The sequence below is a fragment of the Streptomyces noursei genome, assembly GCF_016917755.1.
GTDB lineage: Bacteria > Actinomycetota > Actinomycetes > Streptomycetales > Streptomycetaceae > Streptomyces > Streptomyces yunnanensis.
Genome location: NZ_CP070326.1, coordinates 909,239 through 1,020,130, shown reverse-complemented (window position 1 = coordinate 1,020,130; position 110,892 = coordinate 909,239). Strand labels below are relative to the sequence as shown.

Sequence of the window (110,892 nt, the reverse complement as noted above, 5' to 3'; positions counted from 1 at the left end):
ACTGGCCGGGATCGTGCTGCGTGACAGCGCTCGTCTGCAGATGGAGGCGGCGGCGCACGCCAACACCCACGGCTGGTCCAAACACCGGGTCGCCGAACCGCTCTACGACGACGCCGACGTCGACCGCACCCTGCAGTATTTCGATCCGGTACCCGTGGACACCGCCATCGACGTCACCACCGGGACCACGCTGACCCTGCGACGCGCCGGACACATCCTCGGCTCGACGTGGGCCCACCTCACTCTGGAAGACGGACACACCCTCGCGGTGAGCGGCGACCTCGGCCGCCCCGGACATCCCCTGCTGCGCCCGGCCGAGCCGTTCTCGGGCGCGGACGTGTTGCTGGTGGAGTCGACTTACGGCAATCGCCGGCACGACGACAAGGCCGGTCGGGCACGGTTCGCCCACGTGCTGGCCCGCACGCTGCGACGCGGAGGAATCGTGGTCATTCCCGCCTTCGCCCTGGACCGCACGGAGGTCGTTCTGAACGAGCTGGCCGCCCTGCGAGCCGAGGGCGCACTACCCAAGAAGGTCCCGGTGTACGTCGACAGCCCCATGGCCCTGAAGGCCCTGGACGTGTACCGGGACGCCATCCACTCCCGCGCCACCGAACTGCTACCCGAGATCACCTCCGCAGGGACGGCCGCGCTGAGCCCCGACCCGTTCACCGCCGCCCGCTCCGTTCAGGAGTCGATCGACATCAACCACACGCAGGGCCCGGCGGTCATCGTCTCGTCGGCGGGCATGGCGACCGGCGGACGCGTTCTGCACCACCTGCGGCGGCGCCTGCCCGACCCGCGCAACGCCGTGGTCATCGTGGGCTTCGCGGCGGTCGGCACCCGCGCCCGCGACCTGGTGGACGGGGCCGGCGCACTCAAGATGTTCGGCGAGTACGTCCCCGTGCGCGCCGAGGTGGCGAACGTTCCGCACTTCTCGGCCCACGCGGACGCGACGCAGATCGTGGACTGGCTGCGTGCCGCCCCGCCTCCGCACAGCACGTATCTGGTGCACGGCGAGCCGGACGCCTCCACGGCCCTACGGGACCGGATCGTGCGGGAACTGGGCTGGCACGCGGTCCTGCCGCGCTCGGGAGAGAACGTCCTGGTGCGCTGAGCGCCGGACGGACCTGCCACGCGTCACCCACCCAGCCGGAACTGTCATGTGATCAGGCCCTTTGCATGGGACTTGGCGGCAAGTTGCACGAAGAGTACTGGCTGTTCGTCAGATCACCACGTCCCACAGCGAGTGATCGCTTCACGTCCCTGATCCACTTTCGTGATGCGGTCCCGGCCGGCACGTGATCGGTCCCGCGAACAACCTTTCCCTGTTTGGTAGTCGGTGTGCAGGGTGCGGCGGCCAGGGGTGGTGAGCGATCTTCATGTGAGTGCGGACCGCTCCCCGCCTTCGTGAACACGAAGGCGGGGAGAGCGCACCGGAGAAGCTGTGCACACTGCTGTTTGGCCGGGTTGCCTCGCGCCATGTGTCGGTGGTGGTGACGGTTGGGATGATGTCCTGCTTCCGGGAGACGGCCTCATGGCCGGTTGTGGTGCTTGGGCGGGACGTGGTCGGGGAAGCGGCAGGTGACATGAGGAACCTCTCGATGTCCAGGTTCCGGCAGTGCCGTCCAGGAGCAGCCTGACGTAGAGCGGACGTGCTGCACGCCCAGCGGCCGACCACCTCCGGCACCGTCATCCACGGCAACTACTGAACCGCCGCCTCCACCTTCGGCCACCGCAACGGCACCCACGGCTGCATCTGCCTGCACGACACCAAGGGCGGGAAGGACGAGGAGACGGACGGATAGGAGTTCTACGACGGTTCGCTCCTCGGGGACGTGGTGATCGTGAAGACCTCGGGCGACAAGACCGTCGACTCGGCCAACGGGCTCAACACGGCTGGACCCTCTCCTGGAAGAAGTGGAAGGCGGGGCAGCGCGCTCGCCTGACCGCCGAGTCCGGCCGCGCGCAGGGGGGTTATCTCCGGCGGCCACGCGCTGTCAGTGGGCTGTGCCACGATGTCGTTACGGCCCGCTCCGGGCTCGTCACAGACGTTCAGGCCGAGCCTGGAGGGGACGCACGATGACAGAGCACGACCGCACCGTGGGGGAGACCGTGATGGTCCCGGTGACCCAGGACGGGGTGCGCATCCAGGTGTTCGCGGGCTCCGCCGAGGCCGCGGTGGACGGCGAGGAGACCGAGATCGGCGCCCGTCGTCCCGGCCTCGACCAGGTCATATCCGGGCTGAACGCGGTGGCACGGGCTGTGGGCGAGCAGGCCCGGCAGAGCACGGCGAGCAAAGTGACGCTGGAGTTCGGCTGCGACATCGCCCTGGAGTCGGGGTCTCTGGTGGCCGCCATCGGCAAGGCGAGCGCCAAGTCGGCGTTCAAGGTCACGCTCGAATGGGACAGCACCTCGGCGTGACGGGCCTTCCCCCGGGGAGGCAGGAGTCGGCGCTGCTGGACTCCGTCGTCGCGCTCGAAGTGCCCTCGCCCGACGGCGAACCTCTCGCCGTGGGCACCGGCTTCTTCGTGGCGCCCGGCGTGGTGGCCACGTGCGCCCACGTGGTGGCCGCCTCGGCGGCGGAGTTACCGCGCAGGATCGTCGGCCGCATCGCCTCGCGCTCGCTGGTCCTGGAACTCCAGGCGCGTCCGGAGCGGTACTTCCTGACCCCGGGGGATGGGCTCGACCTGGCATTCCTTCAGGTCACCGACGCCGACCGGCGGGAGAGCCCCGCCGCCCTGCCGCTGTCGGACCGGCTGGCCGTCGGGGACGTGCTGTGGACCCATGGGCACCCGTCCGGCATGTTCCGCGCCGGGCAGTCTGCGACCTTCACCTACGAGGGCACGTCCGCCCGTGCCTTCGAGCGGCCGAACAGCCTGCACCGGCTGCGCGGCACGGTGGTGACCGCAGGGTTTAGCGGTAGCCCCGTCCTCAACCGCCGGACGGGGTGCGTGGCCGGCATGCTCACCACCGCCGACCGGACCGGCAGTTCGCACATGGTCGGGGCGCGTGAGTTGACCGCCCGGCTCGATCCCGGCTGGTGCGACAGCCGGTGGAGTACCGACTGCCGGACCTGGCTGGGCACGCTGTCGGACGCGCAGATCGAGGCGGGCGGCTGGCCCTTCCTCGGACCGCGGCTGCGCGAGTTCCTGGACATCTCCGCGCGAGCCGCCCGGGAGCACCCGTACCCAGGCGTGGTCCCCGGCACGGTGCCGCCGCCGCTGTCCACGGTCTACGTCCACCAGCACGCGACGGCGTACCGGGGCCTCGCCCCGGTGCCGGACGACGAGGCGCGGACCCCCGCCGACGGGCTCCTGGACCACCCAGACGACGTGATCGTCTTCGGCGGACCGGGCTTCGGGAAGTCCAGTCTGCTGCGGTCCTGGATCACCACCGTCGCCCGCAGGTGGACCGAGGAGCACTTCTACCACTCGGTCCCCGTCCTGGTCAGGGCCGCGGACCTGGTCGGCGACCGGCCCTTCGCGAGCCTCCTGCACGACGCCGTCTCCCGGGAGCTGAGCGGCGCCGGGCTGGTCAGACCTCTCCGCGAGGACCTCTTCGCCGCTCCCCCGGCGCCGGGCGTGCGCTGGCTGCTGCTGGTGGACGGCCTGGACGAGGTGATGAGCCCGGAGGGGCAGCAGCGCGTCCTGGGCAAGCTCGCCTCGATCCGGGAACAGGACGCGTACGCGCACCAGTTCCGGTTCGTCCTGGCGACCAGGCCCACCCTCGACGTCCGGGACATACCGGAACCTCGGTTCCGCTGCTGCTCGTTGCTGCCCTTCGACCTTCAGCAGCTGCCCGGGTTCGCCCGCGCCTGGTTCACCGCCCTGGGCCTGCCGGAGCCAGAGGCGAGGACCACCGCCTTCCTGGATCATGTCAGGATCCCCAGCGTGCGGCACCTGGCGACGGTGCCGCTGATGGCGACCATGCTCTGCCAGTTGCACGCCGACTCCGCCCAGGAGCCGCTGCCCCGGGGCCGCTGGGCGCTGTACACGCGCTTCATGGACCTGCTCCGCGCCAAGCAGTACGACGAGCGGGCCAACGTGCTGGAGCAGGCGCACGCCGTGTTGGACCGCCACGGCGCCGAGGGGGCCCGCGCGGCGGAAGGACTCGGCGCCCTGACGGATCACGTCCTGCGGGAGCTGGCGCTGGCCAAGTACCGCGGAGACATCACCCCCGAGCGGCAGTTGATCGAACGGTGGACGGGCCACCTGCGGCCCGCCTCGCTCCGTCGTGAGCGGTGGAGCGCGCTGTGCGAGGAGGTACTGCTGCGCGGCGGGCTGGTCGTCCGGCGGGGCGGCAGTCTGGAGTTCGTCCACCAGACGCTGCTCGAACACCTCGCGGCGCAGGCCACGGTCGGGGACCCCGAGCGGAACCGGAACGCCTACCGCTCGATCGTCGGCGGTTGGCCGCGCAGGCGCCGGGTGGCCCCGCTGGCCGCCGTCGAGAGTCCCTACGTCGACTTCCTCGTCTCCTCCTGGTCCGGCCGTCCGGGGTTCGCGCGGCTGCTCGCGCACTGGGCCAGGGAGCTGCACGGCGCCCAGTACGTCGCCCGGCTGAGCAGCGAGGGCGCCGCCCTTCCCCGGCGGGCGCTGCGGGCGGCCAGGCGGGAATTGTTCGCGGTGGTTCGCGACGAGCGGCGCGACCCGTTCGACCGGCTGCGGGCCGCCCGGGCGCTGGTGGACCTCGGGGACGCCCGAGGCACCGCGGAGATATCCTCGTTCGCGGCGCTCCCCACGCACGACCTGGGAACCCGGCTGCACGCCGCGGAGATGCTCGCGGACCTCGGCGCCGCGGACGCCCATGAGCTGCCGGTCTCCGTCGCCGGCGACCAGGAAACAGACGCGGGGCGCAGGATCAGGGCCGCCGAGATCCTGGGCCGGCTCGGTGACGAGCGCGGCGCGCGGGCGCTGGCGGACCTCGCCCGGTCCTCCGAGACCTGGTGGGTGGACCGGCTGCGCGCCGCGGAGTCCCTGGACCGGACCGCGCCCGACAGCGCCGTGGCCATCCTGCTCGGCATCGCAGCCGACGGCCCAACCCTCCCCCATGTCCGGTCCGCCGCGGTGGAAGCGCTCTCCCGGCTCCACCCGCACTTCGCCTTCCGGTACCTGCGCGAGGCCGCCGGGGACCGGGAGCGCCCGGTGTCCTCCCGTAGCCGGGCGCTGGAGGCCCTGGAATGGCTGGGCGGGAAGGACTCCGTCGAGTGCCTGGCCCGGATTGCCCAGGACCCTTCGGAGGACCGCCTCCTGCGGTTGTCGGCCGCCGACGGACTCTCCCGGCTCCGGGACCCCCGCGTCGTGGACACCCTGGCCGACCTGCTGACCGGGCCGTCCGACGAGCCAGCGCTGATCCTGCGGGCGGCCGAGGCGCTGGCCCGGCACGGCGACCCCAGAGCGGCCGACGCGCTGGCCGCGATCGCGGCGACGGAGCGGCTGACCGGACCGGAGCGGCTCCAGGCGGGCCGGGCTCTGCTCTCCCTCTCCGACCCGCGCGGCCAGGAGGTCTTGTACGGTCTGGCCGGCGACCCCGCGGCCGGGATCGGTCTACGCCTGCAGGCCGCCGAGGCGCTGGACGGCGTACAAGACTCGCGGGCGCTGTACCTGCTCACCGTCATCGCGCTGCACCCTTCGGCGCCCTGGGCATCGCAGATCCAGGCCGCCGAGCGCCTCGACCAGTTCCGCACCCGCAAGGCCGCCGACGCCCTGCTGTCCGTGCTGGACAACCCGGAGCTGCTGGAGGAGATGCGGGTGCGGGCCGGCACGCTCCTGGCGGACCTCGGCGACGGCCGGGCACGCCGCTGCCTGGAGCGGCTCACCCGGTCGGCGTTCGGTCCGGCGGCGCGGATCCGCGCCGCCGGCGCGCTGGGCAGGATCGCCCCGGAGGACGGGTGCCGGGCACTGGAGAAGCTGCTGACGGACGCGTCAGTCGACGCGGATTCGCGCGTCCGGGCACTGGAGGTGCTGTGCCGGGCGCACCCGGAGCGCACCAGGCAGGTGCTGCCCGACGTGGCGGCTGACGCCCGCCAGGTGACAGCGGTCCGGATCCGCGCGCTGGCGCTGACCCGGGGCCGCCTGCTGCCGGAGACGAGTGGCGCCCACCGGGCGATCGCCGCCTCCTGGCGCGTGCCGACGATGGTCCGCGCCGGCGCGGTCGAGGTGTTGCAACACCTGGGCGGCGCGGACGTGCTGGACCTGCTCGGACGGCTGGCCAGGGAACCCAACCGCTACCTCCAGACCAGGGCGCTGATCACCCTGGCCCAGCTGCAGCACGCACCGGCGGCAGCCGCGGCCCGGGACTTCGTGTCCGATCCCGAGGTGCCGATGCGGAACAAGTTCGAGGCGCTCCAGGTGCTGGCTGGCTCCCCGGTCGAGGAGCTGCGCCGGGTCGTCCGGGACGTCTCGCTCGGCGCGGTCCCCTCCGATCTGCTGCGGGACCACTGCCGCGCGCTGCTCGCGAAGGCACGCAGACCCGGCCCCCGCACGGCCGGCACCGACTGACCGCGCGACGGCCACGCCGGCCAGCGTGTCCAGGGCCAGCGCGATGCCCCAGCGGTCACCGAGCGAACGGAATCCCTCCGGTGCCTGGCCGAAGGCGTCCTCTGCCGCCGCGGGTGCCCGCTGGCCGAGGTGCCCGAACCCCGACACGTCGTGGGCGGCGGCCCGCGCCCATGGCTCGGGACAGTCGCGCTGGGACGAGACGAGCGCGAATGCATCCTGTGGGTCCGGCCCGCCTGCGTCGCGCATCGTCCACAGCAGCAGGACGACCGGGTAGCGGCCCGACCGGTCGCCGGGCCGCGCGAACGCCGCCCCGAGCGGGGTGGGGTGGCCCTCGCGGCCGAGCATCCGCAGCAGGTCGTAGGCGCGGGCCTGGTTGGTGATGAGCGATCCGGCGACGCGGAGCATGCCCGGCCAGTGCGTTTCGTTCCGCTTCAGGTTGACCTTGTTGCAGGCCACGGCCTGAAGCGGCCCGTACCCCGCATCCGGCTCCTCGTCGCCGCCGGGCAGGTCGGCCCGCCAGAACCGCTGGTCCGCGAGGTCGCGGAAGCGCGGGGCGAAGCGGAAGCCGAGCATCTTGTACGGGCCGAACGCCATGTCGGAGTAGGAGGCGCTGTCGGTGGCCACCATCTCCGGGCGCACCCCGCCGTCGAGGTTGAGCAGGGTGTCCACGGTGTAGAGGCTGTCGCGCGGAGCGCGGCGTACGACCATCGCGCCGATCCCCGCGACCTGGTCGTTGACGGCGTTGAGCCAGGTCACGCCGCGTGTGTAGCCGTAGTACTTGGGCGAGGGCCCGGTGTTGATGCTGTCGACGGGGACGACGAGACGCGGGTCTGTCAAACGAGCGGTGTAACCCGAGTGGTTGGGGTTACTGGCGGGCTGCGGAGAGTCGGCCGTCGAAGGTGATGTCGAAGGCATTGAGGGCAGTCTTCCCGCGCATGGTCCAGCGGGCCCGGCCCTTGCCGCTGGGGTCCAGGCTCGGGCGGCATGGGGCCTCGGCGATGAGCCCCAATGCGTGAGCCGCCCAATGCGCCTGGTCGGTGTCCCGTCCCGTTTCGCCTTCCCTCCGGGCACCTCGCTGATGAGGGGATAGGCAAGGCGCGGTGAGCGCGACGGCTTACGCGATCCCAGGCCGCGTTGCCCTCGAAAGCGGTTCGGGTGAAGTCGTCCCAGCTCGCGTTGTCGGTGGGACGCGAGGTGATGCAGGGTCGTCGAGCTTCCAGTCCCCCAAGACTGGGGCCGGAGTAGGGACGCGGAGGGCCCCGCACGAAACCGGGAGGTCGGGGGTTCACGTGCGGGACCGCTCACGGGGTGTGGGCCGTCAGACTCCGATCAGGGTGTACGTGCCCGTACCGTCCTGCCTGCCGCTGGAGTACTGGCGGATGAACTCCCCGTCCGCGTAACGGTCGTGGCTCATCATGGAGCCGGTGTACTTGTTCTGCACACCGATCTTCGAGCTGCCGGGTACGTCGCGGTAGATGTAGAACCGCTGGAGGTCGTCCTCCGTGCAGGGGGCCGTCTGCAGGACCGCCTGTTCGGTGGCCGCGTTCTGCTCGGCGATGGTCGCGCACCCGCCGTTGCCCCAGTTCCACAGGGACGCCTCAAGGACCCCGTTGTTCTCCGTCACGTTGCACAGGCGCCAGTTGTCCAGGTGGGCGCTGAAGATCGTCGAGGGCCGCAGGCGGACACCGTCGGCGGCCAAGAGCGGCGCGCCCCAGGACAGGGGCTTGCCGGGTACAGCGATCTTGTAGGCGCCGGACTCGCAGTTGAGAGCGGCGCGCGCGCTACGCCCGGTGGCCTTGGGCTGTTCGGCGGACCTGCCGCTGGTGAGAGCCGGGCGCTGCACGAGGCGGTCCCGCATCTGCTTCGCCGTCGGCGCCACGGCACCCGCCGGGTGCTGGGCCTTCGCGGCGACCGAGCCGCAGTCGAGGAGCCCTTGTGCCTTGGCCATGATGCTGCCTGCGGGCACCTTGTCCTGGCAGCGCACCGCCCCCTCCTCAAGGGTGGTGTAGGTGGTGAAGCTGCCGCTGCCGGACCCCTCGGTCCACTTCAACGCCCAACTGCCGTCGCCTTGTTGGGCGCGGTTGCAGTTGAGGCTTCCGTACGTACCGGTGACCTTCTTGGTGCCCTTGTAGGCGCCGTAGTAGCCGGGCTGGTTGAAGTTCCACGTGACCGAATTCGACTCGGTGCTGGTGGAGGAGTAGTCGACCTTGACGTTCAGGCCCAGGCTCGCGCCGACCTTACCGAGGGTCTCGACGGCGAAACCGCCCTCGACATTGCCGTTGAGGCCGACGGAGACCGAGATGGTCGTCTGGGTGCTGGTGGTGACGGTCTGGTTGCCGGTTGTGCCCTCGGTGACGTACCAGCCCTTGAAGTGGGTGATCGTCGGGGACACTTCGGTGGTCTTGATGTACGGGTGGCGTGCGCCGAGGTCGGCGGAGGTGCAAGCGTCGCCGAGCTTCGGCTGGTTGGCGGTTGTGGCGGGTTTCGGATGCCCTGTCGCGGCGGCGGGGCCGGCCCCGGCAGTTATGGCGGCGAGCGTCGATGCAGCGGTCGCGGTGAGGGCGACCAGCCCTCTGGCCCAGTGGCCGGAAGATCTTAAGCGGTTCATCATGCCCTTTCCCTGGCCGGGCGCCATGTCGCCCCAGGTCGGAACCCTGCCAGTTATGTGGTGGGGAGTGGTGGTTGATCAAGGCGAATTTAGCGTCGCCAGCGACGCAGTGACGATGACGGAATCAGCCGGTCCGAGGCCAAACTCATGACCCGTCATGGGCTGTTAGGCAGCCTTGACCTGCCCGGGGCTCATCAGAATTTCATCTGCGGAGCTATGATCCGCCACCACCGCCGCACAGATGGGCTGTGTCAGTCGTGATTTCGCTGCCGTCACCTCGAGGGCCAGCGACTGCCGGACCGGCCTCTCATCATCCGCCGGCGCGGCCGACCGCCACCAAGTCGTCACGATATTCGGCCAACTTGCACGTTCTGAAAACGAGTACCTTCGGCGGCCGTGGCGTCTTGAATGTTTGCGCGTCAGTGTGAACGGCCCTATGGACGATTGGGGGCAGACAATCGTCGGCACGACAGAAGGGAATCCAGCGAATCGAGTCAGACGGTGTCTGGCGGTGAGCCGGAAGCAGGAACGTCGATGCCGACGGCCGACCCGGCAGCGTCCGCATGAGCCCCGAGCGCATCCAGTACGGGCACGTCAACTCCAAGTACGAGGTGATCGGCACCGCCACGCTCACGGTCACGGCCGCGTCCGAGCCGAGCCCCTACAGCACGCGGTGGCAGGAGAGCATCTCCGTCTTTGCTGGCGCGATGTCACCCATCAATCCCGGGACGAGACCGTCCCTTCGATCGACCTGTACCGAATGCATCAAGGGCCCGCCCGCCTGGGGCGACGGGCCCGCGCAGCGCACACGGATCTCCTACGAGGACGAGGCGCTGAGCATCAACACGACACCCGTCATCACCCATGGGAACTGGGCGGGCCCCTTGCTGTGCTGTGACGGGTAGCTCGGCCAGCACCCCGGCTGCATCGCCACCGACGACCTGGCCAAGGCGACCATCAGCAAGTTCAACTACGGCCCCGCCGCAATCGCCTACGAGTGGGCGCAGAAAAGCCTGAGCAACAACAACAATATGGGCACCGACAAAAGGCGCGGAGGTGACCTCTTGGGACTCCGTGAGGACACCGAATCCATCGTGAATCACCTCGGAATCGGTCTTCGATCGGAAGTCCCGCGTGGAGCTTTCCAGATCCGTGCCGTAGCTTTCAAAGCTCTTCGCCAGCCTGGAAAGCGCCGCCGAATCCACTAACGACTCATTGTTGGACATGGGTCTCTCCCCCCGTTCTCTCCGGAGCACGCCGAAGGCGAGGCCGTGTCTCCGGCAGCTTGGGCATGGGTGATCAGGTGAACGGAGGGTCAAGATCCCTTCTTGTCGCGTTCCTGTCGAATCCTCGTGCCCGGAGGAGAGGCGGGCGCCGTGGCGTCCCTCGGGGTCTGGTGATCGCCCCTGGCGAAGGTGCTGGTCGCTGTTCTGTCGATCTGGACGGGAGGGGTGGTTCCTGTCCATACGGATCCTTGATGCCGAACTGTTGTGCGTAGCGGAACCGCGTGTCATGTACCGGCGATCTTGCTGTTGTGATGTCAACTCTCCAACTGCGCATGCCCTTTGGGCAGCGCTCTCGGCACATGGTGATCTGCGGGGACGACGGGCTCGCGCACCGGCTGGCGGTGACCCTGGACGCGGTGTGCGGTGAGGCGGTCACCGTCGTGCTGCCCTCCCGGCGCGAAGGGCACGCACCGGAGATCGCCGCGCTGCACCGCGATCCGCAGTCGACCGTCGAGCTGCTGGTGGCCGCCCGCCCGGACGAGCAGACGCTGCGGGCGGCGGGTGTGGAGCGGGCGGCCGCGCTTGCCCTCACCTACCGCGACGACCAGGTCAATCTCACCGCCGCGCTGCTGGCCCGGAGCATCAACCCCACGATCCGCCTGGTCATCCGCATGTACAACCGACAGCGCGGCGAGCACCTCGAACGGCTCCTGGACCGTGCCGTGTCGGCGCTCGGCCGGAGCGACGACACGGCGCTCGACATGTCCACCACCGTGCTGTCCGACACCGACACCGCGGTCCCCGAGCTGGTGGCCGCCGCCGCGGTCGGGCGGGGCGACACCCTGCAGGTGGAGGGCCAGGTCTTCCGAGGCGTCGTACGCCCCGCCCGTACTCCGCCGAAGTCCGCCGACCTGGCCACTCTCGCGGTGCTGTCCGGTGCCCACCAGGACGACCCGGCGAGCGAGGACAGCCCGGAGACGCCGGGGGAGGAGGGCACCCAACTGCTGCCCGACACGGTCACGTCCTACCACCGGCAGTTCACCCACGGCCGGCTCATGCTGGAGGAAGTCACCCATCACCATCGCCCCGAGGCCCCGCCGCGCGATCGGCGCCGTTACGGCGCATGGCTGCGCGGGCGACTGGCGCATCTGCCGTGGAAGGTCTTCCTCTCTCGCGAGGTCCTCTCGGTCTTCGGCGTGCTGGCCGCGATCGTGCTGGCACTGGCCGTGGCCACCGCGCTGGCCGAGCCGGGCCCGCTGTGGAAGTCGGTGTACCTGCCGCTGCTGGACATCTTCACCATGGGTGACCCGGCGACCGACGAATCACCGGCCCGGCGCGTACTCCAACTCGTCGCCGGATTCGTCGGTCTGGCGGTCCTGCCGCTGGTGGTCGCCGCGACCCTGAACGCCACCGGCGCGTTCCGCCAGGCGTCGGTCGGCCATCCGCCGGCCGACGACCTGCGCGACCACATCGTGTTGGTCGGGCTGGGGAAGATCGGCACCCGCGTGCTGGCGCAACTGCGCACCACCGCACATCAGGTGGTGGTCATAGAACGGGACCCGCACGCGCGTGGCGTCGGGCTGGCCCGTGAACTCGGCGTGCCGCTGCTGCTGGAGGATGCCGGCGCCCCCGGCGTCCTGGACCGGGCGCGCATCCGCCAGAGCAAGTCCCTGTTGGTGCTCACCCGCGACGACGGCGAGAACCTCGACATCGTGATGGCGGCGCGCGAGAGCAACCCCCGGGTGCGGGCGGTGATGCGGCTCTACGACGACGACTTCGCCGCCAGCGTCTCCCGTACGATGCGCGCCTCGTACCCCGACGCCGCCACGCGCAGCCGCAGCGTCTCGGCGCTCGCCGCGCTGCCCTTCGCCGCCGCCATGATGGGCCGTCATGTCCTGGGCATCATGCCGGTCGAACGCGGTTCCCTCCTCTTCACCGCGGTGGACGTCGCCGGCCACCCGGAGCTGGAGGGACGCTCCATTCACCAGGCATTCCGTCAGAACGAGTGGCGCGTCCTGGCGGTGGGCGCCGCCGTCGAGGCCGTATCTCCCGGACCGACGGACACGCTCGGCGGCCTGCGCCTCGACCGGCCGGGCTTCGACTGGCGCCCCGCGCACGGCAGGATCCTGCGTGCCGGCGACCGGGTCGTGGTGGTCTCGACCCGGCGCGGGCTGGACTTCCTGATGACGGGGGTCCAGCCGCGCCCGACGGACCCGCGCGCGTGACGGGCGTCCGACTCCTGCCAGGCACGCGGTCACCCGAATGTCCGTGCCGACTACGACGTGACCGCGTCCGGGAGCTGGGGCGCGGCCGGTGAGTGACCGGCGGCGGTGGGAACCGTGAGGACCATGGTCATCCCGCCGCCGGGGGTGTCCTCGGCGGTGAGGGTGGCTCCGATGGCCTCGGCGAAGCCCCGGGCGACGGCCAGGCCGAGGCCGACGCCCGCGCCGCGGGGGGCGTCGCCGTAGCGCTGGAAGGGTTCGAAGATGCGGTCCTTGGCGTCGTCGGGGACGCCGGGGCCGCGGTCGGCGACGCGCACTTCGACGCGGCTGCCCAGCGTGCTGGCCGAGACGCGGACGGGCTCGCCCTCGGGGCTGTACTTCACCGCGTTCTCGACGATGTTGGCGACGGAACGCTCCAGCAGGCCCGGATCGACGGCGATCATCGGCAGTTCCTCGGGGATGTCGAGGACCACGCTGTCCTCCGGCACTCCGACGAGGGCCATCGGCACGACCTCGTCGAGGTCCACCTCGCGGATCAGCGGTGTGACGGTACCGGTCTGGAGCCGGGACATGTCCAGGAGATTGCCGACGAGGTGATCGAGGCGGTCGGCGCCCTCCTCGATGCCCGCGAGGAGTTCCGCCTGGTCCTCGTCGGACCATTCGACGTCGTCGGAGCGCAGGGAGGTGACCGAGGCTTTGATGCCGGCCAGGGGAGTCCGCAGGTCGTGACTGACGGCAGCGAGCAGGGCGGTGCGGATGCGGTTCCCCTCGGCGAGCTTCCGGGCGTGTTCGGCCTGGGACTGCAGGCGCTGGCGGTCCAGGACGATGGCGGCCTGGGCGGCGAAGGCCGCCAACACGCGGCGGTCCTCGGCGGGCAGGACACGGCCGCAGAGCGCCAGTGCCATGTTGTCGCCGACGGGCATGTCGACGTGCGCGTCCTCCGGGCGCATGAGCGGGCCGGTGTCGCCCACGCTGCCGGAGCACGTCCAGGGCGCCGTCTCGGACTCCCGCTCCAACAGCGCCACGGCATCCATCGCGAAGGTCTCGCGTACCCGTTCCAGGAGGGCGTCGAGAGTGGTTTCACCACGCAGGACACTGCCCGCCAGGAACGAGAGGATCTCCGACTCGGCGCGCAGCCGGGCGGCCTGGTGGGTGCGCCGGGCGGCGAGGTCGACGACAGAGGCCACCGAGATCGCCACCAGCACGAAGATGACCAACGCCAGGATGTTCCTGGGGTCCGAGATGGTGAGTTGCCCCACGGGCGGGGTGAAGAACCAGTTCAGCAGGAGCGAGCCCACCACGGCCGAGGCCAGTGCCGGACGCAGACCGCCGAGCAGTGCCGCCGCCACGGTCAGCGTCAGGAACAGCAGCACGTCGTTGGCGAGGCCGAGTCCCGTTCCCCCCTTCAACAGCAGCAGCGTCAGCAGCGCCGGCCCCACGACCCCGGTCAGCCAGCCCCAGATGATCCGCGACCGGCCCAGCCGTGCAGCGCGGGCGACGGGGAGCCCTCGCCCCTTGGCGGCTTCCTCGTGCGTGACGATGTGGACGTCCAGGTCGGGTCCCGAGTCGCGGGCGACGGTGGAGCCCACGCCGGGGCCGAAGGCGTACTGCCATGCCTTGCGGCGGGAGGTTCCCAGGACGATCTGGGTGGCGTTCACGCCCCGGGCGAACTCCAGGAGTGCGGAGGAGACGTTCTCGCCCAGGACGTGGTGGAAGGTGCCGCCGAGGTCCTCGACGAGGGTGCGCTGGGCGGCGAGTTCCTTGGGCGATCCGGAGTCCAGGCCGTCACTGCGGGCGATGTGAACGGCGAGCACCTCGCCGCCCGCGCCCTTCTCGGCGAGACGGGCGGCGCGCCGGATCAGCGTGCGGCCCTCGCTGCCGCCCGTCAGGCCGACGACGATGCGCTCGCGGGAGCCCCAGATCTTCGAGACCCGGTGTTCGCTCCGGTACTCCTGGAGGTATTCGTCGACCCGGTCGGCCACCCACAGCAGCGCCAACTCGCGCAGCGCGGTGAGGTTCCCGGGCCGGAAGTAGTTGGAGAGCGCCGCGTCGACCTTGTTGGATTTGTAGATGTTGCCGTGGGCCATGCGGCGGCGCAGCGCGTGGGGAGACATGTCGACCAGTTCGATCTGGTCGGCGCGGCGCACCACCTCGTCGGGGACGGTCTCCTTCTGCCGGACCCCGGTGATCGACTCGACGATGTCGCCGAGGGACTCCAGGTGCTGGATGTTCACCGTCGAGACCACATGGATCCCGGCTTCCAGCAGCTCCTCGATGTCCTGCCAGCGCTTGGCGTTGCGCGATCCTGGGACGTTGGTGTGCGCCATCTCGTCCACCAGCGCCACGGCGGGTCTGCGTGCCAGGACGGCGTCCACGTCCATCTCGGTGAACACCGTGTCGCGGTACTCCAGCTCCCGGCGCGGGGTCTGCTCCAGTCCGTGCAGCATCACCTCGGTGCGCGGCCGGTCGTGGTGCTCGACGAAGGCGACCACGCAGTCCGTGCCGCGCTCGATGCGGCGGTGCGCCTCCGACAGCATCGCGTAGGTCTTGCCGACGCCCGGTGCCGCGCCGAGGTATATCCGAAACTTGCCGCGTGCCACGTGGTCCCGCTCTCGTGTCGATTCGTGATGAGGGGGCGAAAGCCCGGGGTGTCAGGGGTCGAAGCGGTAGCCCATACCGGGCGTGGTGGAGAAGTGCCGCGGCCGAGCCGAGTCGGCTTCCAGCTTGCGCCTGAGCTGCGCCATGTAGACGCGAAGGTAATTGGTCTGCGTGCCGTAGGAAGGACCCCATACCTCCTCCAGCAGATTCTGTTGGCTGACGAGCCGGCCGCTGTTGCGCACCAGCACCTCGACCAGATGCCATTCGGTCGGGGTGAGCCGGACGTCGTGCTCGCCGCGCCGGGCCTTCTTGGCCGCGAGGTCGAGGGTGAAACTCTCCGTGACGATCACGGCGAGTTCGCCGGACGGCTGCGCCGTATCGATTCTGCGCGCCGCGGCCCGCAACCGGGCCAGCAACTCGTCCATGCTGAACGGCTTGGTGATGTAGTCGTCGGCGCCCGCGTCGAGCGCGGCGACCTTCTCCTCTGAGGTCCGGCGGGCCGACACCACGAGGATGGACGCCCGACTCCAGCCGCGCAGCCCCGTGATCACGTCGATGCCGTCCATGTCCGGCAGGCCGAGATCGAGCAGGACGACGTCCGGTGGGTTCGCGGCCGCCAGGGACAGGGCGTGTGCCCCGTCGGGCGCGGTCTCCACGTCGTAACCGCGTGCCTTGAGGTTGATCTCCAGTGCCCGCACGAGTGGTGGCTCGTCCTCGACCACCAGCACCCGAGTCATCGGTGTCCCCCTTCTGTTGTGCGTGCGAATGTCGCGGGTGGCCGCCCTCCCCTGGCGGGCCACCCGCGAGACGGCTTCTCATTTCGTGGCGAGTTCCTTGACCGCGATGTTGAGCTTCAGGACGTTCACCGAGGGCTCACCGAGGAAACCGACGGTCCGGCCGGTGGTGTTGTCCTGCACCAGCCTCTCGACCTGGGCGGCGGTCAGCCGGTTGCGCTCGGCCACGCGCTTGACCTGGATCTCGGCGTAGGCGGGCGAGATACCGGGGTCGATGGCGGAGGCCGAACCGGTCACCGCGTCCTTGGGTACCTCGGACTCCGGCACGCCGTTGAACTCCGCGACCTGTTTCCTCGCCGCCCTCACGTTCTTGACCAGCGTGGGATCGTTGGCGCCGAGCTGACTGGAGCCGGTGGCCAGCGGGTCGTAACCGCTGTTGGACGGACGGCCCTGGAACCACGTGGGATCGGGCGTCTTCGTGCCCTTGATGTTCCAGCTCTGGCCGATGAGTTCGGAGCCGACGACCGTGCCGTCGACCTTCACCTCGGAGCCGTTGGCCTTGCCGTGGAACAGGCCCTGTGCGATACCCGTGACGACCAGCGGGTAGATGACGCCGCACACGACCGTGAGGACCAGCAGGATGCGCAGTGACGCCCACGCCACGCGGAGGGTGCTGGTTACGGAGTTGTTCATGGCTGACACCACGCCTTTCGATCAGTGCAGCCCGGGGATCAGGGAGATGAGCAGGTCGATGATCTTGATGCCGATGAACGGGGCGATCAGGCCGCCGAGTCCGTAGACGGCGAGGTTGCGCCGCAGCATCCGGTCGGCGCTCATCGGCCGGTACTGCACGCCTTTCAGGGCGAGCGGGACCAGCGCGATGATGATCAGCGCGTTGAAGATGACCGCCGACAGGATCGCGGACTCGGGCGAGGCCAGGCCCATGATGTTGAGCTTGTCCAGGCCCGGGTACGCCACCGAGAACATCGCGGGGATGATCGCGAAGTACTTGGCGACGTCGTTGGCGATCGAGAAGGTGGTCAACGCGCCTCGGGTGATGAGGAGTTGCTTGCCGATCTCGACGATCTCGATGAGCTTGGTCGGGTTGGAGTCGAGGTCGACCATGTTGCCGGCTTCCTTCGCGGCGGAAGTGCCGGTGTTCATGGCCACGCCGACGTCGGCCTGGGCCAGTGCCGGGGCGTCGTTGGTGCCGTCGCCGGTCATCGCGACGAGCTTGCCGCCGGCCTGTTCGCGCCTGATGAGCGCCATCTTGTCCTCAGGCGTGGCCTCGGCGAGGAAGTCGTCCACGCCCGCCTCCTCGGCGATGGCCCTGGCCGTCAGCGGGTTGTCACCCGTGATCATGACGGTCTTGATGCCCATGCGGCGCAACTCGTCGAAGCGTTCGCGCATGCCCTCCTTGACGACGTCCTTGAGGTGGATGACACCCAGGACGCGAGCGCCCTCGTCGTCCTCGACGGCCACCAGCAGCGGAGTGCCGCCGGCCTGCGAGATGGCGTTGCTCAGCGTGTCGGCGTCCTCGGTCACCGAGCCGCCGCGCTCGTGGACCCAGGCGATGACGGAACCGCTCGCGCCCTTGCGGATCTTGCGGCCGTCGACGTCCACGCCCGACATCCGGGTCTGGGCGGTGAAGACGATCCACTCGGCGTCCACCAGCTCGCCCTGGTGGCGTTCGCGCAGGCCGTACCTCTCCTTGGCGAGGACGACGATCGAACGGCCCTCCGGCGTCTCGTCGGCGAGCGAGGAGAGCTGGGCGGCGTCCGCCACCTCGGCCTCCGTCGTCCCGCGCACGGGCACGAACTCCGCCGCCTGGCGGTTGCCGAGGGTGATGGTGCCGGTCTTGTCGAGCAGCAGCGTCGACACGTCACCTGCGGCCTCGACCGCCCGCCCCGACATGGCCAGCACGTTGCGCTGCACCAGACGGTCCATGCCGGCGATGCCGATCGAGGAGAGCAGGGCACCGATCGTCGTCGGGATCAGACAGACCAGCAGAGCCGTCAGCACGATCAGCGACGTCTGCTTGTCCGCGCCCGCGTAGAGGGCGAACGGCTTGAGCGAGACGACCGCGAGCAGGAAGACGATGGTGAGCGAGGCGAGCAGGATGTTCAGCGCGATCTCGTTCGGGGTCTTCTGCCGTGCGGCACCCTCGACGAGGTTGATCATCCGGTCGATGAAGGTCTCACCGGGCTTCGTCGTGATCTGGATGACGATGCGGTCGGACAGCACCTTCGTGCCACCGGTCACGGCTGAGCGGTCGCCGCCGGACTCGCGGATCACCGGCGCCGATTCACCGGTGATCGCCGACTCGTCCACCGAGGCGACGCCCTCGACGACATCGCCGTCACCGGGGATGATGTCGCCGGCCTCGCAGACGACCAGGTCGCCGATGCGCAGCTCGGTGCCCGGGACCTGCTCCTCCACCTCGCCGTTCAGCCGGCGCGCCACGGTGTCGGTCTTGGCCTTGCGCAGGGTGTCGGCCTGCGCCTTGCCGCGGCCCTCGGCGACCGCCTCGGCCAGGTTGGCGAAGACGACGGTCAGCCACAGCCAGGCCGCGATGACCCAGCCGAACCACGCGCCCGGGTTCTTGAGCGCCAGGGCCGTGGTGACCACCGAACCGATCAGGACCACGAACATGACCGGGGACTTGACCATCACCCGCGGGTCGAGCTTGCGGCAGGCGTCGGGCAGCGACTTCACGAGCTGCTTCGGGTCGAACAGGCCGGCGCCGACGCGCCCGCCTTCCTGGTGTCCGGTGGGGATGTCGCTGTGCGGCGCCCGGGTCGGAGACCCCGTTGAGCTGGCGGCCATGTCGTCCTCTTGTCGCCTTGGTGCGTTGGTGGTCATGACGTCAGCCCTTCGGCGAGCGGTCCCAGCGCGAGTGCCGGGAAGAAGGTCAGACCGGTGACGATCAGGAGCGTGCCGACCAGCAGCCCCGTGAAGAGCGGCTTCTCGGTGCGCAGGGTGCCCGCGGTCTCCGGGATCGGCTTCTGCTCGGCGAGCGAGCCGGCCAGCGCCAGGACGAACACCATCGGCAGGAACCGGCCGAGCAGCATGCACAGGCCGAGGGTGGTGTTGAAGAACGGGGTGTTGGCACCGAAACCCGCGAAGGCGGAACCGTTGTTGTTGGAGGCCGAGGTGAACGCGTACAGCACCTCGGAGAAGCCGTGCGCGCCGACGTTCGTCATGGCTGCCTTGCCGTCCGGCAGGGCGATGGCCGCGGCCGTGCCGATCAGCACCAGCGCCGGGGTGATCAGGATGTAGCAGGCGGCGAGCTTGATCTCGCGGGTGCCGATCTTCTTGCCGAGGTACTCGGGCGTGCGGCCGACCATCAGGCCGGCGAGGAACACCGCGATGATCGCCATGATCAGCATGCCGTACAGGCCGGATCCGACACCACCGGGAGTGATCTCGCCGAGCATCATGCCCAGCAGGAGGACACCGCCGGAGAGGCCGCCGAACGAGTCGTGGAAGGAGTTGACCGACCCCGTGGAGGTCATGGTCGTGGAGACCGCGAAGAGCGACGAGGAGCCCTCGCCGAACCGCTGCTCCTTGCCTTCCATCGCACCGCCGGCGAGCTGCGAGGCGGTGCCCGGGTGGGCGTACTCCAGCCACGTCACCGCGACGACGGCGCAGATCCAGACGGCGCCCATGGCCGCCACGATCGCGTAGCCCTGCTTGAGCGAACCCACCATCTTGCCGAAGGTCCTCGGCATCGAGAACGGGATCACCAGCAGCAGGAAGATCTCCAGCAGGTTGGAGAGACCATTGGGGTTCTCGAAGGGGTGCGCGGAGTTGGCGTTGAAGAATCCGCCACCGTTGGTGCCCAGGTTCTTGATGGCTTCCTGGGAGGCCACCGCGCCCGGGCTGAGGGCCTGCTTGTCACCGGTGAGGGTGGTGATGTGGTGGATGTCGCCGAAGTTCTGGATCGCACCGCACGCCACCAGGACGACCGCGGCGACCACGGAGAGCGGGACCAGGATGCGGACGGTGCCGCGCACCAGGTCGGACCAGAAATTTCCCAGGTCGCCGGTACGAGAGAGGGCGAAGCCGCGCACGAGTGCCACGGCGACGGCCATGCCGACGGCGGCGGAGAGGAAGTTCTGCACGGCCAGGCCGGCGGTCTGGGTGACGTGCCCCATGGCCACTTCACCCGAGTACGACTGCCAGTTGGTGTTGGAGACGAAGGACGCGGCCGTGTTGAACGCCTGGTCCGGAGTGATCGCCTTGAAGCCGAGCGACAGCGGCAGCTTGTCCTGCACGCGCTGCAACAGGTACAGGAACAGCACGCCGACCGCGGAGAAGATGAGAACGCCGCGCAGGTACGCGGGCCAGCGCATCTGTGCATCGGGATCGGCGCCGACGCCGCGGTAGATCCACCTCTCTATTCGCAGGTGCTTCTTCGAGGAGTAGACGGCGGCCATGTAGTCGCCGAGCGGGCGGTGCACCAGGGCGAGGGCACCGACGAGCGCGGTGACCTGGAGCACATCAGCAAGAACGGGGCTCATGTGCGCGGCTCAGAACCTCTCCGGGAACACAAGGGCGAGGACGAGATAGCCCAGCAGGGCGACAGCCACGATCAGTCCGACGAGGTTTTCGGCGGTCACAGCTTTGCCACCCCCTTGGCGACAAGGGCCACCAACGCGAAGACCGCGATCGTGGTGACCACGAAGGCCAGGTCGGCCATCGTGAACTCCTGGAGAGAGGTTCGGGCGAACGGACCAGGAGAGGGAATCGCGCGGTGGCTCGATTTCGCCCATCATTGACGGGCTCCTTACGGCCATGGGTGCGACCTTGACGCATCCCTAACGCCCGCGAGCAAACCCGGGGAGGGAGTGCACGGCTGCGGGAGGGTGCGAACCGCCGACGGCGACCGGCAGCTCAGTTCCGCTTTCCTGCCGGCCGAGCCGTCCGCGATCCCGCCGTCTGAGCCACATCGCCACGCCACCGTACCGATTCGGCCGCGGGCCGGGGCGGGCGTGAACGGCACGAAGGCGGGCGCCCTTCGTCGGGCGGGCCGCAGCGCAGCACCGGCGGACGGGTCAGGATTGTGTCAACGTCTCCGAACTCCGGCACGGTATTTGCCGCCGCGAAGTGATGATGCTCGGAAGAACCTTGCACGCCGTCGATCGCCATGCCGTGAGCAACCCTCCGTCATGCCGCGAGGCGTGCCGTTTTCCTGAAGAGGGGTTTGTGGACGCGTACGCGATGGCGCGGGGCGGCGTGACGACCGACGGGCCCGGGACACGTCCCGGCCGCCTCAAGGTCTTTCTCGGGGCTGCCCCCGGGGTGGGCAAGACGTACCGGATGCTGGACGAGGCGCGGCGCCGATCCGCACGTGGCACGCATGTGGTGGTGGCCTTCGCGGAGTGCCACGGTCGTCCACACACCACGGCGATGCTCGACGGGCTGGACGTACTGCCACAGGTGACCCGCAGGCACCGCGGCGCGGACTTCGCCGAGGCCGACCTGGACCGTGTGTGGGAACTGCGGCCGCAGGTGGTGGTCATCGACGAACTCGCCCACACCAACGCACCGGGTGCCCGCAACACCAAGCGGTGGCAGGACGTCGAGGAACTGCTCGGCGCCGGGATCGACGTCGTGACCACCCTCAACATCCAGCACCTGGACTCCCTCAGCGATGTGGTCGAGAAGATCACCGGGGTGCCGCAGTACGAGACCGTGCCCGACGAGGTGGTCCGCCGCGCCGACCAGATCGAACTGGTCGACCTGCCGGCCGAGGGCCTGCGGCGCCGCATGGCGCACGGCAACATCTACCCGCCCGAGAAGGTCGACGCGGCACTGGCGCACTACTTCCGGCTCGGGAACCTCACCGCGTTGCGGGAGCTGGCGCTGCTGTGGGTGGCCGGCCGGGTGGACGAGGCGCTGCGCAAGTACCGGGACGAGCACCGCATCGGAAGGGTGTGGGAGACCCGCGAGCGGGTGGTGGTGGCCCTCACCGGCGGGCCCGAGGGCGCAACGCTGATCCGCCGCGCCGCCCGCATCGTGGACCGTCGGTCCGGCGACGCGCTCCTGGCCGTCCACATCACCCGCAGCCATGGCGTGGCCGGCTCGTCGCCCGCCGCGCTCGCCGGACAGCGGCAGCTCGTCGAGAGTCTCGGGGGCAGCTACCACGCGGTGGTGGGCGACGACGTGCCCGCCGCCCTCCTGGACTTCGCCCGATCGCAGAACGCGACCCAACTGGTCATCGGTGCCAGCCGCCGGGGCCGACTGCGGCGCGTGCTGATGCCCCGTGGTGTCGGGGAGACCGTGGTCGAGCTCTCGGGCGACATCGACGTGCACACGGTGACGCATGAACGCGCCGGCGCGGGACGGAGGTGGGCCGCGCCGGACAGCGGCCTGCCACGTTCCCGGCGGGTGGCCGGACCGGCGGCCGGCCTCGTGCTCCCCCTGCTGCTGACCCAGGTACTACGCGTCGTCTCCGACCCGCTGGCGCTCAACCTGACCAGCGAGGCGCTGCTCTTCCTGCTCACGGTGCTGGGAGTGGCCTGTATCGGTGGTGTGGTCTCCGCGCTGCTCGCCTCGGTCACGACTTCGCTGCTGCTGAACTACTACTTCGTCCCACCCGTCGGCCACTTCACCTTCGCCGGTACCAACATGGTCGTCGCCCAGGCCGCGTTGACGACCGTCGCAGTCACCGTCGCCGCCATCGTCGACCGTTCGATGCGGCTGAGCCGGCGGGCCGCGCGCGCGACGGCGGAAGCGGAGACCCTCACCTCGTTGACGGGTGGCATCCTGCGCGGGGAGCGGACGGTACCCGTACTCCTGGAACGGACCCGGGAGACCTTCGGCATGGACGGCATCGAACTGCGTCGGCGACGAGGGGAGACGGATTGCGGCGCCGTGGGCGGCCCGTCACCGGACCGTGGTGGCGAGAGTGACGAGCACGAGACCAAGGTTGCGATAGGGGACGACAGTGTGTTGGTGCTGACCGGTCGCCGTCTGCCCGCCTCCGAACACCGTGTCCTGACGGCCTTCGCCGCGCATCTGACCGCGGCCGTCGAACGCGCCCGGCTGGCCGAGGCCGCCGCCGAGGTCGAACCCGTCAAGGCGGCCAACCGGATGCGCACCGCGCTCCTCGCCGCGGTCGGCCACGACCTGCGGACGCCGCTGGCCGGTTGCTGGGCCTCGATCAGCTCCCTGCGCAGCAGTGACGTCGACTTCTCCGACGAGGACCGCGAGGAGCTCCTGGCCACCGCCGAGGAATCCCTGGCCAAGCTCAGCCGCCTGGTCGACAACCTCCTCGACATGAGCCGGCTGCAGGCCGGCGCGCTGACCCTGCGCCTGGAGCCGGTCGCGCTCGCCGACGTACTCCCGGCAGCTCTGGACACCCTGCCCGACTCACCCCCGCAGACGCGCGTGAACGTGGTGACCCAGGGGCTGGACGACGCGCCCGACGTGCTCGCGGACCCACCGCTGTTGGAGCGCGTACTCGCCAACCTCGTGTCCAACGCGGTACGTCACTCACCCGCCGGGCGCCCGGTGACGATCGGCGCGAGTACGCTCGCCGGGCGGGTGGAGCTGAGGGTCATCGATCGCGGCCCGGGGATCCAACTCCCCGACCGGGAGCGAGCGTTCGAGCCGTTCCAGCGGCTCGGCGACACCGACAACACCACCGGCCTCGGCCTCGGCCTCGCCCTCTCCCGCGGTCTCACGGAGGCGATGGACGGCACCCTCGCGCCCGAGGAGACGCCCGGCGGCGGACTGACCATGGTCGTCTCCCTGCCCGCCGCGGCGGCTCCGCCCGAACGCGCTTGACAGCGCGCGGATGCCGCGTCGTCTCCCTCCGACCTCCGGGCTGCTGTCCCAAGCGATGCTCACAGCAGCCCGGAAGCCTTGAGGACGCCGCGCGCTTCCTCCCCGTCGATCCGGTCCGCCAACTCCCCGAGCGCGTGCGTCCCATGGCGCAGCGTGCCGAGGGCGAGGGAACGGCGGGTACCGGCGTCGAGCAGGTGCCAGATCAGCGGATTGGCATCCACGATGCGGGAGTCCAGCACCAGCCGCTGACCACGGGCGTCACGCAGCAGCAGGTGTGTGGCGACGCCGCGAGCCCCAGTCGAGCAGCATGAGCAGTCCGACGAAGGCCAGGGCGCACTGAAGGGAGCGCCGCGCATGCGCACGCCAGTGGCGGTCGACGACTGTTTCCGGCCGTTCGGCGTGGACCGTCGGGGCGGGAGCGAATCGCCGTTCCATTCCGCTGACAGTAGGCAGCGGAATGGGGAACGCAAGGGAATCTGGTGGCGTTTTGATGCCGTATTGCTTGTCCTTATCGCGCTCTTGACACGGATCCGCGGTAGGTGCGTTCAGCCCACATGGACGCGGGGGCGTCGCTCGCGGTCGGGTTCGGCCCCGCGGAGGACTTCGCGGGTGACAGGGGCGACTTCGCCCTGGCCGAACAGGAAGTAGCGGAGGAACTGGGCGAAGGGGTTGCCTTCGGTCCATTCGAAGTAGATGTGCGGTCGCTCGCCGGTCTCGTCGCGCACGTGCAGCAGCAGCGCGGCCAGCGCGTTGGAGATGGCGGAGCTCTCCAGGCAGAGCACACGGTAGCGGCCGTGCAGCACCTCGCCCCGCACTCGTAGCTCACTCTCGAATTCCGAGGGATCGGCCACGGTCACCTCGACGAAGATGAGGTCGTCGGACGTCGGGAGGTCATTGTCCGCGCGGATCTGCTGGAGCTTGTCGCGGTACTCGGCCACGTCGCGCTGATCGGGCTCGTTGGCGATGAAGCGGATCTTGCGGTGGGCCGCGTCACGGATGAACCGTTCGGCCATCTCGTCGAGCGAGACGCTCGTCACGCGCAGCTCGAAGGCGCGGGCGAGACGGGAGAGGAACGACAGCAGGACGATGCCGGCGATGAAGCAGGCGCCGATCTTCACTCCGTCCGGCCGCTCGATGACGTTGGCCACGGTCGTGTAGAGGAACACCACGGAGACCACCGCGAAGCCGATCGTCCAACCGCGCTCTCCGGCCCGTCTGGCGGCGATCGTCACGGCGATCGCCGCGGAGCTGATCAAGACCAGCACGCCGGTCGCGTAGGCGCCGCCCTGGGCGTCCACGTCGGCGTCGAAGAGCCAGGTGACCAGGAAGGCGACGGCAGTGAAGACCAGCACCATCGGGCGCACCGCCCGGGCCCAGTGGGGCGCCATGCCGTAGCGCGGCAGGTATTGGGGCATGAGGTTGAGCAACCCGGCCATGGCCGAGGCGCCGGCGAACCAGAGGATGGCGATGGTGGAGAGGTCGTAGACGGTTCCGAACGCGGAGCCCAGGTACTCGTGCGCGAGGTAGGCCAGGGCCCGGCCGTTCGCCGATCCGCCGGGCTTGAACTCCGCCTCGGGGATCAGCAGGGTGGTGACCAGGCTGGTGATGATCAGGAAGACGCTCATGATCACGGCGGCGGTGGTGAGCAGCTTCTTCGCGCCCCGGATCCGCCCGGTGGGCCGCTCCTCGGTGTCAGTGGGGTCGCCTTCGATGTGCGGCATGACCGCCACGCCGGTCTCGAAGCCGGACAGGCCCAGGGCGAGCTTGGGGAAGACCAGCAGGGCCACGCCGACCATCGCCAGGGGACTGCCGTGTTCGGTGGTCAGCGCCCGGGACCAGTCGGTGATCACGTGGGGCGCGGACACGACGTGCCACAGTGCGGCGACGACCACGACGACGTTGAGGGCGAGGTAGAGGCCCACCAGGGCGACCGCCACCCCGATCGCCTCCAGGAAGCCCTTGAGGAACACGGCTCCGAGGAGGGCGACCAGGATCAGGGTGATGACCACCTGCTGGTTGTGCAGGACGCCACTGACGTGGGGGTTCTCCACCAGGTGGGTGGCGGCGTCGGCGGCGGAGAGGGTGATGGTGATCAGGAAGTCGGTGGCGGCGAAGCCGAGCAGGGCCAGCACGAACAGCTTGCCCTTCCAGAAGGACAGCAGTCGCTCCAGCATCGCGATCGAGCCCTGGCCGTGGGGGCTCTCTTCGGCGACCCGCCGATAGACCGGGAGCGCACCGGCGAGCGTCACGATGACCAGGACGACGGTGGCGACCGGGGAGAGCAGTCCGGCGGCCAGGGCCGCGATGCCCGGTTGGTAGCCGAGGGTGGAGAAGTAGTCCACGCCGGTCAGGCACATCACGCGCCACCATCGCTGCCCCTGATGAGCGCTCTGCGGGCCGGCGTGCGGACCGGGATGGTGCTTGGCCATATCGGTCAGCCCCTCCAGCATCCATGCCCGCAGGCGATGCCGCGCGGAGCCGGAAGCGGAACCGGCAGGGGCGGAGGCGGCCATCGTGAGCTCCTGTCGTACAGCGACCAGATCCGGCCATCGATGCGATGGCCCGGTCAGGGTACGCAGGCACGGTCATCCCGCCAAGGTGTTCGTCGATACGGCGGCAGCTGTCCCCTGAACGGCCGCCGGACGCCACGCGTACCGCTGGGCGGAGAAGCACACGGTGGCCGTGGGACGGACCGGAGGCGGGCGCGACCTCAGGCTGTGGTGGCCGAGGTGCGCAGCATCAGATGGCAGGGGTGCTCCTTGTCATTGCGGAGGAAGGCGAGCCGTACGCGGATCTCGCATGCCTTGGGCGCGAGGGCGGGCTGTGCGGAGATGGTGCCTCGGGTGTGCGTGCCGTCGGCGGTGGCTCCCTAGGCTCCGCCCCAGTCGACGTACTCGTTGCCGATGTCGTCCATCGCCTCAAGGGACAGCAACACGGGCGTGGCGTCGGGGGACGGTGAGGCAGGCGACGTCCTCGTATGCACTGCCGCGGAAGTACGTGCAGGCCAGGGCGAGCACACGGTCCTTCTCGAAGGCCGCCCCACCGTGACCGGAAGCGGCAAGATCTTCCGGGCCACCCCAACTGGCCTGAATCCAGGCAGACTCGGGTCCCAGCGCGGCAACCGCTGGAGCATTCGGCCGCAGCCGACGCACCGTCACCCCGCGAGGCGGACGCGGCGGCAACACGGGAACGCGGTGGACGTACCCCATGTGCCCCCACGGCGCGAGGCCGTCGAACGCGCGGCCCAGCAGGGGGAGGAAGCGGGGCGGTGGGGTGCCGTCCCGCCCGGTGGCTCAGCCCTGGTTGGCCTTGCCGCCGTGGTTGGCCTTCTTCTTGCGGCGGGCTTTCTTCTTGCGGGCGCGCTTGGACATGGGGGGGGACGGGCCTTTCGGGCGGGGCCCGGCCGCCCCGGTCCGGATGTCGGCCGGCCGCCCCAGTGCGGCGTATGGGCCTGGCACATGCCGTCAATCACCCGCAATCTCCCGTGGTTTGCAGGGAATTGACCTGATGACAGGATCGGGGCCTCTCGTAAGCAGGGAAACCGGCCAAGGCCAAGGTCTTCCTGTTACGAGAGGTCCCGCGTCCGGTCAGTCTGCCGTCACCGTGTTCACCTGCGCCATCACGGTTGTTGAGGGCGTCTGTGCCCGAGGTGCGACAGGTGACGACGGTTCGGGGTCGGCGCCCGGATCAGTTCATGCCGATCGTGAGTTCCGCGAATTGCGGGGCGGCGTCGGCGACCGGGAGCGGCGGCTGCGCCGTGTCGGCACCGGGGACGGACTCGTTGGGGATGGGCGCCACGCTGACCGGCGGCACGCCCTCACCCGACCACAGGCCCGCCTGCCGGAGGGTGCGCAGGGTGTCGGTGATGTCGAAGGTGAAGGTCCGGCCGTCCCCGGCGTTCCCGTCGTGCTGATGGTGTGCATCCGCACCGGATGCTCCGAAGAAGTCGAGGTCGCCGACGAAGTGGGGCCGTAGGGGGCGAGGTCTTCGTCGTGGTCCTCGCGTGGGCCGAGGTAGACGCCGTAGGTGACGCCCGGCGCCTTCTCCGCCCGCACGCCCACCCTCCGCTACGAGTTGATCGAAGCCAGAGCCACATTCGCCGCGGATATCCGATGCCGTCGAACCGGTCCCAGATGCTGGTCGCCCAGGAGGGCGACCAGAGCCGTGCCGGGCAACCCTTGTGGGCGGTCGAACGTCCTCGACGATGACATGCGTCAACGTGTTCGCCACCGGCACGAGCCACGTGCCGCGCCGTCACCACCAGTTGGCGACCCGACCCCGCAAGGAGCCCGCCGTGTTCTCTCCCCCGTCCCTGCGCCGGTGGGCCCCGCTCCTGGCCGCGGTCGGTGCGCTCGTCCTGTCGGCGGCGCCGGGCGCAGCCGCGGCCGGAGATCCTCACCTGTCGTATGCCGGCGCCGTGCCCGGGGCCAGGGTCGAGGTGAACGGGCCGGTCGTGTTCGGCATCGCCGGGATGCCCGCCGGAACGGACGAGGTGACCGTCACCTCGCCGGCCCTCGTCGAACCTGTTCCGCTCACCCCGCTGGGAAAAGGGTCCGTTGAGTTCGTCCAGACCGACGCGCCGGGAACCCGGCACCGCATCCGCGGTGACATCGCGCCGGGCACGTACCCCGTTACCGCGACCAGCCACGGCCGCACCGTCGCCACCGCTCGGATAGCAGTCGTCGCCGAGGGGTCGGCGATGATAGGCCGGTTCGTCATCGGTGACGCGAAGCGCCCTTTGCCGGGCGACGGGGACCGAAGCGCCGTGCGTCCGGGCAGCGACGTCATCGTGGTCCTGACCGATCGGCAGCCCGCCGCGGGCGAGACGTCGCTGACGGTCAAGTCCCCGCTCTTCGACGGACCGTTGACACTCAGGGAAGGCGAGGACGACCCCGGCTGCAAGTGCGACGACGGGAGCACGCTTTATGGAGGGCGCATCGCCGTACGGGACGACATACCGGCGGGCAGGTACCCGATGACGGTCGTCAGCCACCACGGGCAGGAGACCACCACCCGGCAGGTGACCGTGGCCGGCCCACCCGTCCCGCACAGCCGCCTGCCCTGGCTGATCGGGGGCGGCGCCGCCGTCGCGCTCGCGGCGCTCGCCGCCGTCGCCGTACGCCGCGGGCGACGGAAGCGCCAGGCCATCGCCTAGGGCTGTCATGCGGCGGCTCAGGTCACGGACTTGTCGATGGACCGCTACGAGCCCTACCACCGCGAAGCCGTCGAACCCAACAGCGTCGATGTCTTCTCCTATGTCCAGGAACAAGAGCCACACGAGGTCAAACCGTTCATCACCTACTCGGATCTGTCATGGCGCGCCCTGCGCATGGTCCTGGCAAAGACCACCCTCGACCAGTGCCGAAGCGACCCGAACAGTCCGTTCGCCGCCGAACTCGTCAAGAACCTCTGCTGAACCCGTCAGCCCCGCAATCACACCCGAGGACCTCAGGGCCTCGGGCGACATCGGCGGCGCCTCCCGGCCTCGGCATACCGCCAGCGATGCTCGGAGGATGTGCTCTGCTCCGCACCGCCTGCCGAGACAGTCGACGACCGCCTGCTCGACACCGAGGAGTTGGCCCGTCGTCGGCGCACCGAAGGCGGCGACATCTTCAGCAGGGTGCAGCTGCTGCGCTATCTGACCGACAGGCCGCTGCGCCGGCGGGTGACGGCGGGTGACGGCGGCGACGAACAAGGTGGAGCAGGCCGCGTGAGGCGGGGTGCTGCCAGGAGCGGTGAGGCGGCGAGCAGCCCCGTGCGCGCGGGCCGGTGTCTGTAACCACGCCGGGTGCGCCCGCGGCGGCGACGCGGGCGCCGAGCCGTCAGGCGGGCCGGACGGTGATGGTGCAGAGGCGCTTGGTGGCCCGGGTCAGGGCTACGTACAAGTCCCTTTCCCCACCGGGGCGGGTCGTGATGATTTCCTCGGGGTTCATGACGATGACCTCGTCAAATTCTAGGCCGCGTGCTTCGGACGCCGGCACGATGCGTGCGTGGCGGGCGATGCCCTGGGCCGTCAGCTCGTTCACCCTGGTGTCCGCGCAGATCACTCCCAGAAGCTCGCCCGGGTGTGCGGTGTTCTGGGCGCGGAGTTCCTGAACGACGGCGGTGACCAACCCGTTCGGAGGTGTGGTCACGGTGCGAGGGCTCTCACCGCTTCGCAGTGACCGTGTGGGCTTCTGGTCCGGAGCGATCTGCGTGAGCAGGTCCCGGACGCTCTCCAGAATCTCCTGCGTTGTGCGGTAGCTGACGGTCAGGTTGTGCAGTTTGAACCGCGGTCCGACGTGGGGGCTCAGTGCTTCCTTCCAGTCGCGTGCTGTCGCGACCGGGCCTGCCTGGGCGAAGTCACCCACCAGCGTCATCGCCCTTGACGGGCAGCGGCGCACGATCATCCGCCACTGCATGGCGGTCAGTTCCTGCGCCTCGTCGACGACGACGTGCCCGTACGTCCGCTCTGGGGGCCCGTCGACCAGGCTCGCCGCCTCGTCCAGCAACGGCACATCGGCATCGGTCCACGGGTCGTCCGGACCGCGCAGCAGAAGGGACCGCTCCTGCGCGGTCAGGCGGGGCAGGCGTTCGGCGAGAGCGCCGACGTTCGTCAGGAGCGCCTTCACGAGGTCACCGGGTATCAGCCGCGGCCACAACACCTCGACCGCTCGGTCGACACCGGCGTCGTCGAGGAGATCGGCTCGGATGGCGTCCAGGTCCAGTTCGTGGACCGGACCTGAGTCGGCCGCACCTTCGGCACGGCGCTGGGCGGCTCCCGTGAACCGGTCGAGGTTGATGCCCGTCATTCTTTCGGCATCGGCGTCGATCTGCTCCAGGACGTCGCCCATGTCTCGCTGCATCGCGTCGGTGACGGCGTCGACCAAGAGCTCTTTGAACACCTGGCGCGCGGGGTTGTGCCCCAGGACGGCTGCCACTGCGGCGTCGCGTGCCGTGGCTACTTCCTCGCCGGAGAGGTGAACCAGTTCCTGTCCGACCCGCACGGTGAAGTCGCCGACGGGGGCTTGGCGGACGCGCAGCAGGCCGGCCAAGGCGTCGGCGAGGTCGGAGCCGCCCTTGAGACGCGCCGTGGCGAACGGGTCCACCGTGTCCGTGGACACTCCGGCCAGTTCCCGGCAGGTCGCCAGAACGACGTCGTTCTCTCCGAGCGAGGGAAGGACCTGGGAGATGTAGTCGAGGAACCGGGCGTTCGGGCCCACCACCAGGACACCCTCCTCCGCGGCGCGCGGGAACGCGTACAGGACGTAGGCCGCCCGGTGCAGGGCGACCACCGTCTTGCCGGTGCCGGGCCCGCCCTGCACCACGGTCACCCCACGGTGGGCGGAGCGGACGATCTCGTCCTGCTCGGCCTGCAGCGTCGCGACGGCCGCGTGCATCCTGCCCGTACGCCGTGCCGACAGAGCCTCCGACAACGGGCCGTCCCCCACGACGTCCTCGTCGGTCGGGGCGGTCCCGTCCAGCAGTTCGTCGCTCACCGAGATGACTGTGCGCTCCTCCAGGCGCAGGTGCCGGCGCCGCCGCAGGCCCATCGGGTGGACCGGTGTCGCCTCGTAGAAGGGCCGCGCCGCGTTCGCGCGCCAGTCCACGAGCAGTGGCAGGTCATCCTCTTCCGTCTGCAGTCCGATCCGCCCGATGCGCAGGGCCGTGCCGTCCGTCCAGTCGATGCGTCCGAAGACCAGCCCCTTTTCGGCGCCCTCCAGCCGAACGATTTCCTTGGCCAGACGCTCGGCGGCGATTTCTCTCTCGTACGCCTCACCGGCGCTGTCCGCCGGGGCCTTCAGCACACTCGCTCGGTGTACTCGCGCCTCGGAAAGCCGCTCGGTGAGCAACTCATACAAGGAGGACACATAATCCCGCTCCGATTCAACCGCACGCACAGCCGGATCGTTTATGTTCGACACCAGGGGGCTCCTTCGATTCGAGCCACACCATACGGTCAAAGTTCCCTGAAGGTAAGTCTTGACTTACTTGGTGAAGTTGTGGCCCTACGGCTGAATCCATGACGGCTGACCGTATGGCAGGCATTCCACCTTTCCGTATATCGCTAATTGCGCTCACGATGCTCACCTGCCTTATGGGCGAGCCCGCCCTCGGATGCCGGCGATGTTTTGCCGTGCTCGGGAAAAGGGGGAAGATCCGGCTAGGTGACCGGCGCCATCGAGCTCGCTGCCAGGGGGCATCTGGTCGCTTCGTCTGGCGACCCGACCGAGAAGACGAGCGCAGAATGGGTTAACCCTCGACCGGTCCACCACCGCCCGACCCGTGCCGACGGCCCCATCTCAGGACCGCAGCACCACGCCACCGTCGGTCGCGGCCGACCCAGAGAACGGATCGGTGAACTCTCTCCCCCTGCTCACCGCCGCGATGCCCGGCGGCAGGCCCGTCCGTGCCCGGACCGAGGTCGGCTCAGCCGTCCTGACCGCCCGTTCACGCCTCAAGCAGCCTGCGGCCCGGTTGCCCTCCCGCGCCCTGAGTGCATCGGTAGGCGGGGAAGGCGCCGCTGTCAGATGTCGGCGCTTGACCCATTTCCGATGGCGCATCACGTTGCGTGTGTCGCAATCCTTGAGCCTGCACAAAAGCCGCTTACCTGCAGCTTCGCCACGTGTGCATATGTGCGCTGCGGGCGGTATCGGCGATATCTCGACTGGGGCACGTCTTGGAGAAGAGGGGGCAGGAGGCCGGGTGAGCGTGTGGCCGATAGCCGCCGTGCATGGACGCGGGAGCCTATTCCCGAAGGCGAATTCCCTTGACGGCGGTGTCGAAGACCGGCCGGTACTGGTTCCATTGTGCGTTCGGCGCGGAGAGGTAGACCACGTACTGGGTACCGTCGGCGCCGGCGAAGGCCAGCTCCACCGCTCGGTATTCCCGTAGCTGGCCGTTGAAGGTGAACTCCCAGTACCCCGCGGGCCGTCCGCGGAACGTCGTGGGGCCCATCCTCACCCGCTCGTAGCCCGGGTTGTCACGACGCGTCTGGGCCTCTTCGGTCTCGTGCCAGTGTCGGAGCGGATCGGACCCCGCGAACTCGACGACGTCGACCCTCAGGCCCACCCGTCCGGACGGGTCCACGTAGGCAACTTCGCCACCGGGCACGTTCTTGGGCCTCCAACCGTCCGCTATGGGGACGGAGAAGCCTTGGCCGGCTGTCTGGAGGTGGTATCCGGCAGGCAGCGGGGGCGGTGGGGACGGACTGGGGCTCGGGGGCCGGGTGGCGGGGTGTGCCTGGGACGGGTGACCGGTTGTCGAAGCGGAATCGTCCGCGGGCCATAGCAGTGCGCCGCCCGTGACGATGGCGGCGACCACCGCCGCGGAGGCACACCACAACGCCGTACGGCTGCTGCGCCTGCCGCCTCCTGCCGGAGCTCCGGGCGCTGTCGCACGTTCCGGTCGGCTGGGCGCATGGACAGGCACGGTCCGTGTAGTGGTCGCGTCGCTGAGGCGGCGTTCGGCCTCGTGTGCGTCCATGCGCCGGTCGGGTTCCTTCACCAGCAGCCCCTCGATCACCGGGGCCAGGTCCCCCGCGCTGCGCGGGGGTTCGTAGGTGTCGGCGGCGATGGCGTACGCCGTCTCGATCGGGGTGTCGCGTTGGAACGGGTGGCGGCCTTCAACCGCCTGGTACAGCGTCGCTCCCAGGGACCACAGGTCGCAGGCGGGGCCGGGTTCGGCGATTCCGCTCCGGAGGCGTTCCGGCGCGAGGTACTGGATCGACCCGACCAGCTCACCGGTTCTGGTGAGGGACGGTGTGCCGGACTCCACGGCGATGCCGAAGTCGGTGAGGACGATGCGTCCGTCGTTCCCGAGCAGCACGTTGGCGGGCTTGACGTCCCGGTGCAGCACCCCGGCGTCATGTGCGGCGCGCAGCGCGGCGGCCACGCTGCGGCCGATGCGGGCGACCTCCTCGGGGGGCAGTGCGCCCTTCTGCTTCAGGACGTCGCCCAGCGTGACCGAGGGAACGTATTCCATGACGATGCAAGGGAGGCCGTCGTCCTCGACGACGTCGTGCACGACGATCACATGGGGGTGGGTGATCCGGGCGGCGCTGCGGGCCTCCCGGCGGGTGCGCTCGTAGAGCTTCTGGACCTCGTCGTCGTGCAGGTGCGGCTGTACGTGCAGCTTCTTGACGGCGACGTGCCGGCCGAGCAGTTCGTCCTCGGCCCGCCACACCGTGCCCATGCCACCGCGGCCCACACGCTCTACCAGTCGGTAGCGGCCGGCTATGAGCCGCCCCAGATCGGACACTGTGAGACCTTTGCCTTCTCCGCACGCCGGAGCGCGCCTGAACATATTGCGGGAGCACCTTAGCCGGTGTTGATTACATGGCCATGCCAGCAGATTTCCCAGGCTGCGACACGACATCCCAGCACACCGGAGAGCTCGCAGGGCGCCTGGGACAACTACCGGAGCGGGTTGCCTTGTTGGCCCGGGAACTGGGGCTGCGGGGCAGGGGAACGCCGCCACCGCGAACGTCATCCCCTTTGCGGGCCCGGTCGCTGACCCCGTTGCGCTCGTCCTGGGCGCGCAGGGGTGCAAGCAGATCAAGCAGACCGGCGAAAAGGGTGGCGGGCTGGGACCTGTTCCAAGTACAGATCACGAGGTGGGTTGGAGGCTGCACAGCCAGATGACCGCGCCAGGTAGGTGAAGGCCGGCGAGGCCCCGCCACCCTTTGGTCTCGTTGATGGCACGTTCCACGGTGTTGCGTTCGCGGTACAGGGCCGTGTCATGGGAGATGGGACGGCCGCCCTTGCCGCCCTTCTTCTTTCGATGGGCGGCTTGGTCGGCTTCCTCCGGGATGGTGGCGGCGTTCCTTCCGCTCAGGGGCTGCGGTGTCGGCTGCCGGTGAGACCGCCAGGGCGTTTCGCCTCTTTCGTGAAGTGCCCTTTTCCTCTGCGTCTGGAAGGTCCCGGCGGCGATCCCGATCGGGAACCGACCGTAGACGGTCGATCAGGGTCCGTACCGCTCGGGGATGTCCCGCCACGGACTCCCCGTCCTGAACCGCCACATCACCGCATGGAAATGCCGGCGCAGGTCGGGGATCGGCCCGCGCTCGCCCAACGGCAAATGCGGCTCGACCAACTCCCAGTCGGCTTCGCCAAGAGGTACGTGTTCCGACCGGTCAGCGACTCAATCGGGCAGCGAGGCCGTCGAGCACGCAGTCCAGGCCGAACGCGAACTCGGCGTCGGGGTCGACTTCCTCGGCTTCGAGGACGCGGCGGGCGAGCATCGGGTGCTCGCCCGCCGCGAGGACCTCGTTGATGTAGGGGCCGACGCTGCGCTGCCACTGCTCCTCGGTCAGGCCGGTGCGCTGCTCGGCGAGCCGAGCGGCCTGCTGGGTGGCCACCGAGCCCAGCACGTACGCGTGCACGGCGCTGAGCGCCTGCGAGGCCAGGGTGATGTCGGGCGTGAGCGCAACGGCGGCGCGCAGCGCGGATTCCGACCGCCGCAACGAGTTGGGGCCGAGCGAGGGCCTGCCCGCCAGTTCACCCGCCAACCACGGGTGCCGCAGCAGGGTCGCACGCAGCGCGTGCGCGACCGCGGCCAGGTCGGCGCGCCAGTCCCGCGTGGGCTCGGGGAGCGGGTCCTCGCCCTGCGCCGCGTCGACCATCAGGTCCACCAGTTCGTCGCGGTTGGTGATGTAGCGGTAGAGGGTGGCCGTCCCGGAACCGAGGTCGCTTGCGACCCGGCGCATCGACACCGCGGCCAAGCCCTCCGCGTCGGCGACGGCCAGCGCGGCGGCCACGTACTGGTCCACCCCCGGCGCGCGTCGACGCGGTTCGGGGCGAGTCCTGGCCCACACCGTCGAAGGAGCGGGTTCGATCATGCGAGTGGTTCCTTTCCTCGTTGACCGGCATTCTACCTTCTGGATACGGTGTAGCCATGACGGAAACAGCGTATCCAGAAGTGCCGGTGCTCGTGGTTGGAGGCGGCAGCGTCGGGCTGCTCGCCGCGGCACTGCTCGCCCACCACGGCGTCCCCGCGGTGCTCGTCGAACGCCGATCCGGGCCGTCGGTCCACCCGCGCGCCACCGGCATCGGGCCGCGCACCGTCGAGGTCCTGCGCGAGCTCGGGCTCGACGCCGCCGTCGACGCCGCCGCGGTCGACCTCCGGGGCGCCGCGGGCAAGGCGGTCGCGCGGACCGTCGTGGAGATGGGCGCAGGCGACGTCACGACCGTGCCCATGCCGACCCCGTCCGCCGCTGAACTGGACACGACGCCGTTCAGGCTGCGCGGCGTCTGCGCGCAGGACCGCCTCGACGCAGTGGTGGCGGCCGACCTGGCGCGCCGCGGAGCGGATCTGCGCTGGTCGACCCGCCTGGTCGGTATCACGCAGGACGCCGACGGGGCCGACGTCGAGCTGGAGGGGCCCGATGGCCGCTACTCGTTGCGCTGCGCGCGCGTGGTGGCCGCGGACGGCGCGCACAGCGCCGTGCGGACCGCGCTCGGCGTGGGCACCTCCGGGGCGGGCGACCTGGGCAAGTCGATGATCAACATCCTGTTCCGCGCCGACCTCCGACCTCACCTGCGGGGGATGTCCTTCGGCACCTGCACCATCACCACACCGGAGGCGCCCGGCCTGCTGGTGACCGTGGACGGCAAGACGGACTGGGTCTTCCACGTCGCTTGCGACGTCGACGGGGGCGAGCGCCCCGAGGACTTCACGCACGAGCGCTGCGCCGCGGTCGTCCGGGCGGCGGTCGGCGATCCCGGCCTCGACGTCGAGGTGCGCAGCGCGCTCCCCTGGCGGCCCCGGAGCGCCCTGGCCGACCGCTTCGCCGTCGGTCGCGTGTTCCTCGTTGGCGATGCCGCGCACACCGTGGCACCCCTGGGCGCGTTCGGCCTCAACACCGGCGTCGCCGACGCCCACAACCTGGCGTGGAAACTGGCCGCCGTGCACAAGGGAGAGGCGGGCGCCGGCCTGCTCGACACCTACGCGCAGGAGCGCGAGCCGGTCGCCGCGGCGACGCTGGACCAGGCGATGCGCAGGCTCGCCGACCCGCAGCTGCACTGGGGGCGTGGACCTGAGGCCGACACCGCCAGAGCGGTGGCGGGGGTGTGGGCGGCGCAGGTCGTGCACCTCGGCCAGCGGTACGACTCGGCCGCAGTCGTCGACCCGCAGCCGGAACTGCCGTCCACGGTGGACCTGGCGGTGGCACTGGACGGGTCGCCGGGTTCACGGGTGCCCCACGCGTGGGTCGACGGGGTCTCCACGCTCGACCTGGTCGCGTCCCGGTGGACCTTGCTGGTGGGCGTCGCGGGCGACCGGTGGCTCGCCGCCGCGGCGGACGTCGGCCTACCGGCACACCGGGTCTGCGCGCCGTGGCTGTCCGACGACGGGGCCCTGCTCGTGCGACCGGACGCGATCGTCGCGATGCGGGTCACGGCACCGGTCCCGGACCCGGCGCAGTTCCTCGCCGACGTCCTGGACCAGGTGCTGGCCAGGCCGGTCGCGGTGCCGAGCGCCTGACCGGGGCGCCTCGACGGAGGTGCCCCGGTCGCAGCTGCAGCTTGGTCGTGCTGACCTTGAAGTTCGAGAAGTACGCGTGCACTTCCCGTTCGACGACCCGGCTGCTGTTCCGATGCCCGCGGACTTGCAGGAATTGCTACATCACCGGTGGCGGGGAACAGGTGCGCCGCGTCGCCGGCCAGCAGGATCCGCCCGTCCCGGTAGCGCTCGGCCTGCCGGGCTTTGAACGCGAACCGCGACAGCCGGATCGGTTCTCCCAAGGGCAGGTCCGCGCCGAGCACGCGGCGAACGCTGTCCTGGAGTTCGGTGACGGTCATGGGTGTGTCGTCGTCGTACTCGACCAGCAGCGCAAGAGGCCGCAGCCCGCCCTCACTGGATAGCTGAATCTTCGTGCTCGGCCCGGCGCGCGAACGGCCGAGGGCTTCATCGGCGCGGTGCTGAAGATCAAGCACGCCCAGGCATGGACCGGGCCGACTGCCGGCCCGGTCCATGGGTTTGTGCAGCTGACAACAGTCAGTATCAGTACTGGATGGTGTGGTTGTAGAGGATGTTCTGGGCCGTCGTGCCGCTGTCCAGGCCGTAGTCGGGCCGGTCGTTGACGAAGTACTCGCGGAAGCTGGACTGCCAGGTCTTGGTCATCATGGTGTTGCTCCTCATCCAGCCGCCGTCGACCTGGGACCACAGGTCGACCAGCGCGGTGGCGACGCGGGCCTCGCAGGCGTCGCCTGGGTCGATGCCGGTCGTGGAGCGGTCATTGGCGAGGTTCATGGAGCTGCCGTTGCCCCAGTAGTACGTGGTGTCGTTGAAGGTGTGGAACGCCACCGCGTTGGCGAAGCCCTCGGTCCAGCCGCAGCTGGTGGAGGAGGTGCGGTTGACGTAGTGGGGCGAGCAGTTGCTCACGTTCGGCCACCAGCCGTGGTAGAGCTTGCCCATGAGGGCGTGGCCCGCCTCGTGGGCGGTGGTGTGCTCGGAGTCGGGATCGTTGTCCGCGAGGTGGATCTTGTCCTCGCCGGTGCTCCAGTACGTGCCGTCGGTGGAGCCGGGGTACCACTGGACGGTGATGGGCGTGCAGTGGCCGTCCTGTTGGCTGCTTGCCCAGCAGTTGGTCGTGGAACCGCGGTTCCACCACAGCTTGTTGAGGGTGTCGAGGGCGTGCCAGGCGCGGCTCTGCCCGTCGTTGGCGTACACGTTGCCCAGGTTGGTGGTGCCCGAGATGTTGTTCAGCGAGTACGTGGCGGTGGAGTAGAGACCGCCGTTGGCGTCGACCACCGACCACATCTGGCCGGCCTGCGTCTGGAACTCCACCCATGCCTGGGGGGTGACGGAGGCGCTCGGGGTGTAGCAGAGGTTGAACTTGCCGTCGCCGTTGCCGGTCATCCCCGTGGCGAGCTTCTGCGTACCGCTGTTGGGGGTCGGCTTGCCCCACAGGGTGATGTTGGCGTTGCTGATCGGCTCGTCCCGGTTGGCCTTGCCGTTCCAACTGCCGCCCTCGGCGGACTGGAAGCGGTTGCGGAAGGTGCCGCTGACACAGACCTGGGCGGCGGCTGCGGCGGTGACGCGCGGGGAGGCCGGGGCCGAAGCGATCGAGGCAGCCGAGGCATGGGCACGGGAAGGAGCAGGGGCCTTGGGCGTAACCGGGCGGGCCGGACGGGTGCCGACCCCGGGGCGGTGGACCGGGGACGCGTCGGCCTTGGTGACCGAGATGCCCTTGTCGGAGGAGCCCTTGGACGTGCCGACGGTGAGTTCCACCGAGTCGTGCCCGGCACGACGCGGGTCGGGACGGTCGATGTCGCTGATGTCCGCCTGGATCTGGGCGGGTCCGGGGGCGACGGCCTTGACCTTGAGCTGGACGATGCGGGTGCCGGGGGTGAGGGCGAACGTCTTGCTGGTGCGCTGGCCGAAGGTGTCCGTCGTGGGTGCGGCGAGGCCGGACTCCCCGCCGATCATCCGTAGTGCGGGCGGCAGTTGGACGGACAGTCCAGCGTGCTGGACGTCGGCCTGCGCCTGGACGTCCACGGTGAGGGTGGCCTGCTCGCCGACAGCAGGCAGGTGGTCGAGAGAAGCGGTGACGCCGAGGCAGCTGAGCGGCGCCTCGGAGTCCTTCTCCGCGGGGCGGATCGTGCAGGTGCCGCCGGCCGGGGTGGTCGTGCCCGCGAACGCGGACGGCACGACGATGATTGCCAGACAGGCGCCTACGCCTGCCAGCGCGGTCAGAGCGGCGGGTCTCGTGACCCGTATTCGGGACATGGCATGCCTTTCTGCGGCGCGCACGAGCCCGGTCTGGCACGACCTGGTCCGGTGCACGCGGGCAGAGCTGTGAGGGGGGTAGGGCACTGCACCCCGGGACACTGCAGCGATCAACCACCAGATCGATCGCGGGCCAAAGCAACACCCTGGGTAACAGTGGCCGAAACCATATACCTATGGCCTGCGCATGTCATCGCTCAATGCGGAAAAGGTGGATCAGATGCGAACCGTGCCCAGCGGCAGTGCGACGAGACGGCGGGCGAAGGGGGTCTTGCCGGCGGTGAGTTGGTCGAGCGCGCGGTCGTTCAAGGCATCGCGATGGGGAAGGACGCGAGCGAGCGGCCCGGTGAGGACCCAGCCGAGTCCGGTGCCTGTCGTGTTGACGATGAGGTCGTCGAAGGCGAAGAGGCGGTACGGGCGCTCGTAGAGGCCCAACAGCCCGCTGTACTGGATTGGGGCATGTCTGAAGGGTCTCCGCTCCAACGTCGACCGCGGCGAGCGCGACCTCGGCGGTTGAGCGACCGTTCACGGATTGCACCCGGCCATCGGCTCGGGGGGCATCCCGCTTGCGCGTGCGCCCTAGGTATGAAACTGCCGGACATTGGTGACACACGGATCTCCGTCTACGACGGAGCTAGCCATACCCCCTTCACCGCAACAACAGCGGGATCGCCAGGCCCAGCGACGTCTGGCGGTCCAGCGATCTTGATCTGTGGCACGTGGAGAACTGACGGATGCGCAGTGCTCGCCTGGAGCCGCTGTTGCCCAGGGGTAAGAAGCCGGGGCGGCCCCTGATATGGACCAGGCGGTAGCTGATCGACGGCATACGGTTTCCGCACCCGCGCCGGCGTGCCGTGGCGGGACGTGCAGGAGCGGTACGGACCCTGGGCCCGGGTGTACGACCTGTTTCGCCGCTGGCAGCGGGACGGCACCTGGCAGCGGATCTTCGCCGAACTGCAGGCCCAGGCCGACGCCAGCGAGCTCATCACCTGGGACCTCAACATCGACTCCACCGCGTGCCGGGCCCACCAGCACGCCGCAGGGGCGAGGGAAAAGGGGAGCTGCAGAAAGAGCTGCCCGGCGGTATCACCGTCGAGCCGGATGATCACGGCCTCGGGTCGGTTAACACCCCAGAGTCGCCTGGAGTTTGGGGCGTATGCGAGACGAGTGGCTGTCTCGAACTCGTGGGACGTAGGCGGCCCGTGGGGTCCGTATCGGCAGGATCTCACGAGTTCTTCGTGGCCGGGATCTCTGCGTGGAGACGATGCTGGGCGTGAGCTTTCTGGCGAGCGAGTACGTCGTTGGCTGTGACGGCGACGGTGGGCGCATCGACTCGCTGGGTATCGACGAGAACGGTTCGCCGGTCGTCGTGGAGCACAAGCGGGGCACTGACTCCGGAGTGATCAACCAGGGCCTGTCCTACATGTCCTGGCTCGTGGCGCACAGGGATGCCTTCCGCACCTTGGTCCGCGAACGACTGGGGGCGATGGTCGCGTGCCAGATCCCGTGGAGCGCGGCCGGGCAGCGGGGTGTTCGGCAGCAGGGTGGAGCGCTGGCGGAGCTGGCCGAGGCGGTCCAGGCGGTCGACGAGGCGCTGCTCGGCGTCGGGGACGGCGTCACACGGGTGCAGCGCCAGCAGTACGTCGCCTACCAGCGGCTGTGCGACTCCGCCTGTGCCATCCCGCCCCGGCAGACCAAACTGCTCGTCTACCTCAAGGCCAACCCGAAGACGGTCGACCTCATCCCCGGCTACACCCGGAACGTTACCGGGCTCGGCCACCACGGCACCGGCAACCCGGAGGTCCAACTGCGCACCGAGCGGGACCTGGTGCGCGCCCGGGACCTGTTCCGCCTCAGCTACGCCGCGGTATGACGGCTGGCGGTCGCGTCGAGCGGGAGCGTGCTTTGAGGGATTGGTGTTGCGTTGCCGGGGCCTCACGACGGAGGGGTAGTTGGTGGCGGTGGACTGCCCATGATGCGCGGGATCGCCCGAATCAGGTTGAGTTGGGGCTTGGGTTGACCTCGTGACTAGCATCTTGCCAGGTCAAGGGGTTAACCCCGGTTCATGTCAGGTTGTAGTTTCACTCATCTCTGGTCGGTTTTGATCGTACCGTTGCTGACTCGTTGCTGACCTAGCTGACATCGAGTCAGCTCACTTCGAGGTGTCCTGCGGGTCGACCCGCAGGCGGCCGTGCCCCTCCAGTGGTGCTGGATGTGTGAGCCCGTCTGCTTGGACGGCTTCACGCCACGATTGATCTGATGCTGATCGTCCGCCATTGTGGGCGACATCCCGTGAGTTCCCCTGATCCCTGCTGAGTCCCCAGCCCCGTGGCTTCAGTTCAAGCGGTCGTTGCAACGCCCCGTCCGCAGGGAGTTGCAGTGGACTTCGAGATCCGGGAGGACCGGAAGCCGCGGGGACTCGGGAAGTCGGTCCAGGAGGCGGCCTGAGCCAGGAATCCCCTCCCTGTAGAAAGGGGGCCGCGGTCAACGGAGACGTCTCATCGGGAGATGGTGATGCTCGCCTCGGCGATCGACGGGCTGGCCGTGAGCGCGTCGATGATCTGCTGCTGAGAGGTTCGCGTGCGGTTGTCCATGGCGGCTCGGGCCGCGACCGGATCGCGGTCGCGGATCGTTTCCCAGACCGCGCGTCGTTGATGCGCGGCTGAGTCCGAGAACGGAAGCGATCCCAAGGCGATCCGCAGAACTCGTTCCAGCTCGTCGAAGACCTGGATGACCGACCGGGCCAGCCTGTCGTTGCCGCAGTTGTCGGCGATGATCGCATCGAACTCCAAAGTGGCGCGGAGGAACGCCTCGATGCTCTCTGTATCGCCTGGCTCGTAGGACTGGCCGAGGAGTTCTTCCATGCGGGCGAGATCATTCTGCGGGCAGCCGCGCTCTGCCGCGAGGGTGGCGGTCTCCGTCTCCAGAAGCCGGCGGAAGGCGCACAGATCGCGTGCCCCCTTCAAGGTCACAGGCAGGATCCGGTATCCCGAGCGGGGGAGCGCATCGACCAGCCCGTCGCGCTGCAGCCGGGTCAGAGCTTCTCTCACCGGCATGGCGCCGGCGTCGGTCAACCGTGTCAGATCCGTCTTGGTGACACGGGCGCCGGGGGCCAGGTCAAGCTCGATGATCCGCCGCTTGATTTCGAGATATGCGCGCTCGGTGGCGCTCAGGCTGGGGTGGTCCGTGCTGAGGATGGCGGGCAGATACTTCACGCACCCATCCTAGGGATGTGGTATCCCAGCTGGAAGTTCTTGGATCTTAGCGCGCGGCTGCAGGCGCTGGATGCGGTAGGCGTTCGTCCGGGGAGACCATGTGCCGCGGGTGGCGGCCGACGCCGTAAAGGTGGCCCGCCAGACGCCGGTCGTGATCGTCTTCGCGGCCGGCTGTCGGCTGCGCCTCGTGGCGTTTGCCACCGCCGTCCGGTCTTGCCTGGCCCCTTCCGTCGGCATTCGCCTCGCCGGACCTCGCGCGGGTGCAATCGAACCCGTCGGCCTGAGGGTGGCGAAACAGGGGGCCAGGGCAAACGATCAGTCCGCCGTTGCCGTCAACTGCTTCACAAAAGTGTCTGCGACCTGCGCAACCCACTCCGGATTCTCAAGCGGTGGGTAATGCCCGATGTCAGGCACCCTCAGCAGCTGCGCCGCCGAGCCCATCTCGGCGACCGTGTCGTCAACCAGCTCATCCTGCACGAAGAAATCGTCGGTGCCCTGCACGAGCAGGACCGGGCACCGCACCTCGCCGAGCCGGCCGCGCAGATCATGGGAAGCCCACGCCTGACCGTCGAACTGACCGGCCTGCTGGGAGGTGCTGCGTTGGAGCCACCTCAGCTCGGTTTGCTGCTCGGCTGTCAGCTTCTTGCTGGCCGAGGTCACCGCCGCGTACTCGAGGTGATCCGTCCAGCCGGCATCGGGCGCGCTTGTCCGACCTGCCAGCAACGCGGCAGCCTCGGCCGACAGCGGTGTCCACGACGCTGCTTGCATCGCGACGACGCCTCGATAGCCCTCTCCGTGGTGAGCGGCAAGATCCAGTGCCGCCAGGCCCCCGACAGAGGCGCCGAGCACAAAGGGCGAGATTCCAGGCAGCACCGTGCCCACGAACGCGTGCACGAACTCGGCGTGGTCGTGAATGGAAGTCCCCGGCTGCCACTGTGCCGGGTAGGAACGGCAGTGCCCGGGAAGATCGGGCGCGATCGCGCGATATCCGCGTTCGGCGAGCAACGGCAGAAGGTGCCGGTAGATCCGAGAGTCGGTGGCCCCAGGGTGAATGCACACGATCGGGATGCCTTCGCCGGCCTCGTCGAAGTAGGTGCGTGCACCGTTGACCGCGACATAGCGGCCCGTGATCGGTTCGAAGATCGTCATCACTCAACTCCTCGATGGTCACATACGGAGATTTTCGGCCGCGTGGCAGCGGCTCACTGTCAGCATTAAGGCAGTCGAGATCTCTGTAATGCAAACTGAGATCTCAGATCGGGGTGGGGGCCTTCGCGACAGGCACCGTCACAGTCCTGACCGCCTCACCCGGCCCCGCGTCGGCCACCGGTGTTCCCGAGGTGTTCAGGAGGCGGGCGACCGTGCCCGGCTTGACCCAACCCACCCGTCCCCGTCACCATCCGGCTGCCCCGTCCGAGGACGTTGTGCTCGGGGTGGCCACCCACAAGGATGCCCATGTGGCCGCGGTGGCCACCGTCACGGGAGCCCGGCTGGACACCCGGAGCTTTCACGCAACTCGCAACGGGTACCGGAAACTCCTGGCTTGGGCGCGGTCCTCCGGTCGCCTGCGGCGGGCCGGCATCGAGTGCACCGGCTCCTACGGTGCGGCGCTGACGCGCTACCAGCACAGCGAAGGCATCACGGTCATCGAGGTCAACTAGCCGAACAAGGCCACCCGGCGCCGACGCGGCAAAGCTGATGGGCGGGTGGACCTGTCCGATCAGCCCAGCGATGCGCTCGCTGCGCGCAGTTCGTCCAGGGCCGCCAGGACGTATCCGGCGAGTTCGACTTTGCCGTCACGGTCGCCTTCGGACCATTCGGCGAACCCGCGCTTGAAGGCGAGGACGCCCAGCTCGCTCGCGAGGGCCGCGGTGGGGTCGGGCAGGCCGCGGGCGACCAGGGCGGCCGTCATCGCGGCAGCGAGGCTGACGGTCTTGAGGGCGTCACGCTCTTGCAGCTCGGCGCTGGCGGCGACGGCCGCCTTGAGGCGCGGGGCGAGCTCGCGGTTCATGGGGCCCATCGCGCTCGACGCGCGCTCAAGACCGGCGGCGACCGCCTCTAGTGGGGTGGCGCGGCCGGGGGCCTCGGCGATCCCTTCGGTCAGCAGTCGGCTCAGCGTCTCCTGTCCGGCCACCAGCAGTTCGCGCTTGTCGGGGAAGTGCCGGAAGAAGGTGCTCTTGGTGACCCCGGCGCGCTCGGCGATCTGCGCGACCGTCGTGGCGTCGTACCCCTGCTCGGTGAACAGGTCGCATGCGGCCACGACGAGGCGTTCGCGTGCGCCTGGTTCCCACCTACCCATGGGGCCAGCATATGCGATGGGACTCTTGTCCCGTCACCTGGTACCGTATGACGGGACAAGAGTCCCATCACTTGGGGGAGGATTTCCATGCGTGTCTTCGTCACCGGTGCCACCGGTCTGATCGGGTCAGCCGTCGTCGCCGAACTGCTCGGCAACGGCCACACCGTCCTCGCGCTCGCCCGTTCCGACGCGTCCGCGCTCGCCGCCGAGGCGGCCGGCGCCGAGCCGCTCCGGGGAGCCCTCGCCGATCTGGACGTCCTCCGGGGCGGCGTCACTCAGGCCGACGGGGTCGTCCACCTGGCGTTCGGCAACGACTTCAGCAGCCCCGAGGCCCTCGCGAAGAACGTCACTGAGGAGAGCGCCGCCCTCGCGGCCCTCGGCGAGGAACTCATCGGCAGCAACCGCCCCTTCGTGACCGTCTCGGGCACGCCCCAGGCCCCGGGCCGTGTCTCCACCGAGGCCGACCCGGTGCCGACCGACGGACCGGTCGGCGGTCGCGGCCGCGCCGTCACGGCGGTCCTGGGCCTTGCCGCGCGCGGGGTCCGGAGTACGGCCGTACGCCTGCCGCGCACGGTCCACAACCAGGGCACTGGTGGGTTCGCCGGCCTGCTGACCGGCATCGCACGCCGGACCGGGGTCTCCGGCTACCCGGGCGACGGCACACAGCGCTGGCCGGCCGTCCACGCGCGCGACGCGGCGGTCCTCCTCCGGCTCGCCCTGGAACAGGCGGAAGCCGGCAGCGTCTGGCACGCCGTGGCCGACGAGGGGGACCGGGTGCGGGACATCGCCGCGGTCATCGGCCGACGGCTGGGCCTGCCGGTCGAGTCCGTGCCGCCGCAGACGTACGGCCCTCTCGGTCCGATCTTCGCGACCGACCAGCCCTCGTCCAGCGCCCATACCCGGCAGACCCTCGGCTGGGAGCCGAAGTACCCCAGCCTCCTGGAGGACCTGGAGAACCTTCAGCCCTGACCGGTGACCGGGAGGCCCGCTTACGACGCGCGCGCCGACAACTCCCCGACCGAGAGTTCCTGTAGTGCCAGGGCCTGCAGCAGCTGGATCCGGATAGGTCCGGCCAGCGTCTTCAACATGGCGACCATGGCGCCGACTTCGGCATCCGCGAAAGGCGCGGTTGCCGTGCGGACGGGGAGGAGCACCACGTCAGGCTCCCGGACAGCGTGCATCGGCCGCGTCCCTTCCCTGCTGGTGTGCCTGGGTGTCGGGTGTCGGGGTGCGGCACTGGTGCCAGTGCAGATCGCGGACGTACGGCACGCGGGAGAGTTGGTCGACGAGGTGGTCCAGGGGGCCGGTATCCGGACCGTCCAGGGCGACCGTCGCTCGTAGGTAGGCCGGATGGCGTGCAGGGCCTGAAGGTGGGCGCTGGGTCTGCCGAGGGCCAGCACGCACAGCGCGCGTATCTTGGCCGCGGCCTGGTGGTCGCAGTGGATATGGATCGTGGCGGGAGTCGGGGCCGGGGTGGTGGGTGGCGCGCTCTTCTTCGCCTGCGTGCGGGGCAGGAATCGCATGGGTACCTCGTGAGTCACTTCCGGTCGGGAAGCGGTGGGAGGGGAAGGGGGTCAGGTGGTGTTCCCGGAGCGGTTTGCGGGCACCAGCTGCGGGTTCAACGCGTAGCCGATCCGATGCACGGTGCGGATCAGCGACCGGTGGTCGGGGCCGAGTTTGCGACGCAGGCGGGCGATGTGGGCGTCGACGGTGCGCAGGTCGCCCATGGGCGCCTGCTGCCAGACCAGTTCCATCAGCCGGCGGCGAGTGTGGACGCGGTCGGGGTGGGCGGCGAGATGGGTGATCAGCTCGAACTCCATACAGGTGAGGGTGAGTTGGTGGCCATCGATGGAGGCGCGACGGATCGCGCAGTCGACGACGAGGCCGTTCACGCGGTACACGGGAGCCCGGGGCAGCTCCGCGGCCGCGGGTGTGTGCGGTGACTGCGGGACGGGCCGGGCCATGTCACGCCCCCGCGGCGCGGGCGCGGTCGCTCGGTCGTGGTGGACACGGTCAGCAGTGCGGTGGCGCAGCGCCATGTCGTCTCCTGTCGGATCGGTGTGTTGACGACAGTCGTGGTGGGGGCGTCGGGCTCCGGCGGCGGCGCCGACGTGCGGTGCTGGTGCGGCATGGCGGAAAGCGGTCACCTGCCACAGGAGCGGGCTGGATGGGGGGAGGGGCGCCATGACGTCTCCGGGGCAGAGAAGAGTTGCGCGGTTTCCTACGGATGTGGCGTTCGCGGAGCCGCTAGTGCCACGTGGCTTCGAGGTGGGGTCGGCCATCGGGGCCGGTGACGGTGCGCCAGTGAGCGTGCGGTCGAGTGGGCCGCTCCCGGCCGGTGGCCCCGGCTGCGGATGCCTGGCCGGGGAGTGTGCGGAGAACGGTGCTGTCGAGAGGGCTGTCGGCGATGCGCCGTACCACTGCGGAGAGAAAGCCGAGTACGGCGCGGCCGGTGTGCCAACGGTGGGTGGAGGGGCGGCGGATGTGGACAGCGGTGAAGACGGACATGCGGGAGTCACCTCCGTAAGGCGGCGCGCTGTCGGCGTAGGACAGGCGTGGCCGGGGCGGGTGAACGATTCAGTGGTGTGCGGGCTTCGGCACCCGCGTGGCGCTACGGGCCGTGTCAGCCTCGGGTGGCCGAGGCGGCGGCTTCGGTGATGCGCTCGGCCGCGGGCAGTGGCAGGTCGGCGAAGCGGGCGAGCCAGTGGGCGTCGTGGCCCTGCTGGGCGAGGAGGTAGGCCAGGTGCACGCGCGGTTCGTACCTGGCGCGCGGGCCGCGGGGGCGGGGGCAGGTACTGGGGCCGTCGAGCAGGTACTCCCGCTCGGTGCCGTCCTGCAGGGCCAGCTGCACACGTGGACAGATGTGACCAGTGGGGCTAGGGCTGGGGCTGGGACGTTGGTCGGTGGTGTGGTGGTGTCGGCGGGCCGGTGCGGTGAGCTTGGTGAGGTGCGGGAGCAGGCGCATGGGTGCCCTCCCTTCTCTGTGAGGGGTTGGTGGGGTGACGGCGGGCGGGGAGGTCCCGCCGCCACCCCGGCACGGGAGTGGTCAGCTGCCGACGTGCGTGGGTCAGTTGCCCAGGGCGACCTGGACGATCTTGATGACGACCAGGACCATCGCGATCAGCAGGTAGGTGCGCAGAGCGCCCATGCCGATCTTGCGGCCGGTGGACATGATCGGCCGGGTCAGCGTCTCCAGCGGCGGCATCCGCCAGTTGTCGCGGCCGGTGCGGTCGATGGGATCTTCCTTGGTGGCGGTGCGCTGGCGGGTGAAGGCGTAGCCGGCGGCCAGTACGCCGGCGACGCCGCAGCCGGCCATGATGTCGAGGATGGCGCCCGCGCTGATGTCGGGGAAGAGCACCGAGGCGGTCAGGATGGTCGACAGCGACACCAGGACACCGACGACCGCCGCGGTGAAGGCGTTGGTCTTGGGCCCGTTCACCCACGGTCCGAGGACCTGCTTGTCGTTGCAGAGCAGCAGCAGGAAGACGGAGGCGGAGGGCAGCAGGACACCGGCGAGGGTCTGCACGCCCTGGGTGAGCAGGCCCAGCGGGGAGCCGGGGATCAGCACGATCGTGGCCGCCGCGGCGACCAGGCCGGCGTAGACGGCGTAGAAGCCCTTGGCGCCCTTGACCCCTCGGTGCAGGGAGTGCTTCATCCCGAACACGTCACCGATCGCGTACGCGGTGGACAGCGACACCGCGAACGCGCCGATGATCGAGGCATCCAGCAGGGCGATCGCGAACAGGACACCGGCGACCTTGCCGGCCTTGGCCGAGATGCCGGTGATCAGGCCCGCCGTGTCGTCGAAGTTCCCGAAGCCCTTCGTCCCGGCGAACGCTGCCGCCACCAGGCCCATCAGGGCGGCCGCGCCGACGATCACGACCGCGATACCGATCCACAGGTCGGCCTTCTCGTACTTCATGAAGCGCGGGGTGATGCGCTTGTCGATCACGTACGACTGCTGGAAGAACAGCTGCCAGGGCGCCACCGTGGTGCCCACGATCCCGATGATCAGCAGCATCACGGTCGCCAGCTCGCCGCTGCCGCCGGGGATGACCGGGGTCACGAAGTCGTGCGCCATCTGCGACGTCTTGGGGTGGAGCATGAAGTAGAGGGGGACCAGGAGCAGCGAGGCGGCGCACAGGGCGACGGCGATCCGCTCGAAGCGGCGGAAGGAGCCGGTGAAGGCGGAGGCGATGATGATGGCGGCGGCCAGGATCACCGAAGCCGTCTTCGGCAGCCCCAGATAGTCCGCGGCCATGGTGATGCCGATGAACTCCGTGACCAGCGTCAGCGCGTTGAGCAGGAACAGGTCGATGACGGAGAACGCGCCCCAGAACTTCCCGAACCGCTCCAGGATCAGGCGCGCGTGCCCGACCCCGGTGACGGCGCCGAGGCGCAGCACCATCTCCTGGTTGACGTACAGGACGGGGATCAGCAGGAGCAGGGTCCACAGCAGCTGGGTGCCGTAGTTCTGACCGGCCTGGCCGTAGGTGGCGAAGGCGCCGGCGTCGTTGTCGCCGACCATCACGATGAGGCCAGGGCCGACGATCGCCAGCAGGGTCTTGAGCTTGGCGGACAGGCCCCGGCGCTCGCCGGTGTCGTCGTGCTTGATGGTGCCGAGCGCACCGCGGATGTCGCCCACGTGCGCGTCGTCGAGGACTGCGCTGCGCGGTGCGGGAATGGTCTTGTCGTTGATCACGCTGGTCATGGCGGGCCTCCCAATTCCCCCGTTGGGGAGCGGTGTTGAGGGCGCGCGGCAGCCATCCCCCTGCGAGCGCGCAGCCCGGAGGCCCGGGACGGCGAAGGCCGTACGGGTGCCTGGGGCGAGGATGCGAGTGCGCGCGGGAGAGGTGGTTACCGCGTACCGGAGGTCGAGAAAGACATACGAATCCGGATGACGGGCCTACTGTGGCCCGGACTACTGCAGCTGCAGTCCATGTCTCTCGCCTCCTCCCGGCCGGAGCGCACGTGGGCGCTGGACGACGCGGCAAGGAGCGGACCAGCCCCGATGACTGGTTCACCCCAACTCGTCAGAGCTTTGGCACTGCACGGCGTATTCCACCTGTGGGGGAAGCCACTTGGGGTCACCCCTTAGGCCGGGGAGACCTGTCCTGAACCTGGGCGTCTCTCGACGTCGTGGGGTCAGTGGCCTGTGTCCGTACAGACGCCTCACCGAACGAGGTGCCTTCTTCAAACCTCCAGAAGCATAGCGGCATAGTTGCGAGATCACGCAACTGCTTGGCGAAGTCTTGACACACCTCGTGACGGAACATGTTCCCGGCCCCGGTCGGCTTCTCCCTGCGGCGGAGTGGGCGCCCGCGTCGCCTCCGCGGCCTTGCGATGTGGCGTGTCGCGGCAGTGCAGGGCATCTGGGGAGGTACTGCCGGAGCAAGCGCGGCAGCTGCCCGCTGAACTGGCCAGGATCAATACCTTCCTGGAAGACGAGTGATTCGTCGCTCCCGGGCGAGCGGTGTTCGTCGAGCGGACGGGCCGCCCGTTGGTACCGGGCGAGACACTGCTGCGGCTGACCGGGTACAGGACGGCCGGTCAGCGGGCCCGGATGCTGCTCGTCTTGTTCCGGTCCCTCACGGGCAGCAGGCCCTTGGCTCCCGGTTTGGCCTTCTTCAGCAGCCTCCCCCGGTGGGCTCTGCCTTCTTGGCCGACTGTGGGTATTCGGCTGGGCGTCGACCTGCTCAGGCCCCGGCGGCGGACACTGACCGGGATGGCCGAACGGGCGTGGGTGCGCGAGATCGATGATGACGAAGGGGGACGCCTGTTACGGATCATTCGGAGAGCCACCGCGTCGGTGATGATCTAGCGAAGGGCTCAGATGGTGCTGCTGTCCGCACAGGGCAGAGGCGTGGCGAAGATCGCCGAGGTGGCGTTCAGCAGCGCGGACCGACGCCGGGGCTGCCGTTCGCCCTCGCCCACTCGGTCAACGTGTGGATCGGATCGATCAGCGTCGCTCCGAGCGGGGTGAGCTCGACCGCCAGACGCGCCGGACAGCCGGCGAGAAAGGGATCGCCGGGACCGAAACCGCTCATGGAGCCAAAGGCACCTGCTGGTTCCTGTCGGAAACCTAGTCTGGGTTCTCTCCCCCTTCCCAGCCAGGAGAGTCATGCGAGTCATCACCCAGCAGACGCTCGGCGGTCCCGAGGTGCTCACCATCGTGAACGCGCCCGAGCCTCAGCCCCTCCCGACCGAGGTTCTGGTCCGCGTCAAGGCGATCGGGCTGAACCCGCTGGAGGCGCGCCTGCGCGCCGGTGAGTTCCCGCTGATCGGCCGGCCGCCGTTCATCCTCGGCTGGGACATCAGCGGGGTGGTCGAGGAGGCGCCGGGGACGTGGCGGTTCAGGCCCGGCGACGAGGTGTTCGGGATGCCGCTGTTCCCGCGGGCGGCGAGTGCGTACGCCGAGGTCGTGTCGGCGCCGGCGTTGCACCTGGCACGCAAGCCGGCGTCGCTCTCGCACGTCGAGGCGTCGGTGCTGCCGGTCGTGGGGTTGACGGCGTGGCAGGGCCTCGTCGACCTCGGCGGCGTGACCGAGGGCGACCGCGTCCTGGTCCACGGCGGTGGTGGCGGGGTCGGCCACGTCGCGATCCAGATCGCGAAAGCACTTGGCGCGTACGTCATCGCGACCGCCAGCGGGAGCAAGCGGAAGTTCGTCGAGGGGTTCGGCGCCGACGAGGTGATCGACTACACGGCGGTCGACTTCACCGAGGCGGTCCGCGACATCGACGTCGTGCTCGACACGATCGGCGGCGATACCGTCGAGCGCTCCCTCGAAGTGCTCCGCCCGGGTGGTCACCTGGTGACGGCGGTCGCCGAGGACGATGCGGAACTCGCCGCCAAGTACGAGGCGGCCGGCATGCGTTTCAGCGGCATCGCGGTCGACCCCGATCCGGTCGCCCTGCGAGGTCTCGTCGAACTCGTCGAACAGGGCAGGCTCCGGGTCCACGTGCAGGAGACGTTCCCGTTCGAGCGAGTCGCCGACGCACACCGGCTGCTCGACGGCGGTCACCTCCAGGGCAAGCTCGCCCTCACCGTCTGATCCCGTCGTGGGCCTCGCGTGAGCACGCCCCGCGGAGACCCGTGCGTCATGGAATCCGCACGTCAGACGGCCTGATGTGCGTAGGCATCAGGAAGCTCGGCCAACCGCGTAGCGCCCCGTCGAGAGGCGCGAGCAGGAGCAAGTGTGTACGGCCCGGCTTCCGTTCCGCACGGAACGGGAGCCGCCTCACGCCCGGGGCCGGCGCTGTCAGCGACGGGATCACCCGTCCCGCCCCCGAGCCCATAGACATCGAATCACCCCTCCCACGAGCCGAACCTCCAGATCAGCACGGCAGACGCCGCCGCCCCACGTGCTCGGAAGGCCACTGCCGTCACCCCCCAGTGAAGATCACCAACAGCATCCAGGGGGACTGATCAGATCAGGCCGCGTTCCAGGGCCGTCACGACGGCCGCGGTCCGGTCCGTCACGTCCAGTTTCCGATAGGCGCGCAGCAGGTGCGTCTTCACGGTGGCCTCGCCGATGAACAGCTTGGTGCCGATCGCCGCGTTGGTGAGGCCCTGGCCGACCAGTCGCAGCACTTCGGTTTCCCGGTCGGAGAGCGGTGGGGTGTCCACCGTCCGCGACCGGAACAGCTTGGGAGCGAGCGACGGGGTCAGCACGGTCTCGCCGCGGGCTGCCGCCCGTACGGCGTCGATGAGTTCTGCCCGGGTACTCCCCTTGAGGAGATAGCCGGCCGCGCCCTCCTCCACGGCGCGCAGGATGTCCGTGTCGCTTTCGTAGGTGGTGACGATGACGACCTTGCTGCCGGGCGCCTGGCGCAGGATGTGCCCGGTGGCCGCTACGCCGTCCATCCCGCCCATCCGCAGGTCGAGCAGCACGATGTCGGGCCGCAACCGCCCCGCCAGGGTCACCGCTTCCTCGCCGGATGCGGCCTGTCCGGCGACGGTGATGTCCGGGGCGGATTCCAGCATGGCGGACAGGCCCTCGCGGACGACCGGGTGGTCGTCCGCGAGGAGGACCCGGATCGGGTGGGCCGCGGCCGCGTCATCGGGCACTGTGTGGTGGTTCATTGCTCCCCGTGCCATCCCTTGCTTCATCTGTTGCCTCGTTGGACAGTTGCTCTGTCGGGCAACTGCTGCTGTCGGGCGGCTGTTTCCGCCGGTCGGTTGCTCTGCCGGTCTGCCGGGTCACAGCTCGACTGCGGGCTCGTCCTCGTCTCCCGGGTCCGCGGGCACGGTGATCGTGATCGTGGTGCCCTGACCCGGTCGGCCGTCGGCGGTGGCGTGGCCGCCGATCTCCTCGGCACGGGTCCGCATGCCGCGCAGCCCGTATCCCGCATGGTCACGGTCCGCAGCGAAACCGGCGCCGTCGTCCGCGACGGTGAGGCGGACCGTGTGCGGTTCGTAGGCCAGGGTGACGGTCACGGTGCGGGCCCCTGCGGCGTGCTTGCGGACGTTCGCCAGGGACTCCTGGGCGGACCGCAGCAGTACCACGGCGGCGGGCATCGGCACCGGGCGCTCGGCGCCGTGGACGGTGCAGCGTACGGTCATCCCGGTTTGCTCGGACAGCGCGTCGGCCTGTCGGCGGACCGCACGCGCCAGGGAGCTGTCGCGGAGTGGGGGAGGGGTGCGGTCGGCGACGAAGTCGCGTGCCTCGGCCAGGCTCTCCCTGGCCACCCGCCCGGTCAGCGCCAGGTGCCGGGCCGCCAGGTCCGGTTGGTGCGCCAGTTCCGATTCGGCGGCCTGCACGAGGGTGATGATGCTGGTCAGGCCCTGTGCGATGGTGTCGTGGATCTCTCGGGCCAGCCGCTCGCGCTCGGCGGCGATGCCGGCCTGGCGGGACATCGTGGCGAGCTGCTCGCGGCTGCGGTGCAACTCGGCGATCAGCTCGCCGCGTTCCCGGCTCTGCCGGACCACTTTGCTGATCCACAGGCCCAGCAGTACGGACAGCGCGATGCCGAGGAGGGAGAGCGGCAGTGCCGCGCGCCAGTCTCCGCCGGTCAGCAGGACGACGGCCGGTGGCGTGAGGTTGGCCAGTGAGGCCGTTGCGACCGCGGGCGCACTGGGCAACGCCATCATCAGCATCGGGACGACGGTGAACAGAGCGAAGGAGCCGGCGATGGCGCAGGCCGTGGCGGTGGCGAAGAGAAGGAAGAGCCCTGCCACGAAGGTGATGTGCCGTGTGCCGGCGGTGCGGTCGGCACCGCTGTGCAGCATGAGGCCGCGGCCGAGCGCCGCGTACCACGGGATGAGCAGGGTCAGTGCGGCGATGGCGAGGGCGCGCCGAAGCGGGTCGCCGGCGGTGTTGAAGAGCAGGACGGTGGTGACCGTGTAGCTGACGGCGAAGTATCCGTCCCACAGGCCGAACCACCGGCTCCGTGCTTCGGGGGCGTGGCCCTCGCCGTTCCCCTGGGTGTCAGTGCGCACCTGCCCAGTCCTACCACCCCTGCCATGACCGGCTGTCCACTGGTCGGTGGACAGCCTCTCCCCACGGTCGGTGGACGTCGGGTGCCCCCGCCCGGCCATAGCGTCGAGGGCATCGGCGCAGCGGAAACACGCGCCAAATGCCAAGGGAGACCTCGCCTTTCATGAGCACCACGTCGTCTTTGTTCAGCCCGTTCCTGACCGCGCTGATCGCCAGCGTCACGATTCTCGGCATCATCCTCGCCACCGACCTCGGTCACCGGCGGCTCACCAATATGCGGATGCTGCGGTCCCTGATCGCGGTTGCCGTTGTCATCGCGCTGTTCGTGCATTCGCTGCCGACCGCCGGGAACGACATCTCGATGCAGTTCGCCGGGATCGGCATCGGCGTGATCTGCGGACTGATAGCGGGCGCGCTGCTGCCCGCCGAACGCGCCGCCGACGGCAGCATTTACACCAGTGGCGGGATCGGCTACGCGGCGCTGTGGATCGTTATCTCCAGCTCGCGGGTGCTGTTCGCGTACGGATCAGAGCACTGGTTCAGCCAGGGGATCATCACGTTCAGCATCGACTACGAGCTCAGCGGGCAGGACGTCTACGCCAACACCTTCGTCTTCATGTCGCTGGCGATGGTGCTGGCCCGTACAGGGGTGCTGCTGAGCAAGCGGCGGAACCTGACGAGGGCCTGAGGCCGCGCCGGGTGGCGCGCCGCACCATGCAGACAGCGCCGCCTGTCCTGGACACGGCCGCCCCCAGCTGCCCGTTCCAGCTTCGGTCCAACGCCCTGAGCGCCCAAGACGTCGGCGGCAGGCTTGCTCAGATCGACGGTGCTCACCACGAACCACCTCGCTTCAGCGGCGTGGCGTCAGCGAACCGGATGCGCTGCTGCCGCTCAGCACGGGCGCGAGCGGTGACGGCTTCGACTCGTCGGTACCGAGTTCTGGATCGAACGTGGCCGCCGGCACCAGTTCCACCCGCGTACGGTCGGCCAGCTCGCGCACCGCCCACCGCCGCCACCACGCCGCGGCAGTCACCCACATGCCCACAGCAACCAGGGCGGCCAGGGCCATCCGCCGAGGGCGGCGCCGTGCCGCCTCAAACCGCTGGCTGACGCGGCGTGCGGTCAGCGGTGGTCGGGTCTCCCGGCCGTCGACAGGGTCTTCAGAGGTCAGGGACCGCCGCCACACCTGTGAATCCAGCAAAAAGCTGCCTCGGCTGCAAGACGATCGGCAGGAAGCCGTCTAAGCGGTCTTGGTGAAGTGTGGTGCTGTTTGGGTATGTGCCATACCAGGAGGGGGGTTTGGAATGGCAGGACCGTTGTGGGTGGAGCTCTCGTCGGAGGATGAGGCGGAGTTGGGGCGGCGGTTGAGGGCTCGGGACTTGCCGGTGAATGAGCGGGTGCGGTTGGAATGCGTGCGGCTGTCGGCCCAGGGCCGCAACGCTCCCGAGATCGCGTCCATTGTCGACCGGCATGTGGTCACCGTGCGCAAAGCTCTGCGCCGGTTCCTTGACGGAAGTTTCGAGGCCCTGGCCGACGCGCCCCGGTCGGGTCGGCCGCCACGGTGGACGCGCGAGGACCTGGACGCGCTGGAGGCGATGCTGGATACCGCGGCGGCTGAGGGGACCACGTGGACGCTGCCCGCTTTGGCGGAGTGGCTGCGCCGAGAGCGTGGGGTAAATGTCGATTCTTCCTGGCTGTCGGTGCTGCTGCACCGGGACGGTTTCCGCTGGAAACGTACCCGCGACAGTCTGCGGCACAAGGCCGGCCCGGCCCTCCAGGCCGCCGCGTGGGAGCGGCTGGAGGGCCTACGGCTGTACGGCTGAGGGCCGAAGCCGGTACCGAGGATCTGTACTACCTGGACGAGTCCGGGTTCTCTCCGACCCTGCCCACCGGTTTCACCTGGGCCCGCACCGGTGTCCGCGCTGTCGTCAAGCGGGAGGACACCAAGAACCGGCGGGTCAACGTCCTGGGAGCACTGAGCGAGAGCGGGCCAGGCCCCGAACTGGTGTGGAGGGCCGTCGACCACAAAATTGACGCTTCGATGGTTCTCGACTTCGTCTGCACGCACATCGCACGCCTGCCCAAAGGAACGGACAGTCTCACTGACCCGCCGCCTGGTTGGCGGCGGGTCAGACCGTGCACGATCGTCATGGACAACGCCCAGATCCACCACGCCAGACTCTTCAAGGGACGGCGTGAAGAACTGGAGGCCATCGGCGTCCACCTGTTCTACCTCCCACCGCGATCGCCGGAGCTGAACCTCATCGAGCGCATATGGCGCTCAGTGAAGTACCAGGACATGCCCGTCCGTGCCTACACCAGCACCACCGCACTACACACCGCCGTCGACCAGGCAATGACCCGACGGGCAACAGCACTGACACCAACCACAGAAGACTTGCTCAAGACCGCTTAGCTCGGGCGGATTGTGGCCTCGATGTGGGCGAGTTGGGCGGCGAGGATCTCCTCGAACGCGCCGCGGCGGTCCGCGCCGAGGGGGCGGATGTCGCGAGCGTAGTGGGCCAGGGCGGGGAAGCGTTCGGGGTCGGCGCCCAGTACCGCGACGCGGAACAGCTCCATGCCCTGTTCGTGCTCTTCGGTGGTGAGGGAGCCGATGCCGGCCTCGGAGGCGATCAGCGCGGCGAGGAGGATCACGATCCGGTGGTAGCGCGCCGGGATCTCCTCGTCGGGCAGCCCTGAGGCTCGCAGGGCCTGCAACACCTCTTCCATGACCAGCCGGGATCCGGCGCCGCTGGACGCGTAGCGTCCCCAGACCACGGCGAGTTGGGGCTGCTGGCCGAAGGCTTCGCGCAGGCGAAGGGCCAGGGCCGTGATGCGCTGCTGCCAGTCACCCTCGGGGCGGTAGCCGTCCATGGCGGCCGCCAGGATCCGGTCGGCGACCGCGCGCAGCAGCTCTGTCTTGCTGCGGAAATGCCTGTAGAGGCTGGAGGAGTCGGTCCCGAGCGTTGCCGCGAGCTTGCGCACGCTGAACGACTCTGCGTCGCTCGTGCGCAGCAGTTCCGCTGCCGTGTCCAGGATCTCCTCGGTCGACCAACGCCTTCGGCCTGACATCTCGCCCCTCTCGTCCGGGCTCAGTCTAGTCTATGCACTTGCTGTTGCACGCGGTGCGTGCATACTGGGGGTGCACGCCTGCCGGGAGGCAGGGCCGGGACAAGAAGGAGAGACGCAGACATGAACCAGACCGCCGCTGCGACGCGGCCGCCGGAGCCGGACTTCGAGGCGTTAACGACCGAGGAACTGATCGCCTACCGCGAAGCGGAGAACCGCTTCCGGGCATCCGGCGCGGCCCGGGCGATGACCGGGGAGCCGGACCCCGGCGCCGCGATCGAGTGGCGTAAGGCCGCGCTGCCCGGGCGCGACCTTCCGGTCCGGGTGTACCGGCCGGCGTCGACGGGTGACGGTGACGCCGCCCGAACCGACCTGCCACTCGTGGTCCATGTCCACGGAGGCGGCTTCGTGGGCACGGCGGTGCAGTGCGACTGGACCAACAGTCACCTCGCCGTCCAACTGCCCGCGCTCGTCGTCTCGGTCGAGCACCGCCTCGTCGCCCCGGGCAGTCCGCTCGCGAACGCCGCCGACGACGGCTGGGACGTGCTGCGGCACGTGGTGCAGCACGCCGCCCAGTGGGGCATCGACCCGGCGCGCACGGCCGTCTTCGGGGAGAGCTTCGGCGCACTCGTCAGCGCCCTGACGGCCATTCGGGCCCGGGAGGACGGTCTGCACCTGGCGGCGCAGGTACTGGTCAACCCCGCGGTCGACGTGACCGACACGATGTACGACCACCCCTCGATCGCCGAGTACGCATACCGCCCGACCCGCGCCCTGCCGCAACTGCGGCTCCTCCAGCGGCTCGCCGTCCCGGCGGGAACGGACGCCCGGGCATTCTCGCCGCTCTACGCGGACGACCTGAGCGGGCTCGCGCCCGCGCTCCTCGTGGTGCCGACCCAGGATGCGGTCGCCGATCACGGCCGCCGCTACGCCGAGCGGCTGCGGGCCGCCGGGACGCCCGTGCGGCTGACCGAATACCCGGGCGCGAGGCACGCGTTCCTCACCCTGCCGGGAGTGGAACCGCAGGCCGCAGCCGCCCAGGCGGAGATCCTCGGGTTCCTCCGCGCGGCCCTGGCGACGTGACGGAGGAAACGATGCACACCAACAACCTGGGCGTCGACGGCCCCGCGGTCTCCCGACTCGGTCTGGGCTGCATGAGCATGACTGGCAGCTACGGCCCGGCCGACCCTCATGAGGCGGCGGCCACCGTGCTGGAGGCCCTCGAAAGTGGCGTCACCATGTTCGACACCGGCGACTTCTACGGCGACGGCGCGAACGAGGAACTCCTCGGCCAGACCCTCGCGCCACACCGTGACCGCGTCGTGCTGGCCACCAAGACGGGCGTCCGGCGCACCGCCGAAGGGCTGGTCCCCATCGGTTCCCCCGACTCTCTGCGGCGTGGCTGCGAGGCATCGTTGCGCCGGCTGCGCACCGACCACATCGACGTGTACTACCTCGCGCGCATCGACCCTGTCGTGCCCGTCGAGGAGTCGGTCGGAGCGCTGTCCGAACTGGTCGCCCAGGGCAAGGTGGGCCACATCGGCCTGTCCGAAGTCTCCGCCGCCACCCTCCGACGCGCCCACGCCGTCCACCCCATCAGCGCCGTCCAGACCGAGTACTCGCTGTGGGAACGCCATGTCGAAAACGACATCCTGCCCGCTCTGCGCAGCATCGGCGCGACCCTGGTCGCCTACAGCCCCCTCGGCCGCGGCCTGCTCACCGGAGCCGTCCGCGCCACCACCTCGTACGACAGCGGCGACTTCCGCGCCACCGCACCCCGCTACACCGGCGACAACCTCAAGGCCAACCTGGCCGTCGTCGACACCCTCACTCGACTCGCCGCGGCCAAGAACGCCACCCCCGCCCAGGTCGCCCTGGCCTGGCTCCTCGCCCGTGGCAGCGACGTCATCCCCATCCCCGGCAGTTCGCGTCGCCCCCACCTGCGCGACAACCTGGCCGCCCTCGATCTGCAGCTGACCGCGACCGACCTCGGCCGCATCGACGCTGCCGTCCCCGCCACCGGCGCCCAAGGGGCGCGATACGGCGACCACGGCATCGGCATGATCGACCAATGAGACCCGGAACAGGCATGCACGGGCGGAGAGCAGCGGGCTCCTGCGAGTCGTCCTCGCCGCCCGACTCGATATGACTCGCACAACTCGATATCACTCAAGGGAAGGCACTGGCACTCTGATGGTGAAGACACCTCATGAGCGATGGGCGATGGGAACGTTGTGTACGGGTCTCGGGCTCACCGTCCTCGCGACGATCGTCCCCTACACCGACCGCGATCTGCTGGCCGGCCACATCCGGACCGGCTACCCCACGTACGCCCAGACGCAGATCGACTCGGCTGTCGGCACCTACCTGGTCCTGTTGTCCGTCATCGGCGCGCTCGGTGTCATCGCCTGGTTCGGGACGACGTGGGCCGTCAACGCGGGCAAGCGATGGGCCCGCCCCGCCGCGACCGTGATGTTCGTGCTCGGCACCGGTAGCGGGTTGGTCGGGCTGCTCACCAAGGACACCTCCGGCGCTACCGGTCTGCCGCCGGTGCTGGGTTGGGCGGGGATGACTCCCTGCCTGGCAGGCGCCCTGGCGGTCGCACTCCTGTGGAAGAGGCCGCGCTCGACGTGACGTTGGCTGCGTTCGTCCTCGCACGTAGGTTCAACGACACGGAGTTCAACGACACGGACCCGCCACCTGCACGGGTCGCGACCACCACGCACCATGGAGGAAGGCACAGTGAAACGCATCGGCATCATCGGAGTGGGCGAGATCGGCCGGGCCATCGTGATGAGCCTGCGCCACGGGGGCGACGAGACGTCAGAAGTGTTTCTCTCCCCCCGGGGCGCCCGCACGGCCGCGGAGTTGTCCGAGCGCTACGAGGGCGTACGGGTGTGCGCCGACAACCAGGAGGTGGTGGACCGCTCCGAGTTGGTGATCATCGCCGTACGGCGCCGGGACCACCACCATGCCCTGGCCGGGGTGCGGGTGGACGACGACAAGGTCGTGGTCAATGTGATGGCCGGCGTCGGCAACGACGACCTGCGCCGGTCACTCGCCACCGGCGCCCCGCTGGTCCGAGCCATCCCCCTGCCGGCCATCCGCGAACGCCGTTCCGTCACCGTGGTGTACCCCTCGCACCCGGAGGCGGACTCCTTCTTCGAGCGCCTGGGCGGGGTGCTCCCCGTCGCGGACGAGGCCGCCTTCGACGTCTTCTCCGCACTGACCGGGACGCTGACCACCCACTACACGTATCTCGCCACGCTCACGTCGTGGGCCGCCGACCAGGGCATCGCCTCCGAGGACGCGGACCGCTACGTCCGCAGCCTCTTCCAGGGCGTGGGCCGCTCCCTGAGCGACGAGACCCGTTCCCTGCACCAACTCGCAGCGGACCACGAGACCCCGAACGGAAACAACGAACGCATCCGCACCACCTGGTTCGACCAGGCCAACTCCCAGGCCCTGACCAGTGCACTCGACGCGCTTCTCACCCACCTCACCCCTCGCACATAGCCACGTCGGCAGAGTCGTGGTCCGTCGCATCTGTTGATCGCCACCGCTGCGTCGACCTTCTCCGTATCGACGAACTGGGCTGTACGGAGCTGGATCGCATGGGCGCTGAGCTGCCTGTTCCAGGTTCTGACGGAGCGTGAGGGGAAGAACATCCTTGCCATCGCCGCGAATTGACGTGCCCGCCCTTGCCCGCGCCGGCTCAGCCTTGCCTGAGACGGACCTCGGGTGGCCAGGTTGGTCTCCGTTGCCTGGTCGGGCGTGCGGTGGCGGGCCGTCGAGGCGGTGGCTCCTCAGGTATGCCGAGACAACAAGGCGACGAACACGATGTAGGTGATGGCGGCGGCGGCCACGAACCAGAAGTACGGATCGCCGCTTCTTCCGGATGCCAGTTCACCGATGAAAGCGCTGAGATTGCCCACGGTGAGCACGATGCCCGTGCCGGCCCAGGCCAGCCCTCCGATCCGGGCGAAGCGCTCGTCGGGTTCCTTCTGGGTGAGGCCCTGGTAGGTCTCGCTCCGGCGTCCCAGCATCACCAAGGCAAGACTGCAGGCCGCCAGGATTCCGAACGTCACCAAACCGAGAGCGAGATGGCCGCCGGCGGTCGCGGCCGTGAGGCAGGCGACTCCGACGACCAGGAAGAAACCGGGGACGGACCGCCGGGCTGTGTTACTGGTCATCTGGACTCTCATGGGTATGGAACATCTCCTCAACGCTGACCTCGAAGAACCTGGCCATGGCCAGGGCGAGCGGCAGGGAAGGCGTGTACCGCTCGGTCTCGATGGCGTTGATCGTTTGCCGTGAGACCCCGAGGGCCGTGCCCAACTGGCCCTGGGAGAGCCCTCGTGACGACCGCAGTTTCCTGACGCTGTTTCGCACGTGTAAAGCTTACTTGTCACCTCGCGGCGAGTGTCAAGCATGCTTTACAGGAAGGGTTGGCTCGCGCGGCGCCTCGCCGTGTTCCCCGTGCTGGTGGCCGGCCCGGTGCGGAAGGGCGAGTGCGGGCGCGGGTGCGATTGCATCCCCGGCCGCCCCTTGGAAGGCCGCAACCCCTGGTCTGGAACGCCATCCTGAGGGCCGCTCACGGAGATCAGCCGCAGACAGCCCCACTGCCTCGCCGGCTCCCCGGCGACTGGTGACCGACAAAACGATCGACCTCTCCCGGGAGGCGATCTCTGCTGGTCTCACATCGCGTCCGGCTCGGCCACCGCCTCCCGCTCCGCCTCGTCGGCCCGCAGCAGGGCCTCCAGCAGGCCGGGGAAGCGCGCTTCGAGATCGGCGCGGCGTAGCGAGATGTACCGTTCGCGGCCGGATCGGCGGGTGTGGGTCCAGCCTGCCGTCCGCAGGATCCGGAAGTGGTAGGAGCCGGTGGCCCGGGTGACGGGCAGTTCGATGTCTCCGCAGCCGGCCTCGCCCTGCGTGGCGAGCCGGTGCACGATCCGCCGCCGCAGGGGGTCGCTGAACGCCTGCAGCAAGTCGCCGAGTTGGATCCGGGCGGTCTCCGGCTGGTCGGGGTCGGCCGGGGCGGACGTAGCGGCGGGTTCCTCCGGCCCGGGGGAGCGTGGCGGCGGGTTCGCTCCCGGGGGGTCGGCCGGGACGGTGCGAGACATTGTTTCGATAGCTCTCTAAATGGGTGATACGGTCGGTGATCGTCAATGCGTTGACGATCCTCTAAGTATCCACTTCACCACTCGCCGACGGTGCCCGCACCGTCGCACCGACGCGTTCCCGCGAGGCCCAGGATGACCACCACACAGCCCGCCATCCCGCCCAACCCCGCACCCGCCGCGGGACAGCCCTCAACCGGCCCGCTGCGTACCCTGTTCTGCATCGGCGTCACCCAGGACTTCTTCGCCGCCGACGACGCGCTGCGCGCCACCGTGGCCGCCGCCATCCCGCCCGCCTTCGACCGGCTCGGCGAACGCTTCGGCGTCCACGTCCTCGGCACCCTGGACGACGACCAGCTGATGGTCGGCGCCGCCACCGCCTGGCCCTGGACCTCCTACATCCTCGCCGACGTCCCCGACCTGCAGACCGCCTCCGCGGTGTGCGGCATCGTCCGCGACACCCCGGTCGGCGACGGCCGACTGTGGCGCTATCTGCGGATCGAAGCCCGAGTCGGCCGCCCACTGTTCTTCGGTACGAACTGAGAAATCTCAACAGGCACTGAAAAAGCAGGCACTGAAAAAGCAGGTACTGAAAAGAGGGGGAGCAGATGCTCGACACCGGACTCGACGGCCGCACTGTCCTGATCACCGGCAGTGCCCAGGGGTTGGGCGCCGCCCTGGTCCGCGCCTGCCACGCCGAAGGCGCCCACGTCGCCGCGTTGGACATCGACGACGAGACCAACCGCGCCCTCGCCAACGACCTCGACCTCACCGGAGAACGGATCCGGCCGGTCCGGGTCGACCTGCGCGACCCGGACGCACTCGCCGCCGCCTACGCCGAGGCTCGTGACTGGCGCCCGATCGACGTGCTGATCAACAACGCCGCCCGGCCGCTCGCCCGATCGTTGTGGGAGATCACGCCTGAGGAGTGGGACGACGTCTTCGCGGTCAACCTGCGCGCCGTCTTCCTGCTGACCCGCGCGGTCGCCGCCGACATGCGCGACCGCGGCTTCGGACGGATCGTCAACGTGGCCTCCATCGCCGGCCAGACGCCCCGCCCCACCGGCGCCGCCTACGGCACCAGCAAGGCCGGGATGATCGCCCTCACCCGGGTCTTCGCCGCCGAACTCGCCCCGTACGGCGTCACCGTGAACGCGGTCGCCCCGGCCATGATCGACACCGCCATGGTCCGCTCGATCGGCCCGGAGGCACTCGCCGAGCTCACCTCTCAGGTACCCATGGGCCGAATCGCCACCCCCGAAGAGGTCGTCCGAGTCGTCCTCTTCCTCGCCTCCCGGGAGACGTTCGTCACCGGTGCCACCTACGACGTCAACGGCGGCACCCTGATGCGCTGACCACGCCTGACACCGGTCGGTCAGGCTTGGTCAACGGGTCGTGTCGAACCACCAGCCGCTGCCGCGCGCCTGGGAAGTGGCAGCCGAGACCATGGCCCGCCCCCCGTGGCGCGCGATAAACCCGGCGACGTCGACGGTCATCCCGGGATACTGGTCGCCATGGATGAGGTCAAGGTCGTGGTTGCCCATTCCGAGCGTGCGACGCTGCGCGTCGGCGACGTGTTCCTGAAGGTGGACGCCGATCAGGCGCGCATCGACGTCGAGGTCGAGGCGATGGCCCTGGCGCCGGTCCCGACCCCGGAGGTCCTGTGGCGCAAGCCGCCCGTGCTCGCGATCGCCGCGCTCCCGGGGACGGCGCTCGGCCGCCTCGGCGAGCCGTCGACCGCGTCGCCGGCGGCGTGGGCCGCGACGGGCGCCGCCATCCGGAAGTTGCACGACGCGCCGTTGCCGTCCTGGCCCGGCCGCGGCGGCCGCGGCCTCGACGAGTTGGCGGCGGATCTCGACGGCGAGTGCGAGTGGCTCGTGACGAACGGGGTCCTGCCCGCCGACCTGGTCACCCGCAACCGCCGGGTCGCGCAGGCCGCGCTCCGGCCGTGGACTCCGGTCTTCGCGCACGGTGACCTGCAGATCACGCATGTGTTCGTCGACGGCGACGAGATCACGGGCATCATCGACTGGTCCGAGGCGGGCCAGGGTGATGCCTTGTTCGACCTCGCCACCCTGACGCTCGGACACGAGGAGCACCTCGGCGACGTCGTCGCCGGCTACGGAACCGACGTCGACCTCGACGTGATCCGCGCGTGGTGGTCGTTGCGAAGCCTGCTGGGGGTTCGCTGGCTGGTCGAGCACGGCTTCGACCCGTTCGCGCCGGGCTGTGAGGTCGACGTGCTGAGATCCCGGATGTGAGGCTGCGCGGGCCGGACTGCCGCGAGTGTGTTCCGACGCATCGAGCGGGCCATCTCCTGGGGCGCATCGCCTGCCCTTCTGCACTTGCGAAACAATGCCCGGGAGCTCTGGGGATCGCGCCGGTCCCTCGGCAGTCGTGGTACAGAGCGCAGGGCAAGTGAGGGGGTGAGACGTTTCTCGATACCCGTTGCCGGTACGTGTCGTCGAGGTCTCCGATTTGCCGGCGGATTCCGCGAGTTGGGCCGGTACCCTGCGAGGTCTTGCGGGATGCAGGACGTCGCCGCCGTCTGACGTCGCTCACCGGCCGGTGGCGTCAGGCGCGTTCCTGTTCGTTCGTCTCCTTGATGGCTGCGGCCCGGGTACGACGGCGGCCCAGCGAGGTGCACCCCACAGTCACCACGCCGATGAGGGTCTCGACCGTGAGCGACGTACTTGGATACCGCCGCGGTGTGGACCGCCTGTTGCGCCTGCCTGCTCGGGATGCTCGGCTCGCCTGGCCGCAGCCGTAGTCGCCGACTGGGCGAAGGTGGAGCAGTAGCGACTGGCCGAGCCGACCGGACCGGACCCGTCTGTCCGTACGCGCCGGGCAACTTGCTCCGCCCAGCACGTACTTGCTGTGACGTAGATCACCTGACGTGTGGTGAGTTTCCTTGCCGGATCGGCTTCGTCCCGGGGCTTAAGAGAGGAAGCCTTTTGCGAAATTCTCTCAAGGAGCCAGTTCGTGTCCGGGACGTCTTCGTCGAAAAGCTCGCGCCGGCTGGTGCGGCTTGTCCAGCCCCTACGTCAGCGGGGGCTGGGCCTGCTGCTAGTGATCAAGCGGCCGGCACCGCCGGCACCGCCGGCACCGCCGGCACCGGACGCGCCGGACGCACGCGAGCGGCCGCCGCTGCCGGTGCGGCTCCCGGGCCAGACCCTTCGACGACGGAACAAGGCCGCCCCGGGCTCGCTGGTCACGGTGCGGGCGCTGCACCGGGTGATCGGCCTGCGGTGCGGAACCCGCTGGCAGGAAGCGGCATCCACAGCACTGCTCGGGAACGACTGGCTGGAGCCCCTCGACCACGGCAAGCAGCTCGACGCAGCCGCCCTGGCGCGGCTGCGAGCCGAGATCCGGCCCTGCACGCCAGCTGACCCCCGTATGGCGCCGACGCACCCGGCACGGGAGGGTCCTGCTCCTCAACACCCCGGTCAGCGACGGCATCACCGTCCAGGACCTGGTCGCCGAGAAGCCCGACAGCACGCCCACGCCGCTCGACGTCACGCCGGAGAACGCCCGCCTGGCAGCCCTGATCAGGAGGCTGCTGCCGGCAGAGGGCGTCGTGGACAGCAGCCGTCGGGACGTCGTCCCTGCGGCCTCCGCGCGCGGCAGACGGTCAGTAGGGTCGGGGACTGGCGCGGTGGCTGATGCTCCGACTCCGGTCCCCGCCGACGGTGCAGAGATCGTCTGAGGCAAAGGGAGAATCATGGGATCGACGTCGAGCGCGCCATGGGGAGTAGCCCTGGGGTACTCCTACCACTTGGCCGCTGTGCTGGCCGTCCGCGACGCGCTCGGCATCCGTGACCCGCTGGGCATACCGGCAGTCGTGGCGCAGCCGAGCCTGGTCGTCGAATCAACTGTGCACCATGCTATGGAAGTTGACGCCGAGTGGTTACGGTGGTGGGAACGCGCACTGGCAGCCTCGAAGCAGGATGAATCAGCGGTTCCGCTGTCGCCCGGTGGTCTGCTCGGCCGCATCGTCGAGGACAACCGCGATGCCATCCGCCTGTGGAGCGCCGAACGCAAACGCGACGTCGCGAACGCAGGCCGTCCCGCGCGTGGTGCTCTGCGCATGAGGGATGCCGTGCGCGAGCACGAGAGGACCACCGGCGCCCGCCTCGGCGGATTCCGGCTCAAGGTGACCGCGCTGCCCATCTCCGGCGCCCTGTTCCTGCCGATCGGCGGAAACCGCATCCTCATCAGCGCTGAACTGCTTCGGCACCGCGAGGAATACATCAGGCGCGTCATCGCACATGTGGCGGCGGAAGGCATCTGAATCGTCCTCCCGAGCGGGATCGGGTGACCGCGCGTGATCGTGCCCCGGCTGTCGAAGTGGCGGGCAGGCCGGTTCAGGCCGCCCCTGCCGGGAGGGGGACGACGTCGCGTCGGTTGCGCCGGGTCTGCCACCCGCCCCGTACTGCGATCTTGGGCAACAGGCCCATGGACCCTCCCGGCATGGTGAGGACATCCCGTCCTCCTGTTGGGCGTGGAGGACGTGAAGGCCGGCAAGCGGTTCTACGTCGGCCGGGGCCTGACCGTGGCCAGGAGCTTCGGCGGCAAGTACGTCGAGTTCACCTCCGACGGTGCCAGCCCCGTCAAGCTGGCGCTGTACCAGCGCCGTGGTTTGGCCAAGGACGTGGGCGCCCCCGCCGACGGCACCGGATCGCATCGCATCGCATCGTCCTCGGCAACACCGCCGGCCCCTTCACCGGCCCGGACGGATTCGCCTGGGTGACCACCGGGCCACTCGCCCTCACGCCGTCCACGGCGCCTGCACTGTCCTGACTCCGGGCCCCGCACTCCCGCACCGGCACGCCTCGTCCCGGCCGCAGCCGACGAACAGGCCCATCCGCACGCTACTTGACGTTCGGGCCGGCAGGTTCGGTGTTGGGTCTGGTAGCGGGTTCGGTGTCCGGACCGGTGGTGAACGTAAGGGTGCTGATCGCGCCGCCGTCGGGGGCGTTGGCGAACTCCAGTCGCGCGCCGATCGTGCGGGCCTGCCCGGTGGCTATCGTCAGGCCCAGACCGTGCCCCTGGTGGCCGGCGGTCGGTTCGGTGCGGAAGCGCTGCGGGCCATGGTCCAGCAGGTAGGCGGGGTAGCCGGCGCCGTGGTCGCGGATGGTGATCACGGGGCCGTCCACGGTGAGGGTGACCGGCGGGCGGCCGTGGCGGTGGGCGTTGAGCAGCAGGTTGCCCAACACCCGCTCCAGGCGCCGCCGGTCGGTGTCCACGCATGCGTCCCGTATGACGTGGACGTCCGCCTCCTGGCCGGGGACGCGCGCCGTGCCGCGGACCAGTGGGCCGAGCAAGTGCGAGTCGAGATCGGCCTGTTCGGTCGCGGAGTCCAGCCGGGAGATCTCCAACAGGTCCTCGGTGAGCCGGCACAGGTGGTGCACCCGGTCGCGGACCAGTTCGGTGGGCCGACCGGGCGACAGCAGATCGGCGGACGCACGCAGGCCCGCGAGCGGTGTGCGCAGTTCGTGGGCGACGTCGGCGGTGAACCGCTGCTCACTGCGCAACCGGTCCTGAAGCGCGGATGCCATGGCGTCCAGCGCGGCGGTCACATCCGCGACCTCGTCGCGCCCACGCGCGGCGTCCCCGCCCGCCGGTTCGGCGACCGGTGCCATGAGGTCGCCCGTGCTGATGCGGCGGGCCACGGCGGCCGTCCGGCGCAGTCGTCGGGTCACGCGCGACACCGCGAACGATCCGACCGCCAGTACGCACACGATGGCCACACCCGCGGAGATCACCATGGCGTGGTCCAGGCCCGCGAGGGTCTCGGTCTCCTGGCTGTAGTCGGACCGTGCCGCGAGCACGGTGCCGTCCGCCGGGCGGGCCGCCCACATGACCGGCCGGCCCCGGAAACTGCCGAGCATCGTGCCGTGCTGGCCGTGCAGCGCCAACTTCTTCAGGGCGGCCGGGAGTTCGGGTGGATCCAGTCGTCCGCAGGGCGGCAGCGGATTCCCGGCGACGTAGGCGGTGGTGGTTTCCTCCAACTTGGCCAGGGCGGCAGCCCGCGCCTGGCGCACGGTCTGTTCTCCGACGTCCGCGTGCACCAGGAAGCCGATCACCACGGCGACCGTGCAGCAGGCAACGGTCAGCAGGAGGGCGAACTTGGCATGCAGCCTGCCGGTCCAGGCGTGCAGCTTCCCCAGCGCGGTCATGAGCCGCCCTTGGCGGGCGGCGAGGAGCCGGCGCCCCGCACCCGGCGGTACTCCTGGGACTGGAACTCCATGGTCCGCTGTCCCGCGTCCCACGCGTACACGGTGCGTTGCTGGTAGTCGGGGGTGGCGGTGTCCTCCCAGAGGATCAGGTCCCGGCCGGACACCTGCACCGAGCGGACGGCGGCGGGGTAGGCCATCACGCGGACGGGCTTGCCGCCGCGCAGGGTGTAGACCCGCAGTGAGCAGAAGCCGTCGTCCATGTCGATGCCGATGATCAACTCGTTCCGGCCGTCGCCGGTCAGGTCGTGGTACTCCGGAGTGCGCACCGGGCAGCCCGCACCGATCGCCGTGCAGTGGGCCACCTTGGCGCGGGTTGCCTCGTCCATCGCCTCCGGCCCGTCGGCGGTCGCCCGGCCGGCGGTGATGTCCGCCTTGACCGTGGCCAGTGCGTCCACCCCGCGGATGTCGCCGGCACCAGGGGGCTGGGCCCCGCCTCGTCGGCCGGGCGCCGGTGGGTCGGCCCACAGGGTCCGTGGCGCGGTGACCTCGGGTGCGGGCCCGGCGCTCACCGGGCCGGTGTGCACGGAGCAGGCTGCCAGCGGCAGCACCACGGCCGCGATGGCGGTGGTGGTGGCGAGCGAGGTACGTCGGCGGAACGGCCGCGCCGGGCGTGATTGCTCGGCTACGGCCGTGACCGGCCTGTGACGGGGCGTGCTGTGCGGATTCGACATAAAGGGTGCTGGGGCGACCGGTGGCCATCTGCGACGGGCCCACGGAGCGCGGTCGGTTGTGGTTCGAGCAGCCGAGAGGCGCTCTCGGCGAGGTTGCGGTGCTTTATGAGCCATATGGCGGATGGTTACCTATCTTCCTTTTATCACACCCGCGATGGCGATCTTGGCCACGTCTCGCGCCGTGGACCCCCACGCCCTGATCGGCGCCTCTGCTTCCGGGTGCCTGCCGGGACCGCCGGGGCTCCACCCGTCGCCACTCCGCCTCCCACTGCCGGTAGCGCACCCGGTCCAGGAGCAGAGCCGCGGCCCACCGCGCCCCGTACCCCGTTCCCACGCACAGCCCTCCGGCCAGGCTGCCGACCAGCCAGCCCGTCGCCAGTGCGGACGCGCGGCTCGGATGGGCGCTGGCGGCCTTGTCCTGGCGGTCCACCCAGATGCGCACCGGCGTCCCCTTCCGGTCCTCCGCCTTTGTCTGGACCACTGCGGTGTGCGGCCTGCCGTCCGGGCCGGTCCAGTGCGCGGGCGCGGTGAACGGCCCGAGGGTGGACGGCGGGGTCCGCTCGCCCCGGTCGGAGGTGTCCGCGGTCAAGTGGGCGGATACCAGGTGGCGTTCGGCGGCCTCGGTGCGTGCATTGTGCAGTCGCCACGCATCAGTGGCCGTTCCTGCAGCGATGGCCGCGCTCGGCAGCCCGAGCAACAGGACCAGTGCCGGCAGTGCGTCGACGTCGAACTGCAGCCGGTCGGACGTGTGGCGCAGCGGATGGTCGCGCGGGTGGTGGGTCGAGAGGTGAAGGTGCGGGAGTCTCATGTAGCCCCTTCCCCGGACCGGTTGGGCGCCCGGGTGAGGGTCTGTGGGGGATTGCCCTGCTCAGTCAGTGCCCTCGAAGGGGACCACCAAGAGGGGACAGCGGGCGTGGCGGCGGCAGTGACGGACCACCGAGCCGTGCACGAGGTGATGGAGGGGGCCGCGCCGGCCCGCGCCGATGACGAGCAGGTCGGCGTCGTGCCGGGCGCAGGCCACCAGTGCCGGTCCGGCCTTCGCGCGAAGAGCCTTCGGCATGACCGGCATCGCGAACGGGGCGGCCCCGAGCACTGCCTCGCACGCCTTCTCCAGAGTCGTCTCGGCCTGCCGCTGCCAGTGCCAGCGGACGTCGAGCGGCGCGGGCTGCAGCGCGCCGGCCGCCTCGCCGCCCGGGGGAGTCCACGCCAGCACGGGGCACAGCGCGGCCCCGTGGCGGCTCGCCTCGTCGGCGCCCTGCCGCAGGGCCGCGAGGCCGCCCTCCGAGCCGTCCACCCCGACGATCACGCGGGTGACGCCACTGATTCGTCCAGACATACAGATCGTCCTTTCGGGCGCGAAATGAAGAGGGAATTCACATTCGCATTCCTTGGTCGAGTGTGGGAGGTGGAATTCAATTCCGGGGCGGCTGGCGGCCGGCCGTGTAAATCACGATTAGGGAAATCCAGCGAAAGCGGATGGGGGAAACCATTCCGCCGATCAGGCCGCGTCCGCGAGGCGTCTCGGTACCGCACATGACCCATGCTCGTCGCGTGGAAGCCGCGGCGGAGTCGGTCGATCGCCCGGTGCACCGGATGACGTCACGTCCCCCGTGCGGCCGCGAAGAACCCTGGAGCGACCTTGGGAAGCAAAGCCCGGTTGCACCCGAAACCGACACACCTGGCCTGGGAATCGACATGGATCTGCCCGCGTCGTGTCGGCCCCGGCCCACGGCGCCGACCGCCATCGCACCGCGGGACACGGCGTCCCGAAGCCGGTGAACCCGGGAAGCGCTCCGCCCCGGAGCTGCGGCCCGCGTTCGTCGGTACGGCGGCCGGCGCGGTGGCCATGGGCCTGGTGCTGCACGGCGTCGGCGACGTCCCGCTCGTCTACGCCTTCGCCCTGCCCGTCGCAATGTCGTGCGGCTTCGGCGCCGGGCCGCTGATCGGCCCTGCCTGGGAACAGGCGGCCTTCACGATCGCCTTCGTCCTGATCTTCACGCAGCTCTCGGTGCCTGACTGGCACCTTTCCGAGCAGCGGCTCGTCGACGTCCTGCTCGGCGGGGCGATCGGCGCGGTGGCAAGCCTGGTGGCCTGGCCGCGCGGCAGCCACGGCACCCTGTGCGACACCGTCGCCGACTTCCTCAGGGCGGGCGGGGACGGCTGCCGGTCCGTCATCGCCGTCCTGGGCGGTCGCACGGCACCGGCCGATCCGCTGCACCCCGTCCGCCGCGCGATGCTCCGCGCCGAGGCCGCCTACGCCCAGAACCAGGCGGAGAAGGCGCGCCCGCATGCGGGGGACGAACTGATCGAACGCGCGCTGACCTGCGGCTACCACATGGCCGTCGGCGGCGAACTGCTGCTGATGCGCCACCAGCCCTCGCACTGCGCGGCACTGTCCCCGGCGACCGCCGAGGCGCTGGCCCGGCTTGCCGAAGAAGCCGCCGCACATGCGCGGTACGCCGCCGCTGACCTGAGAAGCGCGGCCGGTCGCCAGTCGGAAGCCGCCGCGCCGGCAGCGTTCACACGCCCGGACCCACCGCACCGCCCCACGGCATGCGCGGGGGAACTGGCACCGGGCGCCGAGGCATGGCTGGCCGGGGTGCTGCAGGACCTGGCCCGGCCCCTCGACGTCACAGACCGCCGACGGCCCCACGGGAAGACGCGCTAATGACGGAGACGGCACGGAAATGACTGGACTTCCCGCCGCCCCCGTGTGTTAGCTTGTTGAAGTCCATTCAATTGCTCTCGGGTTCCTTTCCCTAGAAGAGGTGTTTGATGTCCCGGCCCGCGCCGAGTGCGCCTCGCCGCATCGCGTAGCCGTCCCTTTCGCCGTGCCTCCCACGGCGTTCTACCGGGACGGAATCCCGGTGCTTTATACCCCAGCCCCTGGCCTCGTGGCCGTGGAAGCTGCCGACCGTATCCCCGGCCGTCGCTCCGCTGTGCCGCGCGTGGGTTTCCCGAGGCCGCTCGGCCTGCTCTTGCTGTCATCACACACTTCTCAGCAAGGAGCATCCGGGTGTCCAGCGACAACCTCGCTCACCACCAGAGCACCATCAACCACGTCCTCAACACCGACACCTTCAGCTGCGTGTGGTGCGGACTGACCGTCTCGGCCCAGGCCCCCGACGGCACCCGCCGCAACCACTGTCCGTCGTGCCTGCACTCCAAGCACGTCATGGACCAGATCGAAGGCGGCCCGTCCGCGTGCGGTTCGAAGATGAGCCCGATCGCCATCGCCGTGCTCCGCACCGGCGACTGGATGATCATTCACCGCTGCGTACGCTGCGACGAGCTCACCTCCAACCCGGTGTCCACGGACGACAACCAGCTCATCCTGATGCGCATGGCCGTGCGCCCGCTGGCCCAACCTCCGTTCCCCCTCGAAGCGTTCGGCACCCTCTGAACGCCCACCCGGAAAGGAGACGGTCATGCCACGCCGCACACAGTCGGGGGGCCGCAAGAACCGGCACCGGCCGCAGCGCTACAAGGACGTGCTGCACGGCAACGGCGGACACCGGGCCAATGACTTCCGGTGTGCCGGCTGCCGGCTCGACGTGTCCCTCGTCGCGCCCGGCACCGCACACCGCAACCATTGCCCGAACTGCCTGACCAGCCTGCACGTCGACCACCGCATCCCAGGCGACCGCGCCTCGACGTGCCACGGGCGCATGGAGGCACTGAGCCTGACCGTACGACCGGACGGCGAATGGATGATCATCCATCAGTGCCAGTCCTGCGGCGAGCTCAGCGCCAACCGCATCGCCGGTGACGACAACATGCTCCCCCTGATGCGCCTGGCGCTCAGGCCACTCGGAGCCGGCAGCATCGCCAGCAGCGCGCTGCTCACCACACTCTGACGCAGCGTCAAACACCGCAAGCCGCGCCGGGGGTGGGTGCCCGCATCCCCCCCCGGCGCCCTTGCCGGCCGGGTCGGACAGGCCGCACCCTTGCGGCCCCGAACAGTCACGAGCTTGCGGAAACAGCGCGGGTTCCATCAGGCAAACGGCGCTGTCCAGGACGGGTCCCACGCCGTGATCACTCCGGGGCAATCAGCCCCGAGCGGCTCGGGTCAGGCAAGGCGCAGATCGATCCACGGAATGGTTTCCCCTGGCAGCAGGTACCGTTCGATCTCGGCGAACCCGTGCTTGTGTGCGAACCGCAGACCATCCTCGTTGGAAGACAGGATCACTGTCTCGATCACCTCGGCGCCCAACTCCCGTGCCCGGTCGAGCGCACGCGCATAGAGTTCCTCGCCGAACCCCTGCCCACGGTGAGCAGCGAGCACACGGGCGATCACCGTGGCCGTCAACGTGTCGTCCGAGGGCGGACGCACCGTGCTGCAGCCCACGAGAACATCACCGAGGTACGCAACCTCCAGACGGTGGCGCTGTGCGCGTTCCCGTATCTCGTCCATGGACAGGATGTGTGTGGGGACGATGACGTTGTGGACGTACTGCCAGTCCCTGAGCGCGACGTCATTGTCCGGCTGTTGGAAGCGAAGGTCAGACATCGCAGCAGGAGACCCGGGAAAGCGGCCGACGTCAACTCCCTTTGCCGCGTGACCAGGGCGTCAGGGGCACCCTGGGTGGATGTGGAGGGCGTGCACGGCCACTTCGCGAGCCTGCAGGAAGCAGTCCCGCACATCCTGGCCTTCGCGTCCGGATCCTCCTTCAATTTCGTGGCCTGAGCCCGTCTGCGGCGGAACGGCTCGTGCGTGTCCAGGTGATCCGGGCAGAGGCATGTGTGACGTGCGGGACATCGGTCCGGTGTGGCGATGTCCTACGGTGTCGGCCATGACCGAAGAACAGACAGGTGACGGTCTGGCCTGGATCGGACAGCACGCCGGTGACGCCAGGGGAGCCGGGGACGGCGTGGCGGGGATGCGGGGCAGTATCTCGCTGACCGCGGTCCGAGGCGCAGACCCGGTCGACTTCCTTGTGCGGATGGGTGCGGACCGGGACGTGTTGGAGCGGGGGGTGCTGTACAAGGACATCGCCGCCCGGTGGTCGGGGGAGGAGTACAAGGACTGGCAGTGCATGTTCGGCACCAGCGGGGAGTGGACGTTCCTGCTGGAGGACTACCTGTGCGCTACGTGGTATCTGGACTGGATCGAAGAGGTCGAGGGCGCGATGCCCCGCCGGGGCGAAGAGCTGGTGTGCGTAACGCTGAACCAGCATCAGGCCCCGTCCAGGCTCGTGTACTCACCGGGCGACGGGGAGGTGTGGTGCATGGGAATCGGCGAGGACGGTTTGCTGGATCACCCCGGGCGTGCAGACCCCACCGGCAAGGTCGCCGCGCTGGACGAGGCGTTGCGCCAGGCCGGTGTGGTATGGCGCGGCGATGACCTGCTTCCTCGTGTGTTTCATACGGTCGGAGCGCATCTGGGCATCCGTCTTCCCCGGCACGAGATCGAGGCAGGGCTGTTGCCCGCGGCAGCCCTGCCGGATCCGACGCGGTAGGAGAGTCAAATCCGCCGCGACGCCTGCCCGTTGGGCGGTATGGGTAAGCCGCACGTCTGACCATGCTGGCGGTGCTGCTCAGTGGGCTGTGGCGCATCGCCATGGTGCTCGGATTCCCCGCCGGTTACACCGCGGCGGGCTTCGTGCGCCCGTGATGGGCAACTGGTGTCGCTAGACGTCGTAATCCTGGGCGAACCGGTCCTGCGCCTCTTGCTGCGCGCGCTCGGCCTCCATCCGGCCCTTGTCCTGAGCCTGCGAAGCCCGCTCGGAAGTCTCGTCCCGGGCTTCCGAGGCTGCCTCTTTGGACGTGTCCGCGAGCTGCAGGGTCTTGTCCTTGAACGGATCTCTGGCACCCATGGCTTGTCCCTCCTCGCAGGTGATCGTGGTTTGAGGTGGCCGAAGGCCAAGTCCTGCCGCACCTCGAACGGCCAGGGGGTGTCTCGACGGTTTTGGCCATGGCGTCGTTGTTCCGGCGGAACAGTGGTTGGCGTTAAGCATTGACCGACGTCATGGACGCCGTTGACGGCGGGCGTTCCCGCCGACCCGTGCTTGTCCGGTTCGGAGCCGGCGAAGGCGCGGTACAGCGAGGCGACAGAGGGATGTCGCCCGGCGTTCTTGCCGGTCTTGATCGTGATCTTCTTGGCGATCTCGGGCACGGGGACGCACGATCTGTCGTGTGAGAAGCCGTTCGCGGTTAGCTTCGGGCGAGGGTGAGTTTCGTCGACGAGGCCAGCGAGACAGTCCAGCTGGCCCGGACGTCGCGTCGCTTCTTCGATCCGCCCGACAGGGATCAGGCCGTCGAGGACGTCGACGACGAACTGGGACGCGGGGCATGGCTTCGAACTCGTCTCGTGGGTCGTCGTTCAGCACCGTGTGCGTTTCAGGTGACGGATGCTCAGCGATGGTTGGGCCCGCCGGTCAGTCGATGCCTTCGATGATGCGGAAGTCGCGCTCGACACCGTCGGGGAGGGCCACCAGCGCCTTCTGATATGCCTCGCTCTCGTATGCCGCGACGGCCTGTTCAAAGCTGTCGAACTCGATCAGAACGACGCGTTGCGTGATTCCGGCCTCGTGGGCGACGACTCGACCACCACGGGACAGGAGGCGCCCGCCCCCAGCCCGGACAGCCGGACCAGCCAGCTTCTCGTAGGCAGTCAGCCTCTCAGGGGCGGAAATGGCGGGGTAGACACTGACCCAGTAGCCCTTAGCCATGGAAACCTCCTGTGTTCGGCCGGACAGGTCCGACTTCGAATTGACGCTCGGATCGATCGATCCCGGCGATGGGTACTGCGATCAGTGGAATCGCCATATGCGCAGGTTAGGGCTTGATGTGCGGCCGAGGGAAAGACCGGTACGGGATAGACTCAGAACGGATCGTTATCAATCGGCAGGGAGGGCACGTGGCGCCGGATACGGTGAGCCTGCGGTACTTCCTGGTGCTGGCACAGGAGTTGAACTTCACCCGCGCGGCCGCACGGATCGGTATCGCACAGCCCGCACTCAGCGCCCGGATGCGCCGATTGGAGGCGGAACTCGGTACGGCCCTGCTGGTCCGCAACACGCGTAGCGTCGTATTGACCACGGCCGGTGCGGCTTTGGCGGAGTCCGCGCCGCCCGCGCTGGCGGCGCTGGACCGGGCGTGGGACACCGCCCGTAGCGCGGCGGCCGGTGAACTGGGCACGCTGCGCATCGGATACAGCCTCAGCGCCGGGGCCGAGACGGCACCGGCCCTGGTGGACAGGCTGATTCGCGGCAACAGCGGACTCGAGGTCGGCGCGGTCCCGATGGCGACACCGGAGATCTCCCCCGCGGTCGCCGACGGCCGCATCGATGCCGGGATCACCCGCGGTGAACAACCGGGCCGTGGTGTGCGCCGGTTCCTGCTGCGGCGTGCGCGCATCGGGGTCCAGCTGGCGCAGCACCATCCGCTGGCCGAACACCCGGAGATCGAGATCGCCGACGCGGCCGCGTATCCGCTGCGACTCCCGGACCGTGCGGCCAACCCCGTGATCCACGATCAGCTGTCCGCACTGTTCCGAGACACCCGACCACACCCCCGATTCCACACGCCCGCAGTCTCTTTCGACATGTCTCAGCGCGACCTGCGTGACGGGGTCACCCTCGCCCCGGCCGGAGAGGCCGCGGCCACGGCACAACCGGCCGGTCTCACCTGGCGACCGCTGCGGGGCGCGCCCAGCCTGACGATCCACCTGGTCCTCCCACGCGAGCAGTCGCCGCTACACCGCCGCATCCGTGCCGTCGCCAAAACCCTGGCGCACGAGCTGCACTGGCTGCCGGACTGACGTGCAAGAGGTCGAGCGAGACGGACGCCTGCGGTGGCGAGGCCGAAGACCTTGCGCCCGGCGGACTTCGCGGTGATGACGACGATGGCGAGCAGCACCCCCGCGCCGGCTCTCGCCCAGGCGGGGTTCTGCACCATCCACCTGTTCGAGGCGCTCGTCTGCGTCTCGCAGATCATCGACGGCGACTACCTCAGTGCGGAACTGGACGAGATCTACCCCGCCTCGGAAGCCCTGATAGACCGTCAGTGGCAGGAGCTGGGACTGCCGATTCCGCCCGGGCTCCAGCGGACGCCGGGTGAGTAGTCCGTCTCGGGCGATCCACCCGCTCCTTCATCTCGCCGTATCTGTCGGCCAGCTCCTTCATGGCGGCCGGTGTAGCGTTCTGCGCCTTGGCGCGGGCTTGGAATTCCTCGACGAGGTCTCTGTGGTCGCCGTAGGCGACGTCTCTTCTCAGGCCGGACCCGCGCAGCAGTTCGGTGGCTGTGAGCTTCCCTGCCTCCGATTGCAGGGGGGCCGGCAAGGAGCCGATCCGCGGCACTCCGCAGTGCGTCATGCTCGGCCTGCCGGTCCCAGAGGCGTCGACTCGTCATGCGAGGTCTCTCCCATCGTCCGTCGCGCGCTCTTGGTGGCGCTCGATGACGTTCAGGTACTGGGCGGCTCGGGCGGCGGCCCGGTCCCGACGTGGCTGGGGTGACAGCGGGTCCGCGGCATCTGCTTGCAGGTGGACGAGTTCGCTCTGCAGCTCAGCGATGTCGCGGTCGGTGTAGGCGAGATTCGCGCAGGTGGATCGGCAGTCGGCTTCGTCCGGGGTGTCGGTGCCAGGCAGGCCCAGGGCGAGTTTCGCCTTCCGGCAGGCAGTTGTGGCGGCCCGCCACACGCAGGTCATGCCCAGTCCGTGGTGAACGGACGGCAGGCTCGGCTTGTTCGAGGAGCCGCTCGGCGTTGCGCACCTCGGTCACGACGCGGCCGGCGAATGGTTCGAACCGTGCGAGGCGGTCACGGTACTCCTGTGCGGACGGGCCACTGACGTGCTCGCCTGTCTCCAGGCGTCGGGTGTCCTCCTGGATCTGGTCGATGATCAGTTCGAGTTTCTCCATCGCCACGTCCTGGAGCCAGGCGGGGTCCTCACGGCCCGCATAACTGAGAGTCACTTTGGTATCCACATGTCCGTACTGCAGTGCGGCTGCGATCAGCCCTCTCGGTCGCCGGGCAATGAAGCGGGCCAGCGTTCGCCGGTACCGGGCGGCGTAGATGCGGCGGGCAGGGTCGGCCGGAATGGCGTCGCTGCCGTCTGCCCTGCGGAAGCCAGCATTGATCCAGGAGATCAGGTCCTGAATGTCGTCGTTCATGGCCGTGCCCTTGCGGGCGTTGACAGCGGCGGGCGGTCGTGGTGAGCGTAGATGAGGCTGGAGGGGAAGAGCAGGGGAAGCTCGTGCAGGCTCTCGAGGAGCGCGATGGCCGCGTGGACGACGTCCAGCTCGTACCGGCCTGCACGCTGGGCACGGCGGATCGCCTCGGCCCGCGACCCTTCAAGGGGATCCGCGTAACCCTCGACTGACTGCGGTACCCGTCGCGGAATCCAGTACGTCCGCCCTTCCTCGGCTCCCTTGACGCACTTCTCCGCCAGCCAGGCTTCCCCCATGTGCTCGCTTCCCGACGGCGGAAGCTCCACGTCCAGGACACTGGCCCACTCGCGGACGCGCAGCCCTGTCCCGTACAGACCGTCGACGAAGGCGCAGTCCCGGTCCTCGTTGAAGCCCCGCCAGCCTGCCTTGCGCACTCCGTCGAACCCGTATCCGCGCAGCCCGATGTTCCCCCACTGCTCCAAGGCCAACCGCAGCAGCCACTTCACCCGGTGCCGGGTCGAGCCGCCAGGACGCAGCGGATCCCGTTGGCGAGCGTATCCACGCCCAGGTGCGGTGTCGCTCTCAGCCGTAGTGTCGGCGTGCACGGTCGGGACGGGGCTGAAGATCCGGTAGCGCTTGCTTGCCCATGAACAGAAGGAGTTGAGGCCGGCACGATCTGTGCCGAAGGAGGTCGACCTGATCCGTTCTTCGTTGTGCAGATCCGTGAGTCTCCACTCCTTGAACGCCTCGACGTCCCGCACCGTTGTGCTGTTCCACGAGCGGTCGACGGCGAGCAGGAAGTCGAGCGACACGACCAGCGTGTACGCGTACCGCCTCCACGTCCCGGGCTCGGAGGTAGCCATCTTCCCTTCCCTGAAGAAGAGATCGATCCGGTGGTCCGGCCGGCCTGATGGCGAGAGGATCACGGTCGTAGAAGTCGACACTCCAGTGCCCCAAGACGTCCATGGACCTCTCCCCAACGTCGTCTCAACCGACAACAGAGAGGAGCCTGAAGAACTGGCGGGCGCGTCGAGCCCGGTGAGACTGCTGCCGAGGCGGCAGGCCGTGAAGTGCGGGAGGAGACCGGCCTGCGGGTCGATGTCGGTGAACTGCTCTGGGGCCGTGGGTACTTGCCGGAGCGGCATTCCGGCAATCCGTATCACCGCACCCGAATGCAACAGCTTCAGTCGTACTTCAAAGCCCAACCGGCCTCCGATGCCGCGTTGCCGGCGACGGCGCCGGACCGCACACAGCCGGCCGTTGTCTGGCACCCTCTGGCCACGCTCAACGAACTGGTCCTGCTTCCACTCGGGCTGGCGATGCCGCTCACCGCACTCGGCACCACGGAGGCCGCGCACGCTCCTGCGTACCTCGGTGACTTGGCCTGATCTTGACGTTCCGCGATGCCGGCAGGTCCCGCGAGTGGGGGAGGCGGCCGCCTCCCGTTCGTAGAGCGCTGTCCAGGCTCTCGGGAGGCGGCCGCCGGTCTGGAGGCGTTACGGTGCGGGTTTGCTTTGGCCGGATTGCAGGTCGGCGAGGAGTTCGGCTTGTCCGGTCAGTACTCCGGTCAGGATTGCTCGGGCCACTCTTAGGAGTTCGGCCACCTGTGGGCTGGTCAGTGAGTAGTAGACGGTCGAGCCCTCTTTGCGGGTGGTGACGAGGTTCATTTTGCGTAGGACGGCCAGTTGTTGGGAGAGGTTGGAGGGTTCGACGCCGATCTCGGGGAGCATTTCGGCCACCGCGTGTTCGCGTTCGCTGAGCAGTTCCAGGACGCGGATGCGCACGGGATGGCCGAGTGTTTTGAAGAACTCGGCCTTGAGGCGGTACAGCGGCGTGCTCATCGTGCCATCGCCTCCCCGTGGCGCCAGCGCTTCCCCGCAGGTCGGGCCCCGGTGTATGGCATCGATCCACTCATCAAGAACATACGGTCCATCTTCGCGTGCGGAACCGGACCGGTCCGCATCCAGAGGACCGGTCCGCCGCATCCAGTAGTGAAGACCTCGGCGATTGCGGAGGTCGGTAGCTCTTCAGTTCAGTGGGTGCGCGGGAGAACGAGTCGGAGCCCCGGCCTGCTTGCTAGGCATCTTGATCCTGCGCGGCGGGCCAGCCGGTGGTGCGCCAATTGCGGTTTTCTGCCTCGTCCCCCTGGCCCGGGCGGGCGCCGTGGGCGGTGCGGGCGGCGGTCAGGTCGGCGTGCACCGGGATGGGCGGGCAGTCCCCGGGCGGGACGAGGGAGCCGTCGGCGGGGATCGCGGCCAGTTCCAGGGGGCGGCCCGCCGCGGTGAGACGACGTGCGGCGTCGGCGAGGGCCAGCTGACCCTCGCTCGACCAGCTGCGCAGTTCGCTCAGGTCGACGATGACGGGGCCGGTGCCCCGGGCCAGTACCCAGCCGACCGCTCCGGTGAACCGGTGGGCGGCCTCCGGGCCCAGGTAGCCGGCGACGGACAGGACGCCGAGGTTCTCCTCGACGGTGTAGTGCCATTCGATGGTCACGATGAACTCCCTTGCGCGGGCGGTCTGTCGGTCACAGGGGGAGGGTGATCCAGATACCCTTCCCCGCGACCGTGGTACTCGTGCGAACGACTGCTGTGCCGCCCAGGTCGCAGACGAGTTCCCTGACCATGGCCAGACCGCCGCCGCTGGTGCTGTCGACCGGCCCGTCCAGCGGCGGCTGGTAGGGATGCGTGTCATGGACGGCGAAGACCAGGCGTTGCCGGCTGGCCCCGTAGATGACCGTGACCTGCGGGGAGCGCGCGGCGGCGTGCCGGATGGTGTTGGTGACCAGCTCGCTGAGGATCAGCAGGGCCGGATCCACGGTGGGATGGCGAAGGCCGATACCCCAGCCGTTCAGGGTCAGTTCGGCGGTCTCGCGGGCTATCCGGACGGCGGAGGGTTCGGCGGACAGGGTGAGCACATGCCGGTAGGGCAACGGGGTCAGGGGTGCGAACATCATGCCTCCGCGCCGGCCAGGCGGAAGCCGGTGATCGTCTGGGGGCGGAACCGCAGGAGCGTGTCGTGCGGACCGTGCGTCCAACCGGCCAGGGTGCGTCGGTAGTGCGCCGCCTCGTGGGGATCGCGCAGCACGTCGATGGGGCCGGTGAGGGTGACGGTCCAGCCGGTGCCGGTCCTGGGATCGATCTCGTTCGCGGCGTAGGTCGCCGTCGGGGGAATCGCCGTGGCCGGCACGGGTGCACGCACGATCAGGCGGCCGTACTCCCACACGTGCCGGGCGGGCCGGACGACGGCCTGTTCCCGTCGGACGTAGGCCAGCTGCCCCAGCGTGCTGCCTTCCAGCAGCCACAGCGCCTCTCCACCGGAGAGTTCCGTCATGGGCGGGGGGCCGGGCGGCGTGTTCATCGAACGTGTTCCTCGTGGCAGGTTGCGGCCTTCGGGGCGGGGTGGCGGGCGAAGGTCCGGCGCACTCCAGGTAGCCGCGGGCGGCCTGCCCGGTCGGTGCGGGCCGGCAGTGGCGAGGCGATCGGGGAGCCTGGCACAGCCGATCCCCGATGTCATCGCGCAGCGCCCCCGGTTTCCCGCAACTCGGCGAGCAGTTCGTTCCGCCCGGCCAGCATCTCGGTCAGGATGCGCCGTGCCGCCTTCATCAGGTCCGCGACGTCTCCGCCGGCCAGTTCGTAGACGACCGTGGAGCCCTCCCGCGTTGCGGTGACGATCCCCGAGCGGCGCAGGACCGCCAACTGCTGGGACAGGCCCGAGGGCTCCACTTCGATCTCCGCGAGCAGGTCCCGTACGGGCTTGGGGCCGTCCTGCAGCAGCTCCAGCACCCGTATCCGCACCGGGTGCCCGAGCATGCGGAAGAACTCGGCCTTGGCCTGGTACAGCGGAACAGACATGACCCCTCGGGCTTCCTGCGACGCCCCGCTCGGGGCGTCCGCGCAAGACCGTGTCCGCGGCTACGTACAGACACAGCGGCTACAGCATCTAGCCAATTGCGAAATTTTGCAATTCCTCATCGGGTGGATGCCGTGGACGCCCCGGGGGAGGGGGTGGTCAGACCTTCTTGACCACGCTGGACTTCAGCTGCATGGCTCCGAAGCCGTCGATCTTGCAGTCGATGTCGTGGCCGTCCACCCCGTCGACCAGCCGGATGTTGCGCACCTTGGTGCCGGCCTTGATCCCTGAGGGGTTTCCCTTGACCTTGAGCGCCTTGACGACGACCACGGCGTCGCCGTCCTGCAGCACATTGCCGACGGAGTCCTTGACGACCCGCTCGCCGGCGGCGCTTCCGCCCTCGGTATCGCTCTCCGTCGGGACCCATTCGTGGCCGCACTCGGGGCACACCACCAGGGCGTTCAGTTCATAGGTGTACTCACAGGAGCACTGGGGGCAAGGGGGGAGATTCTCGATCATTCCGCCAGGCTAACCGGTGTCCGCCACCGGTCGGAGCCGTAGGGGCGCGTCGCCCGAGCGCCTGGTGTGGGCGCGCGCGGCGGGCGCATCCTGTCGTACCCCGGGAGAGTAGCGGGTTCGCGCGGCGGGTCACTGCCCCTCTCTCGAGCGGTGGCCGGTCCCCATAGAATTGCAGAGTTTTGTAATTCGCTAGTTGCCATTATGGTCAACCACTCATGCGTGGAGGTCTCAGGTGGGCGGCTTCGCCGAAGCAGTGCGGGAGCGGGTGCGCCGGGCGCGGGCCGCTGTCGCGCAGGCACAGCAGGAGGGGGATGCGTACGCGGTGGCCGTGGCCGAGGACGAACTGGATGACGCGCTGCGGACCGCCCGTGGCCTCGGTCTGGAGCTCCCCGACGCCGCCGCGGAGGCCGAAGGCGGAGACCCGGCGTGAACGGGCCGGCAGCAACCCGGCCCGGCCACTGCGGGCCAGTGCGCGGCGCGGGAGTGGAGGTGCCGTGATCCACGCAGACTGGTTTCCGCCGTGGCGCAGGCAGCGCACCCCGGCCACCGACGGCCAGGGTGCGCGGCTGCCGGAGCGGCGGCATGCGTTCACGGTGAGTGCGGGCCCCGGGGCGGTGCGCCGCGCCCGGGAGGAGACGGCCATCAGGCTGGCCCGGTGCGGCATCGCCACCGCCTCGGCGCTGTCGGACGCGGCGCTGCTGGTGGTGAGCGAGCTGGTGACCAACGTCCTCCGGCACACCGCCGACCGGTCGCCCACCGCGGACGTCACGGTTGAGTGGAGCACCGGGCAACTGGTCGTCGCAGTGGCCGACCACGACCCCCGGCTCCCGGCGATCGAGACAGCGACGCCGGGGACAGGGTTGGGCACGGTGGGCGAACTGACCGCGTGGTACGACGGCACCCTCGGCGTGGAACCCCACTGGACCGGCCAGGGCAAGAGGCTCCTGGCCACCTTCCGGATACCCGCATCCGACGTCCGGCCGACCACGGAACTCCCTTGAGGCGTGATGACGGACGCCGGACACCAGCAAACCCCCAGGAGAACAGCCATGCCTGAGACACCGGATCGCCAGTCACCACCGACACCGTCGTTCGGCGGCGGGATGTCGGAACAGCGCAAGGAACGGGGCGCATCCTGGCGGGTGTTCATCTACATCGCCGGCAGTCACCTCCTGCTGGCCTTCATGGCGCTGCTGTTCTACCTCGGCAGCCACGCGGGCAAGTAGCCGGCGGTGCCCACCCATCACCGGAATACGGTTGAAGGCGCGGCCCGTCCCTCGGGGGCGCCACCGGCCGACCTGGTTGTCAGCGGCGTACGTTTCACTGTCTGCCATGAATGAAGAGGAACTGCTCGCAGCCGTGCACGACCTGCTCCGGCCCGGCAGCGGAGCCTTGGAGTGCGGGGAGCCGGGGCACCCGGCAGCTCCCACTCCGCTGGTCCTGCGGCGAGCGCGCTGACCGGCCGGCCGGAAGAGGGCGGTGACTCGACGCTCACAACCCTCTTCCGGATGCCCGCGGTCAGTGGGGGGGGCGACGTCGCCGTGCGCCCGCCGGGTGCCCGTGGACCTGCCGCCGTCAGTCGTGCAGCTTGTAGCCCATGACCGTCATCATCCCCGACTCCGAGTGGTAGACGTTGTGGCAGTGCACCATCCACAGGCCGGGGTTGTCGGCATCGAAATCGACGGAGACCTCCTTGTCCGGCAGGACGATCGTGGTGTCCTTGCGGGGGCCGCCGTCGGGCAGCGCGAAGGTGTGGCCGTGCAGGTGCATCGGGTGCCACATCGTGGTCTTGTTGCGGAAGGTGATCCGCACCCGCTCCCCTTGACGTACGGGATAGCGCTGTGAATCGGTGTACGGCTTCCCGTTGATCGCCCAGTCCCAGTCGTCCATGTTCCCGGTGAGGTCCATGTTGATGGTGCGGTCGGGATCGCGGTCCGAGAGCCGAACCGATGCCGCGGCCTTGAACTTGTCCGCGCTCAGCCCGCCGCTCCTCAGCTCCGTCGGGCGGATCTTGTCGTCGGGTGCCTCGCCGTCGCCGGTCCGCAGGAGGGCCTGTGCGGTCTGGAAGGTGTTGCCCGCGGAGAGCGCGGTGAGGGGGAAGACGCCGTCCTTCGCGGTCACCAGCACGTCGAAGCGCTCGCCCATGGCGATCAGCAGGCTGTCGGTCGACTTGTGCTGCACCGGGTAGCCGTCGATGTGGGTCACGGTCATGTTGTGACCGCCCAGCGCGACCCGGTAGGCGGTGCCCGCGGCCGCGTTGATGAGACGGATCCGGATGCGGTCGCCGGGCTTGGCGCGGAAGGTCTCGCGGTCCCTGGCCACCTGGCCGTTCATCAGGTGGAAGGGGTGCTCCACGCTGTCCGAGGGGTCGTCGGTCATGCGGTGCCTGGCGCGTCTGCGCATCCGGGCCACGGCGGCGGCCGCCGCCCGGTTGCCGGAGCTCTGCATGTCGTCGTGACCGCCGGCCCCGCCGGGCTTGTTCTTGTTCAGCTCGGCCAGCATCGAGTCCGGAGTCATCCCGTCGACCCCGTCGAGCCAGTCGTCGATCATGACGACCCACTCGTGGTCGTACGAGAGGGGCTCGCGCGGGTCGTCGACGATCAACGGTGCGTACAGTCCGCGGTCCAGTTGCACGCCGACGTGCGGATGGAGCCAGTACGTACCGGGCGTGTCGACTGCGAAGGTGTAGTCGTAGGAGGCGCCGGCCTTCACGGAGCGCTGGGTGATGGACGGGGAGCCGTCCATGTCGTTGCGGATCTGCACCCCGTGCCAGTGGAGGGTGGTGGAGTGCGGAAGGCGGTTGTGGAGGGTCACGGCGACCCTGTCGCCCGCGGTGACCCGGATCTCCTTGCCCGGCAGTCGGTTTCCGTACGCCCACGTGTTGACGACCGCGCCGCCGAAGTCGAACTCGACCTGGTCCGCGGTCACCGCGAAGCGGCGCACGGGACCCTTCCCCCGTTTGCGCTCCGCTTCCATGACCTCCGGACCGTCGGGGGAGACGTAGTTGGACGGGGCGGAGTGGGACCCGTCCGAGCCATGGCCGTCGTGCGAGCCAGGAGGGGGCGGCTTGCGGTGGGAGTGGTGCTTGCCGTTCTTGGCGTCCAGGGCGGCGGCCCCGGTGGAGGTCAGCAGCCCGCTGCCGGCGGCAGCCATACCTGCGCCGAGCAGGGAACGTCTGGAGTGCGTACGCATGGAGAACCACCTTGTGGCGATCGTGTCGGTGTGATGCGCGGACGGCGAGGGGCGCTGCCGCGGACTCCGGGGACGTCGGCGGGGGTGCGCGCTCCGCTGCGCGCAGCACCGACAGACAGTCAGACGAGCAAACTCAGGCGCGGCGGCGGACATATCGAGCACGGTCCGCGGAGCCGACGGGTGGGGCGGGTGGCCACCGGGACACATTTCCCGTGGCCGGAGTGCAGGCCGGTGCCCAGGAGGAGCGAGGTCGGCGTCCAGGAAGCGGCGACGGCCGGAGGTGCCGAGGCGGGGCCCGGGGCGCCGCCGTCGGAGTCCGCCGTCGATCGCTCGGCATCCTGGTCCACCGTCATGTCGTCATGATCCGGTCGCCCTTGGCGTGTCGTCATGCCGTGATGCGCCATCTGGGCCGTGGCCCGCGGGAGGGACTCGGCGCCGCGGCGGGCGCCGACCGTCGCCGCGGTGACTGGCCTTGTCGGATGGTGGGGGCTGTCGCAGTGCGCGGGCCTCGCGTGCCTGCCGAGTGGGCTCCGCCTGATCCCTCGCGAGACGCGGAGCCTGCGCGCGGTCTGTGCGGGGACGCGTTGTGGGCACAGGCACCCGTGCGCCGGCCGCGCTGTGCGGGGCCGGTGGGTGCGGAAGCGGACAGGGCCCCGGCGCCAGGCCCGATGGGGTCGGTCGCCGGGGCCCGTCCACTCAGCTGGTGGCCTTACTTGCCGCCGCCGTGGCCGCCGCCTTCGCCGCCGCCGTGACCACCGCCTTCGCCGCCGCCATGGCCGCCGCCTTCGCCGCCGCCGTGGCCGCCGCCCTCCTCGCCGCCCGTGCCGCCGATCGAGTCGTTACAGCCGATGCTGGAGCCCATCGAGGTGGCCTGTGCGCTCGGCGAGCCTTCGCCGCCCAGCGCGTTGGCCAGCAGGCCGTTCACGATCCCGACCTCGCCGAGCACGTCGACGTTCAGGTCGTGGGTGCGGCAGGAGTTGTGCTGACTGAACTCGTCGCCGCCGCGGCCGCCTGCGTGGGCGGTGCCGGCGCCGAAGGCGACGATGCTGCCGAGGGCGGCCGCCAGGACGGCGGCCTTGTGAAGCTTGTACATTTCTTTCTCCGGAAGTTTGAGCGGATTGCTCCGCGATGTACAGAGTTCGTACAATTGCGGAAGGCTAATACGAAATATGCCGAATGGAATCTTCGACTCGCCGGATTTGTCCGTCTTTGGTAAAGACGGTGAACGCCCGGCGTGGGCGGGCCGCCGGTCCCAGGGCGCGGAGATCTGCGTCCGTTGACTGGCACGGCACACAGCGCGCGAAACCGCCCTGATGGATGTGGACCGGTGTCGCGTAGCTGTCGAGACCGGCGATGCGGTCCGCGTGTGCATGGCTCGCCAGGACGAGGCCCACGGGTGGCGCGGAGGCGACGAGCGAAAGGGTGACAGGGCGACAGTTGATGGATCGGCGACCAACGTATGGTCCCTGCTGAGCACGAGCAGCGAATTGCCCCTTTACATATCGCCTGCGCTGCTGGTGAGTTGAAGCGGAATTGGTTCAACCGGGCCCCGGGCTGGCAACGTCGACGGACGTCATTCCGCCGCGCCGGGTCCGCCCCTGCCCTCAACTCCGCCGTCGCCCGGATCTCCCCGGCCCCGGGTACCGCTCGCAAGTCCGGTTCCTGCTATGCGCGTTCCGGCTCCTGGCCTTTCGTTCCGCATCCTCGTCCGCAACGTGCGGGCGGGTGCGCGCAGCCGCCGCCGTGCTGCAGCCGACACTTCGGTTCGTGGTTCGTGGTTCGTGGTTCGTGGCTTGCGGCTTGCGGCTTGCGGCTTGCGGCTTGCGGCTTGTGGCTTGTGGCTTGTGGCTCGGGGTTCGGGGTTCGCTGTTCCGGCGGTGGGGCGCGTCGCTCAGTGGGCGTCCCGTCACCCTGCGCGTACCCGGCGCGGTCCCCTGCCGCAGTCGTCGGTACCCGTCACCGCGAGCGCACTCCGGGTGGACCGGTAGCGGATCGGTAGGCGAGCGGTGGCGGTTCGCCGCAGGTCAGGAGCCCTGCGGTACTTGCATAGCGGGCGTTGGATTTGCGGACCATCATGGAACGGAGGGGATGAGCAGCGGAGGGAGCGGTGGGGATGCAAATAGTTGTGGATCTCACGCGCTGTCAGGGCTACGCGCAGTGTGTGTTTCTCGCGCCCGATGTGTTCCAGCTGCATGGGGAGGAGGGGCTGCTCTACCTCCCGGCCGTGCCCGACGATCAGCTTGAGCGGGTGCGCCAGGCCGTGGCCGCGTGCCCCGTCCAAGCCATCCTCATGGGCAAGGGGGTGAGTGCCGGTGCCGAGTGATCTGCGGGACGGCCGCATCGTCATCGTAGGCGCTTCGCTGGCCGGGTTGAGGGCGGCGGAGACGCTGCGGGAGGAAGGGTTCGCCGGCTCCCTCACTGTGGTGGGGGACGAGCCCCGTCCGCCCTATGACCGGCCTCCGCTGTCCAAGCAGGTGCTGATCGGCGATGTGCCGGCGGAGGCCACGGCGCTGCCGATGCGCCGCGATCCGGATGCCGAATGGCGGCTCGGAGTGGCCGCCACCGGCCTGGACCTGCTGGAGAAGCGGGTGATGCTCGCCGACGGCGAGTCGCTGTCGTACGACCGGTTGCTGATCGCCACCGGGACCCGGGCACGTCCCTGGCCCAACCCGGAGGAGGGCGCGCTGCAAGGGGTGTTCACCCTACGCACCATCGACGATGCCACCGGGCTGGCCGAGGCGCTGGCCGCCGGGCCGAGGCGGGTGCTGGTGATCGGCGCCGGCTTCACCGGCTCGGAGATCGCCTCTGCCTGTCGGGAGCGGGGACTGGACGTCACGGTCGCCGAACGCGGCCCCGCCCCTCTGGTGGGTGCGCTGGGTGGAACGTTGTCCAGGCTCGCGACCCTGATGCACCGCGGGCACGGCGTGGACTTGCGCTGTGGGGTGACGGTCACCGCTCTGCACGGAGACGGGAACGGCCGGTTCACCGGCGCCGATCTCTCCGACGGCACCCGGGTCGAGGCGGACGTGTGCGTGGTGGCACTGGGAGCTGTGCGCAACGTCGAGTGGTTGGCGGAGTCCGGGTTGGCGGCGGGCCGGCGCGGGGTCGCCTGTGACGCCGGCTGCCAGGCATTCAACATGTACGGGATCGTCATCAACGACGTCTTCGTGGCCGGCGACGTCTCCCGCTTCCCCCATCCGCTGTTCGGATACCAGATGCTGTCCCTGGAACACTGGGGCAACGCGGTCGCGCAGGCCGAGGTGGCGGCCCACAACATGCTCAATCCGGGGCCCCTGCAACGTCCCCACCTCACCATCCCGACGTTCTGGTCGACCCAGTTCGGGCTCAACATCAAGTCGGTGGGCGTGCCCACCTACTCCGACCACGTGGTCATCGCACAGGGCTCGCTGGAGGCGAGACGACTGGCGATGGTGTACGGCTACCGAGGACGGGTCACCGCGGCTGTCACCGTCGACATGGGCAAGGTACTCGACTACTACCGCCACTTGATCGAGACGGCGGCCGAGTTCCCGCCCCCGCCCGGCGCGGCGGACCGCGCCATCGCGGCCGACATCCCGATTCCGTCCGACGTGCCGGATCCCAAGGGGCTGTCTCACGAGCCCGTCGTGGCGCTCACCGGATATCTGCCCGATCGCCGGCTGATGGTGGTGCAGCCGGTCGGCTGAGCCACTTCCCGTCCCACCACGAGGAGCCACCATGGACTCCGAGACCTTGCTGTCACGCATCACCGACTACGCGAACCGCCCCAATCCCTACCCGCTCTACGCGGAGCTCCGCGAGGCCGGTCCCGTGGTGCGCCAGGCGGACGGCAGCTATCTGGTCGGCACCTACCACCAGATCGGTGCCCTGCTCCACGACCCCCGGATGAGCGTCGACGAGCGCTCGCGCACCAACCCGCCGCCGGAAGAGATCAAGAACCCGTCGTTCCTCCGGCTCGACGACCCCGAGCACCACCGGCTGCGCACGCTGGCCATGCGCCCGTTCGGCCCCCCGCACACTCCGGGCCGGGTCAACGCCATGCGTGGTGAGATCGCCCGGATCACGACGGAACTGCTGGAGGCGCTCCCGACCGATCGGCAGATCGACATCGTGGACGATTTCGCCTACCCGCTGCCCGTCACCGTGATCTGCCGTCTGCTCGGCGTACCGCGCGAGGACGAACCGCGGTTCCGGGTGTGGGCCGACGCCCTGGTCGCCGCCGCCGACGTGCGGCCGGACGAGGACACCACCGAACAGGACGAGGCGGGCAGGCAGGCCGGGAGCGAAATGGGCCAGTACCTGCTGGACCTCGCCGAGCAGCGGCGCGGCAAGCCGACCGACGACATGCTCTCCGCCTTCGTGAACGAGCCGGATCGGTCCTTGCGGCTCACCCCCGAGGAGCTCACGGCAACCGGTGCGCTACTGCTCATCGCGGGGCACGAGACCACGGTCAACCTGATCACCAACGGGGTGCTCACCCTGCTGCGCCACCCCGAGCAACTGGACCGGTTGCGCCGCGAACCCCAACTGCTGCCGCAGGCCGTGGAGGAGCTGCTGCGGTACGAACCCCCGGTACACATGCGCGAGAGGGCGCCCCTGGCAGACATCGAGGTGGCCGGTACCACGATCCCGGCGGGCACGTCCGTCGTGCTGGCCCTGGCCTCGGGCAACCGTGACCCCAAGCAGTTCCACGAGCCCGATCGCTTCGATCCCACCCGCCCGGACGTCGAGCATCTGAGCTTCGGCAGCGGCATCCACCTGTGCTTCGGCGGTCCGCTCGCCCGGATCGAGGCCGACACCGCACTCGGTGCACTGCTTCCCCGCCTGGGCGCGGCCCGCCTGGTCCAGGATCCGCCCCCATACCGGCAGAACGCCATGCTGCGCGGTCCTCGTCACCTGTTCGTCCAACTGTGACGTGCCGTTTCACGGGCCTCGCCGGACCGGATTCGCGCCTGGGCTGAACGCGAGATCCGCGGCACGATAATGCAGAGATACGTCCTCGGTAACGCGCCCGGGCCAGTGGTGTCGCTCTTCATCGCGGCAGCCTCCTTCACGGTGGCGGTGATCTGGCTTCCCGGATTATCGGAAGCGAATTCTCCATCGTGCCGCGCATGCTGATGGCGCTGGCTCTCGTCGTCGTCTCGTGGGTCAGTGTGGTGGTGTCCTTCGCGGTCGCCTTCCGGGCCGACGATCTCGTGGAAGGCGAGCGGGCGCTGGACTTTCCCGGCGAGGGGGCCGCGGCCTGGGTCGACCATGTCGCAACCCGCGGAATTGCGCAGGCCCTAAGGGCTTGCAGGGAAGCAACACCTTCTTCCCTGCAAGCCCTTAGGCGGTGGCGGGACCGTCGAGGAAGCCGAGCAGCACGGCGGCCTCCGCGCGGAGCTGCGCGGCACGCTCGGCATGCGCGGGTGCCGTCAACTGCGCCGCCGCTTCGATTCGTTCGGCGGCCTCGGCCCGTACGACGGCCACCACGCTGTGCTCGCTCAGCTCGCGCCGCGCTGCTTCGGTGGCGCCGACACCGACCGGCGCATGCTCCAGGGCCACGCCGCGGAGCGCGGCTTCGTCCACGGGTACCGCCTCGGCGTTGTCCAGTGCGGCAAGCGTCGAGCGCAGCGCACTCACCGCGGCCTTGTCGCGGGCGCGCATCGCTTCGGGCAGGGCTTGACGCATACGGAGACGCAGAGACATGTCGGTGACCCTACGACCGTGCCGCGTGCTCCACAACGCGATTCATGTGCGGCACTACGCCTGGTTCTCGTGTCGCATCCCTACGGCCGGGCGGGCGGGTCTCGGCCCGAACGGTGTCCGCTCCGCGGGTTCGTGGACGGTGGGGGAAGTTTGCGCGGCGAGGCGTGCTCGTGTGTCAGGGTGGCGGTGGGAGAACTCGTGGGTGCGTACACGCATCCGGACCTGAGAGCGTGGGGGAGCGGTGACGGTGGCGATGCGGGAATTTCCGCTGGTGGGCGGGCCGGTGGAGTTACGGGGTGCGCTGGACCTGGAGAGGACGCAGGCGGGGGTGATGCCTCGCCGGTTGCCCGCGTGGACCAAGGAGCAGTACCAGGACCCGTCGGTCTACGGGGTGACGGTGATGCCTTCGGGGGTGCGACTGGTGTTCCGCACCGATGCGCGTGAGCTGGAGTTCGAGGTGCTCACCTCCACCGGGCAGCTCGACACCGACCCCGAACCCCGCCCGACCGGGATGCTGGAACTGCTGGTGGACGGTGTCCACGTCGGGCGCCGACAAGCACCGACAGGCAATGTGGTGCGGATGGCGGGCCCCGGGGCCGCGCAGCGACTGGTCCCGGGAGAGCCGGGGACCGTACGGTTCACCGGGCTGCCGGCCGGCATGAAGAACGTCGAGCTGTGGCTGCCGCAGCAGACCCCCACCGAACTGCTGGCACTGCGTGCCGACGGCGAGGTGCTGGCGCCGCTGCCGGACGGTCGGCGCCGCTGGGTGCACCACGGCAGTTCCATCAGCCACTGCCTCGAAGCCGACGGCCCGACGGGCGCCTGGCCGGTGGTGGCGGCCTCGCTCGGGGGAGTGGAGGCGATCAACCTCAGCCAGGCGGGCAACGCCATGCTCGACCCCTATGTCGCCCGGACGATCCGCGACATGCCCGCCGACCTGATCAGCCTCAAGGTGGGCATCAACATCGTGGGCCTGACCACCTTCCGGCTGCGGACGTTCGGTCCGGCGGTGCACGGGTTCCTGGACACGATCCGGGACGGGCACCCGGACGCCCCGCTGCTGCTGATGTCCCCGGTGAGCTGTCCGGCACTTGAGGCGACCCCCGGTCCGACCGCGATGGGCCCGGACGGGAAGATCACGGCCCTGGGCGACCCGGCCGAGGTGGCCTCCGGAGCGTTGTCGCTGAAGGTGGTCCGCGACGAACTGGCCCGAATCGTCGCGGCCCGGCGAGCACACGATCCCCACCTGCACTATCTCGACGGACGCGAACTGCTCGGCCCGGACGAGGCGGACGACCTCGCCGACGGCCTGCACCCCACCGCCGCCGCATACCGCCGGATGGGCAAGCGCTTCGCCGCGCACGCCTTCGCCGAGGACGGCCCGTTCCGCTGACCGACCGGGTGGACGACAGGGGCAGGAGCGCGTCACGAGCTCAACGGAACGGTGAGCGGGGCGCGGGGCGCGGTCCGTCCCGGCGTCCTGGGGCCGACGGTACTGGCGACGGTAGGCGGTGGGGGGAGGCGGACGCGGCGCAGCAGATGGTGGCGGAGGGAGTCGGGGCTGCCGAGCCCGCTGCGTTCGGCGACGCGGTCGATGGGCAGGTCGATCGCCTCCAGGAGTTCGCGGGCACGGTCGACGCGTTGTTCCAGGAGCCACTGGAGGGGCGTGAGGCCCGTCTCGGCCTGGAATCGGCGGGTCAGGGTGCGGACGCTGGTGTGGGCGTGGATGGCCCTCTGTCCTCGCTACCCCTTTCCCTTTTCACGAGCGGTCCTGGGGCGCGCCTGGCACGCGCCCGCCGTCAATCTCCGGTGCGCGAACTGACCGAGCGGTTCGCGCAACTGACGGGTGCTCCGACCCCGCGGATGGAGCGCCTGGACCGCTCCGCGCTCACCGCCCGGGCGGTGGAGCCCCCGGTGCTGGGCGAATGCGTCGAGATGCTCTACGCCACCGAGAACCCCCACGTCCTGGACTCGACGGAGACCGAGCGGGTGCTCGGGGTGAGCCCCACGGAGCTCGACGAGGTGCTGTCGGCGACGGCGCGGGGCGCGGGCTTCGAGCGGCGGCCGGGTCAGCCCGCGTAGGTGAGTTGGACGAGGGTGATCTCGGTGTCGCCGATGAGGATGACGCCCGCGACGTGGCTGCGGGCGATGGTGCGCATGACCCCGTCGTCGGTCCCGTAGGGCTCGGAGTGGGACGGCGGGTCGATCAACGCGTCCAGCAGGAGCACCGACAGGTCCTGACGCGCCTCGTCGGGCAGGGACTTGTAGGTGGCGTGGAGGGCCGGGTCGAGGTGGAGCCGATAGGTCACGCGGCGCCCCGTCCGCGGGAGTCGTCGCCGGCGGCGGAGCGCAGTTCCTCGGCGCTCAGATCGATCAGACCGGCACGGTAAGAGGAGGGCAGGTGTCCGGACCCGCGGACGGCGGTCCGCAGATCCTCGACCCGTTCGCGGTCGGCCTCGAAGGTCTCGATGAACGTGACCCAACGGTCCAGGACGGCCGGTAGGTCATGGACATCGGTGAAGGTGATCTCCCGCATGAACGTCGCTCGCAGCTCGGAATGCGGCAGGGCGTGGGCGATGCCGTCGACGGTCCACGACCGACCGGAGCTGCTCATCGGATCCTCCCCACGACCTGCTGGCGCGGATGCGCGCGTCCACGGTAGCAATCCGCCAGTGCGGGTGGAGAGGAGCCCGGGCGGTGGTGGATCGCCGGTACGAGGGTCGGGCCGGGGACGGAGGTGTGCGGCGTGGACGTGGGTCCGGCGGCGTCAGATCCAGTACGGCGCGCGGGGGACAGGGCCGGGACCGGTGGTGGTCAGGCCGGTGCCGTCGGCGCGGCCGGTGAGCCAGCCGAGGTCGAACCGCTCGGCGGCGGCCACGACATCGGCCGCCAACTCCCGGACGGGGCGGCGGGCGCCGGCCTCGATCTCGGCGGCCCGGGCGTCCATGCTGGCGTACTGCGGGGTTTCCACGCCGGTGCGGGCCCAGGTCAGCAGTCGGCAAGAGGCTGTCGGTGGCGCGCGCGACATGGGTGATGACATGGCCGCGGGTCCACGGCGGCACCAGCGTGGCGCCGGCGATGTCCGCGTCGGTGAGTGCCCGGACGGTCTGCAGGAAGCGGTCCGTGGAGGCGGTGATGGGGCCCAGCGCCTCGGTCTTGTGCATCTCAGCCCTCGCATGCCGGTGGGATGACGCGTCCCCCTCGGGGCGCGATATTCGCATTTCGGAATCTCGAATCCGCATGTCGATAGCGCATGTGGCGCCCCCTGACCGGGAACGGGAACGCTGAGGGGGCGTCAATCCGGTGCTCGGTACCGCTCATGATGAACCGCACCCCTTCGCCCGGGCGCGGAACTTCCCGATCGCCAACCTCTCCGGCCCGCAAACCATCGGCGCCGCACCTCCCCGATTTTGGCGCATAAGGCGCTGCCGCCAGCCCCCGTCCGCAACCGCTCCGCGGGGCGAGGAGTCCTAACGGACATGAAGCGACGCATACCCTTCCGACTCCGCAGACCCGTCGCCGGCGCCCTCGGCCGGCGAGCGGGCGCAGCGCTCGCCCTCACCTCCCTCGCACTGCCGCTGACTCTCGCCATGAGTTCCCCCGCCCAGGCCGCCTCGTCGGGCTGCTACGGGCTCCGCGGCCCCTACCAGCGGCAGGCCGAGCGGTTCCTCGGACTCAAGGTCGACGGCCGCCAGTCGCCGTCCGACTGCCGCGCCATCCGTGCCTTCCAGACCAGCCACGGCATCACCCCCAACTACGGGTACGCCGGACCCGTCACGTGGAACGTGATGCAACTGGTCGCCAGACAGCGGGCGGCCGGCCACAGCCCCAACAGCGCCCACAAGTGCCCCACCAACAAAGGGCGGATCGCCTGCGTCGACCTGACCCGGCAGCTCAGCTGGATCCAGGACGGCAAGCGCCTGGTGTACGGGCCGGTGCCGGTCCGCACCGGCCGCGAGGGCGGCGAGACCCGCACCGGCCTCAAGCGGATCTACTGGCGGCACCTGCACCACGTGTCGACGATCTACCACACGCCCATGCCCTACAGCCAGTTCTTCGACGGAGGTGAGGCGTTCCACGCCATCAGCGGCAGCGTGTGGTCCGCCCCCGGCTCGCACGGCTGCGTCAACATGCGCCCCAACGACGCGAAGAAGTACTGGTCGCTGCTGCACAACGGCGACGACGTGTACGTCTACGGCCACAAGCCGGGCACCTGAGCACCACGCGGGCGTGCCGCACACACGGCCGGCACGCCCGCGCCCCGCCGGGTCGCCCCCGCCGCGCCCGGTCAGCGGGCCAGCAGGGTGTACAGCGCCATCGGCGTCACGTAGCCGGGCCAGCGGCCGTCCGAGAACAGATGGACGTCCGCGTCCTGGTAGCACTGATCGACGAGCTGGGAGCAGATCATGTGCCGGCTGCTGGCCACATAGCGGCGCAGCCCCGGAACGGGCACATGGAGCCGGTGGGTGGCGATCGCCAGGTAGTCGAGGAAGCTGTAGGGCACGCCCACATAGCGGTCGGCCGCCGCGCAGATCCGTTCGCGCTGCTGCTCGGTGAGCTGCTTCGGGCAGACGTAGAGCACATCGGAGCCGTCGTACTCGCTGAGCGGCCGGATGCGCGCGCCGCCCGGCTCGGCCTCCAACAGCCGCTCGCCGGGCAGGACCAGGAAGGTGTGTTCGTAGTCGGCGAAGCCGTCACCGTTGATCCACTGGCCGAAGCGGATCAACCGGCCGGTGACCCCGGATATCTGGGTGAGCCCGATGTCACCGGGCAAGGGTTGGGTGTGCTTCATGAGCGGCTCCTGGGAGCGTGAGAAGCAGATTCCCTCGGGTGATACCCGGTGTTGGAGCGTCCGCACCGCGGCGGTGGAGGCCCACTGGCCCACCGGCCGCGCAGGTCGGTGGCGGGAGTGACACCGGCGATTGATGGTGCTTCTGCTACCAGAAGGGGTAAACGTCCCGGGACGACCACGGGGGGACACCAGCGACGACGAGGAGCACGACACCATCATGGCCACCGGCAGCAGCCACACCCCGGCGACCTCGGACCGCACCCCGCACCCGGCGCCCACCGCGACCGACCGCACCCCGCTCGCGGGCGGCGTCGCGCTGGTGACCGGCGCCTCCAGCGGCATCGGCGCCGCCACCGCGCTGGCGTTGGCCCGGGCGGGCTGCTCCCTCGCGCTGGTCGCCCGCCGCGCCGACCGTCTGCACGCGTTGACGGAGACGATCGGCGCGCAGGACGGCGGCCCGGCCCTCGTCCTGGCCGCCGACCTCGGCGACGGGGAGCAGCCGCACCAGGTGGTCCGGCGGGCCGTGCAGCACTTCGGCCGCCTGGACGTGCTGGTGAACAACGCCGGTTACGGCGCCCGTGCCGCGGTCGAGGACAGCGACCCCGAGGACTGGGACCGGATGGTCGACCTCAATCTCAAGGCCGTCCTGCGGATGTCGCACGCCGCGCTGCCGCACCTGCTGCGCGCGGCGGACTCCGGGCCGCGCCGTGTCGCCGACCTGGTGAACGTCAGCTCGGTCGCCGGCCGGGTGCCCCGCAAGGACAACAGCGTCTACTCCGCCACCAAGCACGCGGTGTGCTCCTTCAGCGAGGCCCTGCGCCAGGAGGTGACCGGTCGCGGCGTGCGCGTCGGACTGGTCGAACCCGGCATGACCACCACGGAGATGACCGTCGGCGGACAGGCCGCATCGGCCCACGGCCTGCCCGAGGACACCTGGCTGCACGCCGAGGACATCGCCCGCGCCATCGCCTTCATGGTCACCCAGCCGGCTCGCGTCGCCGTCAACGAGATCACGGTCCGGCCCACCGCCCAGGAGCGCTGACCCGTGTCGCTGCGCCTTCTGCTCACCTCCGACACGCACGTCCCCCAACGCGCCAAGGCCCTTCCGCCACGGCTGCTGGACGCGATGACGCGCGCCGACGTCGTCGTGCACGCGGGGGACTGGACCGACGCCGCCACCCTGGACCTGCTGCAGGCCCGCGCCCGCCGCCTGATCGCGGTGTACGGCAACAACGACGGTTCGCAACTCCGCGCCCGGCTGCCGGAGGTGGTCGACACGGACCTGGACGGGCTACGGCTGGGAGTGGTGCACGAGACCGGCCCCGCGCAGGGCAGGGAACGCCGCTGCGCCGACCGCTTCCCCGACCTCGACGTGCTGGTCTTCGGCCACAGTCACATCCCCTGGGACACCACGGCGGAGACCGGCCTGCGGCTGCTGAACCCAGGTTCCCCGACGGACCGCCGGCGGCAGCCCTTCTGTACGTACATGACCGCGGAGGTCGCCGACGGCCGGCTCACCGGCGTGGTGCTGCACCGCCTGCCGCCCCGGCGGTGAGCCGGGCCGCGTCACCCCCCCCGGGTGCCCGCCGGTTCACCTGCCCAGCAGGCCCCGCACATAGGCCGCCTGGCCGGCGTGCTGGAGATCGTCCGTGATCACGCTGACCAGGCGGACGCCCAGGGTGACCGGCGGCGACCAGTTCCGGTCGACGACCCGGTCGAGGTCCTTCACACCAAGCGTGCCGAGGTGGCGCACCGTGTTCTCGTGCACCGCCGCGTGATAGCCCGTCAGCAGCTCGGCGCTCAGCCCCCGCACCTTCGCCACGTCCTTGCGGGAGTGCCCGTAGCCGGTGTCCTCCTCGGCGAACGGCAGTCCGTACGCCTCGTACCACTCGTCCGCGCTCCAGATCTGCTCGGTGCCGACCACCCCCGCGACATGGTCGTCCTGCACCCGGGTGAGGTGCCAGACCAGCCAGGCGATGGAGTTGCCGCGCCCGTCGGGGCGGGTGGCGAGCTCCTCGGGGTCGAGGCCGTCGACCACCTCCTCGACGACCTCGCGGATCCGGCCGAAGGCGTCGACGAGCAGGGCGGTGCTGGCGGACATGGCGGCTCCGTACGGTGGGGGACGGCCGGTGACTGAGGCCGGCCCATCGTCGCAAGCCGGGGCCGGGGCCGCCGCCCGGCGCACCGCCACGGACTGCCGCTCCGCCGCATGGCGGAGGCCCGGCGCCGACCGTCGGCGCCGGGCTCCGGCAGGCGGGTGACGGAGCGTCAGGTACGCGCGGACCGGATCGCGAGGGTGTCGAGCAGGGCCTGCACCGGCCGCAGCGCACGGTCGCCGGGGCCGACCACGGAGAGGATGCGGGGGAGCGGCTCCACCACGCGGACCAGCCGACCCGCCCGGAGGTAGGGGTTGGGGTCGCGCAGCGCGGTCTCCAGGGCGGACCGGGTCCAGTACGTCCGGGCCAGGCCCAGTGCCCAGTGGTGCTCGTCGTCGTAGGGCAGCCACCGGCCGGTGGTGTAGGCGTCCGCGAGGTCGTGGGCCTGACGGGACATCATCTGCCAGCTGAAGTCCTCCTCGATCAGCTCGCGGCGTCGGCGACCGGGGCGGTCCTCACTGCACGGTGCACACAGCCGCACCTGCCGCTGCGGGCCGATTGGGGGGTTCACCGCCAGGGCGGGCGGCTGGAGGGCGGGGCGTCGGTAATGGCACAGGTCGCAGGTGGCCGCGCCCGTGGTCGAAGGGTCCGGATATGAACTCACGAAGGACTCAACGACGCAATCGTGACCGGGTGGCGTGGCTCCTGCGTGGCGAACTCCGGCGGCGGTGCCGGGTCGTGCTGAGGCATGTCAACAACTTTACCCGGCCCAGGAGTTGGCCAACGGCTGCCCACACAACAGTCACAATTGGGCATGTACACGTTCTGTTCATCCCGGGGTGCACCCCGCACGGACCACCCCGACGGTGCCGTGCCGCCCTCCCCGGTCGCTCAGCCGGCCGCCGCACCCGACCGCGTCGCCACCACCAGTCGGCCGCGTGGACTGCCGTCCGCCCGCCGCCCCCACTCCGGCACCGGCCGCAACTCCACCGCGAACCCGGCCCGCGCCAGCTCCGCGCTCACCTCGGCCAGCCGGAAACCCCGGTAGTACATCACGAACCGCGGCCGCCACAGCGCGTTGCGGACCCGCATCGCCGCATCGAAACCCAACAGCGCCCAGTACAGCGGCGACCCCGGCCGCGCGGGCGCCAGCACCGGGAACACGAACCGCCCACCGGGCCGCAACACCGACCGCACCTGTTCGAACAACACCGGTCGCTCCCGCGGCAGGAAGTGTCCGAACGCCCCGAAACTCACCACGACGTCGAAGACCGGCCCGAACGGCAGCGCCCGCGCGTCCGCCCGCACCCACTCCACCCGGGGGCCACCCCCGCCGGGCGCCCGCTCGCGGTCCCGCCCCACCGCGAGCATCCCGGCACTGATATCGACCCCGGTCACCCGCTCCCGGCACACCTGCCGCAGCACGCCCACCCCCGCGCCCGTGCCACAGCACAGATCCAGGCCACCGGCGAACGGGCCGAGCTCCCGCAGCTCCCGGACCACCGGATCCAGCACCGCCGCCGGCGTCCGGAACGGCGTGCGGTCGAACTTCGGGGCCAGCAGGTCGTAGCCCCGCTCGACGGACGACAACGCCTGCACGGCGAGCTCACGGAACGTAGGACCCTCGGGTGCGAACACCGCGTCAGCATAGGCGCCCGGCCCGACCTGGCTAGGACCGGGTGATGTACGCGTGGATCGACGGGTCGCTGACCTTGGTGTAGACGCCGGGATGCCCGGGCGAGGCGCACCCCGTCCCCCATGACGCGATCCCCGCCAGATACCCGTCCACCACCAGCGGGCCCCCGCTGTCGCCCTGGCACGCGTCCTTGCGCCCGCCCTCGTAGCCGTAGCACGTCATCCGCGGGGTGATCGAGGACGTCCCGTACGCACTCTTGCAGTACGTGTCGCTGAGCTTGGGCACATCGACCCGCCGCAGCCGCTCCGGCAGTGCGCCGCCGTCCCGTGTCGCTCCCCAGCCGGTGACCGTCGCCGGTGTGCCGGTGGTCGGCTCCCTGCCCTCCGGCAGCAGCGGAACCGCGCGCACCCCGGCCCCGAAATCCAGCGGGGACGCCAGCTCCAGCACCGCCACGTCGTAGTCGATCGTGGCCGCGTTGAACTTCGGGTGCCGCAACACCCGCGCCACCGGCACGATCTGCCCGCCCGACCCACGTACGCTGCTGCCCGCCTGGACGCTCAAGGAGTCCGGCGGCGCCCCCACGGTGCAGTGCGCCGCGGTCACCACCGCATCGGCGCGGATGATCGAACCACCGCAGATGTGTCCGCCGCGGCTGCGCAACGACACCTGCCACGGCACGTCCCGCACGTCCGCGTTCCGCCCGCCCACGATGCGGGTGTCCGGCGCCACCGGACCGCCCGCCGCCGTCGCCGGTGGAACCGATGTCAGCACCGCACCGCACACCGCGACCGCCGCCGCCCCTCGCCGCAGCCATGACCGTGCCATTCCGCCTCCCGCATCCGAGTCGGCCCGGACCCCTCCTTGTCAAGCGATCCTCAACGACGGCGCGGCGCACCGGGGCGAAGTACCGGCTCATTCCATCGATGTGGTGGTATTCGGCCGGGTGGCGTTTGGGCGCGCGACCGTGCCCCCCGACAGGCGCGCCGACGCCGTGCCGGCCCCGCCGCGCGCTCCCTCTTCCCGAGACACGATCCGCCCGCGCCCTCGAACACCACGGCGAGGACCCCGGAAGTGCGTACGCTGAGCCAGCCGCCTCACGATGGCCGGATCCTTTCGGTTTACGACAGGAGCACACGATGGCCGCCTCCGTCCCTGCCGGTAGCGCCTCCAAAGTCACGCCGCGGCAACGCCTGCGCGCCTGGATGCTGCAGGGCCTGGCGGACATGGGTAAGCACCCGCACGTCGAACTGCCCTCCGCCCACCACGGACAGCGCTGGTGGCGCGTGATGTGCCTGACCGGTGTCGACTACTTCTCCACCCTCGGATACCAGCCCGGCATCGCGGCCCTGGCCGCCGGTCTCCTCTCGCCCGTCGCCACCCTCGTCCTGGTCGCCGTCACCCTCGCCGGCGCACTCCCCGTATACCGCCGCGTCGCCACCGAGAGCCCGCACGGCCAGGGCTCCATCGCCATGTTGGAGCGGCTGCTGTCCTTCTGGAAGGGCAAGCTGTTCGTCCTCACCCTCCTCGGCTTCGCGGCCACCGACTTCCTCATCACCATCACCCTGTCGGCCGCCGACGCCGCCACCCACCTCGTCGAGAACCCGCACGTCCACAGCGTGCTCCAGGGCCGCCAGGTGATCGTCACGCTGATCCTGATCGCCCTGCTCGGCGCGGTCTTCCTCAAGGGCTTCCTCGAAGCGATCGGTGTGGCCGTCGTCCTGGTGGGCGGCTACCTCGCGCTCAACGCCGTCGTCGCGGTCGTCGGTGTCTGGCACGTGGTCACCGCCGAACACGTCGTGACCGACTGGTCCCGGGCACTGACCACCCAGCACGGCAGTGTTCCGGCCATGATCGCGGTGGCCCTCGTCGTCTTCCCCAAACTCGCCCTCGGCCTCTCCGGCTTCGAGACCGGCGTCGCGGTCATGCCGCACATCGAGGGCGACGCCGACGACACCGAGGAACGCCCCACCGGGCGGATCCGCGGCGCCAAGAAGCTGCTGACCACGGCCGCCGTCATCATGAGCATCTTCCTCATCATCACCAGCTTCGTCACCACCCTCCTCATCCCCGCCGCCGCCTTCAAACCCGGCGGAGCCGCCAACGGCCGTGCCCTTGCCTACCTTTCCCACGAGTACCTCGGCTCCGCCTTCGGCACCGTCTACGACGTCGCCACCATCGCCATCCTCTGGTTCGCCGGCGCCTCGGCCATGGCCGGCCTGCTCAACCTGATGCCGCAGTACCTCCCGCGCTACGGCATGGCGCCCACCTGGGCCCGCGCGGTCCGTCCCATGGTGCTCGTCTTCATCGCCGTCGCCTTCCTGGTCACCTGGCTCTTCGACGCCGACGTCGACGCCCAGGGCGGCGCCTACGCCACCGGCGTCCTCGTCCTCATCGCCTCCGCGGCGATCGCCGTGACCATCGCCGCCCACCGTGCCGGACAACGCGGCTGGACCATCGGATTCGCCGTGATCTCCGTGGTGTTCCTCTACACCACCGTCACCAACGTCATCGAACGGCCCGACGGCGTGAAGATCGGTGCCTGCTTCATCGCCGGCATCATCCTGCTCTCCTTCACCTCACGGCTCGCCCGCGCCTTCGAACTCCGCGTCACCGAGGTCATCCTGGACGACACCGCGGCACGCTTCGTCCGCGACATCGCCCAGCGCCGCATCCGCTTCATCGCCAACGAGCCCGACCAGCGCGACTTCGCCGAATACCGCGACAAGTCCCAGCAGATCCGCGCCGACAACGACATCCCGCCCGAGGACGACCTGGTGTTCGTCGAGGTCACCATCCGCGACCCCTCCGAGTTCGAAAGCGCGCTGCACGTCCACGGCCACGTCATGCACGACCGCTACCGCGTGCTCTGCCTGGAGGGCTCCACCGTCTCCAACGCCCTGGCCGCCCTCCTGCTCTACGTCCGGGACACCACCGGGCGGCGCCCGCACATCTACTTCGAATGGACCGAGGGCAACCCCTTCGCCCAGTTCCTGCGCTTCTTCCTCTTCGGCCAGGGCGAGGTCGCCCCCGTCACCCGTGAGGTACTGCGCGAGGCGGAACCGGACCGCGACCGACGACCACGGGTCCACGTCGGCTGAACCGCGGACCCGTCACCGTCACCCCAGCCCCGGAATCCCCGAGATCAGCAGATCGATCAGCTTGATGCCGACGAACGGCGCCACCAGTCCGCCCAGTCCGAAGAACGCCAGGTTGCGGCGCAACAGGTCGTGGGCGGACGCCGGCCGATAGCGCACCCCGCGCAGCGCCAGCGGAATCAGCGCCACGATCACCAACGCATTGAAGATGATCGCCGAGGTGATCGCCGACGTCGGGCTGTGCAGCCCCATCACGTTCAGCGCCGCCAGCCCCGGATACGCCCCCGCGAACATCGCCGGAATGATCGCGAAGTACTTGGCCACGTCATTGGTGATCGAGAACGTGGTCAACGCGCCCCGGGTGATGAGCAGTTGTTTGCCCACCTCCACGATCTCGATCAACTTGGTCGGGTTGGAGTCCAGATCCACCATGTTCCCGGCCTCCTTGGCGGCGGAGGTGCCGGTGTTCATCGCCACGCCGACGTCCGCCTGCGCCAGCGCCGGCGCGTCGTTCGTCCCGTCGCCGGTCATCGCCACCAGCCGGCCGCCCGCCTGCTCCCGGACGATCAGTGCGAGCTTGTCCTCCGGCGTGGCCTCCGCCAAGTAGTCGTCCACCCCCGCCTCCTGGGCGATCGCCCGGGCCGTCAGCGGATTGTCGCCCGTGACCATCACCGTCCGGATGCCCATCCGGCGCAACTCGGCGAACCGCTCCCGGATGCCGTCCTTCACCACGTCCTTCAGGTGCACCACGCCCAGCACCCGGGGCCCCTGCCGGTCGTCCATCGCCACCAACAGCGGCGTCCCCCCGGACGCGCCGATCGTGTCACTGAACAACCGTGCCTCGGCCGGTACTTCGCCGCCCCGCTGCACCACCCAGTCGATGATCTGCGCGGCCGCGCCCTTGCGGAGCACCACCTCGCCCGGATACTCCGACGGCCGCCCCGCCGCGCCCTCGGGCGGCGCCGCGGACCCACCGTCGCCGTGCGCCCAGCGCAGATCCACCCCGCTCATCCGCGTCCGCGCGCTGAACGGCACATACCGGACGAAGGCCAGCTCGCCCTCGGCCGGCGCCTGCAACCCGTACTTCTCCCGGGCCAGTGCCACCACCGACCGCCCCTCGGGCGTGGTGTCCGCCAACGAGGAGAGGGCGGCGGCATCCGCCAGCGCCAGCTCGTCCCGCCCCGGCAGCGGAACGAACGCCACCGCCTCCCGGTGACCGAGCGTGATCGTGCCGGTCTTGTCGAGCAGCAGGGTGTTGATGTCCCCCGCGGCCTCCACCGCACGGCCCGACATGGCCACCACATTGCGCTGCACCAGACGGTCCATCCCGGCGATCCCGATCGCCGACAGCAGCGCCCCGATGGTCGTCGGGATCAGCGTCACCAGCAGGGCCACCAGTACCGCCGTCTGCTGGGCGGCGCCCGCGTACGTCGCCATCGGCTGCAGCGTGACGACCACCAGGAGGAAGACGATGGTCAGCGCGGCCAGCAGGATGTGCAGCGCGATCTCGTTGGGCGTCCGCTGCCGGGCGGCCCCCTCCACCAGCGCGATCATCCGGTCCAGGAACGAATGCCCGGCCCGCGACGTCACCCGGACCACGATCCGGTCCGACAGCACCGTCGTCCCGCCCGTCACACCGGAGCGATCACCGCCCGCCTCGCGGAGCACCGGCGCCGACTCCCCGGTCACCGCGGACTCGTCGACGCTCGCCACCCCCTCGACCACCTCGCCGTCCGCCGGAATCGGCTCACCCGCGGCCACCACCACGAAGTCGAACGGCCGGAGGTCGGACGCCGGAACGAGCTCGGTCACGGCACGGCCCAGGTTGACGCCCACCCGCCAGTTGTCCCGCAGCCGCCGGGCCGTGAGATCCGTCCGGGCTCGGCGCAGCGACGCCGCCTGCGCCCTGCCGCGGCCTTCCGCCACCGCCTCCGCGAGCTGCGCGAACAGCACCGTCAGCCACAGCCACCCACTGATCACCCAGCTGAACACCGACGGGTACAGCACCGCGGACAGCGTGGTCAGCAGAGATCCGCAGGCCACGACGAAGAGCACCGGATTCCGGGCCAGCACCCGCGGATGCAGCTTGCGCAACGCCTCCGGCAGGGCCGTCAGCAGTACCCGTGGATCGAACAGCCCGGCCGGCGCCCGTCGTCGCCGTCCCCGGTGGCCACCGGCCCCCGACCCGCCACGGGCGGGCACACCGCCCATACCGTCCGCCGGAGCCTGCGGCGCGAGAGGGGAAACGCGGGACGGGGCAGGAGGCATGCGCATGCTTTCTGGAGAAACGGGCACGGGGGAGCGACCGGGAGGCGCCGGCCCCCGGTCGCGGACCTGAGGCATGGGGCACCGGACGGCCTCCGACCTGCGCGTCCGCCGTCCGCGGCCGTCTCCCGGCCGGGATCGAATCTAGGGCCTCGTCTACCGGTCAAGCCCCGCCCGCGGACGGAATTTGCGGCTCTCTGACACGGCTCTGGCCACGCCTTGTCGCCGACGGCGCACGGACCGGCCCCCGCGCCCGGCCGGAGGGGCGGTGGCGGGCCGCCCGGAGTTAGCCTGAATCCACTGCTCCTGCTCGTCCCCCAGCGCAGGGGAGGTCCGATGACGACGCCCACGGGGCTCATGGCGACACCCACCGCGAGCCTGCGCACCACCCGAGCCGACGCCTCCCGCTACGTCCCGATCGCCGAACACGGCCTGATCGGGGACATGCGCACCGCGGCCCTCGTCGGCACCAACGGCACCATCGACTGGTACTGCTGCACCCGCTTCGACGCGCCCAGTATCTTCGCCGCGATCCTGGACGCCGACCGCGGCGGGGCCTTCGAACTCGCCCCGGACGTGCCGACCCGCACCAAGCAGTTCTACTTCCCCGACACCAACATCCTGATCACCCGCTTCTTCGCCGACCACGGCGTCGGCGAGGTCCAGGACTTCATGCCGATCGTCGACGACTCCCGCGAGGCGGACCGGCACCGGCTGATCCGGCGGGTGCTCTGCGTCCGAGGATCCCTGCCGTTCTCGGTGCGCGTGGCGCCCCGCTTCGACTACGGCCGGCAACAGCACACCGTCCGCCCCCACCACCGCGGCCTGACCGTCTTCGACTCCCCGGAACTCTCCCTCGCCCTGACCTCCAGCGTGCCGGTCGAGATCGACGGGCCCGACGCCCGCTCCTCCTTCACGCTCGCCGAGGGCGAGTCCGCGGTCTTCGCGCTCGACCGCATCGGCGACGGCGTGGAGCCCCGGTTCTGCGCCGTCCAGGAGGCCGAGCAGCTCTTCGGCGCCACCGTGCGCTACTGGCGCGGCTGGCTCGCGCACTCCCGCTACCGGGGCCGCTGGCGGGAGATGGTGCACCGCTCCGCGCTCACCCTCAAGCTGCTCACCTACGCGCCCACCGGCGCCATCGTCGCCGCCCCCACCACCAGCCTGCCCGAGCAGATCGGCGGCGAGCGCAACTGGGACTACCGCTACGCCTGGGTGCGGGACGCCGCCTTCTGTATCTACGCCCTGCTCCGCCTCGGCTTCACCGACGAAGCGGAATCCTTCGTACGCTTCCTCTCCTCGAAGATCTGCCTGAAGGACTGCGCCCACGGCCCGCTGCAGATCATGTACGGCATCGACGGCCGCAGCGAACTCCCCGAAGAGGAACTCCAGCACCTGGAAGGCCACTTGGGATCCGCGCCGGTCCGCATCGGCAACAACGCCGTCAACCAGCTCCAGCTCGACATCTACGGCGCGCTCATCGACTCCCTCTACCTCTACGACAAATGGGGACAGCCGCTCTCCAGCGACCACTGGGACACCGTCTGCAACCTGGTGAACTGGGTCTGCGACAACTGGGACCAGCCGGACGAGGGCATCTGGGAGACCCGCGGCAAGATCCAGAACTTCCTCTACTCACAGCTGATGTGCTGGGTCGCCATCGAACGGGCCATGCGGATCGCCCGCCACCGCGGACTGCCCGCCGACATGATCCGCTGGGGACGGGAGCGCGACGCGATCTACCGACGCATCATGCAGCGCGGCTGGTCCGCCGAGCGCCGGGCGTTCGTCCAGCACGAGGGCGACGACGTGCTGGACGCCGCGGTCCTGATGATGCCGCTGGCCAAGTTCATCTCGCCGACCGACCCGAAGTGGCTCTCCACCCTGGACGTCCTCGGCGAGGAACTGGTCTCCGACTCCCTGGTCTACCGCTACGACCCCAAGGCCAGCCCCGACGGGCTCCGGGGCGAGGAAGGCACCTTCTCCATCTGCTCGTTCTGGTACGTGGAGGCACTCTCCCGCGCGGGCCGGGTGGACGAGGCCCGGCTCGCCTTCGAGAAGATGCTCACCTACGCCAACCACGTCGGCCTCTTCGCCGAGGAGATCGGCCGCACCGGCGAACAGATCGGCAACTTCCCCCAGGCGTTCACCCACCTGGCACTGATCAGCGCCGCGTTCAACCTCGACCGGGCCCTGGGCTGACCCGCGCCCGTGGTCGCGCGTCGCCCGCTCAGGCGTCGCCGGGCAGCAGGTGCTGGTCGACCTGCCGGAACGCCCAACTGCCCTTGGCATGGGTGAACACCCACACCAGGTCGAAGCGGTCGGGCCACTCGTCGGGGACGCCGCCGCCGGAGGCGCCGAGCGCGGAGACGATGTCGGGGATGCGACTGTGCTCCCAGCAGATCAGCACCGGCCCGGTCGCGGACAGGGCGGCCTTTGCGAGGGCGTCCTCCTCGGACTCGGCGAACTCGGTGTCGACCTTCAGGCCCATGTGATGGGCGAGCGGGGTGACGGTCTGTCGCATCCGGTGCGCACCGGCCTTGGGGCCCTGGTCGGTCGCGGCGTAGATCGTCCGGGGGCGCTCGATGCCGGCCGGGAGCTTCTGGCCCGCCGGCGGGTCGAAGAGCTTGGGCAGCGCGTTGGCCCGGTCCCAGCCGCGCCGGGTGAGCGACTTGTGGTCCTCGTGGCCGTGCTCGTCGATGCCGGGATGGTGCTTGTCGGGCTTCTCACCGTGCCGGATGATCATGATGACGGTGGAGTTCCCCGGCGTGGCCTTCCCCGCGCCGTGCGGGCTGAGCGACGCGGCGCTCCCCTTCTTCCCGCCGCAGGCCGCGAGCACCGCCGGGGCCGCCGCGGCAAGCCCCGCCAGCACCCAGCGGCGACTGACCGCGGGGCGGCCGGCGGCAGGGGGCGGGACGGTGGCAGAGGGGTGGGGGGAGTCGTCCTCGGAGATCCTCGAATACGGCATATGCGCAGTCTCCTTCGTGGCAGGGAAGGGTGGGGGGTGGTGCTGCGGCAGTAGAGCACGCGTCGCTGAGGAAGCCCGCCGAATGGTGGCGTCCAGGTGCAGACGGGCTCGCGGGGTCCGGGGCGTGGGGCGTGGGTACCCGAGCAGTCCACAGGGCCCGGTGGGGCGCCCGCAAGGGGGCGTGGCCGGCGCCCCGGGGTGGTGCACACGGAAGAGGACGACTCCGGCGGGAGCGCGATCGGTGCCCCCGCCGCAGGCGGTGCCGGTCGGTTCCGGTCAGCGGTCGGCGAGTTGGCGTACGTGGTGGGCCACATCCCGCCACACCGGTTCCGGCAGTTCGTGACCGACGCCGGGCAGCGGGACGAAGCGTGCGCCCGGTATGCGGGCCGCGACCGTGCGGCCGGCCGACGGCTTGACGAGGGGATCGTCCAGGCCGTGCAGGACCAGGGTCGGCGCCGTGATGCGCTCGATGGCGGGGCCGTGCCACTGCGCGCCGATCTGGCGGCTCTGGCTGCGGGCGTCCAGGACCCCCGCGTCGGGCGCGCTGACGAGCCTGGCCCGGAGGGCCGGCTCATCGAAGGGATGGGCAGGGGAGTGGAGTAGACGGGCGAGCGCCACGCCGGCCTCGATGTGCCCTTCGGGGGTGGGCGGGTGGTTCATGCGGGTGAGCCGGGCGAGGGTGCGCAGCCGGATGTGGCGCATGGTGGCCAGGCCGGCGGAGTCGCCGGGAACGGCCGACACGGTGGTGAGCGTGCGCACGCGCCGGGGGTGGCGCAGGGCGATGCGCTGGGCGACCGCGCCGCCGAGGGACTGGCCGAAGAGGTGCGCGGAGTCCCAGCCCAGCGCGTCCAGCACGGCCGTGGCGTCGTCGGCCATGTCCTCGGCCGTGTAGGCGGGGCCGCGCCTGCGGAGCAGGGCGGAGATGGGGTTGGTGGTGGCGGTGGGCGGCAGGTGCGTCGAGTCGCCCGCGTCGCGCTGGTCGTAGCGGGCGACCGTGAACCCCTCGGCGGTCAGTGCCCGGGCCAGGCCGGTGGGCCACCACTGCCGGGAGACGCCCAGGCCGGTCACCAGGAGGAGCGGTTCGGCGTCGGTGTGTCCGGGCGTCAACTGGTCGTGGGCGAGCCGGACTTCGCCGTTGGTCGCCCACTGGGTGGCGCTCCATGTGGGGGACGAGGTGTGGTGCTGCATCGAGTTCCCTCCCGGTAGTCGCGGTTACCGAAATACTGCGAACGGCGTTCGCGGTTACGTGGTTATAGTTATCAGCAAGGAGTCGGATGAGGGAAGGGGCGGGTGAGGCTGGATGGCCGGCAAGGCGGACCGGGCGGCGACGGAGGCCGCGCTGGTGTGGGAGCGGCCCGAGCGGGGGACACGGGGGCCCGCACCCGAGCGGAGCCGGGAGCAGCTCACCGAGGCCGCGATCGGGCTCGCCGATGCGGGCGGGCTGGCCGCGGTGTCCTTCCGGCAGGTGGCCCGCGAGCTGGGCACCGGGCCCGCGTCCCTCTACCGGTACGTGGCCGGCAGGGACGACCTGGTGGACCTGATGGTGGACACCGCGACCGGGGAGATCGACCTCGATGCGGAGCTGACGGGGGATCCGGTGACGGACCTGGTGGCGCTGGCCACCCGGACGCAGCGGGTCCACCTGCGGCACCCGTGGCTGCTGGAGGTGCCGCCGGAGGCCCTGCGGGTGGGGCCGCGGGGGCTGGACTACCTGGAGTTCGCGCTGCGCGCGCTGAAGCCCGTCGCGGGGCTGACCGGGCCGGGCAAGCTGGAGGCGGTGGCCGTGCTGAACGCCCTGGTCGCCATGTTGTCCGGTGTCGAACTCCGGGCCCGCCGGTCACCGACGGGCCGTCAGGCGGCGCAGGCCGCCTACCTGGGCGCGGTGGCCGGGCGCGGCGGGCATCCGCTGCTGGCGGCGGCGCTGGCCGGCGGGGCGGCGGACGGCCCGGCCGACGGCGCGCACCTCGGTGCCGGGGACGCCGCCGGGGCCGGCGCCGGCTTCGAGCGGGTGGTCCGGCGGGTGTTGGCGGGCCTGCTCGTGCCCGATCCGCCGGTCCGCTGACCGCCCGGCCCTAGCGCTGCCGCCGGGGCGACGTCCGCGGGTCGGTGCAGTACGGCAGGTCGTGCACCGGCCGATCGTGCAGAAAGCGCGTGACCAGGTCCGCGTACTCGGCCTCGCGCTCCAGATGGGCCATGTGGTCGGCGTCGCGGATGAGGGCGAATGCGCAGCCGGCGATGGTGTCCGCGACGG

Annotated in this window: 110 protein-coding genes, 10 pseudogenes and 1 riboswitch (2 of these 121 only partly in view); of the genes and pseudogenes, 52 read left to right on the top strand and 68 right to left on the bottom strand. The window is 70.1% G+C overall.

Features of this window, described 5'->3' with window-relative positions:
• The 4 genes and pseudogenes from JNO44_RS04455 to JNO44_RS04445 all read left to right on the top strand — a co-directional run.
• Positions 1–1,114 carry the 3' portion of an MBL fold metallo-hydrolase RNA specificity domain-containing protein gene (locus tag JNO44_RS04455; protein ID WP_205361581.1) on the top strand. Its footprint begins 323 nt before the window's first position, so 1,114 of the gene's 1,437 nt are visible here — the last part of the coding sequence; the start codon falls outside the window, past its left edge; it ends in the stop codon at positions 1,112–1,114.
• A 535-nt stretch (positions 1,115–1,649) separates the two neighbouring features.
• Positions 1,650–1,930 (top strand): annotated as a pseudogene (locus JNO44_RS43075) (hypothetical protein); the annotation flags it as partial.
• Between the two features lie 149 nt (positions 1,931–2,079).
• Entirely contained in the window at positions 2,080–2,421 is a 342-nt protein-coding gene (locus JNO44_RS04450) for a CU044_2847 family protein (RefSeq protein WP_205361580.1), read from the top strand.
• Complete coding sequence (locus tag JNO44_RS04445; protein ID WP_205361579.1) at positions 2,400–6,497, top strand: HEAT repeat domain-containing protein; 4,098 nt, start codon at positions 2,400–2,402, stop codon at positions 6,495–6,497. The genes JNO44_RS04450 and JNO44_RS04445 overlap by 22 nt, the downstream gene beginning before the upstream one ends.
• 288 nt (positions 6,498–6,785) lie before the next feature.
• On the opposite strand, the pseudogene JNO44_RS43070 reads toward JNO44_RS04445, so the two are convergent.
• Positions 6,786–7,349: pseudogene (locus JNO44_RS43070) on the bottom strand (Tn3 family transposase); the annotation flags it as partial.
• 466 nt (positions 7,350–7,815) lie between these two features.
• The gene (locus tag JNO44_RS04440; protein ID WP_205369378.1) at positions 7,816–9,105 is read right to left on the bottom strand and encodes a hypothetical protein; all 1,290 of its coding nucleotides are present in this window, start codon (positions 9,103–9,105) and stop codon (positions 7,816–7,818) included.
• Between the two features lie 563 nt (positions 9,106–9,668).
• On the opposite strand from JNO44_RS04440, the gene JNO44_RS04435 reads away from it, so the two are divergent.
• On the top strand, positions 9,669–10,010 hold the full coding sequence (locus tag JNO44_RS04435; RefSeq protein ID WP_205361578.1) for a hypothetical protein: 342 nt from the start codon (positions 9,669–9,671) through the stop codon (positions 10,008–10,010).
• Between the two features lie 680 nt (positions 10,011–10,690).
• On the top strand, positions 10,691–12,556 hold the full coding sequence (locus JNO44_RS04430; protein WP_205361577.1) for an NAD-binding protein: 1,866 nt from the start codon (positions 10,691–10,693) through the stop codon (positions 12,554–12,556).
• Between the two features lie 50 nt (positions 12,557–12,606).
• Here the strand turns inward: JNO44_RS04430 and JNO44_RS04425 are convergent, their stop codons facing one another.
• The 6 genes from JNO44_RS04425 to kdpF all read right to left on the bottom strand — a co-directional run bounded on the left by JNO44_RS04425 (position 12,607) and on the right by kdpF (position 20,507).
• Complete coding sequence (locus tag JNO44_RS04425) at positions 12,607–15,153, bottom strand: sensor histidine kinase (protein ID WP_205361575.1); 2,547 nt, start codon at positions 15,151–15,153, stop codon at positions 12,607–12,609.
• Between the two features lie 51 nt (positions 15,154–15,204).
• Positions 15,205–15,888 (bottom strand): response regulator, encoded by a 684-nt coding sequence (locus JNO44_RS04420; protein ID WP_205361574.1) that lies wholly within the window; start codon positions 15,886–15,888, stop codon positions 15,205–15,207.
• A 78-nt stretch (positions 15,889–15,966) separates the two neighbouring features.
• Complete coding sequence (kdpC, locus tag JNO44_RS04415) at positions 15,967–16,578, bottom strand: potassium-transporting ATPase subunit KdpC (RefSeq protein WP_205361573.1); 612 nt, start codon at positions 16,576–16,578, stop codon at positions 15,967–15,969.
• A 21-nt stretch (positions 16,579–16,599) separates the two neighbouring features.
• Positions 16,600–18,747, bottom strand: a complete 2,148-nt coding sequence (kdpB, locus tag JNO44_RS04410; RefSeq protein ID WP_205361572.1) for a potassium-transporting ATPase subunit KdpB — start codon at positions 18,745–18,747, stop codon at positions 16,600–16,602.
• Positions 18,744–20,408: a potassium-transporting ATPase subunit KdpA gene (kdpA, locus tag JNO44_RS04405; protein WP_205361570.1), complete on the bottom strand. Its 1,665-nt coding sequence runs from the start codon at positions 20,406–20,408 to the stop codon at positions 18,744–18,746. Before kdpA ends, kdpB (JNO44_RS04410) begins: the two co-directional genes overlap by 4 nt.
• Positions 20,409–20,417: 9 nt before the next feature.
• Entirely contained in the window at positions 20,418–20,507 is a 90-nt protein-coding gene (gene kdpF, locus JNO44_RS04400) for a K(+)-transporting ATPase subunit F (protein WP_073447570.1), read from the bottom strand.
• Between the two features lie 601 nt (positions 20,508–21,108).
• On the opposite strand from kdpF, the gene JNO44_RS04395 reads away from it, so the two are divergent.
• Entirely contained in the window at positions 21,109–23,679 is a 2,571-nt protein-coding gene (locus JNO44_RS04395) for an ATP-binding protein (protein ID WP_205369377.1), read from the top strand.
• Positions 23,680–23,738: 59 nt separating this feature from the next.
• Here the strand turns inward: JNO44_RS04395 and JNO44_RS43065 are convergent, their stop codons facing one another.
• The 5 genes from JNO44_RS43065 to JNO44_RS44340 all read right to left on the bottom strand — a co-directional run bounded on the left by JNO44_RS43065 (position 23,739) and on the right by JNO44_RS44340 (position 27,492).
• A complete protein-coding gene (locus JNO44_RS43065; RefSeq protein WP_240167410.1) occupies positions 23,739–23,918 on the bottom strand; it encodes a hypothetical protein in 180 nt (59 codons plus the stop codon).
• A gap of 19 nt (positions 23,919–23,937) precedes the next feature.
• Positions 23,938–24,114: a hypothetical protein gene (locus JNO44_RS43060; RefSeq protein WP_235092242.1), complete on the bottom strand. Its 177-nt coding sequence runs from the start codon at positions 24,112–24,114 to the stop codon at positions 23,938–23,940.
• Positions 24,115–24,224: 110 nt separating this feature from the next.
• Positions 24,225–26,192, bottom strand: a complete 1,968-nt coding sequence (locus JNO44_RS04385; RefSeq protein WP_205361567.1) for an APC family permease — start codon at positions 26,190–26,192, stop codon at positions 24,225–24,227.
• Between the two features lie 780 nt (positions 26,193–26,972).
• Positions 26,973–27,137 carry a 50S ribosomal protein bL37 gene (locus tag JNO44_RS04380; RefSeq protein ID WP_205361565.1) on the bottom strand — a complete coding sequence of 55 codons (165 nt, stop codon included), beginning with the start codon at positions 27,135–27,137 and terminating at the stop codon, positions 26,973–26,975.
• Between the two features lie 229 nt (positions 27,138–27,366).
• Positions 27,367–27,492 carry a hypothetical protein gene (locus tag JNO44_RS44340; RefSeq protein WP_275695735.1) on the bottom strand — a complete coding sequence of 42 codons (126 nt, stop codon included), beginning with the start codon at positions 27,490–27,492 and terminating at the stop codon, positions 27,367–27,369.
• 481 nt (positions 27,493–27,973) lie between these two features.
• On the opposite strand from JNO44_RS44340, the gene JNO44_RS04375 reads away from it, so the two are divergent.
• From JNO44_RS04375 to JNO44_RS04365, 3 genes are all read left to right on the top strand, one after another.
• Positions 27,974–28,834 carry a hypothetical protein gene (locus JNO44_RS04375; RefSeq protein WP_205361563.1) on the top strand — a complete coding sequence of 287 codons (861 nt, stop codon included), beginning with the start codon at positions 27,974–27,976 and terminating at the stop codon, positions 28,832–28,834.
• A gap of 36 nt (positions 28,835–28,870) precedes the next feature.
• On the top strand, positions 28,871–29,095 hold the full coding sequence (locus tag JNO44_RS04370; RefSeq protein WP_205361561.1) for a hypothetical protein: 225 nt from the start codon (positions 28,871–28,873) through the stop codon (positions 29,093–29,095).
• A gap of 99 nt (positions 29,096–29,194) precedes the next feature.
• Complete coding sequence (locus tag JNO44_RS04365; RefSeq protein ID WP_205361559.1) at positions 29,195–29,458, top strand: hypothetical protein; 264 nt, start codon at positions 29,195–29,197, stop codon at positions 29,456–29,458.
• A 43-nt stretch (positions 29,459–29,501) separates the two neighbouring features.
• Here JNO44_RS04365 and JNO44_RS04360 read toward each other — a convergent pair whose 3' ends face one another.
• The 5 genes and pseudogenes from JNO44_RS04360 to JNO44_RS04345 form a co-directional block, all read right to left on the bottom strand.
• A complete protein-coding gene (locus JNO44_RS04360) occupies positions 29,502–31,529 on the bottom strand; it encodes a HelD family protein (RefSeq protein WP_205361557.1) in 2,028 nt (675 codons plus the stop codon).
• Positions 31,530–32,406: 877 nt separating this feature from the next.
• Positions 32,407–33,918, bottom strand: coding sequence for a serine/threonine-protein kinase (locus JNO44_RS04355; RefSeq protein WP_205361555.1), 1,512 nt, complete (start codon positions 33,916–33,918; stop codon positions 32,407–32,409).
• A gap of 348 nt (positions 33,919–34,266) precedes the next feature.
• A pseudogene (locus tag JNO44_RS45035) lies at positions 34,267–34,476 on the bottom strand (IS5-like element ISMt1 family transposase); the annotation flags it as partial.
• Between the two features lie 144 nt (positions 34,477–34,620).
• Positions 34,621–34,755 (bottom strand): annotated as a pseudogene (locus JNO44_RS45030) (transposase); the annotation flags it as partial.
• A 37-nt stretch (positions 34,756–34,792) separates the two neighbouring features.
• On the bottom strand, positions 34,793–35,497 hold the full coding sequence (locus tag JNO44_RS04345; RefSeq protein WP_205361551.1) for a TetR/AcrR family transcriptional regulator C-terminal domain-containing protein: 705 nt from the start codon (positions 35,495–35,497) through the stop codon (positions 34,793–34,795).
• 56 nt (positions 35,498–35,553) lie between these two features.
• On the opposite strand from JNO44_RS04345, the gene JNO44_RS04340 reads away from it, so the two are divergent.
• Positions 35,554–37,140, top strand: coding sequence for an FAD-dependent monooxygenase (locus tag JNO44_RS04340; protein WP_205361549.1), 1,587 nt, complete (start codon positions 35,554–35,556; stop codon positions 37,138–37,140).
• Between the two features lie 155 nt (positions 37,141–37,295).
• Here JNO44_RS04340 and JNO44_RS45025 read toward each other — a convergent pair.
• The 3 genes and pseudogenes from JNO44_RS45025 to JNO44_RS04325 all read right to left on the bottom strand — a co-directional run.
• Positions 37,296–37,457: pseudogene (locus JNO44_RS45025) on the bottom strand (FAD-dependent monooxygenase); the annotation flags it as partial.
• A 202-nt stretch (positions 37,458–37,659) separates the two neighbouring features.
• Positions 37,660–39,387: a mycolysin gene (locus JNO44_RS04330; RefSeq protein WP_205361547.1), complete on the bottom strand. Its 1,728-nt coding sequence runs from the start codon at positions 39,385–39,387 to the stop codon at positions 37,660–37,662.
• 216 nt (positions 39,388–39,603) lie between these two features.
• The gene (locus tag JNO44_RS04325) at positions 39,604–39,822 is read right to left on the bottom strand and encodes a VanZ family protein (protein WP_205361545.1); all 219 of its coding nucleotides are present in this window, start codon (positions 39,820–39,822) and stop codon (positions 39,604–39,606) included.
• Between the two features lie 414 nt (positions 39,823–40,236).
• Between JNO44_RS04325 and JNO44_RS45020 the strand changes: the two genes are divergently transcribed.
• Entirely contained in the window at positions 40,237–40,698 is a 462-nt protein-coding gene (locus JNO44_RS45020) for a transposase (RefSeq protein ID WP_420882613.1), read from the top strand.
• On the top strand, positions 40,601–41,260 hold the full coding sequence (locus tag JNO44_RS04315) for a transporter (protein WP_240167935.1): 660 nt from the start codon (positions 40,601–40,603) through the stop codon (positions 41,258–41,260). The genes JNO44_RS45020 and JNO44_RS04315 overlap by 98 nt, the downstream gene beginning before the upstream one ends.
• A 625-nt stretch (positions 41,261–41,885) precedes the next feature.
• Here the strand turns inward: JNO44_RS04315 and JNO44_RS04310 are convergent.
• Both JNO44_RS04310 and JNO44_RS04305 read right to left on the bottom strand, forming a co-directional pair.
• The gene (locus JNO44_RS04310) at positions 41,886–42,602 is read right to left on the bottom strand and encodes a GntR family transcriptional regulator (RefSeq protein WP_205361542.1); all 717 of its coding nucleotides are present in this window, start codon (positions 42,600–42,602) and stop codon (positions 41,886–41,888) included.
• Between the two features lie 315 nt (positions 42,603–42,917).
• The gene (locus JNO44_RS04305; protein WP_205361541.1) at positions 42,918–43,751 is read right to left on the bottom strand and encodes an alpha/beta fold hydrolase; all 834 of its coding nucleotides are present in this window, start codon (positions 43,749–43,751) and stop codon (positions 42,918–42,920) included.
• Positions 43,752–43,972: 221 nt separating this feature from the next.
• On the opposite strand from JNO44_RS04305, the gene JNO44_RS04300 reads away from it, so the two are divergent.
• Complete coding sequence (locus tag JNO44_RS04300) at positions 43,973–44,263, top strand: IS110 family transposase (RefSeq protein ID WP_205361540.1); 291 nt, start codon at positions 43,973–43,975, stop codon at positions 44,261–44,263.
• A gap of 59 nt (positions 44,264–44,322) precedes the next feature.
• Here the strand turns inward: JNO44_RS04300 and JNO44_RS04295 are convergent, their stop codons facing one another.
• Positions 44,323–44,901, bottom strand: coding sequence for a TetR/AcrR family transcriptional regulator (locus JNO44_RS04295; protein WP_205361529.1), 579 nt, complete (start codon positions 44,899–44,901; stop codon positions 44,323–44,325).
• A gap of 87 nt (positions 44,902–44,988) precedes the next feature.
• Here JNO44_RS04295 and JNO44_RS04290 point away from each other — a divergent pair, with 87 nt between their 5' ends.
• A complete protein-coding gene (locus JNO44_RS04290; RefSeq protein ID WP_205361526.1) occupies positions 44,989–45,870 on the top strand; it encodes an SDR family oxidoreductase in 882 nt (293 codons plus the stop codon).
• Between the two features lie 20 nt (positions 45,871–45,890).
• On the opposite strand, the gene JNO44_RS04285 is transcribed toward JNO44_RS04290, so the two are convergent.
• The 5 genes from JNO44_RS04285 to JNO44_RS04265 all read right to left on the bottom strand — a co-directional run bounded on the left by JNO44_RS04285 (position 45,891) and on the right by JNO44_RS04265 (position 49,612).
• Positions 45,891–46,058: a hypothetical protein gene (locus tag JNO44_RS04285; RefSeq protein WP_205361524.1), complete on the bottom strand. Its 168-nt coding sequence runs from the start codon at positions 46,056–46,058 to the stop codon at positions 45,891–45,893.
• 417 nt (positions 46,059–46,475) lie between these two features.
• On the bottom strand, positions 46,476–46,793 hold the full coding sequence (locus JNO44_RS04280) for a winged helix-turn-helix domain-containing protein (RefSeq protein ID WP_240167409.1): 318 nt from the start codon (positions 46,791–46,793) through the stop codon (positions 46,476–46,478).
• A 355-nt stretch (positions 46,794–47,148) separates the two neighbouring features.
• Entirely contained in the window at positions 47,149–47,409 is a 261-nt protein-coding gene (locus JNO44_RS04275) for a hypothetical protein (RefSeq protein WP_205361523.1), read from the bottom strand.
• Between the two features lie 115 nt (positions 47,410–47,524).
• A complete protein-coding gene (locus JNO44_RS04270) occupies positions 47,525–47,866 on the bottom strand; it encodes a hypothetical protein (RefSeq protein WP_240167408.1) in 342 nt (113 codons plus the stop codon).
• A 102-nt stretch (positions 47,867–47,968) separates the two neighbouring features.
• Positions 47,969–49,612 (bottom strand): NRAMP family divalent metal transporter, encoded by a 1,644-nt coding sequence (locus JNO44_RS04265; protein WP_205361520.1) that lies wholly within the window; start codon positions 49,610–49,612, stop codon positions 47,969–47,971.
• A 306-nt stretch (positions 49,613–49,918) separates the two neighbouring features.
• Positions 49,919–50,092: riboswitch (M-box (ykoK) riboswitch) on the bottom strand.
• A 152-nt stretch (positions 50,093–50,244) separates the two neighbouring features.
• Here JNO44_RS04265 and JNO44_RS04260 point away from each other — a divergent pair.
• Both JNO44_RS04260 and JNO44_RS44745 read left to right on the top strand, forming a co-directional pair.
• Positions 50,245–50,431 (top strand): annotated as a pseudogene (locus JNO44_RS04260) (ISNCY family transposase); the annotation flags it as partial.
• 195 nt (positions 50,432–50,626) lie between these two features.
• A pseudogene (locus JNO44_RS44745) lies at positions 50,627–50,812 on the top strand (IS630 family transposase); the annotation flags it as partial.
• Here the strand turns inward: JNO44_RS44745 and JNO44_RS04255 are convergent.
• Positions 50,790–50,948, bottom strand: a complete 159-nt coding sequence (locus JNO44_RS04255) for a hypothetical protein (RefSeq protein ID WP_205361518.1) — start codon at positions 50,946–50,948, stop codon at positions 50,790–50,792. The pseudogene JNO44_RS44745 and the gene JNO44_RS04255 sit on opposite strands and share 23 nt — an antisense overlap.
• A 74-nt stretch (positions 50,949–51,022) precedes the next feature.
• On the opposite strand from JNO44_RS04255, the gene JNO44_RS04250 reads away from it, so the two are divergent.
• Positions 51,023–51,952 carry an NADP-dependent oxidoreductase gene (locus tag JNO44_RS04250; protein WP_205361516.1) on the top strand — a complete coding sequence of 310 codons (930 nt, stop codon included), beginning with the start codon at positions 51,023–51,025 and terminating at the stop codon, positions 51,950–51,952.
• 374 nt (positions 51,953–52,326) lie between these two features.
• Here the strand turns inward: JNO44_RS04250 and JNO44_RS04245 are convergent, their stop codons facing one another.
• Together JNO44_RS04245 and JNO44_RS04240 are read right to left on the bottom strand one after the other, a co-directional pair.
• On the bottom strand, positions 52,327–52,983 hold the full coding sequence (locus JNO44_RS04245) for a response regulator (protein ID WP_073447538.1): 657 nt from the start codon (positions 52,981–52,983) through the stop codon (positions 52,327–52,329).
• Between the two features lie 117 nt (positions 52,984–53,100).
• A complete protein-coding gene (locus JNO44_RS04240) occupies positions 53,101–54,339 on the bottom strand; it encodes a histidine kinase (protein WP_240167407.1) in 1,239 nt (412 codons plus the stop codon).
• Positions 54,340–54,500: 161 nt separating this feature from the next.
• On the opposite strand from JNO44_RS04240, the gene JNO44_RS04235 reads away from it, so the two are divergent.
• Positions 54,501–55,025 carry a hypothetical protein gene (locus tag JNO44_RS04235; RefSeq protein WP_205361512.1) on the top strand — a complete coding sequence of 175 codons (525 nt, stop codon included), beginning with the start codon at positions 54,501–54,503 and terminating at the stop codon, positions 55,023–55,025.
• Between the two features lie 162 nt (positions 55,026–55,187).
• On the opposite strand, the gene JNO44_RS04230 is transcribed toward JNO44_RS04235, so the two are convergent.
• Positions 55,188–55,406, bottom strand: coding sequence for a hypothetical protein (locus JNO44_RS04230; protein WP_205361509.1), 219 nt, complete (start codon positions 55,404–55,406; stop codon positions 55,188–55,190).
• Positions 55,407–55,641: 235 nt separating this feature from the next.
• Here JNO44_RS04230 and JNO44_RS04225 point away from each other — a divergent pair, with 235 nt between their 5' ends.
• Both JNO44_RS04225 and JNO44_RS04220 read left to right on the top strand, forming a co-directional pair.
• The gene (locus JNO44_RS04225) at positions 55,642–56,160 is read left to right on the top strand and encodes a helix-turn-helix domain-containing protein (protein ID WP_205360206.1); all 519 of its coding nucleotides are present in this window, start codon (positions 55,642–55,644) and stop codon (positions 56,158–56,160) included.
• The gene (locus JNO44_RS04220) at positions 56,124–56,753 is read left to right on the top strand and encodes a transposase (protein WP_205360203.1); all 630 of its coding nucleotides are present in this window, start codon (positions 56,124–56,126) and stop codon (positions 56,751–56,753) included. Before JNO44_RS04225 ends, JNO44_RS04220 begins: the two co-directional genes overlap by 37 nt.
• Here the strand turns inward: JNO44_RS04220 and JNO44_RS04215 are convergent.
• Positions 56,750–57,409, bottom strand: a complete 660-nt coding sequence (locus tag JNO44_RS04215; protein ID WP_205361507.1) for a TetR/AcrR family transcriptional regulator — start codon at positions 57,407–57,409, stop codon at positions 56,750–56,752. The two genes, JNO44_RS04220 and JNO44_RS04215, sit on opposite strands and share 4 nt — an antisense overlap.
• 120 nt (positions 57,410–57,529) lie before the next feature.
• Here JNO44_RS04215 and JNO44_RS04210 point away from each other — a divergent pair, with 120 nt between their 5' ends.
• From JNO44_RS04210 to JNO44_RS04195, 4 genes are all read left to right on the top strand, one after another.
• Positions 57,530–58,489 (top strand): alpha/beta hydrolase, encoded by a 960-nt coding sequence (locus JNO44_RS04210; protein ID WP_205361505.1) that lies wholly within the window; start codon positions 57,530–57,532, stop codon positions 58,487–58,489.
• A gap of 11 nt (positions 58,490–58,500) precedes the next feature.
• Positions 58,501–59,481, top strand: coding sequence for an aldo/keto reductase (locus JNO44_RS04205; RefSeq protein ID WP_205361503.1), 981 nt, complete (start codon positions 58,501–58,503; stop codon positions 59,479–59,481).
• A gap of 148 nt (positions 59,482–59,629) precedes the next feature.
• Complete coding sequence (locus JNO44_RS04200; RefSeq protein WP_240167406.1) at positions 59,630–60,040, top strand: hypothetical protein; 411 nt, start codon at positions 59,630–59,632, stop codon at positions 60,038–60,040.
• A 108-nt stretch (positions 60,041–60,148) separates the two neighbouring features.
• Positions 60,149–60,922 carry an NAD(P)-binding domain-containing protein gene (locus JNO44_RS04195; protein ID WP_240167405.1) on the top strand — a complete coding sequence of 258 codons (774 nt, stop codon included), beginning with the start codon at positions 60,149–60,151 and terminating at the stop codon, positions 60,920–60,922.
• A gap of 290 nt (positions 60,923–61,212) precedes the next feature.
• Here the strand turns inward: JNO44_RS04195 and JNO44_RS04190 are convergent, their stop codons facing one another.
• From JNO44_RS04190 to JNO44_RS04180, 3 genes are all read right to left on the bottom strand, one after another.
• Positions 61,213–61,599: a hypothetical protein gene (locus JNO44_RS04190; protein WP_205361496.1), complete on the bottom strand. Its 387-nt coding sequence runs from the start codon at positions 61,597–61,599 to the stop codon at positions 61,213–61,215.
• On the bottom strand, positions 61,589–61,798 hold the full coding sequence (locus JNO44_RS04185; protein ID WP_073447526.1) for a helix-turn-helix transcriptional regulator: 210 nt from the start codon (positions 61,796–61,798) through the stop codon (positions 61,589–61,591). The genes JNO44_RS04190 and JNO44_RS04185 overlap by 11 nt, the downstream gene beginning before the upstream one ends.
• A 305-nt stretch (positions 61,799–62,103) precedes the next feature.
• Entirely contained in the window at positions 62,104–62,529 is a 426-nt protein-coding gene (locus JNO44_RS04180; protein WP_205361494.1) for an ArsR/SmtB family transcription factor, read from the bottom strand.
• 132 nt (positions 62,530–62,661) lie between these two features.
• On the opposite strand from JNO44_RS04180, the gene JNO44_RS04175 reads away from it, so the two are divergent.
• The 5 genes and pseudogenes from JNO44_RS04175 to JNO44_RS04155 form a co-directional block, all read left to right on the top strand.
• Entirely contained in the window at positions 62,662–63,069 is a 408-nt protein-coding gene (locus JNO44_RS04175) for a hypothetical protein (RefSeq protein ID WP_205361492.1), read from the top strand.
• A 65-nt stretch (positions 63,070–63,134) separates the two neighbouring features.
• Positions 63,135–63,881 (top strand): SDR family NAD(P)-dependent oxidoreductase, encoded by a 747-nt coding sequence (locus JNO44_RS04170; protein WP_205361491.1) that lies wholly within the window; start codon positions 63,135–63,137, stop codon positions 63,879–63,881.
• A gap of 159 nt (positions 63,882–64,040) precedes the next feature.
• Complete coding sequence (locus JNO44_RS04165; RefSeq protein WP_205361489.1) at positions 64,041–64,787, top strand: phosphotransferase family protein; 747 nt, start codon at positions 64,041–64,043, stop codon at positions 64,785–64,787.
• A 1,514-nt stretch (positions 64,788–66,301) separates the two neighbouring features.
• The gene (locus tag JNO44_RS04160) at positions 66,302–66,817 is read left to right on the top strand and encodes a hypothetical protein (RefSeq protein WP_205361484.1); all 516 of its coding nucleotides are present in this window, start codon (positions 66,302–66,304) and stop codon (positions 66,815–66,817) included.
• A 195-nt stretch (positions 66,818–67,012) separates the two neighbouring features.
• A pseudogene (locus tag JNO44_RS04155) lies at positions 67,013–67,326 on the top strand (VOC family protein); the annotation flags it as partial.
• A gap of 71 nt (positions 67,327–67,397) precedes the next feature.
• On the opposite strand, the gene JNO44_RS04150 reads toward JNO44_RS04155, so the two are convergent.
• From JNO44_RS04150 to JNO44_RS04135, 4 genes are all read right to left on the bottom strand, one after another.
• Positions 67,398–68,705, bottom strand: a complete 1,308-nt coding sequence (locus JNO44_RS04150; protein WP_205361483.1) for a sensor histidine kinase — start codon at positions 68,703–68,705, stop codon at positions 67,398–67,400.
• On the bottom strand, positions 68,702–69,436 hold the full coding sequence (locus JNO44_RS04145) for a hypothetical protein (RefSeq protein ID WP_205361482.1): 735 nt from the start codon (positions 69,434–69,436) through the stop codon (positions 68,702–68,704). The genes JNO44_RS04150 and JNO44_RS04145 overlap by 4 nt, the downstream gene beginning before the upstream one ends.
• A gap of 103 nt (positions 69,437–69,539) precedes the next feature.
• The gene (locus tag JNO44_RS04140) at positions 69,540–70,244 is read right to left on the bottom strand and encodes an Rv1733c family protein (protein WP_205361481.1); all 705 of its coding nucleotides are present in this window, start codon (positions 70,242–70,244) and stop codon (positions 69,540–69,542) included.
• A gap of 60 nt (positions 70,245–70,304) precedes the next feature.
• The gene (locus JNO44_RS04135) at positions 70,305–70,772 is read right to left on the bottom strand and encodes a universal stress protein (protein ID WP_205361479.1); all 468 of its coding nucleotides are present in this window, start codon (positions 70,770–70,772) and stop codon (positions 70,305–70,307) included.
• Positions 70,773–71,075: 303 nt separating this feature from the next.
• On the opposite strand from JNO44_RS04135, the gene JNO44_RS04130 reads away from it, so the two are divergent.
• The 3 genes from JNO44_RS04130 (at position 71,076) to JNO44_RS04120 (ending at position 73,293) form a co-directional block, all read left to right on the top strand.
• Positions 71,076–72,104: an FUSC family protein gene (locus JNO44_RS04130; RefSeq protein ID WP_338058553.1), complete on the top strand. Its 1,029-nt coding sequence runs from the start codon at positions 71,076–71,078 to the stop codon at positions 72,102–72,104.
• A 348-nt stretch (positions 72,105–72,452) separates the two neighbouring features.
• Positions 72,453–72,839 carry an RNHCP domain-containing protein gene (locus tag JNO44_RS04125; protein WP_067355793.1) on the top strand — a complete coding sequence of 129 codons (387 nt, stop codon included), beginning with the start codon at positions 72,453–72,455 and terminating at the stop codon, positions 72,837–72,839.
• Between the two features lie 25 nt (positions 72,840–72,864).
• Positions 72,865–73,293, top strand: coding sequence for an RNHCP domain-containing protein (locus JNO44_RS04120; protein WP_205361475.1), 429 nt, complete (start codon positions 72,865–72,867; stop codon positions 73,291–73,293).
• 212 nt (positions 73,294–73,505) lie between these two features.
• Here JNO44_RS04120 and JNO44_RS04115 read toward each other — a convergent pair whose 3' ends face one another.
• Complete coding sequence (locus JNO44_RS04115) at positions 73,506–73,946, bottom strand: GNAT family N-acetyltransferase (protein ID WP_205361473.1); 441 nt, start codon at positions 73,944–73,946, stop codon at positions 73,506–73,508.
• Positions 73,947–74,229: 283 nt separating this feature from the next.
• On the opposite strand from JNO44_RS04115, the gene JNO44_RS04110 reads away from it, so the two are divergent.
• Positions 74,230–74,895, top strand: coding sequence for a hypothetical protein (locus JNO44_RS04110; protein ID WP_205361470.1), 666 nt, complete (start codon positions 74,230–74,232; stop codon positions 74,893–74,895).
• 171 nt (positions 74,896–75,066) lie between these two features.
• Here JNO44_RS04110 and JNO44_RS04105 read toward each other — a convergent pair whose 3' ends face one another.
• Together JNO44_RS04105 and JNO44_RS04100 are read right to left on the bottom strand one after the other, a co-directional pair.
• A complete protein-coding gene (locus JNO44_RS04105; protein WP_205361468.1) occupies positions 75,067–75,252 on the bottom strand; it encodes a hypothetical protein in 186 nt (61 codons plus the stop codon).
• A 561-nt stretch (positions 75,253–75,813) separates the two neighbouring features.
• The gene (locus tag JNO44_RS04100) at positions 75,814–76,107 is read right to left on the bottom strand and encodes a DUF1330 domain-containing protein (RefSeq protein WP_205361466.1); all 294 of its coding nucleotides are present in this window, start codon (positions 76,105–76,107) and stop codon (positions 75,814–75,816) included.
• A gap of 188 nt (positions 76,108–76,295) precedes the next feature.
• Between JNO44_RS04100 and JNO44_RS04095 the strand changes: the two genes are divergently transcribed.
• Together JNO44_RS04095 and JNO44_RS04090 are read left to right on the top strand one after the other, a co-directional pair.
• Positions 76,296–77,198, top strand: coding sequence for a LysR family transcriptional regulator (locus JNO44_RS04095; protein WP_205361464.1), 903 nt, complete (start codon positions 76,296–76,298; stop codon positions 77,196–77,198).
• Between the two features lie 33 nt (positions 77,199–77,231).
• Entirely contained in the window at positions 77,232–77,501 is a 270-nt protein-coding gene (locus JNO44_RS04090) for a hypothetical protein (RefSeq protein ID WP_205361462.1), read from the top strand.
• 440 nt (positions 77,502–77,941) lie between these two features.
• Here the strand turns inward: JNO44_RS04090 and JNO44_RS04085 are convergent, their stop codons facing one another.
• Together JNO44_RS04085 and JNO44_RS04080 are read right to left on the bottom strand one after the other, a co-directional pair.
• On the bottom strand, positions 77,942–78,547 hold the full coding sequence (locus JNO44_RS04085; protein ID WP_205361460.1) for a hypothetical protein: 606 nt from the start codon (positions 78,545–78,547) through the stop codon (positions 77,942–77,944).
• Entirely contained in the window at positions 78,544–79,470 is a 927-nt protein-coding gene (locus tag JNO44_RS04080; protein ID WP_205361458.1) for a hypothetical protein, read from the bottom strand. Before JNO44_RS04080 ends, JNO44_RS04085 begins: the two co-directional genes overlap by 4 nt.
• Positions 79,471–79,575: 105 nt before the next feature.
• Between JNO44_RS04080 and JNO44_RS04075 the strand changes: the two are divergent.
• Positions 79,576–79,932 (top strand): annotated as a pseudogene (locus JNO44_RS04075) (NUDIX domain-containing protein); the annotation flags it as partial.
• A 108-nt stretch (positions 79,933–80,040) separates the two neighbouring features.
• On the opposite strand, the gene JNO44_RS04070 reads toward JNO44_RS04075, so the two are convergent.
• The 6 genes from JNO44_RS04070 to JNO44_RS04045 all read right to left on the bottom strand — a co-directional run bounded on the left by JNO44_RS04070 (position 80,041) and on the right by JNO44_RS04045 (position 82,912).
• Positions 80,041–80,385 carry an ArsR/SmtB family transcription factor gene (locus JNO44_RS04070; protein ID WP_205361456.1) on the bottom strand — a complete coding sequence of 115 codons (345 nt, stop codon included), beginning with the start codon at positions 80,383–80,385 and terminating at the stop codon, positions 80,041–80,043.
• Positions 80,386–80,620: 235 nt separating this feature from the next.
• Positions 80,621–81,037 (bottom strand): STAS domain-containing protein, encoded by a 417-nt coding sequence (locus tag JNO44_RS04065; protein ID WP_205361454.1) that lies wholly within the window; start codon positions 81,035–81,037, stop codon positions 80,621–80,623.
• 31 nt (positions 81,038–81,068) lie between these two features.
• Positions 81,069–81,494 carry an ATP-binding protein gene (locus JNO44_RS04060; RefSeq protein WP_205369374.1) on the bottom strand — a complete coding sequence of 142 codons (426 nt, stop codon included), beginning with the start codon at positions 81,492–81,494 and terminating at the stop codon, positions 81,069–81,071.
• Positions 81,494–81,901: a pyridoxamine 5'-phosphate oxidase family protein gene (locus JNO44_RS04055; protein ID WP_205361452.1), complete on the bottom strand. Its 408-nt coding sequence runs from the start codon at positions 81,899–81,901 to the stop codon at positions 81,494–81,496. Before JNO44_RS04055 ends, JNO44_RS04060 begins: the two co-directional genes overlap by 1 nt.
• 152 nt (positions 81,902–82,053) lie before the next feature.
• A complete protein-coding gene (locus JNO44_RS04050; protein ID WP_039638973.1) occupies positions 82,054–82,395 on the bottom strand; it encodes an ArsR/SmtB family transcription factor in 342 nt (113 codons plus the stop codon).
• A 157-nt stretch (positions 82,396–82,552) separates the two neighbouring features.
• On the bottom strand, positions 82,553–82,912 hold the full coding sequence (locus JNO44_RS04045) for a zinc ribbon domain-containing protein YjdM (RefSeq protein WP_275695734.1): 360 nt from the start codon (positions 82,910–82,912) through the stop codon (positions 82,553–82,555).
• 232 nt (positions 82,913–83,144) lie between these two features.
• Here JNO44_RS04045 and JNO44_RS04040 point away from each other — a divergent pair, with 232 nt between their 5' ends.
• From JNO44_RS04040 to JNO44_RS44335, 4 genes are all read left to right on the top strand, one after another.
• Complete coding sequence (locus tag JNO44_RS04040) at positions 83,145–83,342, top strand: hypothetical protein (RefSeq protein WP_205361450.1); 198 nt, start codon at positions 83,145–83,147, stop codon at positions 83,340–83,342.
• A gap of 64 nt (positions 83,343–83,406) precedes the next feature.
• Positions 83,407–83,913: an ATP-binding protein gene (locus JNO44_RS04035; RefSeq protein ID WP_240167403.1), complete on the top strand. Its 507-nt coding sequence runs from the start codon at positions 83,407–83,409 to the stop codon at positions 83,911–83,913.
• A 48-nt stretch (positions 83,914–83,961) separates the two neighbouring features.
• Complete coding sequence (locus JNO44_RS04030) at positions 83,962–84,138, top strand: DUF6126 family protein (RefSeq protein ID WP_159425995.1); 177 nt, start codon at positions 83,962–83,964, stop codon at positions 84,136–84,138.
• Between the two features lie 106 nt (positions 84,139–84,244).
• Positions 84,245–84,370, top strand: a complete 126-nt coding sequence (locus JNO44_RS44335; RefSeq protein ID WP_275695733.1) for a hypothetical protein — start codon at positions 84,245–84,247, stop codon at positions 84,368–84,370.
• A 117-nt stretch (positions 84,371–84,487) separates the two neighbouring features.
• Here JNO44_RS44335 and JNO44_RS04025 read toward each other — a convergent pair whose 3' ends face one another.
• Positions 84,488–86,104, bottom strand: a complete 1,617-nt coding sequence (locus tag JNO44_RS04025; protein ID WP_205361446.1) for a multicopper oxidase family protein — start codon at positions 86,102–86,104, stop codon at positions 84,488–84,490.
• Positions 86,105–86,813: 709 nt separating this feature from the next.
• The gene (locus tag JNO44_RS04020; protein WP_205361444.1) at positions 86,814–87,197 is read right to left on the bottom strand and encodes a hypothetical protein; all 384 of its coding nucleotides are present in this window, start codon (positions 87,195–87,197) and stop codon (positions 86,814–86,816) included.
• A 1,020-nt stretch (positions 87,198–88,217) separates the two neighbouring features.
• Between JNO44_RS04020 and JNO44_RS04015 the strand changes: the two genes are divergently transcribed.
• The 3 genes from JNO44_RS04015 to JNO44_RS04005 are packed head-to-tail and all read left to right on the top strand — an operon-like array spanning position 88,218 to position 91,018.
• A complete protein-coding gene (locus JNO44_RS04015; protein WP_205361442.1) occupies positions 88,218–88,427 on the top strand; it encodes a ferredoxin in 210 nt (69 codons plus the stop codon).
• Positions 88,417–89,790, top strand: a complete 1,374-nt coding sequence (locus JNO44_RS04010; protein ID WP_205361440.1) for an NAD(P)/FAD-dependent oxidoreductase — start codon at positions 88,417–88,419, stop codon at positions 89,788–89,790. The genes JNO44_RS04015 and JNO44_RS04010 overlap by 11 nt, the downstream gene beginning before the upstream one ends.
• 31 nt (positions 89,791–89,821) lie before the next feature.
• Positions 89,822–91,018 (top strand): cytochrome P450, encoded by a 1,197-nt coding sequence (locus JNO44_RS04005; protein ID WP_205361438.1) that lies wholly within the window; start codon positions 89,822–89,824, stop codon positions 91,016–91,018.
• Positions 91,019–91,429: 411 nt separating this feature from the next.
• Here JNO44_RS04005 and JNO44_RS04000 read toward each other — a convergent pair whose 3' ends face one another.
• Entirely contained in the window at positions 91,430–91,750 is a 321-nt protein-coding gene (locus JNO44_RS04000) for a hypothetical protein (RefSeq protein ID WP_205369372.1), read from the bottom strand.
• Between the two features lie 295 nt (positions 91,751–92,045).
• Here JNO44_RS04000 and JNO44_RS03995 point away from each other — a divergent pair, with 295 nt between their 5' ends.
• Positions 92,046–93,185 (top strand): GDSL-type esterase/lipase family protein, encoded by a 1,140-nt coding sequence (locus tag JNO44_RS03995; protein ID WP_205369371.1) that lies wholly within the window; start codon positions 92,046–92,048, stop codon positions 93,183–93,185.
• A 93-nt stretch (positions 93,186–93,278) separates the two neighbouring features.
• On the opposite strand, the pseudogene JNO44_RS03990 reads toward JNO44_RS03995, so the two are convergent.
• A pseudogene (locus JNO44_RS03990) lies at positions 93,279–93,523 on the bottom strand (helix-turn-helix domain-containing protein); the annotation flags it as partial.
• Between the two features lie 78 nt (positions 93,524–93,601).
• On the opposite strand from JNO44_RS03990, the gene JNO44_RS03985 reads away from it, so the two are divergent.
• Complete coding sequence (locus JNO44_RS03985; protein ID WP_205361436.1) at positions 93,602–93,874, top strand: Rossmann-fold NAD(P)-binding domain-containing protein; 273 nt, start codon at positions 93,602–93,604, stop codon at positions 93,872–93,874.
• On the opposite strand, the gene JNO44_RS03980 is transcribed toward JNO44_RS03985, so the two are convergent.
• The 3 genes from JNO44_RS03980 to JNO44_RS45015 are packed head-to-tail and all read right to left on the bottom strand — an operon-like array spanning position 93,862 to position 94,956.
• Positions 93,862–94,101: a hypothetical protein gene (locus tag JNO44_RS03980; protein WP_018537390.1), complete on the bottom strand. Its 240-nt coding sequence runs from the start codon at positions 94,099–94,101 to the stop codon at positions 93,862–93,864. The genes JNO44_RS03985 and JNO44_RS03980 overlap by 13 nt on opposite strands.
• The gene (locus tag JNO44_RS03975) at positions 94,098–94,406 is read right to left on the bottom strand and encodes a hypothetical protein (protein WP_205361434.1); all 309 of its coding nucleotides are present in this window, start codon (positions 94,404–94,406) and stop codon (positions 94,098–94,100) included. The genes JNO44_RS03980 and JNO44_RS03975 overlap by 4 nt, the downstream gene beginning before the upstream one ends.
• Positions 94,297–94,956, bottom strand: coding sequence for a maleylpyruvate isomerase N-terminal domain-containing protein (locus JNO44_RS45015; RefSeq protein WP_205361432.1), 660 nt, complete (start codon positions 94,954–94,956; stop codon positions 94,297–94,299). Before JNO44_RS45015 ends, JNO44_RS03975 begins: the two co-directional genes overlap by 110 nt.
• A gap of 315 nt (positions 94,957–95,271) precedes the next feature.
• Here JNO44_RS45015 and JNO44_RS03965 point away from each other — a divergent pair, with 315 nt between their 5' ends.
• Positions 95,272–96,009, top strand: a complete 738-nt coding sequence (locus tag JNO44_RS03965) for a L,D-transpeptidase family protein (protein ID WP_420882612.1) — start codon at positions 95,272–95,274, stop codon at positions 96,007–96,009.
• Positions 96,010–96,080: 71 nt separating this feature from the next.
• Here the strand turns inward: JNO44_RS03965 and JNO44_RS03960 are convergent, their stop codons facing one another.
• Positions 96,081–96,584: a C40 family peptidase gene (locus tag JNO44_RS03960; protein ID WP_205361430.1), complete on the bottom strand. Its 504-nt coding sequence runs from the start codon at positions 96,582–96,584 to the stop codon at positions 96,081–96,083.
• Positions 96,585–96,801: 217 nt separating this feature from the next.
• Here JNO44_RS03960 and JNO44_RS03955 point away from each other — a divergent pair, with 217 nt between their 5' ends.
• Together JNO44_RS03955 and JNO44_RS03950 are read left to right on the top strand one after the other, a co-directional pair.
• Positions 96,802–97,626 (top strand): SDR family oxidoreductase, encoded by an 825-nt coding sequence (locus JNO44_RS03955; RefSeq protein WP_205361428.1) that lies wholly within the window; start codon positions 96,802–96,804, stop codon positions 97,624–97,626.
• 9 nt (positions 97,627–97,635) lie between these two features.
• Entirely contained in the window at positions 97,636–98,139 is a 504-nt protein-coding gene (locus tag JNO44_RS03950; protein ID WP_102924458.1) for a metallophosphoesterase family protein, read from the top strand.
• Positions 98,140–98,175: 36 nt separating this feature from the next.
• Here the strand turns inward: JNO44_RS03950 and JNO44_RS03945 are convergent, their stop codons facing one another.
• The 4 genes from JNO44_RS03945 to JNO44_RS03930 all read right to left on the bottom strand — a co-directional run bounded on the left by JNO44_RS03945 (position 98,176) and on the right by JNO44_RS03930 (position 101,141).
• The gene (locus JNO44_RS03945) at positions 98,176–98,685 is read right to left on the bottom strand and encodes a mycothiol transferase (RefSeq protein ID WP_205361423.1); all 510 of its coding nucleotides are present in this window, start codon (positions 98,683–98,685) and stop codon (positions 98,176–98,178) included.
• A 167-nt stretch (positions 98,686–98,852) separates the two neighbouring features.
• A complete protein-coding gene (locus tag JNO44_RS03940) occupies positions 98,853–99,344 on the bottom strand; it encodes a hypothetical protein (RefSeq protein ID WP_235092192.1) in 492 nt (163 codons plus the stop codon).
• Between the two features lie 227 nt (positions 99,345–99,571).
• The gene (locus tag JNO44_RS03935) at positions 99,572–100,318 is read right to left on the bottom strand and encodes a class I SAM-dependent methyltransferase (RefSeq protein ID WP_205361421.1); all 747 of its coding nucleotides are present in this window, start codon (positions 100,316–100,318) and stop codon (positions 99,572–99,574) included.
• 31 nt (positions 100,319–100,349) lie between these two features.
• Positions 100,350–101,141 carry a serine protease gene (locus JNO44_RS03930; protein ID WP_205361419.1) on the bottom strand — a complete coding sequence of 264 codons (792 nt, stop codon included), beginning with the start codon at positions 101,139–101,141 and terminating at the stop codon, positions 100,350–100,352.
• A 311-nt stretch (positions 101,142–101,452) separates the two neighbouring features.
• Between JNO44_RS03930 and JNO44_RS03925 the strand changes: the two genes are divergently transcribed.
• Entirely contained in the window at positions 101,453–103,414 is a 1,962-nt protein-coding gene (locus JNO44_RS03925) for an APC family permease (RefSeq protein ID WP_205361418.1), read from the top strand.
• A gap of 18 nt (positions 103,415–103,432) precedes the next feature.
• Here the strand turns inward: JNO44_RS03925 and kdpB (JNO44_RS03920) are convergent, their stop codons facing one another.
• Entirely contained in the window at positions 103,433–105,622 is a 2,190-nt protein-coding gene (gene kdpB / locus JNO44_RS03920; protein WP_420882611.1) for a potassium-transporting ATPase subunit KdpB, read from the bottom strand.
• Between the two features lie 390 nt (positions 105,623–106,012).
• Between kdpB (JNO44_RS03920) and JNO44_RS03915 the strand changes: the two genes are divergently transcribed.
• Positions 106,013–107,875 carry a glycoside hydrolase family 15 protein gene (locus JNO44_RS03915; RefSeq protein WP_205361417.1) on the top strand — a complete coding sequence of 621 codons (1,863 nt, stop codon included), beginning with the start codon at positions 106,013–106,015 and terminating at the stop codon, positions 107,873–107,875.
• 28 nt (positions 107,876–107,903) lie between these two features.
• Here JNO44_RS03915 and JNO44_RS03910 read toward each other — a convergent pair whose 3' ends face one another.
• Both JNO44_RS03910 and JNO44_RS03905 read right to left on the bottom strand, forming a co-directional pair.
• Positions 107,904–108,641 carry a histidine phosphatase family protein gene (locus tag JNO44_RS03910; RefSeq protein WP_205361416.1) on the bottom strand — a complete coding sequence of 246 codons (738 nt, stop codon included), beginning with the start codon at positions 108,639–108,641 and terminating at the stop codon, positions 107,904–107,906.
• A 276-nt stretch (positions 108,642–108,917) separates the two neighbouring features.
• A complete protein-coding gene (locus JNO44_RS03905; RefSeq protein ID WP_205361415.1) occupies positions 108,918–109,829 on the bottom strand; it encodes an alpha/beta fold hydrolase in 912 nt (303 codons plus the stop codon).
• A gap of 112 nt (positions 109,830–109,941) precedes the next feature.
• On the opposite strand from JNO44_RS03905, the gene JNO44_RS03900 reads away from it, so the two are divergent.
• Positions 109,942–110,703, top strand: coding sequence for a TetR/AcrR family transcriptional regulator (locus JNO44_RS03900; RefSeq protein ID WP_205361414.1), 762 nt, complete (start codon positions 109,942–109,944; stop codon positions 110,701–110,703).
• 10 nt (positions 110,704–110,713) lie between these two features.
• Here the strand turns inward: JNO44_RS03900 and JNO44_RS03895 are convergent, their stop codons facing one another.
• Positions 110,714–110,892 carry the final stretch of an alpha/beta fold hydrolase gene (locus tag JNO44_RS03895; RefSeq protein ID WP_240167932.1) on the bottom strand. Its footprint extends 739 nt past the window's final position, so only the last 179 of its 918 coding nucleotides appear in the window; its start codon lies beyond the right edge, outside the window — the gene reads right to left on this strand; it ends in the stop codon at positions 110,714–110,716.

Coding starts and splice junctions, on each gene's coding strand:
- JNO44_RS04450 (WP_205361580.1), top strand. CDS start 2,080: ATGACAGAGCACGACCGCACCGTGGGGGAGACCGTGATGGTCCCGGTG.
- JNO44_RS04445 (WP_205361579.1), top strand. CDS start 2,400: ATGGGACAGCACCTCGGCGTGACGGGCCTTCCCCCGGGGAGGCAGGAG.
- JNO44_RS04440 (WP_205369378.1), bottom strand. CDS start 9,105: ATGAACCGCTTAAGATCTTCCGGCCACTGGGCCAGAGGGCTGGTCGCC.
- JNO44_RS04435 (WP_205361578.1), top strand. CDS start 9,669: ATGAGCCCCGAGCGCATCCAGTACGGGCACGTCAACTCCAAGTACGAG.
- JNO44_RS04430 (WP_205361577.1), top strand. CDS start 10,691: ATGGTGATCTGCGGGGACGACGGGCTCGCGCACCGGCTGGCGGTGACC.
- JNO44_RS04420 (WP_205361574.1), bottom strand. CDS start 15,888: ATGACTCGGGTGCTGGTGGTCGAGGACGAGCCACCACTCGTGCGGGCA.
- kdpC (WP_205361573.1), bottom strand. CDS start 16,578: ATGAACAACTCCGTAACCAGCACCCTCCGCGTGGCGTGGGCGTCACTG.
- kdpB (WP_205361572.1), bottom strand. CDS start 18,747: ATGACCACCAACGCACCAAGGCGACAAGAGGACGACATGGCCGCCAGC.
- kdpA (WP_205361570.1), bottom strand. CDS start 20,408: ATGAGCCCCGTTCTTGCTGATGTGCTCCAGGTCACCGCGCTCGTCGGT.
- JNO44_RS04395 (WP_205369377.1), top strand. CDS start 21,109: ATGGCGCGGGGCGGCGTGACGACCGACGGGCCCGGGACACGTCCCGGC.
- JNO44_RS43060 (WP_235092242.1), bottom strand. CDS start 24,114: ATGGAACGGCGATTCGCTCCCGCCCCGACGGTCCACGCCGAACGGCCG.
- JNO44_RS04385 (WP_205361567.1), bottom strand. CDS start 26,192: ATGGCCGCCTCCGCCCCTGCCGGTTCCGCTTCCGGCTCCGCGCGGCAT.
- JNO44_RS04370 (WP_205361561.1), top strand. CDS start 28,871: ATGGACCGCTACGAGCCCTACCACCGCGAAGCCGTCGAACCCAACAGC.
- JNO44_RS04345 (WP_205361551.1), bottom strand. CDS start 35,497: ATGATCGAACCCGCTCCTTCGACGGTGTGGGCCAGGACTCGCCCCGAA.
- JNO44_RS04340 (WP_205361549.1), top strand. CDS start 35,554: ATGACGGAAACAGCGTATCCAGAAGTGCCGGTGCTCGTGGTTGGAGGC.
- JNO44_RS04330 (WP_205361547.1), bottom strand. CDS start 39,387: ATGTCCCGAATACGGGTCACGAGACCCGCCGCTCTGACCGCGCTGGCA.
- JNO44_RS04305 (WP_205361541.1), bottom strand. CDS start 43,751: ATGACGATCTTCGAACCGATCACGGGCCGCTATGTCGCGGTCAACGGT.
- JNO44_RS04295 (WP_205361529.1), bottom strand. CDS start 44,901: ATGGGTAGGTGGGAACCAGGCGCACGCGAACGCCTCGTCGTGGCCGCA.
- JNO44_RS04290 (WP_205361526.1), top strand. CDS start 44,989: ATGCGTGTCTTCGTCACCGGTGCCACCGGTCTGATCGGGTCAGCCGTC.
- JNO44_RS04275 (WP_205361523.1), bottom strand. CDS start 47,409: ATGTCCGTCTTCACCGCTGTCCACATCCGCCGCCCCTCCACCCACCGT.
- JNO44_RS04270 (WP_240167408.1), bottom strand. CDS start 47,866: ATGCGCCTGCTCCCGCACCTCACCAAGCTCACCGCACCGGCCCGCCGA.
- JNO44_RS04265 (WP_205361520.1), bottom strand. CDS start 49,612: ATGACCAGCGTGATCAACGACAAGACCATTCCCGCACCGCGCAGCGCA.
- JNO44_RS04255 (WP_205361518.1), bottom strand. CDS start 50,948: ATGAGCGGTTTCGGTCCCGGCGATCCCTTTCTCGCCGGCTGTCCGGCG.
- JNO44_RS04250 (WP_205361516.1), top strand. CDS start 51,023: ATGCGAGTCATCACCCAGCAGACGCTCGGCGGTCCCGAGGTGCTCACC.
- JNO44_RS04245 (WP_073447538.1), bottom strand. CDS start 52,983: ATGAACCACCACACAGTGCCCGATGACGCGGCCGCGGCCCACCCGATC.
- JNO44_RS04235 (WP_205361512.1), top strand. CDS start 54,501: ATGAGCACCACGTCGTCTTTGTTCAGCCCGTTCCTGACCGCGCTGATC.
- JNO44_RS04230 (WP_205361509.1), bottom strand. CDS start 55,406: ATGGCCCTGGCCGCCCTGGTTGCTGTGGGCATGTGGGTGACTGCCGCG.
- JNO44_RS04225 (WP_205360206.1), top strand. CDS start 55,642: ATGGCAGGACCGTTGTGGGTGGAGCTCTCGTCGGAGGATGAGGCGGAG.
- JNO44_RS04215 (WP_205361507.1), bottom strand. CDS start 57,409: ATGTCAGGCCGAAGGCGTTGGTCGACCGAGGAGATCCTGGACACGGCA.
- JNO44_RS04210 (WP_205361505.1), top strand. CDS start 57,530: ATGAACCAGACCGCCGCTGCGACGCGGCCGCCGGAGCCGGACTTCGAG.
- JNO44_RS04205 (WP_205361503.1), top strand. CDS start 58,501: ATGCACACCAACAACCTGGGCGTCGACGGCCCCGCGGTCTCCCGACTC.
- JNO44_RS04200 (WP_240167406.1), top strand. CDS start 59,630: ATGGGAACGTTGTGTACGGGTCTCGGGCTCACCGTCCTCGCGACGATC.
- JNO44_RS04190 (WP_205361496.1), bottom strand. CDS start 61,599: ATGACCAGTAACACAGCCCGGCGGTCCGTCCCCGGTTTCTTCCTGGTC.
- JNO44_RS04180 (WP_205361494.1), bottom strand. CDS start 62,529: ATGTCTCGCACCGTCCCGGCCGACCCCCCGGGAGCGAACCCGCCGCCA.
- JNO44_RS04175 (WP_205361492.1), top strand. CDS start 62,662: ATGACCACCACACAGCCCGCCATCCCGCCCAACCCCGCACCCGCCGCG.
- JNO44_RS04170 (WP_205361491.1), top strand. CDS start 63,135: ATGCTCGACACCGGACTCGACGGCCGCACTGTCCTGATCACCGGCAGT.
- JNO44_RS04165 (WP_205361489.1), top strand. CDS start 64,041: ATGGATGAGGTCAAGGTCGTGGTTGCCCATTCCGAGCGTGCGACGCTG.
- JNO44_RS04150 (WP_205361483.1), bottom strand. CDS start 68,705: ATGACCGCGCTGGGGAAGCTGCACGCCTGGACCGGCAGGCTGCATGCC.
- JNO44_RS04145 (WP_205361482.1), bottom strand. CDS start 69,436: ATGTCGAATCCGCACAGCACGCCCCGTCACAGGCCGGTCACGGCCGTA.
- JNO44_RS04140 (WP_205361481.1), bottom strand. CDS start 70,244: ATGAGACTCCCGCACCTTCACCTCTCGACCCACCACCCGCGCGACCAT.
- JNO44_RS04135 (WP_205361479.1), bottom strand. CDS start 70,772: ATGTCTGGACGAATCAGTGGCGTCACCCGCGTGATCGTCGGGGTGGAC.
- JNO44_RS04120 (WP_205361475.1), top strand. CDS start 72,865: ATGCCACGCCGCACACAGTCGGGGGGCCGCAAGAACCGGCACCGGCCG.
- JNO44_RS04115 (WP_205361473.1), bottom strand. CDS start 73,946: ATGTCTGACCTTCGCTTCCAACAGCCGGACAATGACGTCGCGCTCAGG.
- JNO44_RS04110 (WP_205361470.1), top strand. CDS start 74,230: ATGACCGAAGAACAGACAGGTGACGGTCTGGCCTGGATCGGACAGCAC.
- JNO44_RS04105 (WP_205361468.1), bottom strand. CDS start 75,252: ATGGGTGCCAGAGATCCGTTCAAGGACAAGACCCTGCAGCTCGCGGAC.
- JNO44_RS04100 (WP_205361466.1), bottom strand. CDS start 76,107: ATGGCTAAGGGCTACTGGGTCAGTGTCTACCCCGCCATTTCCGCCCCT.
- JNO44_RS04085 (WP_205361460.1), bottom strand. CDS start 78,547: ATGAACGACGACATTCAGGACCTGATCTCCTGGATCAATGCTGGCTTC.
- JNO44_RS04070 (WP_205361456.1), bottom strand. CDS start 80,385: ATGAGCACGCCGCTGTACCGCCTCAAGGCCGAGTTCTTCAAAACACTC.
- JNO44_RS04060 (WP_205369374.1), bottom strand. CDS start 81,494: ATGTTCGCACCCCTGACCCCGTTGCCCTACCGGCATGTGCTCACCCTG.
- JNO44_RS04055 (WP_205361452.1), bottom strand. CDS start 81,901: ATGAACACGCCGCCCGGCCCCCCGCCCATGACGGAACTCTCCGGTGGA.
- JNO44_RS04050 (WP_039638973.1), bottom strand. CDS start 82,395: ATGTCTGTTCCGCTGTACCAGGCCAAGGCCGAGTTCTTCCGCATGCTC.
- JNO44_RS04045 (WP_275695734.1), bottom strand. CDS start 82,912: ATGATCGAGAATCTCCCCCCTTGCCCCCAGTGCTCCTGTGAGTACACC.
- JNO44_RS04030 (WP_159425995.1), top strand. CDS start 83,962: ATGCCTGAGACACCGGATCGCCAGTCACCACCGACACCGTCGTTCGGC.
- JNO44_RS44335 (WP_275695733.1), top strand. CDS start 84,245: ATGAATGAAGAGGAACTGCTCGCAGCCGTGCACGACCTGCTCCGGCCC.
- JNO44_RS04025 (WP_205361446.1), bottom strand. CDS start 86,104: ATGCGTACGCACTCCAGACGTTCCCTGCTCGGCGCAGGTATGGCTGCC.
- JNO44_RS04020 (WP_205361444.1), bottom strand. CDS start 87,197: ATGTACAAGCTTCACAAGGCCGCCGTCCTGGCGGCCGCCCTCGGCAGC.
- JNO44_RS04015 (WP_205361442.1), top strand. CDS start 88,218: ATGCAAATAGTTGTGGATCTCACGCGCTGTCAGGGCTACGCGCAGTGT.
- JNO44_RS04005 (WP_205361438.1), top strand. CDS start 89,822: ATGGACTCCGAGACCTTGCTGTCACGCATCACCGACTACGCGAACCGC.
- JNO44_RS04000 (WP_205369372.1), bottom strand. CDS start 91,750: ATGCGCGCCCGCGACAAGGCCGCGGTGAGTGCGCTGCGCTCGACGCTT.
- JNO44_RS03995 (WP_205369371.1), top strand. CDS start 92,046: ATGCGGGAATTTCCGCTGGTGGGCGGGCCGGTGGAGTTACGGGGTGCG.
- JNO44_RS03975 (WP_205361434.1), bottom strand. CDS start 94,406: ATGAGCAGCTCCGGTCGGTCGTGGACCGTCGACGGCATCGCCCACGCC.
- JNO44_RS45015 (WP_205361432.1), bottom strand. CDS start 94,956: ATGCACAAGACCGAGGCGCTGGGCCCCATCACCGCCTCCACGGACCGC.
- JNO44_RS03965 (WP_420882612.1), top strand. CDS start 95,272: ATGAAGCGACGCATACCCTTCCGACTCCGCAGACCCGTCGCCGGCGCC.
- JNO44_RS03960 (WP_205361430.1), bottom strand. CDS start 96,584: ATGAAGCACACCCAACCCTTGCCCGGTGACATCGGGCTCACCCAGATA.
- JNO44_RS03955 (WP_205361428.1), top strand. CDS start 96,802: ATGGCCACCGGCAGCAGCCACACCCCGGCGACCTCGGACCGCACCCCG.
- JNO44_RS03945 (WP_205361423.1), bottom strand. CDS start 98,685: ATGTCCGCCAGCACCGCCCTGCTCGTCGACGCCTTCGGCCGGATCCGC.
- JNO44_RS03930 (WP_205361419.1), bottom strand. CDS start 101,141: ATGGCACGGTCATGGCTGCGGCGAGGGGCGGCGGCGGTCGCGGTGTGC.
- JNO44_RS03925 (WP_205361418.1), top strand. CDS start 101,453: ATGGCCGCCTCCGTCCCTGCCGGTAGCGCCTCCAAAGTCACGCCGCGG.
- kdpB (WP_420882611.1), bottom strand. CDS start 105,622: ATGGGCGGTGTGCCCGCCCGTGGCGGGTCGGGGGCCGGTGGCCACCGG.
- JNO44_RS03915 (WP_205361417.1), top strand. CDS start 106,013: ATGACGACGCCCACGGGGCTCATGGCGACACCCACCGCGAGCCTGCGC.
- JNO44_RS03910 (WP_205361416.1), bottom strand. CDS start 108,641: ATGCCGTATTCGAGGATCTCCGAGGACGACTCCCCCCACCCCTCTGCC.
- JNO44_RS03905 (WP_205361415.1), bottom strand. CDS start 109,829: ATGCAGCACCACACCTCGTCCCCCACATGGAGCGCCACCCAGTGGGCG.
- JNO44_RS03900 (WP_205361414.1), top strand. CDS start 109,942: ATGGCCGGCAAGGCGGACCGGGCGGCGACGGAGGCCGCGCTGGTGTGG.